Source organism: Mycobacterium sp. (genome assembly GCF_044223235.1).
In the GTDB taxonomy this organism is placed as follows: Bacteria; Actinomycetota; Actinomycetes; order Mycobacteriales; family Mycobacteriaceae; genus Mycobacterium.
This window is the reverse complement of the sequence record NZ_JBGAME010000002.1, coordinates 167,704-281,738: the sequence shown is the minus strand read 5'-3', so window position 1 is coordinate 281,738 and position 114,035 is coordinate 167,704. Positions and strand designations below refer to the sequence as shown.

Annotated in this window: 100 protein-coding genes, 4 tRNA genes and 2 pseudogenes (2 of these 106 only partly in view); 49 read left to right on the top strand and 57 right to left on the bottom strand. The window is 68.5% G+C overall.

Annotated elements, in window-relative coordinates; translation table 11 throughout:
* From ADBZ6K_RS04385 to ADBZ6K_RS04370, 4 genes are all read left to right on the top strand, one after another.
* On the top strand, nt 1-332 hold the 3' portion of the coding sequence (locus tag ADBZ6K_RS04385; protein ID WP_526344628.1) for a class-III pyridoxal-phosphate-dependent aminotransferase. It extends 988 nt beyond the left edge of the window; only the last 332 of its 1,320 coding nucleotides appear in the window; its start codon lies beyond the left edge, outside the window; it ends in the stop codon at nt 330-332.
* A 13-nt stretch (nt 333-345) separates the two neighbouring features.
* The gene (gluQRS, locus tag ADBZ6K_RS04380; protein ID WP_526344627.1) at nt 346-1,230 is read left to right on the top strand and encodes a tRNA glutamyl-Q(34) synthetase GluQRS; all 885 of its coding nucleotides are present in this window, start codon (nt 346-348) and stop codon (nt 1,228-1,230) included.
* Nucleotides 1,231-1,310: 80 nt separating this feature from the next.
* Complete coding sequence (locus ADBZ6K_RS04375; protein ID WP_526344626.1) at nt 1,311-2,786, top strand: ABC transporter permease subunit; 1,476 nt, start codon at nt 1,311-1,313, stop codon at nt 2,784-2,786.
* A complete protein-coding gene (locus ADBZ6K_RS04370) occupies nt 2,783-3,559 on the top strand; it encodes an amino acid ABC transporter ATP-binding protein (protein ID WP_526344625.1) in 777 nt (258 codons plus the stop codon). Before ADBZ6K_RS04375 ends, ADBZ6K_RS04370 begins: the two co-directional genes overlap by 4 nt.
* A gap of 145 nt (nt 3,560-3,704) precedes the next feature.
* On the opposite strand, the gene tgt is transcribed toward ADBZ6K_RS04370, so the two are convergent.
* Nucleotides 3,705-4,934, bottom strand: a complete 1,230-nt coding sequence (gene tgt / locus ADBZ6K_RS04365) for a tRNA guanosine(34) transglycosylase Tgt (RefSeq protein WP_526344624.1) — start codon at nt 4,932-4,934, stop codon at nt 3,705-3,707.
* Nucleotides 4,935-5,141: 207 nt separating this feature from the next.
* Between tgt and ADBZ6K_RS04360 the strand changes: the two genes are divergently transcribed.
* Together ADBZ6K_RS04360 and ADBZ6K_RS04355 are read left to right on the top strand one after the other, a co-directional pair.
* Nucleotides 5,142-5,651, top strand: coding sequence for a lipoprotein LpqH (locus ADBZ6K_RS04360; protein WP_526344623.1), 510 nt, complete (start codon nt 5,142-5,144; stop codon nt 5,649-5,651).
* A 65-nt stretch (nt 5,652-5,716) separates the two neighbouring features.
* Nucleotides 5,717-6,457, top strand: a complete 741-nt coding sequence (locus ADBZ6K_RS04355; protein WP_526344622.1) for a class I SAM-dependent methyltransferase — start codon at nt 5,717-5,719, stop codon at nt 6,455-6,457.
* A 9-nt stretch (nt 6,458-6,466) separates the two neighbouring features.
* On the opposite strand, the gene ADBZ6K_RS04350 is transcribed toward ADBZ6K_RS04355, so the two are convergent.
* Nucleotides 6,467-7,810 (bottom strand): NAD-dependent succinate-semialdehyde dehydrogenase, encoded by a 1,344-nt coding sequence (locus tag ADBZ6K_RS04350; RefSeq protein WP_526344621.1) that lies wholly within the window; start codon nt 7,808-7,810, stop codon nt 6,467-6,469.
* A 241-nt stretch (nt 7,811-8,051) separates the two neighbouring features.
* Here ADBZ6K_RS04350 and ADBZ6K_RS04345 point away from each other — a divergent pair, with 241 nt between their 5' ends.
* A complete protein-coding gene (locus ADBZ6K_RS04345; protein ID WP_526344880.1) occupies nt 8,052-9,809 on the top strand; it encodes a penicillin-binding transpeptidase domain-containing protein in 1,758 nt (585 codons plus the stop codon).
* Here the strand turns inward: ADBZ6K_RS04345 and ADBZ6K_RS04340 are convergent.
* Nucleotides 9,791-11,350 (bottom strand): pentapeptide repeat-containing protein, encoded by a 1,560-nt coding sequence (locus ADBZ6K_RS04340; RefSeq protein WP_526344620.1) that lies wholly within the window; start codon nt 11,348-11,350, stop codon nt 9,791-9,793. The genes ADBZ6K_RS04345 and ADBZ6K_RS04340 overlap by 19 nt on opposite strands.
* Before the next feature lie 508 nt (nt 11,351-11,858).
* Between ADBZ6K_RS04340 and ADBZ6K_RS04335 the strand changes: the two genes are divergently transcribed.
* The 3 genes from ADBZ6K_RS04335 to ADBZ6K_RS04325 are packed head-to-tail and all read left to right on the top strand — an operon-like array spanning nt 11,859 to nt 13,896.
* Nucleotides 11,859-12,611: a TIGR04255 family protein gene (locus tag ADBZ6K_RS04335; protein ID WP_526344619.1), complete on the top strand. Its 753-nt coding sequence runs from the start codon at nt 11,859-11,861 to the stop codon at nt 12,609-12,611.
* Nucleotides 12,608-13,339, top strand: a complete 732-nt coding sequence (locus ADBZ6K_RS04330) for a hypothetical protein (protein WP_526344618.1) — start codon at nt 12,608-12,610, stop codon at nt 13,337-13,339. The genes ADBZ6K_RS04335 and ADBZ6K_RS04330 overlap by 4 nt, the downstream gene beginning before the upstream one ends.
* Before the next feature lie 5 nt (nt 13,340-13,344).
* The gene (locus ADBZ6K_RS04325) at nt 13,345-13,896 is read left to right on the top strand and encodes a hypothetical protein (protein WP_526344617.1); all 552 of its coding nucleotides are present in this window, start codon (nt 13,345-13,347) and stop codon (nt 13,894-13,896) included.
* A gap of 97 nt (nt 13,897-13,993) precedes the next feature.
* Here the strand turns inward: ADBZ6K_RS04325 and ADBZ6K_RS04320 are convergent.
* The 3 genes from ADBZ6K_RS04320 to ADBZ6K_RS04310 form a co-directional block, all read right to left on the bottom strand.
* Nucleotides 13,994-14,084: transfer RNA gene (locus tag ADBZ6K_RS04320), tRNA-Ser, on the bottom strand.
* A gap of 175 nt (nt 14,085-14,259) precedes the next feature.
* The gene (locus ADBZ6K_RS04315; protein WP_526344616.1) at nt 14,260-14,718 is read right to left on the bottom strand and encodes a nucleoside deaminase; all 459 of its coding nucleotides are present in this window, start codon (nt 14,716-14,718) and stop codon (nt 14,260-14,262) included.
* Nucleotides 14,715-15,236 carry a tRNA adenosine deaminase-associated protein gene (locus ADBZ6K_RS04310; RefSeq protein ID WP_526344615.1) on the bottom strand — a complete coding sequence of 174 codons (522 nt, stop codon included), beginning with the start codon at nt 15,234-15,236 and terminating at the stop codon, nt 14,715-14,717. Before ADBZ6K_RS04310 ends, ADBZ6K_RS04315 begins: the two co-directional genes overlap by 4 nt.
* Before the next feature lie 131 nt (nt 15,237-15,367).
* On the opposite strand from ADBZ6K_RS04310, the gene ADBZ6K_RS04305 reads away from it, so the two are divergent.
* On the top strand, nt 15,368-16,333 hold the full coding sequence (locus ADBZ6K_RS04305; protein WP_526344879.1) for a prephenate dehydrogenase: 966 nt from the start codon (nt 15,368-15,370) through the stop codon (nt 16,331-16,333).
* Here ADBZ6K_RS04305 and ADBZ6K_RS04300 read toward each other — a convergent pair.
* The 5 genes from ADBZ6K_RS04300 to ADBZ6K_RS04280 are packed head-to-tail and all read right to left on the bottom strand — an operon-like array spanning nt 16,275 to nt 20,393.
* Nucleotides 16,275-16,877 carry a putative glycolipid-binding domain-containing protein gene (locus ADBZ6K_RS04300; RefSeq protein ID WP_526344614.1) on the bottom strand — a complete coding sequence of 201 codons (603 nt, stop codon included), beginning with the start codon at nt 16,875-16,877 and terminating at the stop codon, nt 16,275-16,277. The two genes, ADBZ6K_RS04305 and ADBZ6K_RS04300, sit on opposite strands and share 59 nt — an antisense overlap.
* The gene (locus tag ADBZ6K_RS04295) at nt 16,874-17,683 is read right to left on the bottom strand and encodes an ABC transporter permease (RefSeq protein ID WP_526344613.1); all 810 of its coding nucleotides are present in this window, start codon (nt 17,681-17,683) and stop codon (nt 16,874-16,876) included. The genes ADBZ6K_RS04300 and ADBZ6K_RS04295 overlap by 4 nt, the downstream gene beginning before the upstream one ends.
* Nucleotides 17,680-18,339 (bottom strand): ABC transporter permease, encoded by a 660-nt coding sequence (locus ADBZ6K_RS04290; protein ID WP_526344612.1) that lies wholly within the window; start codon nt 18,337-18,339, stop codon nt 17,680-17,682. Before ADBZ6K_RS04290 ends, ADBZ6K_RS04295 begins: the two co-directional genes overlap by 4 nt.
* Nucleotides 18,339-19,436, bottom strand: a complete 1,098-nt coding sequence (locus ADBZ6K_RS04285) for an ABC transporter ATP-binding protein (RefSeq protein ID WP_526344611.1) — start codon at nt 19,434-19,436, stop codon at nt 18,339-18,341. Before ADBZ6K_RS04285 ends, ADBZ6K_RS04290 begins: the two co-directional genes overlap by 1 nt.
* 3 nt (nt 19,437-19,439) lie before the next feature.
* Entirely contained in the window at nt 19,440-20,393 is a 954-nt protein-coding gene (locus ADBZ6K_RS04280; protein ID WP_526344610.1) for an ABC transporter substrate-binding protein, read from the bottom strand.
* A gap of 127 nt (nt 20,394-20,520) precedes the next feature.
* On the opposite strand from ADBZ6K_RS04280, the gene ADBZ6K_RS04275 reads away from it, so the two are divergent.
* Nucleotides 20,521-20,925, top strand: a complete 405-nt coding sequence (locus ADBZ6K_RS04275; protein WP_526344609.1) for a LapA family protein — start codon at nt 20,521-20,523, stop codon at nt 20,923-20,925.
* A 113-nt stretch (nt 20,926-21,038) separates the two neighbouring features.
* On the top strand, nt 21,039-21,842 hold the full coding sequence (locus tag ADBZ6K_RS04270; protein WP_526344608.1) for a transglutaminase-like domain-containing protein: 804 nt from the start codon (nt 21,039-21,041) through the stop codon (nt 21,840-21,842).
* 6 nt (nt 21,843-21,848) lie between these two features.
* Here the strand turns inward: ADBZ6K_RS04270 and ADBZ6K_RS04265 are convergent, their stop codons facing one another.
* The gene (locus ADBZ6K_RS04265) at nt 21,849-22,898 is read right to left on the bottom strand and encodes a phosphotransferase family protein (RefSeq protein ID WP_526344607.1); all 1,050 of its coding nucleotides are present in this window, start codon (nt 22,896-22,898) and stop codon (nt 21,849-21,851) included.
* Between the two features lie 48 nt (nt 22,899-22,946).
* Between ADBZ6K_RS04265 and ADBZ6K_RS04260 the strand changes: the two genes are divergently transcribed.
* The gene (locus ADBZ6K_RS04260; RefSeq protein ID WP_526344606.1) at nt 22,947-24,017 is read left to right on the top strand and encodes a zinc-binding metallopeptidase family protein; all 1,071 of its coding nucleotides are present in this window, start codon (nt 22,947-22,949) and stop codon (nt 24,015-24,017) included.
* Between the two features lie 61 nt (nt 24,018-24,078).
* Nucleotides 24,079-24,882, top strand: a complete 804-nt coding sequence (locus ADBZ6K_RS04255) for a GntR family transcriptional regulator (protein WP_526344878.1) — start codon at nt 24,079-24,081, stop codon at nt 24,880-24,882.
* Here the strand turns inward: ADBZ6K_RS04255 and ADBZ6K_RS04250 are convergent.
* The 7 genes from ADBZ6K_RS04250 to ADBZ6K_RS04220 form a co-directional block, all read right to left on the bottom strand.
* Entirely contained in the window at nt 24,879-25,043 is a 165-nt protein-coding gene (locus ADBZ6K_RS04250; RefSeq protein ID WP_526344605.1) for a hypothetical protein, read from the bottom strand. The two genes, ADBZ6K_RS04255 and ADBZ6K_RS04250, sit on opposite strands and share 4 nt — an antisense overlap.
* 124 nt (nt 25,044-25,167) lie before the next feature.
* The gene (locus ADBZ6K_RS04245) at nt 25,168-25,863 is read right to left on the bottom strand and encodes a phosphonatase-like hydrolase (RefSeq protein WP_526344604.1); all 696 of its coding nucleotides are present in this window, start codon (nt 25,861-25,863) and stop codon (nt 25,168-25,170) included.
* 58 nt (nt 25,864-25,921) lie between these two features.
* On the bottom strand, nt 25,922-27,067 hold the full coding sequence (locus ADBZ6K_RS04240) for a TIGR03364 family FAD-dependent oxidoreductase (protein WP_526344603.1): 1,146 nt from the start codon (nt 27,065-27,067) through the stop codon (nt 25,922-25,924).
* A 75-nt stretch (nt 27,068-27,142) separates the two neighbouring features.
* Nucleotides 27,143-29,020 (bottom strand): alkyl/aryl-sulfatase, encoded by a 1,878-nt coding sequence (locus ADBZ6K_RS04235; RefSeq protein ID WP_526344602.1) that lies wholly within the window; start codon nt 29,018-29,020, stop codon nt 27,143-27,145.
* A gap of 55 nt (nt 29,021-29,075) precedes the next feature.
* The gene (locus tag ADBZ6K_RS04230; protein ID WP_526344601.1) at nt 29,076-29,570 is read right to left on the bottom strand and encodes a metallophosphoesterase family protein; all 495 of its coding nucleotides are present in this window, start codon (nt 29,568-29,570) and stop codon (nt 29,076-29,078) included.
* A gap of 31 nt (nt 29,571-29,601) precedes the next feature.
* Entirely contained in the window at nt 29,602-29,820 is a 219-nt protein-coding gene (locus tag ADBZ6K_RS04225) for a nuclear transport factor 2 family protein (protein WP_526344600.1), read from the bottom strand.
* A gap of 9 nt (nt 29,821-29,829) precedes the next feature.
* Nucleotides 29,830-30,258: an MmcQ/YjbR family DNA-binding protein gene (locus ADBZ6K_RS04220; protein WP_526344599.1), complete on the bottom strand. Its 429-nt coding sequence runs from the start codon at nt 30,256-30,258 to the stop codon at nt 29,830-29,832.
* A 43-nt stretch (nt 30,259-30,301) separates the two neighbouring features.
* Between ADBZ6K_RS04220 and ADBZ6K_RS04215 the strand changes: the two genes are divergently transcribed.
* The gene (locus tag ADBZ6K_RS04215) at nt 30,302-31,612 is read left to right on the top strand and encodes a threonine/serine exporter family protein (protein WP_526344598.1); all 1,311 of its coding nucleotides are present in this window, start codon (nt 30,302-30,304) and stop codon (nt 31,610-31,612) included.
* An 11-nt stretch (nt 31,613-31,623) separates the two neighbouring features.
* Here ADBZ6K_RS04215 and ADBZ6K_RS04210 read toward each other — a convergent pair whose 3' ends face one another.
* The 3 genes from ADBZ6K_RS04210 to ADBZ6K_RS04200 form a co-directional block, all read right to left on the bottom strand.
* Nucleotides 31,624-32,766, bottom strand: a complete 1,143-nt coding sequence (locus ADBZ6K_RS04210; protein ID WP_526344597.1) for an alpha/beta fold hydrolase — start codon at nt 32,764-32,766, stop codon at nt 31,624-31,626.
* Nucleotides 32,767-32,872: 106 nt separating this feature from the next.
* A tRNA-Arg gene (locus ADBZ6K_RS04205) sits at nt 32,873-32,945 on the bottom strand.
* 22 nt (nt 32,946-32,967) lie between these two features.
* Nucleotides 32,968-33,059, bottom strand: a tRNA-Ser gene (locus ADBZ6K_RS04200).
* Between the two features lie 100 nt (nt 33,060-33,159).
* Here ADBZ6K_RS04200 and hisC point away from each other — a divergent pair.
* A complete protein-coding gene (hisC, locus tag ADBZ6K_RS04195) occupies nt 33,160-34,206 on the top strand; it encodes a histidinol-phosphate transaminase (RefSeq protein WP_526344596.1) in 1,047 nt (348 codons plus the stop codon).
* A gap of 4 nt (nt 34,207-34,210) precedes the next feature.
* Here hisC and ADBZ6K_RS04190 read toward each other — a convergent pair whose 3' ends face one another.
* Nucleotides 34,211-34,636 (bottom strand): TetR/AcrR family transcriptional regulator, encoded by a 426-nt coding sequence (locus ADBZ6K_RS04190; RefSeq protein WP_526344595.1) that lies wholly within the window; start codon nt 34,634-34,636, stop codon nt 34,211-34,213.
* A gap of 100 nt (nt 34,637-34,736) precedes the next feature.
* Here ADBZ6K_RS04190 and ADBZ6K_RS04185 point away from each other — a divergent pair, with 100 nt between their 5' ends.
* Nucleotides 34,737-35,177: a hypothetical protein gene (locus ADBZ6K_RS04185; RefSeq protein WP_526344594.1), complete on the top strand. Its 441-nt coding sequence runs from the start codon at nt 34,737-34,739 to the stop codon at nt 35,175-35,177.
* Between the two features lie 21 nt (nt 35,178-35,198).
* Nucleotides 35,199-36,023, top strand: coding sequence for a crotonase/enoyl-CoA hydratase family protein (locus ADBZ6K_RS04180; RefSeq protein ID WP_526344593.1), 825 nt, complete (start codon nt 35,199-35,201; stop codon nt 36,021-36,023).
* Nucleotides 36,024-36,086: 63 nt separating this feature from the next.
* Here the strand turns inward: ADBZ6K_RS04180 and ADBZ6K_RS04175 are convergent, their stop codons facing one another.
* Together ADBZ6K_RS04175 and ADBZ6K_RS04170 are read right to left on the bottom strand one after the other, a co-directional pair.
* A complete protein-coding gene (locus ADBZ6K_RS04175; RefSeq protein WP_526344592.1) occupies nt 36,087-37,313 on the bottom strand; it encodes an alpha/beta hydrolase in 1,227 nt (408 codons plus the stop codon).
* Between the two features lie 176 nt (nt 37,314-37,489).
* On the bottom strand, nt 37,490-38,779 hold the full coding sequence (locus ADBZ6K_RS04170) for a multidrug effflux MFS transporter (RefSeq protein WP_526344591.1): 1,290 nt from the start codon (nt 38,777-38,779) through the stop codon (nt 37,490-37,492).
* Between the two features lie 128 nt (nt 38,780-38,907).
* On the opposite strand from ADBZ6K_RS04170, the gene ADBZ6K_RS04165 reads away from it, so the two are divergent.
* Nucleotides 38,908-39,771: a helix-turn-helix domain-containing protein gene (locus tag ADBZ6K_RS04165; protein WP_526344590.1), complete on the top strand. Its 864-nt coding sequence runs from the start codon at nt 38,908-38,910 to the stop codon at nt 39,769-39,771.
* A 212-nt stretch (nt 39,772-39,983) separates the two neighbouring features.
* Here ADBZ6K_RS04165 and ADBZ6K_RS04160 read toward each other — a convergent pair.
* Nucleotides 39,984-40,070: transfer RNA gene (locus tag ADBZ6K_RS04160), tRNA-Ser, on the bottom strand.
* A gap of 51 nt (nt 40,071-40,121) precedes the next feature.
* Nucleotides 40,122-40,472 (bottom strand): annotated as a pseudogene (locus tag ADBZ6K_RS04155) (MarR family transcriptional regulator); the annotation flags it as partial.
* 67 nt (nt 40,473-40,539) lie between these two features.
* Between ADBZ6K_RS04155 and ADBZ6K_RS04150 the strand changes: the two are divergent.
* Nucleotides 40,540-41,523 (top strand): NAD(P)H-quinone oxidoreductase, encoded by a 984-nt coding sequence (locus ADBZ6K_RS04150; RefSeq protein WP_526344589.1) that lies wholly within the window; start codon nt 40,540-40,542, stop codon nt 41,521-41,523.
* On the opposite strand, the gene ADBZ6K_RS04145 is transcribed toward ADBZ6K_RS04150, so the two are convergent.
* Nucleotides 41,520-42,716: a cysteine desulfurase-like protein gene (locus ADBZ6K_RS04145; protein ID WP_526344588.1), complete on the bottom strand. Its 1,197-nt coding sequence runs from the start codon at nt 42,714-42,716 to the stop codon at nt 41,520-41,522. The genes ADBZ6K_RS04150 and ADBZ6K_RS04145 overlap by 4 nt on opposite strands.
* 112 nt (nt 42,717-42,828) lie before the next feature.
* Here ADBZ6K_RS04145 and ADBZ6K_RS04140 point away from each other — a divergent pair, with 112 nt between their 5' ends.
* Genes ADBZ6K_RS04140 through wzm form a run of 5 tightly spaced genes read left to right on the top strand, consistent with a single transcriptional unit; the run spans nt 42,829 to nt 47,993 of the window.
* Nucleotides 42,829-44,790 carry a DUF6541 family protein gene (locus tag ADBZ6K_RS04140; RefSeq protein WP_526344877.1) on the top strand — a complete coding sequence of 654 codons (1,962 nt, stop codon included), beginning with the start codon at nt 42,829-42,831 and terminating at the stop codon, nt 44,788-44,790.
* A 28-nt stretch (nt 44,791-44,818) separates the two neighbouring features.
* On the top strand, nt 44,819-45,334 hold the full coding sequence (locus ADBZ6K_RS04135; protein ID WP_526344587.1) for a proteasome activator: 516 nt from the start codon (nt 44,819-44,821) through the stop codon (nt 45,332-45,334).
* A 9-nt stretch (nt 45,335-45,343) separates the two neighbouring features.
* The gene (gene wzt, locus ADBZ6K_RS04130; protein WP_526344586.1) at nt 45,344-46,138 is read left to right on the top strand and encodes a galactan export ABC transporter ATP-binding subunit Wzt/RfbE; all 795 of its coding nucleotides are present in this window, start codon (nt 45,344-45,346) and stop codon (nt 46,136-46,138) included.
* Nucleotides 46,135-47,166: a galactofuranosyltransferase GlfT1 gene (gene glfT1 / locus ADBZ6K_RS04125; protein ID WP_526344585.1), complete on the top strand. Its 1,032-nt coding sequence runs from the start codon at nt 46,135-46,137 to the stop codon at nt 47,164-47,166. The genes wzt and glfT1 overlap by 4 nt, the downstream gene beginning before the upstream one ends.
* On the top strand, nt 47,163-47,993 hold the full coding sequence (wzm, locus tag ADBZ6K_RS04120; RefSeq protein WP_526344584.1) for a galactan export ABC transporter permease subunit Wzm/RfbD: 831 nt from the start codon (nt 47,163-47,165) through the stop codon (nt 47,991-47,993). Before glfT1 ends, wzm begins: the two co-directional genes overlap by 4 nt.
* Before the next feature lie 34 nt (nt 47,994-48,027).
* Here the strand turns inward: wzm and ADBZ6K_RS04115 are convergent, their stop codons facing one another.
* Both ADBZ6K_RS04115 and ADBZ6K_RS04110 read right to left on the bottom strand, forming a co-directional pair.
* Nucleotides 48,028-48,462 (bottom strand): pyridoxamine 5'-phosphate oxidase family protein, encoded by a 435-nt coding sequence (locus ADBZ6K_RS04115; protein ID WP_526344583.1) that lies wholly within the window; start codon nt 48,460-48,462, stop codon nt 48,028-48,030.
* A 91-nt stretch (nt 48,463-48,553) separates the two neighbouring features.
* Nucleotides 48,554-48,942: pseudogene (locus ADBZ6K_RS04110) on the bottom strand (carboxymuconolactone decarboxylase family protein).
* A gap of 52 nt (nt 48,943-48,994) precedes the next feature.
* Between ADBZ6K_RS04110 and pdxR the strand changes: the two are divergent.
* The 9 genes from pdxR to ADBZ6K_RS04065 all read left to right on the top strand — a co-directional run bounded on the left by pdxR (nt 48,995) and on the right by ADBZ6K_RS04065 (nt 66,630).
* A complete protein-coding gene (gene pdxR / locus ADBZ6K_RS04105) occupies nt 48,995-50,446 on the top strand; it encodes a MocR-like pyridoxine biosynthesis transcription factor PdxR (RefSeq protein ID WP_526344582.1) in 1,452 nt (483 codons plus the stop codon).
* Nucleotides 50,447-50,586: 140 nt separating this feature from the next.
* Nucleotides 50,587-52,266 (top strand): HNH endonuclease signature motif containing protein, encoded by a 1,680-nt coding sequence (locus tag ADBZ6K_RS04100; protein WP_526344581.1) that lies wholly within the window; start codon nt 50,587-50,589, stop codon nt 52,264-52,266.
* A gap of 37 nt (nt 52,267-52,303) precedes the next feature.
* The gene (locus ADBZ6K_RS04095; RefSeq protein ID WP_526344876.1) at nt 52,304-52,720 is read left to right on the top strand and encodes a GtrA family protein; all 417 of its coding nucleotides are present in this window, start codon (nt 52,304-52,306) and stop codon (nt 52,718-52,720) included.
* 42 nt (nt 52,721-52,762) lie between these two features.
* Nucleotides 52,763-54,124, top strand: coding sequence for a decaprenylphosphoryl-beta-D-ribose oxidase (gene dprE1 / locus ADBZ6K_RS04090; protein ID WP_526344580.1), 1,362 nt, complete (start codon nt 52,763-52,765; stop codon nt 54,122-54,124).
* A 13-nt stretch (nt 54,125-54,137) separates the two neighbouring features.
* Nucleotides 54,138-54,902 carry a decaprenylphospho-beta-D-erythro-pentofuranosid-2-ulose 2-reductase gene (dprE2, locus tag ADBZ6K_RS04085; protein WP_526344579.1) on the top strand — a complete coding sequence of 255 codons (765 nt, stop codon included), beginning with the start codon at nt 54,138-54,140 and terminating at the stop codon, nt 54,900-54,902.
* A 32-nt stretch (nt 54,903-54,934) separates the two neighbouring features.
* Entirely contained in the window at nt 54,935-56,773 is a 1,839-nt protein-coding gene (locus tag ADBZ6K_RS04080; protein WP_526344875.1) for an arabinofuranosyltransferase, read from the top strand.
* 48 nt (nt 56,774-56,821) lie between these two features.
* On the top strand, nt 56,822-60,016 hold the full coding sequence (locus ADBZ6K_RS04075; RefSeq protein ID WP_526344874.1) for an arabinosyltransferase domain-containing protein: 3,195 nt from the start codon (nt 56,822-56,824) through the stop codon (nt 60,014-60,016).
* Nucleotides 60,017-60,097: 81 nt separating this feature from the next.
* On the top strand, nt 60,098-63,385 hold the full coding sequence (locus tag ADBZ6K_RS04070) for an arabinosyltransferase domain-containing protein (RefSeq protein WP_526344578.1): 3,288 nt from the start codon (nt 60,098-60,100) through the stop codon (nt 63,383-63,385).
* 68 nt (nt 63,386-63,453) lie between these two features.
* Nucleotides 63,454-66,630, top strand: a complete 3,177-nt coding sequence (locus ADBZ6K_RS04065) for an arabinosyltransferase domain-containing protein (protein ID WP_526344873.1) — start codon at nt 63,454-63,456, stop codon at nt 66,628-66,630.
* Here ADBZ6K_RS04065 and ADBZ6K_RS04060 read toward each other — a convergent pair.
* Nucleotides 66,627-68,105 carry an aminotransferase class I/II-fold pyridoxal phosphate-dependent enzyme gene (locus ADBZ6K_RS04060; protein ID WP_526344577.1) on the bottom strand — a complete coding sequence of 493 codons (1,479 nt, stop codon included), beginning with the start codon at nt 68,103-68,105 and terminating at the stop codon, nt 66,627-66,629. The two genes, ADBZ6K_RS04065 and ADBZ6K_RS04060, sit on opposite strands and share 4 nt — an antisense overlap.
* A gap of 140 nt (nt 68,106-68,245) precedes the next feature.
* Here ADBZ6K_RS04060 and ADBZ6K_RS04055 point away from each other — a divergent pair, with 140 nt between their 5' ends.
* Together ADBZ6K_RS04055 and ADBZ6K_RS04050 are read left to right on the top strand one after the other, a co-directional pair.
* Nucleotides 68,246-69,712 carry an amino acid permease gene (locus tag ADBZ6K_RS04055; protein WP_526344576.1) on the top strand — a complete coding sequence of 489 codons (1,467 nt, stop codon included), beginning with the start codon at nt 68,246-68,248 and terminating at the stop codon, nt 69,710-69,712.
* Complete coding sequence (locus tag ADBZ6K_RS04050) at nt 69,709-70,635, top strand: universal stress protein (RefSeq protein ID WP_526344575.1); 927 nt, start codon at nt 69,709-69,711, stop codon at nt 70,633-70,635. The genes ADBZ6K_RS04055 and ADBZ6K_RS04050 overlap by 4 nt, the downstream gene beginning before the upstream one ends.
* Before the next feature lies 1 nt (nt 70,636).
* Here the strand turns inward: ADBZ6K_RS04050 and ADBZ6K_RS04045 are convergent, their stop codons facing one another.
* From ADBZ6K_RS04045 to glf, 16 genes are all read right to left on the bottom strand, one after another.
* The gene (locus ADBZ6K_RS04045) at nt 70,637-72,034 is read right to left on the bottom strand and encodes a serine/threonine-protein kinase (protein ID WP_526344574.1); all 1,398 of its coding nucleotides are present in this window, start codon (nt 72,032-72,034) and stop codon (nt 70,637-70,639) included.
* Between the two features lie 31 nt (nt 72,035-72,065).
* Nucleotides 72,066-72,491 carry an RDD family protein gene (locus tag ADBZ6K_RS04040; RefSeq protein WP_526344573.1) on the bottom strand — a complete coding sequence of 142 codons (426 nt, stop codon included), beginning with the start codon at nt 72,489-72,491 and terminating at the stop codon, nt 72,066-72,068.
* Nucleotides 72,488-72,955, bottom strand: a complete 468-nt coding sequence (locus ADBZ6K_RS04035) for a hypothetical protein (protein WP_526344572.1) — start codon at nt 72,953-72,955, stop codon at nt 72,488-72,490. The genes ADBZ6K_RS04040 and ADBZ6K_RS04035 overlap by 4 nt, the downstream gene beginning before the upstream one ends.
* A 3-nt stretch (nt 72,956-72,958) precedes the next feature.
* The gene (locus ADBZ6K_RS04030; protein WP_526344571.1) at nt 72,959-74,527 is read right to left on the bottom strand and encodes an acyl-CoA carboxylase subunit beta; all 1,569 of its coding nucleotides are present in this window, start codon (nt 74,525-74,527) and stop codon (nt 72,959-72,961) included.
* A gap of 8 nt (nt 74,528-74,535) precedes the next feature.
* Nucleotides 74,536-79,911 carry a polyketide synthase Pks13 gene (pks13, locus tag ADBZ6K_RS04025; protein WP_526344872.1) on the bottom strand — a complete coding sequence of 1,792 codons (5,376 nt, stop codon included), beginning with the start codon at nt 79,909-79,911 and terminating at the stop codon, nt 74,536-74,538.
* A 158-nt stretch (nt 79,912-80,069) separates the two neighbouring features.
* Nucleotides 80,070-81,959: a long-chain-fatty-acid--AMP ligase FadD32 gene (fadD32, locus tag ADBZ6K_RS04020; protein ID WP_526344570.1), complete on the bottom strand. Its 1,890-nt coding sequence runs from the start codon at nt 81,957-81,959 to the stop codon at nt 80,070-80,072.
* Between the two features lie 254 nt (nt 81,960-82,213).
* Nucleotides 82,214-83,233, bottom strand: coding sequence for a carboxylesterase Culp6 (gene culp6, locus ADBZ6K_RS04015; protein ID WP_526344871.1), 1,020 nt, complete (start codon nt 83,231-83,233; stop codon nt 82,214-82,216).
* 90 nt (nt 83,234-83,323) lie between these two features.
* Complete coding sequence (locus tag ADBZ6K_RS04010; protein WP_526344569.1) at nt 83,324-83,758, bottom strand: DUF732 domain-containing protein; 435 nt, start codon at nt 83,756-83,758, stop codon at nt 83,324-83,326.
* A gap of 82 nt (nt 83,759-83,840) precedes the next feature.
* Entirely contained in the window at nt 83,841-84,719 is an 879-nt protein-coding gene (locus ADBZ6K_RS04005) for an alpha/beta hydrolase (protein ID WP_526344568.1), read from the bottom strand.
* A gap of 191 nt (nt 84,720-84,910) precedes the next feature.
* Nucleotides 84,911-85,972 (bottom strand): alpha/beta hydrolase, encoded by a 1,062-nt coding sequence (locus ADBZ6K_RS04000; RefSeq protein ID WP_526344567.1) that lies wholly within the window; start codon nt 85,970-85,972, stop codon nt 84,911-84,913.
* An 89-nt stretch (nt 85,973-86,061) separates the two neighbouring features.
* Complete coding sequence (locus ADBZ6K_RS03995; RefSeq protein WP_526344566.1) at nt 86,062-87,081, bottom strand: alpha/beta hydrolase; 1,020 nt, start codon at nt 87,079-87,081, stop codon at nt 86,062-86,064.
* Nucleotides 87,082-87,215: 134 nt separating this feature from the next.
* Entirely contained in the window at nt 87,216-89,258 is a 2,043-nt protein-coding gene (gene aftB, locus ADBZ6K_RS03990) for a terminal beta-(1->2)-arabinofuranosyltransferase (RefSeq protein ID WP_526344565.1), read from the bottom strand.
* 3 nt (nt 89,259-89,261) lie between these two features.
* Entirely contained in the window at nt 89,262-90,176 is a 915-nt protein-coding gene (locus ADBZ6K_RS03985) for a decaprenyl-phosphate phosphoribosyltransferase (RefSeq protein WP_526344870.1), read from the bottom strand.
* 66 nt (nt 90,177-90,242) lie between these two features.
* The gene (locus ADBZ6K_RS03980; RefSeq protein ID WP_526344564.1) at nt 90,243-90,788 is read right to left on the bottom strand and encodes a phosphatase PAP2 family protein; all 546 of its coding nucleotides are present in this window, start codon (nt 90,786-90,788) and stop codon (nt 90,243-90,245) included.
* A gap of 1 nt (nt 90,789) precedes the next feature.
* Nucleotides 90,790-92,718, bottom strand: a complete 1,929-nt coding sequence (locus ADBZ6K_RS03975; protein ID WP_526344563.1) for a glycosyltransferase family 2 protein — start codon at nt 92,716-92,718, stop codon at nt 90,790-90,792.
* A complete protein-coding gene (gene glf / locus ADBZ6K_RS03970; protein WP_526344562.1) occupies nt 92,715-93,983 on the bottom strand; it encodes a UDP-galactopyranose mutase in 1,269 nt (422 codons plus the stop codon). The genes ADBZ6K_RS03975 and glf overlap by 4 nt, the downstream gene beginning before the upstream one ends.
* 246 nt (nt 93,984-94,229) lie before the next feature.
* Between glf and ADBZ6K_RS03965 the strand changes: the two genes are divergently transcribed.
* Nucleotides 94,230-95,051 carry a hypothetical protein gene (locus ADBZ6K_RS03965; RefSeq protein WP_526344561.1) on the top strand — a complete coding sequence of 274 codons (822 nt, stop codon included), beginning with the start codon at nt 94,230-94,232 and terminating at the stop codon, nt 95,049-95,051.
* 212 nt (nt 95,052-95,263) lie between these two features.
* Nucleotides 95,264-96,817: an N-acetylmuramoyl-L-alanine amidase gene (locus ADBZ6K_RS03960; RefSeq protein WP_526344869.1), complete on the top strand. Its 1,554-nt coding sequence runs from the start codon at nt 95,264-95,266 to the stop codon at nt 96,815-96,817.
* Nucleotides 96,818-96,821: 4 nt separating this feature from the next.
* Here ADBZ6K_RS03960 and ADBZ6K_RS03955 read toward each other — a convergent pair whose 3' ends face one another.
* Genes ADBZ6K_RS03955 through ADBZ6K_RS03945 form a run of 3 tightly spaced genes read right to left on the bottom strand, consistent with a single transcriptional unit; the run spans nt 96,822 to nt 99,185 of the window.
* Nucleotides 96,822-97,646: a Cof-type HAD-IIB family hydrolase gene (locus ADBZ6K_RS03955; RefSeq protein ID WP_526344560.1), complete on the bottom strand. Its 825-nt coding sequence runs from the start codon at nt 97,644-97,646 to the stop codon at nt 96,822-96,824.
* Nucleotides 97,643-98,404, bottom strand: coding sequence for a lysophospholipid acyltransferase family protein (locus ADBZ6K_RS03950; protein ID WP_526344559.1), 762 nt, complete (start codon nt 98,402-98,404; stop codon nt 97,643-97,645). The genes ADBZ6K_RS03955 and ADBZ6K_RS03950 overlap by 4 nt, the downstream gene beginning before the upstream one ends.
* Before the next feature lie 4 nt (nt 98,405-98,408).
* A complete protein-coding gene (locus tag ADBZ6K_RS03945) occupies nt 98,409-99,185 on the bottom strand; it encodes a lysophospholipid acyltransferase family protein (protein WP_526344558.1) in 777 nt (258 codons plus the stop codon).
* A gap of 141 nt (nt 99,186-99,326) precedes the next feature.
* Here ADBZ6K_RS03945 and ADBZ6K_RS03940 point away from each other — a divergent pair, with 141 nt between their 5' ends.
* Genes ADBZ6K_RS03940 through ADBZ6K_RS03930 form a run of 3 tightly spaced genes read left to right on the top strand, consistent with a single transcriptional unit; the run spans nt 99,327 to nt 101,682 of the window.
* Complete coding sequence (locus ADBZ6K_RS03940) at nt 99,327-100,892, top strand: Rieske 2Fe-2S domain-containing protein (protein WP_526344557.1); 1,566 nt, start codon at nt 99,327-99,329, stop codon at nt 100,890-100,892.
* On the top strand, nt 100,892-101,233 hold the full coding sequence (locus ADBZ6K_RS03935) for a hypothetical protein (RefSeq protein ID WP_526344556.1): 342 nt from the start codon (nt 100,892-100,894) through the stop codon (nt 101,231-101,233). The genes ADBZ6K_RS03940 and ADBZ6K_RS03935 overlap by 1 nt, the downstream gene beginning before the upstream one ends.
* Nucleotides 101,234-101,265: 32 nt before the next feature.
* Nucleotides 101,266-101,682 (top strand): nuclear transport factor 2 family protein, encoded by a 417-nt coding sequence (locus ADBZ6K_RS03930; protein WP_526344555.1) that lies wholly within the window; start codon nt 101,266-101,268, stop codon nt 101,680-101,682.
* A gap of 19 nt (nt 101,683-101,701) precedes the next feature.
* Here ADBZ6K_RS03930 and ADBZ6K_RS03925 read toward each other — a convergent pair whose 3' ends face one another.
* Both ADBZ6K_RS03925 and serS read right to left on the bottom strand, forming a co-directional pair.
* A complete protein-coding gene (locus tag ADBZ6K_RS03925; protein ID WP_526344554.1) occupies nt 101,702-102,517 on the bottom strand; it encodes a DUF5718 family protein in 816 nt (271 codons plus the stop codon).
* Nucleotides 102,517-103,770 carry a serine--tRNA ligase gene (gene serS / locus ADBZ6K_RS03920; protein ID WP_526344553.1) on the bottom strand — a complete coding sequence of 418 codons (1,254 nt, stop codon included), beginning with the start codon at nt 103,768-103,770 and terminating at the stop codon, nt 102,517-102,519. Before serS ends, ADBZ6K_RS03925 begins: the two co-directional genes overlap by 1 nt.
* 130 nt (nt 103,771-103,900) lie before the next feature.
* Between serS and ADBZ6K_RS03915 the strand changes: the two genes are divergently transcribed.
* Both ADBZ6K_RS03915 and ADBZ6K_RS03910 read left to right on the top strand, forming a co-directional pair.
* Entirely contained in the window at nt 103,901-105,424 is a 1,524-nt protein-coding gene (locus ADBZ6K_RS03915; RefSeq protein WP_526344552.1) for a septum formation family protein, read from the top strand.
* A 16-nt stretch (nt 105,425-105,440) separates the two neighbouring features.
* On the top strand, nt 105,441-105,779 hold the full coding sequence (locus tag ADBZ6K_RS03910) for a metallopeptidase family protein (protein WP_526344551.1): 339 nt from the start codon (nt 105,441-105,443) through the stop codon (nt 105,777-105,779).
* Between the two features lie 9 nt (nt 105,780-105,788).
* Here ADBZ6K_RS03910 and ADBZ6K_RS03905 read toward each other — a convergent pair whose 3' ends face one another.
* Both ADBZ6K_RS03905 and ADBZ6K_RS03900 read right to left on the bottom strand, forming a co-directional pair.
* The gene (locus ADBZ6K_RS03905; protein ID WP_526344550.1) at nt 105,789-106,589 is read right to left on the bottom strand and encodes a L,D-transpeptidase; all 801 of its coding nucleotides are present in this window, start codon (nt 106,587-106,589) and stop codon (nt 105,789-105,791) included.
* Between the two features lie 98 nt (nt 106,590-106,687).
* Nucleotides 106,688-107,320 carry a hypothetical protein gene (locus ADBZ6K_RS03900; RefSeq protein WP_526344549.1) on the bottom strand — a complete coding sequence of 211 codons (633 nt, stop codon included), beginning with the start codon at nt 107,318-107,320 and terminating at the stop codon, nt 106,688-106,690.
* A 695-nt stretch (nt 107,321-108,015) separates the two neighbouring features.
* On the opposite strand from ADBZ6K_RS03900, the gene ADBZ6K_RS03895 reads away from it, so the two are divergent.
* Complete coding sequence (locus ADBZ6K_RS03895) at nt 108,016-108,201, top strand: hypothetical protein (RefSeq protein ID WP_526344548.1); 186 nt, start codon at nt 108,016-108,018, stop codon at nt 108,199-108,201.
* A 16-nt stretch (nt 108,202-108,217) separates the two neighbouring features.
* Here ADBZ6K_RS03895 and ADBZ6K_RS03890 read toward each other — a convergent pair whose 3' ends face one another.
* Both ADBZ6K_RS03890 and pheA read right to left on the bottom strand, forming a co-directional pair.
* Nucleotides 108,218-108,904: a histidine phosphatase family protein gene (locus ADBZ6K_RS03890; protein WP_526344547.1), complete on the bottom strand. Its 687-nt coding sequence runs from the start codon at nt 108,902-108,904 to the stop codon at nt 108,218-108,220.
* Nucleotides 108,901-109,851: a prephenate dehydratase gene (gene pheA / locus ADBZ6K_RS03885; protein WP_526344546.1), complete on the bottom strand. Its 951-nt coding sequence runs from the start codon at nt 109,849-109,851 to the stop codon at nt 108,901-108,903. The genes ADBZ6K_RS03890 and pheA overlap by 4 nt, the downstream gene beginning before the upstream one ends.
* A 113-nt stretch (nt 109,852-109,964) precedes the next feature.
* Between pheA and ADBZ6K_RS03880 the strand changes: the two genes are divergently transcribed.
* The 4 genes from ADBZ6K_RS03880 to ADBZ6K_RS03865 all read left to right on the top strand — a co-directional run bounded on the left by ADBZ6K_RS03880 (nt 109,965) and on the right by ADBZ6K_RS03865 (nt 113,554).
* Nucleotides 109,965-110,765: a DUF2470 domain-containing protein gene (locus tag ADBZ6K_RS03880; protein ID WP_526344545.1), complete on the top strand. Its 801-nt coding sequence runs from the start codon at nt 109,965-109,967 to the stop codon at nt 110,763-110,765.
* 52 nt (nt 110,766-110,817) lie between these two features.
* Nucleotides 110,818-111,585 carry a CPBP family intramembrane glutamic endopeptidase gene (locus ADBZ6K_RS03875; RefSeq protein WP_526344544.1) on the top strand — a complete coding sequence of 256 codons (768 nt, stop codon included), beginning with the start codon at nt 110,818-110,820 and terminating at the stop codon, nt 111,583-111,585.
* Between the two features lie 114 nt (nt 111,586-111,699).
* Nucleotides 111,700-112,878, top strand: coding sequence for an LCP family protein (locus tag ADBZ6K_RS03870; RefSeq protein WP_526344868.1), 1,179 nt, complete (start codon nt 111,700-111,702; stop codon nt 112,876-112,878).
* A 130-nt stretch (nt 112,879-113,008) separates the two neighbouring features.
* A complete protein-coding gene (locus ADBZ6K_RS03865; RefSeq protein WP_526344543.1) occupies nt 113,009-113,554 on the top strand; it encodes a ferritin in 546 nt (181 codons plus the stop codon).
* A gap of 45 nt (nt 113,555-113,599) precedes the next feature.
* Here ADBZ6K_RS03865 and ADBZ6K_RS03860 read toward each other — a convergent pair whose 3' ends face one another.
* Nucleotides 113,600-114,035, bottom strand: the 3' portion of a protein-coding gene (locus ADBZ6K_RS03860) for a glycerophosphodiester phosphodiesterase (protein WP_526344542.1). The gene runs 380 nt beyond the window's last position; 436 of the gene's 816 nt are visible here — the last part of the coding sequence; its start codon lies off the right edge, out of view; the stop codon is at nt 113,600-113,602.

Here is a 114,035-nt window from a genome sequence, read left to right as displayed (position 1 = left end):
TCGAGGATGAGGGGCTGCTGGCCAACGCGCAGCGGGTGGGGGCCGCGCTGCGCGGCGAACTCGCCGGAATCGCCGCCAACCATGCCCGGCTCGGGGACGTGCGTGCGGCGGGTCTGTACGTCGGCGTCGAGATCGTCACGGACCCCGACGCCAAGACGCCCGACCGCGCGGGCGCGCGGGATCTGGTCAACGCGCTGCGGCAGCGGCGGGTACTGATCTCGGTGTGCGGTCACGACGGAAACGTCCTGAAAATCCGTCCGCCGCTGGTGTTCTCGATGTCGGACGTCGACTGGTTCTGCGCCGAGTTCGTCGCCGCACTGGCCGGCTCATGACGGGAGCACCCCCGTGACACCGCCACCCGGCGCGGGCCGGTTCGCGCCGAGCCCGTCGGCCGATCTGCACATCGGCAACCTGCGTACGGCGGTTCTGGCCTGGCTGTTCGCACGCTCGACGGGGCGTCGCTTCCTCTTGCGCGTCGAGGACCTCGACGACCGGACGTTCTCCGACATCGGGGAGCGGCAGGTAGCCGACCTGGCGGCGATCGGACTGACCTGGGATGCACCCCCGGAGTGGCAGTCGGCGCACCGCCCGCGTTACGACGCCGCGATCGACCACCTGGTGAGCACCGGTCAGGTATACGAGTGCTATTGCAGCAGAAGGGATATCGCCCAGGCGCCGCAGGCGCCGCACGCACCCCAGGGCGCCTATCCCGGCACCTGCCGGGACCTCACCGACGGCGAACGCGAGGCCCGGCGCGCCGAATCGGGCAGGCCGCCGGCGCTGCGCCTGCGCACCGACACCTTCGTCTACTGGGTGGCCGATCTCCTGCACGGCCAATACACCGGCATCGTCGACGATTTCGTGGTCCGGCGCGGTGACGGGGTGCCCGCCTACAACCTCGCCGTCGTCGTCGACGACGCGGCCCAGGGCGTCGACCAGGTGGTGCGCGGGGATGATCTGCTCTCGTCCTCACCCCGGCAGGCCTACCTGGCGAACCTGCTCGGCTATCCCGAACCGGTCTACGCACATGTGCCTTTGGTGCTCAACGAGGACGGCGCCCGGCTTGCCAAACGCGACGGCGCCGTCACGCTGGCCGAGATCGGCGCGCCGCGGGCGCTGGCGCAGATCGCCGGTTCGCTCGGGTTCGCGGCCGACTCCCCCGAGGGCATGGTGGCCGAATTCGATCCGGCGCGGCTGCCCCGGAATCCGTGGATCTACCGGCCGGATTGAGCCTCGGCCCGCCGGGTTTCGTGCGCCGAGTGAGCAGAACCCTTGGGCAGCGCTCATGTCATTGCTAGGTTGCGCCGGTGATGCATTACTGGCGAAGAGCGCTGCTCGCTTTCGTCCTCCTGGCCGCGCTGCTGACCGCCGCCTGCGGGACGGGTTCCACCGGCGACGAGAATCCGGTCCAGGCATCGGGTGTGCTGCGGGTGGGCACCGAGGGGGTCTACGCACCGTTCAGCTACCACGACCCGTCGACCGGCCAGCTGACCGGCTACGACGTCGACGTCGCCCGCGCGGTGGCGGACAAACTCGGTGTGAACGTCGAGTTCGTCGAGACGCCATGGGATTCCATCTTCGCCGCGCTGGAGGCCAACCGATTCGACGTCGTCGCCAACGAGGTCACCATCACCCCGGAACGTCAGGCGAAATACGACCTCTCCGAACCGTACTCGGTCGGCGAAGGCGTCATCGTCACCAGGGCCGACGACGATTCGATCAGCTCGCTCGACGACATCAGGGGCAAGGTGGCCGGTGAGACGGCCACCAGCAACTGGGCGCAGGTCGCCCGCGACCACGGAGCCACCGTCGAGGCCGTCGAGGGCTTCACCCAGGCCATCAAGCTGCTCAACCAGGGCCGGGTGGACCTGGTCATCAACGACAGCATCGCGGTGTACGCCTACCTGGCCGAGACCGGCGACACGACCGTCAAGATCGCCGGGAACACCGGCGAGAAGAGCGAGCAGGGATTCGCCGCCCGCAAGGACAGCGGCCTGCTGCCCGACCTGAACAAGGCGCTCGACGAGCTGCGTGACGACGGCACCCTGGCGGGCATCTCCGACAAGTACCTGAAGGCCAACGTCACCGGCGCACCGGCACCCGCCGACGGCCAACCGGCGCACCGCTCCACGTGGCAGCTGATCGCCGCCAACCTGTGGCCGCTCGCCAAGGCCGCGATCACCATGACGATTCCGCTGACCATCATCAGCTTCGTCATCGGGCTGGCGATCGCGCTGGTGGTGGCGCTGGCGCGACTGTCGTCAAATACCTTGATCCACAACGTCGCGCGGTTCTACATCTCTGTCATCCGGGGTACGCCGCTGCTGGTCCAGTTGTTCATCGTGTTCTACGCCCTTCCCGAACTCGGGGTGAAGATCGACCCGTTCCCCGCCGCGGTCATTGCGTTCAGCCTCAATGTGGGCGGCTACGCGGCCGAGATCATCCGGTCGGCGATCCAGAGCATCCCGAAGGGGCAGTGGGAGGCCGCCGAGACCATCGGCCTGAACTACACCGGAGCGCTGCGACGGATCATCCTGCCGCAGGCCACCAGGGTGGCGGTGCCACCGCTGTCGAACACCCTGATATCGCTGGTGAAGGACACCTCGCTGGCTTCGACGATCCTGGTGACCGAACTCCTGCGTACCGCGCAGATCGCGGCCGCACCGACGTTCGAGTTCTTCGCGCTGTACGGCACCGCGGCGGTGTACTACTGGGTGATCTGCCTGGTGCTCTCGTTCGGCCAAAGCCGTGTCGAGCGCCGGCTGGAAAGGTATGTGGCCCGATGACCAATCATCAGGATGATGCCATCGAGTACCGGGTGGTGGCCGACGGAGTCGAAAAGGCCTTCGGCGACAACAAGGTTCTCAAGGGGGTGTCGTTCAGCGTCGCGCGGGGCACCGCGACGACGATCATCGGCCCGTCTGGGTCGGGCAAAACGACTTTGCTGCGGGCACTCAACGCGCTCGACGTCCCCGACGCCGGGGTGATCCGCGTGGGTGACACCGAGATCGACTTCTCGCGGCCGGTGTCGAAGGATCAGCTTCGCCGATACCGCGCGCAGAGCGGGTTTGTGTTCCAGTCGCACAACCTGTTTCCGCACAAGACGGTGTTGCAGAACGTCACCGAGGGGCCGCTGATCGCGCAGAAGCGGCCCGCCGCGGAGGTCGAGGCCGAGGCGATCGACCTTCTCGCACAGGTGGGGCTGGCCGACAAACGGGACCAGTATCCCTATCAGCTCTCCGGAGGGCAACAGCAGCGCGTCGGCATCGCCAGGGCGCTGGCGCTGCGGCCCAAGGTGGTGTTGTTCGACGAGCCCACGTCGGCGCTGGACCCCGAGCTGGTCGGTGAAGTGCTTTCGGTGATCAAGGATCTGGCGGTCGAAGGCTGGACGCTGGTCATCGTCACCCACGAAATCCAGTTCGCCAGACAGGTTTCCGATCAGGTGCTGTTCACCGACCAGGGGGTGATCCTCGAAAAGGGACATCCCGCCGACGTGATCGGCAATCCGAAGGAGGCGCGCACCCGGCAGTTCCTGCAGCGGATCCTCAATCCGCTGTGAGCGAGGGCGTAGCTCACCGTCCACCATCCACCATCCACCGCGCCGAAATCCACGTTTTGCATGCACCCACTCGTCGTTTGCCTGCAAATCGTGGATCTCGGCGCGAGACGGGCCGGCGTCGGGCCGACGTCGAAGAAGCGCCCGGTCAGCTGCGGTAGTACCGGCCGAGGACGTGGGCACGGAGTTCGTCGAATTCGCCTGCGGTGATGGATTCCCGGATCTGGTCGACGAGGCGTACGACGAACCGCTCGTTGTGGATCGTGCACAACGTCTTGGACAGGATTTCCTTGGCCTTGAACAGGTGGTGGATGTAGGCCCTGGTGTAGTGCGCACAGGTGTAGCAGTCGCATTCGGCGTCGATCGGGGTGAAGTCGCGCCGGTACTTCGCGTTGGTGATGTTGAACCGGCCGGTCGGTGAGTACACCGCCGCGTTGCGCGCCACCCGCGAGGGTGAGACGCAGTCGAATGTGTCCGCGCCGGCGGCCACCGCGTCGAACAGGTCGTCGGGTTCACTGATGCCGAGCAGATGGCGCGGCTTGTCGGCGGGCAGTTCGCTGCTGACCCATCCGACGATGGTCGCCAGGTTCTGTTTTTCCAGCGCGCCGCCGATCCCGTAGCCGTCGAAGCTCAGCCCTTCTGCGGGCCCCGGCCGGTCGCCGATCGTCGCCAGCCCGTGGGCGGCCGCCCGCCGCAGGTCCTCGTACTGCGCGCCCTGCACCACCCCGAACAGGGCCTGCGCCGGCCGGTCCGGGTGTAGCCCAGTCAGCCTGCGGTGTTCGGCCAGGCAGCGTTCGGCCCACCGGTGGGTCCGCAGCACCGACTCCTCCTGATAGCCGCGGGTGTTCACCAACGTCGTCAGCTCGTCGAACGCGAAGATGACGTCGGCGCCCAGCTGATGCTGGATTCCGATGGATACCTCCGGGGTGAACCGGTGCGTCGAACCGTCGAGGTGTGAACGAAAATTGACACCGTCCTCGTCGACCACCGCCAGTCGCTCCTTGCCCGGGGCGATGATGTCGTCGGCCTGCAGGCGCTCGGCGTCCATCGCGAGAACCTTGCGGAACCCGGCGCCGAGCGAAAGCACCTGAAAACCACCACTATCGGTGAACGTCGGGCCCGGCCAGTTCATGAACGCGCCCAGTCCCCCGGCGGCATCGACGATGTCGGGACCCGGCTGCAGGTACAGATGATAGGCATTGGCGAGAACGGCTTGTGCGCCAAGGTCTTTCATTGCCTCCGGGAGGACGGCCTTGACAGTGGCCTGGGTGCCGACTGCGATGAACGCGGGGGTGTGAATATCGCCGTGGGGTGTTCGGATGACGCCGACGCGGCCGAGCCTGCCCGGAAGTTCGGCCTCGACGCTGAAGAAGCTCATCGCAGCAGCAAAGGGTGATCGGAGCAGAACTGATCGGGCACCGGCCTATTCAACAGCACCTCTCGCCGAACCCCCGTGGAGGTCCCTATCCGGTTTCGATGTCAGCACGTTTGCAGCAAATTCCGCACTGCCCGTGCGCAGCAACCCCCATACTGCTCGGGATGGTCCGCCGACGTCGACGGGCCACGTGACCAAGGGAGACAAGTCGTGAAGCGTGGATTTCTGATCTCCGTCGGCGGCGCCGCGATCGTCGTCGCCGGCCTGTCCGGCTGTTCATCGGGGAGTTCGTCGTCCTCTGAAACGACGACCGAAACGACGGCCGCCGCTGCCACCACTACAGCCGAGGAGACCACCAGCGCGAGCGCCGCCGCCGCGCCGGGCTCCCCCAAGGTGAGCATCGACGGGCAGGATCAGAACGTGCAGGGCACGATCGTTTGCGCGTCGATGGGCGGCAACGTCAACATCGCGATCGGCGAAGCCACCACCGGTATCGCCGCCGTGGTGAGCGAGGGCGACTCCCCGACGGTCTCGTCCGTCGGCCTCGGCAACGTCAACGGAGTCACCCTCGGCTACCAGCAGGGCGCGGGCCAGGGCGAGGCCACCGCGACCAAGGACGGCAGCACCTACACCATCTCGGGCACCGCGACCGGCGTCGACATGGCCAACCCGATGCAGCCCGTGAACAAACCGTTCGAGATCGTGGTCACCTGCCCATAGCCCTCCAGATCGGCCCGACCAGCGGCGTCCCATAGGCGCCGCGGGTCCGTGCCACTCTGGGAAGGGTGACCGATACAAATATCACTCTGCCTCCCGCGCTGAGCCGGGCGCTCGATCTGCTGATCGAACCCCCGGCGAATCCCGACGTCAGCAAGGGCTATCTCGACCTGCTCGGCGACCAGACCGAAGCCGCGCCGCGGAACACCGGCCGGATACAGGCGCTGTGGGCCTCGCCGCTGGGCTCGCGGCTCTACGACAACGCCCAGGCGCTGGGGCGCAAGGTGTTCACGCTGTGGCACCAGCCCACCGAATGGCTGAACATCCCCGCCGGCGGCACCGCGCTGGACATCGGCTGCGGTCCGGGCAACGTCACCTCCGCCTTGGCTGCCGCGGCGGGGACCGGCGGGCTCGCCCTCGGCGTCGACATCTCCGAACCCATGCTGACCCGTGCGGTGCGGGCGGAAGCCGGGCCGCAGGTCGGATTCGTGCGCGCCGACGCCCAGCGGCTTCCGTTCCGCGACGCCTCGTTCGACGCGGTGGTGTCGATCGCTGCGTTTCAGCTCATACCCGATCTCGACGCCACCGTCGCCGAAATCGCCCGCGTGCTCCGGCCGTCGGGACGCGTCGCCGTGATGGTGCCCACCGTCGGACGGGCCGCGCGGTTGCTCACCAAGCTGCCGAACAGCGGCGCCCACATCTTCGACGAGGACGAACTCGGAGACCTGTTCGAGGCGCGCGGCTTCGTGGGCGTGCGCACCTCGAACTTCGGCTCCGTGCAGTGGGTGCGCGCCAAGCACCCCGGGTGACGAGCGCGCTCAGACGATGCGGATCAGCTTCTTGTTGACGAACTCGTCGATGCCGAACCGGCCCAATTCCCGGCCGAAGCCGGACCGCTTCACCCCGCCGAACGGCAGCTCGACGCCCTCGGCGCCGACGCAGTTGACGAAGACCATGCCCGCGTCGATCTTGTCGGCGACCCGCTTGGCCTGGTCGGAGTCGGTGGTGTAGACGTAGGACCCCAACCCGAAGGGGGTGTCGTTGGCCACCTCCACGGCCTCGTCCTCGGAGGACACCTTGTAGACGGTGGCCACCGGGCCGAACAACTCCTCCTTGTACGCGGGCGAATCCTTGGTGACTCCGGTGAGCACACCGGGCGGGAAGAAGGCGCCCTTACGCTCACCGGCCGAGACCAGGCTGGCACCACCCTTGACGGCACGGTCCACCTGCTCCTCGAGGCGTTCGGCGGCGGCCACCGACGACAGCGGCGCGAGCCCGTCGGCAGCGGCCAAGACCTTCTTGGTGAACTTGTCCAGGAAGTCGTCGTAGACGGTGTCGGCGACGATGAACCGCTTGGCCGCGTTGCAGGCCTGGCCGGTGTTCTCGAACCGGCCGGCCATCGCCGATTCCACGGTGGCGTCGACGTCGTCGGAACTCAACACGATGAACGGGTCGGATCCGCCGAGTTCGAGCACCACCTTCTTGAGGTTGCGTCCCGCGATCTCGGCGACCGCGGCGCCCGCACGCTCGGAGCCGGTCAGCGAGACGCCCTGCACGCGCGGGTCGGCGATCACGTCGGCGATCTGCTCGTTGGTGGCGTAAACGTTGACGTAGGCGCCCGGCGGGTAGCCGGCGTCGTCGAAGATCTTCTGCAGCGCGGCCGACGACTCGGGGCACTGCGGCGCGTGCTTGAGCACGATCGTGTTGCCCAGCGTCAGGTTCGGCCCCGCGAACCGGGCCACCTGGTAGTACGGATAGTTCCACGGCATGATGCCAAGCAGCACGCCGACCGGGCCGCGGCGGATCACCGCGGAGCCCTCCCCGTCGAGCAGTTCGATCGGCTCGTCGGCCAGGAACTTCTCGGCGTTGTCGGCGTAGTACTCGTAGATGGCGGCCGAGAAGTCGACCTCGCCCAGCGACTGGTCGATCGGCTTGCCCATCTCACGGTTGATGATCTTGGCCAATTCCTCGCGCCGTTCGCTGTGCAGCTGACCGACCTTGCGGATCAGCGCAGCGCGGTCGGCGACGGACGTCGACTTCGACCACTCGTTGTAGGCCTTGGCCGCCGCGGCCAGCGCCTCCTCGATCTGTTCGTCGCTCGCGGTCGGGTACTCCTGCACCGTATCCCCGGTTGCGGGATCGACTACTGCGTACAGACTCATCTCACGCCCCTTGCCCAAATTTTCGGTCTCATGTGTGGAGAGGCGCGGCGACGCCGGAGGCGCCACCCACTCGTCCACTTCGCACAGCATCCGTCTTACCTCATTCGCCGGGATTTATTCGAGACAAGTGCCGAATCACCGGTTTTGGTGCGGGATCCGTAGGTTTGACACGGTTATTTGCCTGCACCCGCCAGCACGCTGTTAGGTCGTAGCGGTGAGTCGACACACATTGGCCTGGCTGATGAGCTGTGTTCTGGTCGCCGGCCTGGCGGGCTGCTCCCTGTTCGGGCCTGATCCCCAGGACCGGTTCGCAGCGTTCGCCGATGCCCTTCAACGGCGCGACGCGGCCGCCGCGGCCGAGCAGACCGACGACCCCGACACGGCCAAGGCGACGATCGACGGCATGTTCGCCGGGATGGGTCAGGCGGCCTCCGTCATCGTCACGGTCACCGGCGCCGCCACGCCCGCGCACAACGACGAAACCTCGACACTGGGGTATCACTGGAGCTTCGGGAACGGCCGCGAGTTCAGGTACGACACCAGCGCGACGGCGATCCGCAACGGCGACGACTGGCGGATCGCATGGGCGCCGACCCTACTGCACCGCGACCTGACACCAGGGATCAACTTTCAGTTCAGCCAGGACGCCGACCTGTTGACACCCATCGTGGACCGCACCGGCCAACCGCTGATGACCTGGCAGAACGTCGGCGCGGTCACCCTGGAACGGGTCCACCTCAACTACGCACCGGATCTGGCCGCGGTGCTGTCGCGGTTCGACCCCGTCACGCCGGAATGGATTGCCCAGCAGTTCGACTCGACCACCGAACCCGCGGTGACGGTGATGCGGCTGCGGGAGTCCGACCTCGCGCAGGTGTCGGACCAGCTCACCCAGATTCCCGGGGTCAGCGTCAGGGAGCAGGGTGACCTGCTGACCGCCAATCCGGAGCTCTCCTCACCGGCGATCGGCGAGCTGCCGAACGTCTGGCACGACTGGATCAACAAGTCCGCAGGCTGGTCGGTGTCGCTGGTCGACCGTTCCGGCGCCCCCAGCGAGGAACTGGTGTGGACGCCGCACGGACCCACCGAACCACTGCGCACCATGCTCGATCTACGGCTGCAACTGCTGGCACAGCAGGCCGTCGCCACCGAGACCCTGCCCACCGTGCTGGTAGCGATCTCGGGTTCGAGCGGCGGCATCCTCGCGGCAGCCCAGAACGACGCCGCGGATGCCCAAGGGCCGCTGGCATTTTCGGGCCTCTACCCGCCGGGCTCGACGTTCAAGACCATCACCACCGCGGCGGCGCTGCAGGCCGATCTCGTGCACCCCGACACGCCGGTGGCCTGCCCGGGGCGGCTGACCATCGAGAACCGCACCATCCCCAACAACGACGAGTTCGACCTCGGCACGGTACCGATGTCGACGGCGTTCGCGCGGTCCTGCAACACCACGATGGGTGCACTGGCCGACCGGCTGCCGCCCAACGCTCTGACCGACACCGCGCGAGACTTCGGCATCGGGGTCGACTACGTCGTCCCCGGACTGACCACGGTGACCGGCCGGGTGCCCAACGCCGACACCCCGGCGCAGCGGGTGGAGAACGGTATCGGGCAGGGGTCGGTCACCGTGACACCGTTCGGGTTGGCGGTCGCCGAGGCCAGCCTGGCACACGGGTCGACGATCACCCCGAGCCTGATCGACGGCGAGAAGACCACCGCCGACACCCCGCCGGTGCAGTTGCCGCCCAACATCGTCGACGACCTGCGGGCGATGATGCGCCTGACGGTCACCGAGGGAACCGCGTCGGCGCTCAGCGACATCGACGGGCTGGGCGGTAAGACCGGCACCGCCGAGTTCGGCGACAACACGCATTCGCACGGTTGGTTCGCCGGGATCGCGGGCGATATCGCGTTCGCGACGTTGGTGGTCGGCGGCGACACCTCCGCACCGGCGATCTCGGTGTCCGGAGAGTTCCTGCGTCAGGCGCTCGCTGGGTAGGTCGCGTCGGTGTCCGGGGTGGTGCCGAGGGCGGGATTCCGCGCGGCCTTCGTTGTAGGGGCGCGAGCCCGGCTTGGACCGTCCTCGCTCGCGGCGGGGCGGAAGCCGTAGCAGCGGCTGTGGATGCTGAACAGCCGCATCGGGTCGGCCAGTTCGGCGCCGCGCCGCGTCAGGTCACCGGGGTCGTGTGTCCGCAGGTCGGTCTCGTAGAACACGGCCCCCCGCAAGGCGTTGTCACCCAACGGCAGAAGGGTCGGCCAATCCGGCAACCCCTCCCACGACGCGGGCAGGTACGGGCGGCGCCGCTCTCCGCCCAGCTGCGCCCGGACGACCACGGCACCGACGAGATACGACGCGGTGAAATCGGTGCCCTGCAGTTGGGCGTGGCAGAAATGTGCCCCGCAGGCGTCGGCGTGGACGAGGCGGGCGTGGCGCAGATCGGCGCCGTGGAATCTGGCCTCGTTGAAGGTGGCGACCACACCACCGGGCGAGATCCGGTCGGGCAGGTGATACTTCACCGGCCGCACCCCATCGGTGTAAGCGGTCAGCCCGACTGTGCGCGCCCCCTGACCCGGATCGACCAATTCCGTTGTGGCGTAGGCCAAACTCGCATCGCTGAGATCGGCATGGTCGAAGCGAGTCTCATACAGCTGCGCGTTATCCAAACGGGCACCCGTCAGGTCGGCGTCGACAAACCTAGCCCCGCGCAGCCAAGTGGACCGCAGTATGCACCGTCGCAGATTGGCCCGCTCGAAGTTCGCGAAGCGTGCACTCGATGCCGCGAGGTCCACCCCGATCAACGTCGAGCGAGTGAAGTCCGCCCGATCCAGCACGGCGTTCCGGAGATCGAGCCCGGCCAGCGTGCGTTCGTGGAACCGCGCCCAGCGCAGCCGTGAATATCGCAGGCTGCAGTCGAGGTGTCCCCAGTCGGCTCCGGCATCGCCGTTGAGGCGGGTATGGATGATCTCGACGATGGTCTGCCGGATGGCGAGGTCCTCGTGCTGCTCGGCGGAGAGCTGGCTTCGCTGAGTGAGATCGGCCAGCCGGTCGTCGTCGGGCTGTGGCTGGCGGATCATCTCCTTGAAGAGGTCCACGCACACCTGCTGCTGGGTGGCGGCTTCCCTGCCGGTGGCGGGGTCGATGCCGCGCAGCGCGCCCCAGTCGTCGCACAGTGCCGCGAGGGCGTGGACGCGGGCAATGCGATCGAAGCCGCGCGATTCCGACCCGCCGGACAGATGGGCGGCGATGTCGGAGAAGCGATCGTGCAGGCGCTGTTTCCGGTCGGCCAGCAGCCGCTGCTTCTCCAGCGACCGGCCCTGCATGGCGCCGTGATACGCCACGAGGGCGCCCGCCAGCACACCCGCCGTCGCCCCGAGTGTCGCCAGCGGCTGAGCCGCCACCTGCCAGAAGCCACGCCAATGAAACACCGACCAGCCAACGGTCAGCAGAACGATCGGGACCACAAGGACGCCGAGCAACACGACACCGGCGTGGAACACCCGATCACCCGTGCGCCCATTCGTCGGGCGTGAAAGGACCATGGCCGCGACCGTAACTCGGGGGTACGACACGTCGCGGAAGGCCGACCGGGAGGGGAGCTGGCGGTGGCGGTGGGATTTGAACCCTATCCGCCCCCCACATCAGAAGCCTGAGATGACTTCTAGCTGCATAAACACATCACTGTTGTTCACTCGGTATGCATCTGAATAGCAGGCAACTGTGGGCAGAATGTGGGCACGCGGGCATGGTCCCTGGTTGGCCTGAGCGCACTGCGACGCAATGCTGCAACTTTCCGCGCGCGACCTCCTGATCCTCGCCGGCGCGACCGGGACCGGCAAGACGACATTCCGGTTATGGCACATTAGAGCCATCTCGGGAAGCCTGTGACCTGCGGCAGCAAGTTCCGCCGGAACGAACCGGCACAACACCGACGTTATTCATAATGTCCATAGACGCGCCGACCGGCGCGCACAGCCACGAGGGTTCGCCGAGGGTAATCTCGGATCACCTTCGTTGACCGGGCAAAACGAGGGGAAGGGGAGTGTCGCCGTGACTGACGACGTAGCGCCTCGCCGCGAGTACCCGAACCCGCCGATCGCCGAGGTGATCTGTCAGGTTGCTTTCGCTAAGCCTGTTTCGTGGTCCGCTGCTACCCCAGGTCTGCTCTATGGTCGCATCCGAGAGGAATATCCGGCCGAACCAAAGGCCCAGAGCGCAATTGAGGCGACCTTTGACCAGAACGATGGCGACGTCCAAGTCATGCGGGGTAGCCAGCGATTCATCTTCTCAAATGGGGAACAGAATCGACGGCTCGTAGCGAACGAATCCTGCGTGAGCGTCAATGCCCTTCCGCCGTACGAGAATTGGGACAGCCTGCAGCGGCGATTCCGATCAGCGCTGGACATCTATAAAGACGAGGTCGCCGAATTCACACCAAAGACCGTGAGCCTGCGCTATATCAACAGGATCGAGATACCCGCCGAGAGCATTGACACGACAGACTATTTCACGATCCCGATCGTGACCACACACCAGCCAGACGCGCGGATACATGGCTTCATGTCACGGTCGCAGTCGAGATCTCCGCAGACTTCTATCGCCACGACCGTGACCTTCGCTAGCGTCGTCGGACACGGAGTAGAGGGAGAGTCCGCGTTCATTCTCGACATTGACCTTGAGGTCCCAGCGCCGAGCGATGCGAGCTTTGAAATGCTCGCCGAGCTCGCCGGAGAGCTCCACCGTTGGGAGAACCACGAATTCGAGTCGAGCATCACTGACAAATGCAGAGAGTTGTTCAAATGAACACAACTGCCAAGACAATGCAGCAGTACAGCGGTCCAAAGCGAGCGATCCTCGGATGGCTTGATGACACCGATACGACCAGATCCGTCCGTGTATCGCTTGACGACAGCGATGCCGTAATCGACGTGCTGCCGGACATCGTGCACGGCGGTACGCCATCCCAAGATTCAGGACCGCACGCAACAGTCGAACCCGTCGTTGTCGGCATCGGCGGCGGCTTAGTCATGTCGGGGATCGACCTCCCGTATTTCGCACAACCTCCAGCGGAACTCGCGGACCGCATTGCGGCACGTACGCGCGACCAGATCCGCGCGTACAACACAGCGCTCGCGGATCTATGGATAAGCGATCTAGCCGCGTCGCACGGCGTAATGATGTTCGGCAGCGCTTTCAGCACCGAGGCTCGACCGCCCGACGTTAAACCGATGCGGGCACTCGTCTCCCCGGGCATTGGTATTGACACACTCGGCAGGCATTGCGACTTCCACAGCAGCGCGGAAAGTACGCTCTCCGAGATCACCCGCATCATCGGATCGGTTCTGGGTGACTGGAAAGAAGCGCTGAGCAGTTGTCTCGGCGACGACGAGCCGACCGCATACACGGACGACGCGGGCGAGTACCCGCCGCTCGCGCGCAACTACGCCGACGTCAAGGTTCGGATCCACGGCGACGACAAGGCGAAGCAGCGCAGGTACACCGACGAGGACCATCAGGTCTGGAGGCGCTAGCCTCCATGACGACTGATCCGGCCAACGAAGACCAGGACGGCGACACCGACAAGTACGGGTGCTGGTATGAGAAGACCGACACCCTGGAGCAGGGAAGCATCCTGCCCGGGGCGCGGGTCTTCGAGGAAACCGAGGACTCGACGCCCGACGAACTCGACATCGCAGTGCGATTCATCGACGCCATCGTTCTGACGCAATCGTGTGACATCCGGAAGCCAGCACAGACAAGGCTGCTGGTCGCCGAAGTCCATCCTTACCGCGAGGTGGCGGACCAGCGCGGCGGCAAGTTTCGCGGAAAGGGTTACCGCAAAGAGCTCGCGGACGGACTGGCTGTCGCCGAATTTGTTGTGCCGCCATCGGAGATCGCATTCGACGACTGGTCGATTGTGAACTTCCGCGAGCTGTACACGATTGACCGCGAGCGACTGGCGACCGACAACGGATTCGTCGGTCTCGGCAGTCCGTACCGGGAACATCTAGGTCAGGCATTCGCGCGCTTCATGATGCGCGTCGGACTGCCGACAGGACTCGACGACTTCGAGAAATATCAGCTCTGATACGTGACCGAGGGCAAAGCGTGGGCAGCAGGTCGGCAAGCGAACGGTCAGCGAACATAAAAATAGCCCCTCACCTGCATCGCAGGATCTGGGGCTATGGCGGTGGCGGAGGGATTTGAACCCTCGGTGGGGGGTTACCCCACACACGCTTTCGAGGCGTGCTCCTTAGGCCGCTCGGACACGCCACCGTGTGGCAGCTTACCGGCCGAGAGTGACACGCCCTAATCGCGGGCCTGACGCGGCTCCACCCGCAGCTCCACTACGGCGGGTGCGCACCCACGGCGGGCCTCCCCGGCGTGTCGTCGCCCAGGCTGCACACTCGGCGAGCGCTCATCGCTGGCCGTCGGCTCTTCGCGCGAGCGCTCATCGCTGGCCCGCGAAGAACTCCTCCAACGGCGCCGCACACTCGGAAGCAAGCACCCCGCCGCGCACCTGGGGGCGGTGCGTGAGCCGCCGGTCGCGTACCACATCCCAGAGTGAGCCGACCGCCCCGGTCTTGGGTTCCCACGCCCCGAACACCACCCGCGCCACCCGGGCCAGTACCAGCGCGCCCGCGCACATCGTGCAGGGTTCGACGGTGACGGCCAGCGTCGCTCCCTCCAGCCGCCAACCCTCCCCCAGCGCAACCGCGGCCGCACGCAGGGCCAGCACCTCGGCATGCGCGGTGGGATCACCCGACTCCTCCCGGGCATTGCCCACCCTGGCCAGTTCGCGACCGTCGGCCGAATAGACCACCGCCCCGATCGGCACATCCCGCGGACCGACGGAGCGGGCAGCCGACAGGGCGGCGCGGATCAACTCCTCATCGGTGGGGAAACTCACCGATCGAGGCGGTCGAGCACCGCGGAGAGTTCATCGGCGAAGCCCATCTCCCTGGCGATCCGGCCCAGCTGCTCGTCGGCATACAGGTCGGTCTCGTCGAGGATCACGCCGAGCACCGCCTCGGGCAGACCGACGTCGGCGAGCAACCCCAGGTCGCCCTCTTCGAACGGCTCCGCGTCGTCGAGATCCTCGGCGCTGATATCCGCGTCGAGCTTGTCGAGCACCTCCGCGGCGATGTCGTAGTCCAGCGCCGCCGTCGCATCCGACAACAGCAGTCGGGTCCCGGCGGGAGCGGGCCGCACGATCACGAAGAACTCGTCGTCGACGTCGAGGAGCCCGAACACCGCGCCCGCACTTCGCAGCTCGCGCAGTTCGGTTTCCGCGGCGGCGAGGCTGTTCAGCGAGGCGCGCCGCATCGCCGAGCAGCGCCACTTGCCGTCCTCTCGCACGACGGCGACGCCGAAGCCGTCGGGGATGTCGTTCCCCTGGTCCTGCGCAGGTGCACGTTGCGCTCCCATGTGCGCCTACGCTAGTCGCCGACCAGCAGGATTGACCAGATCCGCCCCCGTTTGGCCCCCAACCGGGCGAATCGCCCGCGCGGGGGTGCCCCAGGCGGGTGTGCCAACCTTGGATCGTGATGAAGACGCCCGTGTGCGTACTGGGTCTGGGCCTGATCGGCGGTTCGGTGATGCGTGCGGCGGCGGCCGCCGGGCATCGGGTGTTCGGCTACAACCGCTCCATGGACGGGGTGACCGCCGCCCGCTCGGACGGGTTCGACGTGACTGAGAACCTCGACGACACGCTGCGCCGGGCGGCCGATACCGGCGCCCTCATCGTGCTCGCGGTTCCCGTGCCCGCCCTGCCGATGCTGCTCGGCTATGTTCAAGACGTCGCGCCCCACTGTGCGCTCACCGACGTCACCAGCGTGAAGGGGGCCGTGCTGGAGGCGGTCCAGGCGGCCGGGCTGCTGGACAGGTTCGTCGGCGGCCACCCGATGGCGGGGACCGCGCATTCGGGATGGGCGGCAGGCAGCGCCACCCTGTTCGTCGGCGCGCCGTGGGTGATCAGCGTCGACGACCACGTGGCCCCCGACGTCTGGGCCGCGGTGATGCGGCTGGCTCTCGACTGCAGGGCGGTGGTGGTTCCCGCCCGATCCGACGAGCATGACGCGGCGGCGGCGGGTATCTCACATCTGCCGCACCTGTTCGCCGAGGCGCTCGCCCTCACCGCCGCCGAGGTGCCGTTGGCGTTCGCGCTGGCCGCGGGCTCGTTCCGGGACGGCACCCGGGTCGCTGGGACGGCGCCGGACCTGGTGCGCGCCATGTGCGAGGCGAACGCCGGCCAGCTGCTACCCACGCTGGATCGGGCGATCGCGCAGCTCACCAACGCACGCCAGGCGCTTGCCGACCAGGGCTCCGTCGCCGACCTCGTCGACGCGGGCCACGCCGCCCGCACGCGCTACGAGAACTTCCACCGCCAGGAGATCATCGCCACCGTCATCGGCGCCGAGAACTGGCGGGGCGAACTCGCCGCCGCGGGCCGGGCGGGCGGCGTGATCAGATCCGCTCTGCCAGTCCTGGATAGTCCAGCAGGAAGCCGTCCGAGTCCACCGTGATCGTGGTCTCGGCGACCGGTGAATGCAGTTTGATGCCGGCCGCACGGTCGGGCCCGATGCTGCTGTAGCTGATGGTCGCCTGCTCCACGGACAGTTCGGGCAACCGGACGTAGACCACCGGCAGGGTGACCGTGTCGGTCCGTTCGTACAGCCCGGTGCGCCGGATCGGCAGCGCGTTGAAGAACGGGCTGTAGATCACGTCGACGTCGAGCGCGCCGTCATAGGCCGCACGTTTGGTCTGATTCTGGTGATCCTGGATCAGCCACATGTTCTCCTCGTCGCGGGCGATGGAGAGTTGGCGTTCCCGCTCGGCGAGGGTGATGGTCAGCGACAGCCGTTTGGTGGCGCCGCTCTCGTCGGTGACGAGGTCGTAGGAGGAGGAGAACGCCGGATGGGATGCGGTCGCGGCCGCCACGATCCGCCCGTACGCCTTGATCCGCCTGCCGGACAACTGCACCCGTACGGACTCCATCCTCGGCACGTCATGGGCCTGCCACGTCAGTATCGCCGGCCAGGTGCCGCCACTCGCATCAGCTCCGCTCACCCGTCTACCGTAGGCGACGGACCCGCCCGTTCGTGGGCTGCTGGCGAACTCCCTTTCCCCCGCGAACCGGCGCGCGGCGCCGATTCGAGGGCCACCTCGTCGCCGAGCAGCGGCTGTGGCATCCTGGGCATCCGGCCCGACCGGCCGAACCGTCCCGACCCCGGCACCGATAGCCACACCGCCAGTGCCAGCGCCGCGTCCAGGATCAGCGCCAGCGCGGTGACCATCAACGCACCGACCAGTGCGATGTGAAACTGCCGCACCTTGATGCCGTCGATCAGATAGCGGCCGAGCCCGCCCAAGCTGGCGTAGGCGGCGACCGTGGCGGTCGCCACGATCTGCAGGGTGGCGGTGCGCAAACCGCCGAGGATGAGCGGCATCGCGATCGGGGTCTCCACCCGCAGCAGGATGCGCGACTCTGTCATCCCCATCGACCTGGCGGCGTCCACCACGTCCCTGTCCACGTTGGAGATCCCTGCGTAGGTGCCCGCCAGCAGCGGGGGGATGCCCAGCAGCATCAGCGCCACGGTCGGCGGCACCAGGCCAAGACCCCATAGCAGCACACCGAGCAGCAGCACCCCGAGGGTTGGCAAGGCGCGCAGCGCATTGACCCCGGTGACCACCAGGAAGGTGCCGCGTCCGGTGTGCCCGATGAGCATTCCGACCGGGACCGCGATGAGCGCCGACACCACCACCGCCACCGCGGTGTACTGCAGGTGTTCGAGGATCCGCGCGCCGAGCCCGGCGGGGCCACCCCAGTTGGCGGCGGTGAAGATGTAGGCCAGCGCCTGCTGCAGGAAGTTCATGCCGACGCCTTGGCCACCGGGCGCCTGGCCCTGACCCACGGCGTGGCCAACCGCCCCGCCAGCATGATCAGGGCGTCGACGATGATCGCCAGCACGAAGATCGCGATGATGCCCGCGACGATCTGGTCGCTCTTGTTGGCCTGGTAGCCCTCGGTGAACCAGGTGCCCAGTCCCCCGATGCCGATGACCGACCCCACCGACACCATCGAGATGTTGGTCACCGCGACCACCCGCAGACCGGCGACGAGCACCGGAATCGACAGCGGCAGTTCGATTTTGAGCATGCGGGTGAGCGGCTTGTAGCCGACGGCGGTGGCCGCGTCGCGCACCTGCGCAGGCACCGCGTCGAGCGCCTCCGGCACCGCGCGCACCAGCAGCGCGGTGGTGTAGAGGGTCAGGGCCACGATGACGTTGGCCTCGTCGAGAATCCGGGTCGGAATGATCAGCGGCAGCACCACGAACAGTGCCAGCGACGGGATGGTGAAGATGACGCTCGCCGTGACGGTGGTGAGCCGTCGCACCATGGTGGTGCGGCGGACCAGCGCACCCAGCGGCACCGCGATCAGCAGCCCGAGCAACACCGGGATCAGTGACAGCCGCAGGTGGATCAGCGTCAGCGCCCAGGCATCGTCGAGGTGGGTGAGCAGGTAGCGCATCAGGTCTTCCGCTGCTCGTCCAGTGCGGTAAGCACATCGGCGCCCAGCACACCGCCGACCACCACGCCGTCGCCGTCTACCACGACGCCGACACCCGACGGCGAGGACAACGCCGAATCCAGCGCCTGGCGCAGGGTGCCGTCCGGTGCGAACAGCGATCCGCCCGCGATCACGCTGTCGTACAAGGATCCGCCACCGCGGTGCACCTGTACCCCGCCGGCGTCGATCCACCCGAACGGGGCGCCGTCGGGCTTGCGCACCAGCGCCCACTCCCCAGGGCCGAGAGACAGTGCGTCGATCTCGGATTCGGTGACCATCCGCAGCGGGTGTAGCGGCAGCCCGCTGGCGTGGAAGAACTGCAGACCCCGGTAGCCCCGGTCGGTGCCGATGAAGCCCGACACGAAATCGTTGGCCGGGTTGGACAATAGCCGCGCCGGCGGATCGTACTGCTGCAGCGCGCCGCCGGGCCCGAACACCGCGACCCTGTCCCCCAACTTGACGGCCTCGTCGATGTCGTGCGTGACGAACACGATCGTCTTGTGCAATTCGGCTTGCAGGCGCAGCATTTCGGCCTGCAGCTCGTCGCGCACCACCGGGTCGACCGCGCTGAAAGGCTCGTCCATCAACAGGATCGGCGGGTCGGCGGCCAACGCCCTTGCGACGCCGACGCGCTGCTGCTGACCGCCCGACAGCTGCGCCGGATAGCGGGCGGCCAGTTTCGGGTCAAGCCCGACGCGTTCGAGGACGTCGAGGGCGGCCTTGCGCGCGGCCCGCCGGGACTGGCCCTTGAGCACCGGCACGGTCGCGACGTTGTCGACGACCCGCTGATGCGGCATCAGCCCGCCGCTTTGGATCACGTACCCGATACCGAGCCGCAGCTTCACCGGATCGACTTTGGACACGTCTGCGTCGTTGACGGTGATCGCGCCCGACGTGGGCTCGATCATCCGGTTGATCATCCGCATCGAGGTGGTCTTCCCGCACCCGGACGGCCCGACGAAGACCGCCAGCGTGCCCGCGGGCACGTCCAGGGTGAGATCGTCGACTGCGACGGTGCCATCGGGATAACGCTTGGTGACACCCTCGAAGCGGATCACTTCTCAGCCCTGGATGGGCTTGTCAAACCCGTTGTCCTGCACCCACTTACCCGCGGCCTTATCCGGATCGGTGCCGGTGTTGCCCGACACCTCGGAGTTGAGCTGGGTCAGGCCCTCGGTGGTGAGTTTCGCCGAGACGGCGTCCAGGATGGTCTTGAGTTCGTCCGAAGTCTTCTGTGCACTGATCAGCGGAACGACATTGCTGGCCAGGAAGTTGTTCTCCGGATCCTCCAGCACCACCAGATTGTTCTGCGGGATGGCCGGCGAGGTGCTGAAGATGTTGGCGGCCGTGACGGTGCCATCCACCAGCGCCTTGACGGTGGCGGGTCCACCACCGTCGCTGATGGCGACGAAATTGCCCGGGGCGATGTCCAACCCGTACTTGGCTTTCAGCCCGGGCAGCCCGACCGGCCGGTCGGCGAACTCCGACGGGGCCGCGAACGTGACCTCCGCCGAATGCGGTGCCAGGTCGCCGATCGTCTTGAGATTCCACCTCTTTGCGGTGGCATCGGTGACCGTGACGGTGTCGGTGTCCGATGCGGGTGACGGCGTCAGGATCGCCAGATCTCCCGGCAACGCCCGGCGCAGCGCCGCTTCCACCTCGGCGGGGGTGGTGACGGTGGATTCGGGATCGAAGTACAGCAACAGGTTTCCGGTGTACTCGGGGATGAGGTCGATGGAATGGTCCTTGATGGCCGGGATGTAGGTCTCCCGGCTGCCGATACCGAGCTGGCGAGTCACCGTGAAGCCGTTGGCCTCCAACGCCTGCGCATAGATCTCGGCGACGATCTTTGACTCCGGGAAGTCCGCGGAGCCCACGACGATCGTCTTGGCGTCCCCGGACTCTGTGGACTCGGTGGTGCCCCCGCCGACCGGGTTGGAACTGCCGCAGGCCCCGGCAACGAGCGCCACCAGGGCCACCAGAACCGCCAGAATCCGTGTACGCCTGCTCGACATGCGGATGTCCTCCCAACGCATTGGCCTCTCCGGACACTATCGGCCCCGGGACCCGAACGCCGCGGTTTGGTTCACCGTGACGCCATAGGTGGTTTCAATCTGTGCCCGAAACGGCAAAGATGAAACCATGACCAGCGATCCCTCCCTATCGCCGGACCGGCCCGGCTCCGGCGCCTTTCCCGGCGATCAGTCACCGGCGCCGCACGCACCTCTGCCCTCGATCCCGGACGGGGACGCCGTCATCCACGAGCCGCCGCCACCGCCCGTCAAATCCGCCGGGTTCACCCGCGCCGCGGCGCTGTGGACGGCGCTGATCATCGGGTTCCTGGTGCTGATCCTGCTGCTGGTGTTCATCCTGCAGAACACCGGCGCCGAGACCGTTCACTTCCTCGCATGGGAATGGAACCTGCCGCTGGGGGTGGCGCTGCTGTTCTCCGCCATCGGCGGCGGGTTGCTGACGGTCGCGGTGGGCACCGTGCGCATCTATCAGCTGCGCCGGGCCACCAAGAAGATACTCAAGGCCCGTCGTTAGCCAGCGTCCACGTACTTTGCCCGAGTGGCCGACGCCACAGGTTTGTCGGGCACTCACCGCGGGTACTGACCGGCGTGCCCCGCAGAACCCTCTTTGCCAGAAAGCGTGCTCCCATGAAACGTGACGTCGGTGCCGAACTCGACGTGGACATCATCGCCCCGACGACCCTGGAGTTCCAGATCGCCGTCGCCCCGCAACCCGGCGCCCAAGTGACCGAATCGCTGACCTTCGAACTGAACGGCGCACCGATCGAGGCCCAGGAGATCGTCGGCGAGCACGGCAACCGGATCCACAAATTCGATGCCGCCGAGGGAAACCTCAAGGTGAGCTACTCGGCCACCGTGATCGGCCACGCCGAGCCCGCGCCACTGAAGGAGATCGACCTGTCGACGTATCTGCGGCCCAGCCGCTACGCCGAGGCCGACAAGTTCTACGGTTTCGCCGCTACCGAATTCGGCAAATACGCCGATTCGGCAACGCTGCTGGAGAAGGTGTCGTCCTGGGTGGGCACCCGGCTGCAGTACGTGCCCGGTTCCAGCGATCCGATCGACGGCGCGATCGACACCCTCTTGGCCGGTGCGGGTGTGTGCCGCGACTACGCGCACCTGGTGGTTGCGCTGCTGCGGGCGGTCAATGTTCCCGCCCGCCTGGTCGCCGTCTATGCGCCGGGCTGCGACCCGATGGATTTCCACGCCGTCGCCGAGGCGTTCGTGGACGGCCAGTGGCGGGTGGTCGACGCGACGTGCCTGTCCCCCAGGCAGGCGATGGTACGCATCTCCACCGGGCGCGACGCCGCGGACACCGCATTCCTCGACAACCACAAGGGCGCGATCACGCTGAACAGCACCGTGGTCACCGCCGTCGTCGACGGCGACCTGCCCAAGGATTCGGTGGACCAGCTCGTCTCGCTACACTGACACCGGTCAGGACGGTGAGCCCAGCGCGCTCAGGCCGGCGGCGATGAACGGTCCCACCGCACTGCTCACCCGCTCGGCACTGACGCTGTCGCCGCCCATCCTGGCACGAAAAGCGATGCCCGCAGCGATGATCGCCACCTTGAAGTAGGCCAGCGACAGGTAGAACGGCCAATGTTCGAGCGGGCGCCGCGACGCCAGCGAATAGCGGTGCGCCAGATCGTCGCCCGACGGCATCAGCGGCGACGCCCACGCTGCACCTGCGGAGCCGAGCAGCAACCCGAACTGCGGATCGCGGTATACGCACATCAGCGCGGCGTCGCTGAGCGGATCTCCGAGGGCGGACAGCTCCCAATCCAGTACGGCGGCGACCCGGGTGAGGTCGTCGCCGTCCAGGATGGTGTTGTCGATCCGGTAGTCGCCGTGCACGATCGCGCTCCGGCTACGAGTCGGAATCGCTTGCCCCAGAGCGGAATGCAACGTCTTCACATCCGTGTCGCACGGGTCGCCGGGGCGTCGGACCAGATCCCACTGCGATCCCCACCGGCGAACCTGCCGTTCCAGATAGCCCGCGGGCCTTCCGAAATCACCGAGCCCGACCGCATCCGGGTCGACCGCATGCAGGTCGGCCAGCACCGCGATGAGCGCGTCGACACAGTCGCTGACCACCTGCGCACCGCCGAGGCCCGCGAGTTCGTCGGCGGTTCGGATCACCCTGCCGGACACGTATTCGACCATCTGGAACGGCGCGCCGAGCACCGAGTCGTCGTCGCACATCGTCACCGTGCGCGCGACGGGAACGGCGGTGTCCCGCAACGCCGCGACAACCCGGTATTCGCGGCCCATGTCATGGGCGGACGGCGTGAGCCCGTGCAGCGGCGGCCTGCGCAACACCCATCTCGACGCGTCGTCGGACACCAGGAACGTGAGGTTCGACCGGCCGCCGGAGATCAACTCGGCGCGCAGCTCGCCGTCTCGTGCGATGCCGACGCCGCGCAGATGCCGATCCAGCGCGACCAGGTCCAGGCCCTCAAGGGACGTCGGGGAGGTCTGGCTCACTGTTTCTGTCTACCACCAGATTCCGGCGCAGCGTGTCACCATGAAGCGGTGCGCGCATTCGCCTGCCCCGTGTGCAACAACTTCACCGCGTTCGAGGCGGACCGCTGCCGAACGTGTGATGCTCACGTCGGGCTGCACCTGCCCAGCATGTCGATGGTGGCGATCGACGGCGACGCGGCCTTCGTCGACGGCGAACGCTGGGTGCGCTGCACCCAGGCAGGCATCCTGAACTGCAACTGGCTGGTTCCCGAGGAGGAGAACGAGACGTACCGGCGCGGCCGGTGTCTGGCCGATTCGCTGATCCGCCGCGAGCCGGTATCGGACGACACCCTGGCCCGGGAGAAGCTGGTGCCGACGGCCGCGGCGTTACGCAGACTCGTCTACCAGCTGCGCGACCTCGGACTGCCGATCGAGCCGTACTGGCGCACCGAGGGCGGGTTGGCCTTCGACCTGCTGTCGAGCTACACCACCGGCGAGAAGGTGATCATCGGGCACGCCGACGGTGTGATCACGATCGATCTGATCGAGACCCTCGACGCGTACCGCGAACAGCTGCGCGTGAGCCTCGGCGAGCCGTACCGCACGATGCTCGGCCACTTCCGCCACGAGGTCGGCCACTACTACCAGAACGTGCTCGTCGAGACCGGCCCGGGCGCGGACCGCTACCTCGACGAGTGCAGGCACCTGTTCGGCGACGAACGCGCCGGCTACTCCGAGGCCATCGGACGGCACTACAAGTTCGGCGCCCCCGACGACTGGCGGACGTCGTTCATCTCCGAGTACGCCACCATGCATCCGTGGGAGGACTTCGCCGAATGCTTCGCCCACTACCTGCACATCGCCGACACCATCGACACCACCCGTGAGGCGGGCATGGTGCTGCACGCCGACCGGGTCCGGTTCTCCGCGCCGCGCGACGTCGTGCCGCTGCAGTCCTATGACGACGCTCCGATCGAGCGGCTGCTCTACGACTGGAAGTGGATCTCGCTGTTCTTCAACCGGGTCAACACCGCGATGGGCAAGAATCCGCTCTACCCGTTCGATATCCCGCCCCCCGTCGCCGCCAAGCTGGGGTTCGTGCACCGGGTGATCCGCTCGACCGCCCGGGTCGCGACCTAAGCTCGGCATACGATGGGCTGAAGTTGTCATGACAACGAAGGCGGCACAGGAGGTGGGCACCATGGCGTCGTCAGCCTCAGCGGCAGCGTCGGTCTCATCATCGGTCTCGGGGGCCGGGCCCCGCTCCCGCCACGAACACGTCGCGGCCGAGTTGCGCCAGCGCATCGTGGCTCGCCAGTACGCGATCGGCGACTCGCTGCCGACGGAGAACGCGCTGTGCGCCGAGTTCGACGTGTCGCGGGGCCCGGTGCGCCAGGCCCTGGCCACACTGAAAAACGAAGGCCTGATCCGTCTTTCGCGCGGCAAGCCAGCCGTGGTGCGCAGTCACGACGTGACCCAGACGCTGAACACCTTCACCCCGTTCACCCAGTGGGCCGAACTCAACGGGCGCACCGCCGACAGCAGGACGCTGGAGGTCGCGCGCCGCAGGGCCGGTGAGGCCGCGCGGGTGGCGCTCGGCCTGACCGCCGACGATTTCGTCGTGGACGTGATGCGCGTGCGGCTTCTCGACGGTGAGCCGGCGATGATCGAGCGCAGCACCTTCGTGGACTCCGTCGGTTCGTTGTTGTTCGACTTCGACACCGACTCGGGCTCGATCACCGACTATCTGACGGCTCAGGGTGTGCAGTTCGAGTCGATGGAGCATGTGCTCGACGCAGTCGCCGCTGCCCAGGTCGACGCCGAGAACCTCGGAATCGACCTGGGCAGTCCGTTACTGCGGGAGCGGCGCACGTCGCGGGATCAGCACGGGCGGGCTTTCGAGTACGCCGACGACCGCTACCGACCCGACATCGTCGCGTTCAGCATCGTCAACGCCCGCACCATCGACACCCGATCGGCTGCGGCGAACGGCCAGCCGCACTAATCCGCCGCGGGCATGCGGTTCCAGTGCGGGATCAGCAGCAGCATGGCGATGAACGCGGCGGCGGCGAACCCGTAGAACAACGTCGAGGTGCTCAGGTAGCCGGGCAGCAGCCCGCCGAGGATGGCCCCGACCGAGCCGCAGCCGTTGATCAGGCCGGTCACCGTGCCCGCATGCTTGGGTGCTCCAGAATCCGAGAACGCGGCCGCGCGGAATTCGTGAAGCGGCGGGATGCCAGTGAGTGTGGGTGGGGCGGCCTGCGCTGACCGCCCCACCGGGGACGACGGCTCAGCGAAGGGCGGCCACCAGTGCGGGCAGCCCGGCGACGCTGTCCAGGATGTGGGTGGCACCCGCCGCGGAGAGCTGGGCGGTGTCGTGCGCACCTGTCAGTACACCCACCGAGGCCCTGGCGCCTGCTCGCAGGCCGGACAGCACATCCGACGAGGTGTCACCGACGACGATCATCGACCGTACGGAGACCGTCTCGGTCCGCATCAGCGCAGCCAGCGGCATGTCCGGGTAGGGCCTGCCGCGCATGCCCGGTCCCGGGCACAGCACCACGTCGGCCAGGTCGTGCCAGCCGAGCGTGTCGAGGATGGCGTCCTGCGTCTCCCTGGCGAACCCCGTCGTGAGGGCCGTCTTGATGCCCTGCGACCGGAAAGAAGTAATGACTTCTTCGGCCTGCGGGATCGGGCTGCACTGGCCCTCCGCGACGAGCTGGGCGTAGCAGCGTTCGAACTCCTTGTTCGCCGCCTGGGCCTGCTCCTCGTTGCCGCGGGCGAGGTGGCGGAACACGACGATCTTGGACTGGCCCATGGTGTCGGCGACGTATTTGAGCATCGCGTCGCGGTCGGCGTCGGTCTTCGACAGCCCGGCGTGGGCGTCGGCGGCCATGAACGACTGCTGGACGAGGCCGCTGTCCTCGACGGTGGTACCTGCCATGTCGAAGACGACGAGGCCGATCTGGTCGACGGTGCTGGTCATGTGGTTTCCCTTCGGGTGTGGGTGTGGGTTTCATGGGTGGTGGTGCGTGGGGACGGGTTCAGGCGGGGGCGGCGACCGGGTCGGGCAGCAGGGCGCGCGACACGCTGTCCTCGGCCAGGCCCATGCCGGTGGTCATGCCGATGCCGGTGGTGACGGTCACGACGTGGGTCCGCTCGATCGGCTCCTCGATCAGGAACTCCTGGCCGGGCGCCGAACAGTACACCCCCTGCCAGCGTTCGGTCACGTCGATAGTGTTGACACCGAACAGCTTTCGGGCCTCCTCCAGCAGGACGTCGAATCCGTACTCGGACTGGAAGGGAGCGGCCGAGACCTCGCGGATGTGGGTGTCGCCGATCAGCAGGGAGCCGTCCGGTTGCGGTGTGTACATCTGATGCAGGTCGATGTCGAGGTAGCCGGGATACTCCGACCGCAGCCGGTCGGCGACGGCGCCGACGCTGGGCAGCGCCTCGAAACCGGAGTAGCGCAACAGCGACCAGCCAGTGAACAGCGGTGCGGGAAGCCTGAATTCGAGCGGAAGGGTGGCGCGCAGCATGTGCAGTCTGCACCGCACCAGCCCGTCGCGTTCGGCCAGGCCGGGGAACAGCCGGTCGACGTCGTAGTTGACGGTCACGAATGTCGTCCCCGCGGTGAGCGGTCCGCGTGAGGTGTGCACGACACCTTCGCCGAAGCCCAAAGCGGCGGTGCGCCAGAAGAAGTCGATACCGACCGACTCCAGCCACCGTGCGATCCACGGCGCGGCGGTGCGCGGGTCGACCTGCAGGTCGTTGGGGAGGTACATACCCCCGGTGACGCCGCGGTCGCGGACCGGAACGCGGTCGGTGATCTGATCGCGGCCGAGCAGCCGCACCTGACCCGCGGGCCGGGTGGTCGCGAACTCCCGCATCACCTCGAGTTCGTCGTCATGGCGCGCCACGCAGTACGTGCCCGCCTGCGCCGACCAGAACCCCGCCTTCTCGGACAGGTCCAGCCAGTGCCGCCTGCCGGCGCGCGCGTACTGCAGCGCGACGCCGGACTGGGCGGTGATGCAGGCGTGGCCGAAGTTCTGTACCGAGGCCCCGACCACGCCGTCGGCGTGATCGACGACCGCGACCGTGAGTCCGCGCAGGTGGGCGTGGTAGGCGTGGGCCAGGCCGACGATGCCGCCGCCCACCACCACGACGTCGTAAGTGAGTTCTGTGTGCATGGACTCACTGTGGCGCCTGTCACCACAGTTATCAATACACCATTATGAATTTCTCACCCTGTATCTATACAAGTGTCAGGGCGTGATGATGCGGAAGTCCGGGTCGGGCCGGTCGAGCACGCCGAGCAGCGACTGCAACACGGCCCCATCCCCGCTGATCTGCAATCCCGGTGACTGTCCGTCGCCGGCCGCCAGGGCCAGCAGCCGCAGCTTGTCCGCCAACGTGACGGTGGCATCGGCGCTGGCCGGATCGGCGGGCACCTTGCGGTACACCAGCACCCCGTTACGCAGCGTCAGCCGGTAGTTGGTGGCGACGTCGGTGAACGTCACGTCGATCGCGATGTCCAGATCCCAGGCCCGCGGCCCGTTGACGCTGATCGCCAGGCTGTCGAACATCTGCTCCGGGGTGAGTTGCGCCATCATCGTCGGCGACGCCACCTGGGTCGGCGTGCCGAAAGCGCCGTCGCGCAATTCGGTGGCACCGGACAGGAAGAAGTTGCGCCACACGGCGTTCTCGGCACCGTAGGCCAGCTGCTCGAGCGTTTCCCCGTACAACTCCCTGGCCGGCCCGTTCGACTCGTCGGTGAAGATTGCGTGGTCGAGAAGCGTTGCCGCCCAGCGGTAGTCGCCGTCGTCGAAGGCCGTGCGGGCAAGCGCGACCACCTTGTCGATGCCGCCCATCGCCCCGACGTAGCGCGGCGCGATGGCCTGGGGTGGATGCTGCCAGAGCCGGCCAGGGTTGCCGTCGAACCAGCCCATGTAGCGCTGATAGATGGCCTTGACGTTGTGGCTGACCGACCCGTAGTAGCCGCGCGTGTGCCAGGCCTTCGCCAGGGCGGGCGGCATCTGGAATGTCTCGGCGATCTCGATGCCGGTGAAGCCCTGGTTGAGCTGGCGCAACGTCTGATCGTGCAGATACGCGTACAGATCCCTTTGCCCGGAAAGGAATTCGACGATGTTGTCCCTGCCCCACGTCGGCCAGTGGTGGCTGGCGAACACCACGTCGGTGCGATCGGTGAACGTGTCGATGGCCTCGGTGAGGTAGCCCGCCCAGCCGTGCGGATCGCGCACCAGCGCGCCGCGCAGCGTCAGCAGGTTGTGCAGGTTGTGCGTGGCGTTCTCGGCCATGCACAGCGCCCGGAACTTCGGGAAGTAGAAATGCATCTCGGCAGGCGCCTCGGTGCCGGGCGCCATCTGGAACTCGATCTCGACGCCGTCGACGGTATGGGTCTCGCCGGTCTGCTTGACGTCGAGGGTGGGAACGATCAGCCCGACCTCGCCGAGTGAGGGGACTTGCCCGAGCCCGCAACCCACCTGCCCCTGCGGTCCGCGCGCCAGCGCCGCTCCGTACATGTACGCCGCGCGGCGCGCCATGGCCGTCCCGGCGTACACGTTTTCCTGCACAGCGTGGACGGTGAAGTGCTCGGGGGCGATGATCCGCACCGTGCCCGCGTCCACATCCGCCTGGGTCGTCACCCCGAGCACACCGCCGAAGTGGTCGACGTGGCTGTGGGTGTAGATCACGGCGGTCACGGGGCGGTCTCCGCGGTGCGCGCGGTAGAGGGCCAGCGCCGCCGCGGCGGTCTCGGTCGACACCAACGGGTCGATGACGTTGATCCCGCGGTCGCCTTCGACGACGGTCATATTGGACAGGTCGAGACCGCGCACCTGGTAGATGCCCTCGACCACTTCGTACAGGCCCTGTTTGGCACACAGCTGGCTCTGCCGCCACAGGCTGGGATGCACGGTGGTCGGGGCGTCGCCTGCCAGGAACGCGTAGGAGTCGTTGTCCCACACCACCCGGCCGTCGCCCGCCGTCACCACGCACGGTTCCAGCGCCGCGATGAAACCGCGATCGGCATCCTCGAAATCCCTGGTGTCGCCGAACGGGAGATCAGTCAGATGGGCCTGGTGTGCTGATTCGATGATGTTGGTTGCGGCGTTGCGGTCCATACCGTCAACCCTGCCACCAGCGGGGCGCACCGACGCAGAATTGCCCCGATGACGGTCAGTCGAGGCGCTGCAGCACCACGTCCGACAGCGCGCCATCCGCAATCGTCGCCGTCATGTACGTGCAGTGCGGTTCGCGCCGCCGGTCCGTCGGCGAACCGGGGTTGAGCAGCCGCAGCCCCGTGGCGGCGGTGGTGTCCCACGGAATGTGGCTGTGCCCGAACACCAGCACATCGGTGTCGGGGTAGGCCGCCGCCATCCTGGCATTCCGGCCGGCCGACCCGCCCGTCTCGTGCACGACGGTGAACCGCAGGCCGTCCAGCGTCACTTCGGCGCGTTCGGGCAGTCGCGCCCGAAGCTCGGGGCCGTCGTTGTTGCCCCAGCACGCCACCAGCCGGTTCGCCCTGGCCTGCAGCGCATCGAGCAGCGGCGGCTCCACCCAGTCACCAGCGTGGAACACCAGATCCGCCGCGTCCACCTCGTCCCACACCCGGGCAGGCAGGTCGCGTGCCCGCTTGGGGACGTGGGTGTCGGCGATCAGCAGCAGCCTCATGTCGGCGCCAGCAGCGCGGCCATCCGCGGGATCACCGCCTGCAATCCCTTGCCCGGACGCAGCGGAAATCGTTGCCGCCGAACACCTTCAGCGCCGCACGCAGGTACGTCGCGGTGACGGCCCTGCCCTCCTGCGGGGTGAACACCGCGGGTGAGTGGAACACCACGTCCTCGGCGAGCAGATCCTCGATCCCCTGGCCGCGGTCGTTGTCGACGATGTCGATCCAGCGCTGGATCACCGGCGGTGTCATAGCCGGACCCTACCGCTGCCGGCCCGACGGGCCATCGCCCGCCAGCCAGGTTCGCGCTCTGCGCGCCGACGCGCGCGACAACCAGGCGTCCTGCACCAGTTCGGTCAGTTCGGCCACGCCGATCTCGCCGATTCGGCTGGCGCGCACAAGGACCGACAGATGACCGTCGAAGCGATCCGTGGTGAAGAACGGGGAACCCGGATCTTGTATCAGCGACAGCTTGTCGGCTTCGGACTCCACCCAGATCATGACGACGTCCGGGTAGCGCGCGCCGGTGTCGGGGTCGGCGGCGTCGGGCTGAGGGGTGCGGAAGAACACGAAGGACTTGCCACCGACCTGATAGATGGCGTTGCCCTTGGGCCCCTCGATGCGCGTGACGTGCGGCATCCTCGCGGCGATCTCGTGGATGTCACCGACCCTGGCGGGGCGATCGGCCATGCCCAGAACCTACTCCGGCCGGGTGCGCGACAATCTGGGAGACATGAGTGATACCTGGCCGAGACGGTGCTGGCGTGCGATCCGCAAGGAGGTCCCCGACCCCATCGCCGAACCCGGCCTGCACGACGAGGCCGAGGTGGCGGGGATGCTCCGCGAGCTCGGCATCGCCCTGGTCGAGGTGGAGCAGCCGACACACCTGGTCACCAGCCGGCTGCTGGCGATCGCCAAGCACTACACCACCGTGCCGGTGCGGGTGGCGGTGCTCCCGACGATGCTGGTCATCCAGGTCGGTTCGGTCGCCTACGAGGTGGACACCTCCAGCCAGTCGACCACCCAACTGAATCTGGCGGGACGCATCGACGACATCGCCGCCCTGGCCGAGGTCGGCGCCATCAGCCCGGCCGACGCGATCACCGCCGTCGCCGCGGCGCGGCGGATGAAACCCCGGTTCGGACCCGTGACCACCGTTGTGGGCTACACGATCACCACCCTCGGCTTCGGCATGATCATCAACCCGACGTGGGCGTCGCTGTGGGGCTACGTGTTTCTCGGGGTGATCGTCGGCACGATCGTCACCGTGGGCAGGGCCTTTCCGTCGCTCAACGCCGTGGTGCCCACCCTGGCCGCCATGATCGTCACGATGCTGGCCACGTGGTTCGTCGCCGACGCCGCCAACGACGGCCTGCTGCGGGTGATCAGCCCGGCCCTGGTGGCGCTGCTGCCGGGCTTGTCACTCACGATCGGGGCGATGGAGCTGGCCAGTGCGCAGATCATCTCCGGAGCCAGCCGGCTGGCCTACGGCGTCACCCAGCTCGGACTGCTGGTGTTCGGGGTGGCGCTCGGCATGCACCTTGCCGGCCGGGTCACCCCTGAACCACCCTCGGCCCAGATGGGAACCTGGGCGCTGTATGCGGCCGTCGTCGTCATCGGGGTGGGTCTGTACATCTACCTGTCTGCGCCGCAGGGGTCACTGGCCTGGCTGATCGCGGCCGTCGGTGTCGCGCTGATCGGTCAGAAGGTGGGCGGGCTGTTCCTGTCACCGTCGCATTCCGGGGCGGTCGGGGCGTTCCTGATGGTGCCCTTCGCCATGCTGGCCGCGCGGATCCGGACGTCACCGCCTGCGATCGTGATGATGCTGGCGGCGTTCTGGGCGCTGGTGCCCGGTGCGCTGAGCTTCGAATCGCTGTCCGAAGCGGCCACCGGCGGACCCGACAACGGCGCGGCGCTGGGGGTGACGACGGCCGCGATCTTCTCGATCGCCCTGGGCACCGTGTTGGGCTGGAGCGTGTTCAACACCATCAACGCCCGCTTCCCGCACGGCGGGGCTACGGGCGGTTCGGATTTCCGACCGTGACGGCAGTCACGTCAGACGGCGCGGGCGGTCCGCTGGCCGCGCAACCGCGCGGCGGGACGGCGATAGGTCCGTTGGACCCATCGCATCCGCTGGGACCAGTGCGGGCGCCATGCCCGCCTGATCAGTTGCAGTTCAACGGGTTCCAGCTCTTCGGTGCCCAGCTCTTCGACCGGGCTGTCGTTGAGCTCCCGCACGAGCGCATGCGGGCCGATCAGTGCGTCCTCCCAGGATTGGGCATCGGTGCAGTCCCTGATACCCAACGCATTCGCGGTGTTGCGCAGCACCTCGCCGAGGTCGCCGGCCAGTAGCTGACGGAACGCGTCGGCGCCCTGGCGCGGATTGGCGATCATCCACGAGTGGTAGGCGCCGGGCACGCAGTAGAGCGTGCCGTTGGCGTCGTCGGCGATGTCCACTGCGCTGCCGTAGGGCACGACGAGGTCCTTCTCGCCGTGCAGCACGAAGGTCGGCACGGCGTGGTCGCGCATGGTCCGCAGCAGCGGCGAATAGTCCCCCGACTGGATGATCGCGCGTGCCGCCCCGGTGACCCCGGCCGGCCGACGTGCGTTGCGCAACCACACCCCGCTCAGCATCCGCAGATAGCGGCTCTGCTCGGCCAGGCCCAACCGGAACGGGTCGCGCTGGGTGTCGTAGGCGGCGCCGATGGCGATCCGGGCGGCGGCCAGCGGCGACCGCAGCACCGTCGGGATCGCCGCGTCGAATCGTGCTCCGGCGGCCGCGTCGAGCAGCACCACGGCCATCGCCCGCTCGGGCGCCCGCGCCGCCAGCTGGATCGCCATCCGCCCGCCCATGGAGTGGCCCGCGATGACGGCGGGCGACACACCCAGCAGGTCGAGCGCGCGCAGCGTCAGGTCGACGCGGTGGTCGAACTCCCGCGCATCGCGGGGGAGGTTGTGGGTGTCGCCGTGCCCGGCGGCGTCGATCGCGATGACCTGGAACCCGAGCCCGGCCACCCGGCTCAACATGCGCAGATAGGCGCGTCTGCTCAGCACCAGGCCGTGCAGGAACACCAGTGGGATGCCCTGACCGCCGACGGAGACACCGACCTCGTGTCCGTCGTCGAGGTGCAGGACGTGGTGTTTCAGCCGGATCCGGCGGGTGGATGCCTGACCAGGCATCACCGATGTCTGAGTCATCACGGGGGCCTCGAGTTCTGGAGTCAGTCTCGCCATCATCGGCGAGGTCCTCCGCCGGGGGCCAACCGACACGCTGAGTCGTTAGCGACTCGTGATTCCCGTTGAGCGCGCCCGAAGGGATTCGAACCCCTAACCTTCTGATCCGTAGTCAGATGCTCTATCCGTTGAGCTACGGGCGCTTGGTGAAGCTGTTCAGTTGTGTGGCGGAGGCGAGAGGATTTGAACCTCCGGTCCCCTGTAAGGGGGACAACTCATTAGCAGTGAGTCCCATTCGGCCGCTCTGGCACGCCTCCTTGAACCTTCCAGAGGTTACCGGATTCCACTCTCGTAGCTCCGAGTCGGTACCGGAACCGCCGACGGCACAGCGTACATGGCCTCACATATGCTGGCCAAATGACCGCCCGTCTGCGCCCCCTGATGGCCGATCTGCCCGCCTACACACCGGGTAAGACGGTGCCGGGTGCGATCAAGCTGGCCAGCAACGAGACCGTGCACGGGCCGTTGCCCAGCGTGCGCGCCGCCATCGAACGGGCCACCGACGGTCTCAACCGCTACCCCGACAACGGCTACGTCGAACTCAAGGAACACCTGGCCAAGCACGTCGGTTTCGCGCCGGAGCACATCGCGGTCGGCTGCGGCTCGGTCAGCCTGTGCCAGCAGCTGATCCAGATCACCTCCTCGGTGGGCGACGAGGTGATGTTCGGCTGGCGCGCCTTCGAGGTCTACCCGCTGCAGGTGCGGGTGGCCGGGGCGACCCCGGTGGCGGTGCCGCTGACCGACCACACGCACGATCTGGACGCCATGCTGGCCGCCGTCACCGACCGGACCCGGCTGATCTTCGTGTGCAATCCCAACAACCCGACCTCGACGGTGGTCGCACCCGATGCGCTGGCCCGCTTCGTCGCCGCGGTGCCCGACGACGTGCTGATCTGCATCGACGAGGCCTACGTCGAGTACATCCGTGACGGCCTGCTGCCCGACAGCCTCGGCCTGGTCCGCAACCACCCCAATGTGGTTGTGCTGAGGACATTCTCGAAGGCATACGGACTGGCCGGCGCGCGGGTGGGCTACGCCGTCGGCGATCCCGACATCATCACCGCGCTCGGCAAGGTCTACGTGCCGTTCACCGCGACCAGCCTGTCGCAGGCGGCCGCGATCGCCTCGCTGGATGCCGCCGACGAACTCATGGCCCGCACCGACGCGGTGGTCGCCGAACGGGCCAGGGTCAGCGCCGCGCTCACCGGGGCCGGCTTCGAGGTGCCACCGTCGCAGGCCAATTTCGTCTGGCTGCCGTTGGCCGACCGCACCCTCGACTTCGTCGAGCAGGCCGCCAACGCGCGCGTGCTTGTCCGCCCCTACGGAACCGACGGTGTGCGGGTGACCATCGGCGCACCCGAGGAGAACGACACCTTCCTGGCCTTCGCCCGCGGCTGGATCTGACGGGTCAGGAGATGTCGCCGACCAGGTAGCGCTGCAGGGTCGGCGCCATCGCATCGGCCAGCCGCTCGGCGTCCATCGAGTGGATCGGGTCGACCCGCGCCACGTAGCGCACCACCCCGAGCCCGACCAGCTGGGTGGCGCACAGCCCCGCCCGGATCGGCACCTCGTCAGCCCCGACCGCCTTGAGCAACGGTCCGAACACCGGGCCGATCAGGTTGTCGTACACGAGTTCGACGGTCTTCCCCAGGCCGGTGGAGGCGATCGCCGTGGCGGCGAAAGGACCGCCGTCGGCCAGGTCCCACGTGGTGATCAGGGCCTGCACCGTTCGGCGCCCCGCCTCGTCGATGCTTCCCGACACGATCCTCTCGACGAACTCCGGCACGCTGAACGGCAACCCGAGAAACTTGCGGGCCTCTTTGCGGGACGTCACGCGTCCAGCCTGGGTGTGCCGCCGGGCGGCCGCAACCGATCGGGCGGCGCCGACGGCGAGCCCATCCCACGACATCGCGGTTGGGCCTATCGTTGCGCAGGTGAGAACGGATGCGCGGGTGGCCGCTGCGGCGCTGATCCTGCTGGCGCTCACCGCGGGCTGTGCGCGCACCACGCAGGGCACCGTCGCGATGACCACCGAACCGGGCCCGCCGCTCAACGCACCGACGAATACGCCGTCGCCGCCGAACTCACTTCCCGACATCCACATCCCCAACCTGCCGCAGATCCCCGGCCTTCCGCTGCCCACCGGCACCCCCGTCCCGACGGTCCCCGCTCCGCCCAATGCCCAGACGATGACCTGCTCGGAGTACTCGAAGTTGGACGTACCCACCCGCCTCGCGGTGGTCAACGCGATTCTGGAGCAGGCCAACAGCTCGTTGGAGTCGGTCGGGGGCGAGCTCGCCACCACGATCGCCGACGCGGCCTGCGGCTTCATGCCCGATATGACCGTCAGCGAGGTGCTGACCGCCGGAGGCTGACCGCTGGTTAGCCTCATGGCCATGGGTGACGCATACGAGTCCGTGACGGTCGAGACCGACGGACACGTCGCGCGGGTGACGTTGATCGGTCCCGGCAAGGGCAACGCGATGGGACCTGCGTTCTGGGCGGAGCTGCCGGTGGTATTCGGCGAGCTGGACGCAGATCCCGGGGTCAGGGCGATCGTGCTCACCGGTGCGGGTCGGAACTTCAGCTACGGACTCGATCTCCCGGCCATGGGCGATTTGCTGACGCCCCTGCTGGCCGACGGTGCGCTGGCCGGTCCGCGCGCCCAGTTCCACACCCGGCTGCGGCAGATGCAGCAGGCGATCACCGCCGTCGCCGACTGCCGGACGCCGACCATCGCGTCGATCCACGGCTGGTGCATCGGCGGCGGCGTCGACCTCGTCAGCGCCGTGGACATCCGCTACGCCAGCGCCGACGCGAAGTTCTCGGTGCGGGAGGTCAAGCTCGCCATCGTCGCCGACGTGGGTAGCCTCGCGCGGCTGCCATTGATCCTGTCCGACGGGCACCTTCGGGAGCTCGCCTTGACCGGAAAGGACGTCGACGCCGCCCGCGCCGAGAAGATCGGCCTGGTCAACGACGTGTATCCGGACGCGGAAACGAGCCTGGCCGCCGCCCACGCCACCGCCGCCGAGATCGCCGCCAACCCGCCGCTGACCGTGCAGGGCATCAAGGACGTCCTCGACGAGCAACGCGCCGCGGCCGTTTCGGCCAGCCTGCGCTACGTCGCTGCGTGGAACGCGGCGTTCCTGCCGTCCAAGGACCTCACCGAGGGCATCTCGGCGATGTTCGCCAAACGGCCGCCGAACTTCGCCGGCGAATAGGCCCTTCGCGGCCGACCGGGAGTACGAGAGGGAGCTGTCGCCTTTCGAGTGGTGTCGGTGTGGCTACCGCAGGTTGGTGCGGTAGAACGCCGTCAGGCGATCGAACGGGATCACGTCGACGCGGTCGTACAAGTCCACATGTCCGGCACCGGGGACCAGCACGAGCTCTTTGGGTTCGGCCGCGCGCTGGTAGGCGTCCTGGCTGAACTCCAACGAATGCGCCTGATCGCCAGCGACGAACATCAGCGGCCGCGGCGAGATCGTCTCGATCTCGTTGAGCGGGAAGTAGTTCAGGAACCGCGCGTTGCTGGTGAGGGTGGGGTGCGTGGTGGTGTGCGGCGTCGCGCCTTGCGGAGTGAACGCCCCGCGCGAGGTCCGGTAGAAGTCGTAGAACTCGCGCTCGACGGCGGTCGACTCCGGCGTGATCTCGTGCACGGTGCCGCCGGTGTACTCGGTCTCGCCACCGGCGAACTCGGCGTCACGCTGGGCGGCGACCTGATCGAGCATCTCGCGGCGCTGGGCCAGAGTCACGGAGCGGCCGAGACCGAAGCGGTTTGCGGCCCCCATGTCGTACATGCTCACGGTGCCGACCGCCTTGATGCGCGGGTCGATCTTGGCCGCGCTGAGCACCCAGCTGCCGCTGCCGCAGATGCCGAGCGCGCGGATCCGCTCGCGGTCGACGTAGTCCAGGGTGCGCAGGTAGTCGACGCCGGCGCTGAACGACTCGGCATAGTTGTCCGGCGCCACCAGGTTGCGCGGCTCGCCCTCGCTGACGCCCCAGTACGGGTGGTCGACGGACAGCGTGACGAAGCCCTGCTCCGCAAGCTTCTGCGCGTACAGGTTGGCCGACTGCTCCTTGACCGCGCCCATCGGGTGGCTCACCACGATCGCGGGGTTGCGGGTGCTCCGGTTCATGTCCTCGGGTACAAAGAGGTTCGCCGAGATCCACTGGCCGAACTGGTTGCGGAAGGTCACCGCGCGGGTGTCCAGCCGATCGCTGATGAAGAAGTTGTCGGCGCCGCGGGAGGTGTCCCCCGCAGGCAGGCTGGTGTCGGGGCGCGGCAGGGTCGCCGGGGCGGACGTCGGGGCGCCCGACGTTGCGCCAGCGGGCGACGGGCCGCCGGACGGCGACGCCGTGCCGGTGTCGTCGCCGGACGAGCACGCCGCGACGCTCACGAGCCCGGCGGTGGCGGCGCCGAGGCCCGCGAGGCGGAGCACACCGCGGCGGTTCATGTGCGGTGTGAGGGTCCCGCCCTCGGGCGTGGACTGGCGATCGGGGGTCTGCGTCATGTTCGGGTCTCCTTTGGTGTCGATGTGTCGGGTGTGCCCCGCGCCGCGGTCACAGGGTGAGCAGCCACAGGTCTGGGCCGCACGCGCAGGTCGCGGAGGGCCGATGATGGCGTCAGTTTGTTGTTGGATGGCCGGGTCAGGGCGGTCTTCGACACGGACGTCGCCGGGGCCGTACATCATGACTCCACGCATGGAGGGTGATTCCCCTCTTGATGACGTTCAGGATTCAATGATTTGGTCGGGATCCGGTTGTCCGGCGAGCACGGGAGTGCGGCGGCGGACGCCACCGCCAGAACCGTCACGATGGCCGCCATCGGCAGCGCGGTCTCGGTGCCTCCGAGACCGGCCAACGGTGCGATGACACCCGCCATGCACCACTGCAGGAAGCCCAGCAGCGCGGACCCGGTACCGGGGTGTTCGGGCAATGTGTCGGAAGCGAGGGCGCCGGCGTTGGGACCGACGAGCCCCTGGGCGGTCATGAGGATGAAGAACCCGACCAACGCCACGGGCAGCGGCATGTCGAACCAGATCGCGCCGACCAACAGGACCACGCCCGCCGCCGCGCTGGCGGCCAGGCCGGCGCCGACGACCTTACGGGTGGACACCCGGTTGGCCAGGCGTGCTGCCGTCAGGGTGGCGATGGTCAGGCCGACGGCGTTGACCGCGAAGTCGACGGAGTAGACCATCGGCGACAGTCCGTTCATCGACTGCAGCACGAACGCCGAGGTGGCGACGTACGCGAAGATCATGCCCATGGAGGAGCCGAACACCAGCAGATAGCCGACGAACGAGCGGTGGCGCAGCACCGCGGCGGTCGTGCCTGCGATGTGGCCGAGTCCGCCGCCGTGCCGCTTCTCTGCGGGAAGTGTCTCCGGCACCCCGACCGCGACGGCGACGAACATCAGCGCGGCGAGCGCAGCGACCACCCAGAACGACACCCGCCAGTGCGAGAACTGCAGGATCACTCCGCCGAGCAACGGCCCGACGATCGGTGCGATCCCGGAGACACCGGCGACCATGTTCATCGCCCGCACCAGCTCAGTGCCGCGGGTGAGGTCCACGACGATGGAGCGGGCGATCACCATCGCCCAGCCCCCACTGAAGCCCTGCACCAACCGCGCCAGCATCATCACCGCGATCGACGGGCTGTACGCGCAGACCACCGACGCCGCGGCCAACACCACCAGCGACACCAGCAGCGGCATCCGCCGCCCGATCCGGTCCGACGCCGGTCCGCCGACCAGCTGCCCCAGCGCCATACCGACGAAGAAGGTCGTCAGCGTCACCTGCACCTGCGTGGCGGAAGCGCCCAGATCCCGACCGACCAGCGGGAACGCCGGCACGTACATGTCCGTGGCGAGCGGAGCGATCGCCGTGATCAGCACGACAGTGGCGAGCACGGCGGCGCTCAACGCGATCGGCGCCCGTCTGTGTGTCTCGCGCAGCTGGTCGGTGGTCGGGGTCATCCGGGTCCCTCTCGATGTCGGTGGCGACATCCATGCAAGCGCCCCGGAACAGAGATGAAGAAGTCTCTTCCGTGAGGTGTACCCGCAGGGCACCCCTTCCGGCCCAGTGCGCCGGTACCGTCGGATCGGTGGACAACAAGGCCGAGGTGCGCGACTTCCTGACCTCCCGGCGGGCGAAGCTGTCCCCCGCCGACGTGGGTCTGCCGGACCTCGGGCAGCGGCGGGTGCCCGGTCTGCGCCGCGGTGAAGTCGCCGCCCTCGCCGGGGTCAGCATCGAGTACTACTCCAGGCTCGAACGCGGCGGCATCGCCGGTGCGTCGTCGTCCGTGCTGGAAGCGATCGCCCAAGCGCTGCGGCTCGACGACACCGAACGGGCTCACCTGCTCGACTTGGCCCGCGCCGCCGACGGCATCCCCACCTCCGGGCGGCCGCGACGCCGGGCGGGGAAATCGAGCGTGTCCCGCACCAGCCTGCACTGGGCACTGGAAGCCATCACCGACGGTGTGGCCTTCGTCCGCAACCCGCAGCAGGATCTGGTGGCCACCAACGCCCTTGGGCGGATCTTCTACTCCCCGCTAATCGGTGACGGTGGCCGCGCGCCCAACCTCGCGCGATTCCAGTTCCTCGATCCGGCTGCCCATGACTTCTACCCCGACTGGGAGCTGTTCGCCCACATGTGCGTGTCGATCATGCGCGCCGAAGCCGGACGCGACCCCCACAACCGCGGCTTGCAGGACCTACTCGGGGAACTGTCAACCCAGAGCGATACCTTCCGACGCCTCTGGGGCACCCACGACGTCCGCACCCACGGCGCCGGGACCAAGCGGTTCCACCACCCCGACGTCGGCGAATTGACCCTGGCCTACGAGGAACTCGCGGTCACGGCCGATCCCGGCCTCGTCCTCATGGTCTACACCGCCGAACCGCGTTCCCAGTCCGCGGAGAAGCTTCGACTGCTCGCATCCCTCGCCGCTGAAGCCGCGGTGAGATAGAGGCGAACTTGAGCGAGCGGTTCCACCACGAGTTCAGCCTGACTCGCACCTCCCGCGGCTGCCGCCGTGCCCTACGCAGGATTGGGAGCGGGCGCAGCGGCACGCCGAAAACCCTTGCGCTGCTGGCGGTCTTAGCATCGTCGGCGTAGACCGAGAAGGGCGAGGTGCACGAACAGTTCGCGCAGCTGTGCGTCTCGCGCACTGTTCATACGCGGTGGCGGAGGGATTTGAACCCCCGGTCGGGTTTAGCCGACTCTCGCTTTCAAGGCGAGTGCATTAGGCCGCTCTGCCACGCCACCGCCGATAAGCGTACGGGTTCTACACCCGCCCCAGCTTCGCGGGCGCCTCTCCCTGCCCTCGTTGGTGATGGTGGCCAGCACACCCCGCCCGTCGTCCGGGCTGGCGCCGCGACTGACCAGACCCTGCATCTCCAGTCGCCGGATCTGCCGGGTAACCCGACTGGGCAGCGACATCAACCCGTCCGCCAGATCGCCCATCCGCGCGGCCCCCGTCGGCGACTTCTCCAACATGTCCAGCAGCCGCACGTCGTTCAGCGTCAAATGGTGTTCGTCAACCAGCGACCGGTTCAGGGTCGCGTACAAGCGCAGTGCCGAGTCGAGAAAGTTTTGCCACGATCTTTGCTCGGCGATATCGAGCCCGGGCATATCACTAGCCGTCCGCCCCGCGATCATCCCCTCCATTTGGGCAATGGTAGAGGACGAGAGCATTGCCAGGGGCCGAAAGTTTGCGCGGAGTAGCGTAACGCCAATGCGTGCCATCGTCGCCCACTCCGCAGCCGAATTGACCTGGGACGAGGTGCCCGACGCGAGCCCGCGAGACGGCGAAGTACTGATCAAGGTGAACACCGCCGGAGTGAACCGCGCCGACTTGCTACAAGCGGCGGGCAAGTACCCGCCCCCGCCCGGTGCCAGCCCCATCATGGGATTGGAAGTGTCGGGCACGATCTGCGCACTTGGCGACGGTGTGACGCAGTGGTCGCCCGGGCAGCAGGTGTGCGCCCTACTGGCCGGCGGCGGGTACGCCGAGTACGTCGCGGTGCCCGCGGGCCAGGTGCTGCCGGTGCCCGAGACGGTCGAGGTGCCGCACGCCGCCGCACTCCCCGAGGTGGCGTGCACGGTGTGGTCGAACCTGGTCATGACGGCCCGGCTGAGGGCGGGTCACGTGGTGTTGCTGCACGGCGGGGCGAGCGGCATCGGCACCCATGCCGTGCAGGTCACCCGCGCGCTGGGCTGCCGGGTCGCCGTCACCGCCGGGTCGGAGAACAAGCTGGACCTGTGCCGCGAACTCGGCGCCGAGATCACCGTCAACTATCGCGACGAGGACTTCGTCGAGCGCATCCGGGCCGAAACCGGCGGCGCCGGTGCCAATGTCATCCTCGACATCATGGGCGCCGCCTACCTGGACCGCAACGTCGACGCACTGGCGCTCGACGGGCGGCTGATCATCATCGGCATGCAGGGCGGCATCAAGGCCGAACTCAATATCGGCAAACTGGTCGGCAAGCGGGCCGGTGTTATCGGAACGACGTTACGCGCCAGGCCCACAGACGGTTCCGGCGGTAAGGCGGAGATCGTCTCCGAGGTGGTGGCTAACGTCTGGCCGATGATCGCCGACGGCCGGGTCCGTCCGATCATCGGCGCGGAGTTCCCGATTCAGGAGGCGTACGCGGCGCAGGAACTGCTTGCGTCGGGTGACGTCTCGGGCAAAGTCCTTCTGCGCGTAGGTAATTAGCCGAGCGAGGCGATCGCCCGGACCAGTTGGTCGACCTCGGCCGTCGTCGTGTAGTGCGCCAGCCCGACGGTCACCGCACCCCCGATGTCGTTGACACCGATGACGTCGAGCACGCGCGAGTTGGCGTTGGGGATCGCCAGGACGCCGTTGTCGGCCAGCCGCCGCACCACCCGCTCGGCGGGTACATCGCTGACGGCGAAGCTCAGCACCGGGATCCGCACCTCGGGCCGCCCGATCACGATCACCCGCGGCAGCGACAGCAGCGAACTCAGCAGGTAGTCGAACAGCCGGTCCATGTAGAACGCAGCGGATTGCATTGACAGCGCCAGCCTTTCGCGCCGCGTACCGCTGGCCGCCTCGTCGAGGGAGGCCAGGTACTCGATGCTGGCCACCACCCCGCCCAGCAGGCCGAACTGGTGCAGACCGAGTTCGAGGCGCTCCGGGCCGCTGGCGTACGGATGCAGTGACACCGGTGCGAACGATTCGATCACCGCGGGGTCGCGGAAGACCAGCGCCCCGATCGGCGGCCCACCCCAGGACACGGCGTTGAGCGCGACCGCGTCGACGCCGATCTCCTCGAGGTCGAGCAAGCGGTACGGTGCGGCGGCCGAGTGATCGACCACCACCAGGCCACCCACTTCGTGCACCAGCTTGGTGACCGCCCCGAGATCGGTGACGGTGCCCAGCGTCGACGACGCCGACGCGACGGCCACCAGCCGGGTGGACCGGGCGATCAGGCCCTCCCACTGCCATGCGGGCAGCTCTCCCGTCTCGATGTCGACCTCGGCCCACTTCACTTTGGCGCCATAGCGATTCGCCGCGCGCAGCCATGGCGCGATGTTCGCCTCGTCGTCCAGACGGGTAACGACGACCTCATACCCGAGACCCACCCGCGAACTCGCGGCTTCGGCCAGCGACGTCAGCAACAGCGAACGGTCCGCGCCGAGCACCACCCCCTGCGGGTCCCCGTTGACCAGGTCGGCCACCGCCTGGCGGGCCGCGCTGAGGACCGCGGTGCTGCGCCGCGCCGCGGGGTGTGGACCGTCGGTGGTGGCCATCGAACCGCGGAACGCCGTCGACACCGTCGTCGCCACCGAGTCCGGCACCAGCATGCCGTTCTGCGCGTCGAAATGCACCCACCCATCGCCCAAAGACGGGTGCAATCCACGCACCCGGGCGACGTCGTATGCCATGCCAGCCACCTTAGAGCGTCTGCGAATCACCCATACCGACACCAATCTGGTGGGCGCCCGGCCGTACCGACGCCGTACCGGTTCGGGTCACCTGGCCAGCCATACTAGTCCAGTGGGGTTGGCGTTCGGACTGCTGACAGCATTGTTGTTGCTGGTGGCACCGGGGGCAATCGTCGCGCGGATCGGTCGGCTAACTGTTCCGGCGTCGATAGCTGTCGGTCCGGCACTGACATTCGGCATTGTCGCGCTCGCCATCGTCCCGTTCGGCACACTCGGTATCCGCTGGAACGCTTGGACGGCCCTGTTTGCCGTGGGCGTCGTGGGCTGCGCCGCGGCTGGTCTTCGGATCGTCCTCGCACGCTACCGCGACGCCGACGCAGACCTGCGCGCGGTGTCGCGGGGACCGGCCGCCGTGCTGGCCGCAGGTGTACTGCTCGGGGCGCTCATGATCGCCCTCGCGGCAGCCCGCGGACTCCCGCACTGGCAGTCCATCCCCAGCACGTGGGATTCGGTGTGGCACGCGAACACCATTCGATTCATCCTGGACACCGGTCAGGCCTCACCGACCCATATGGGCGAGCTGCGAAACGTGGAAACCCACGCGGCCCTCTACTACCCTTCGGCCTTCCACGCGCTGGCGGCGGTGTTCAGCCAACTGACCGGGGCGGCGCCGACGACGGCCTACACTCTCAACGCGCTGACCGCCGCGATCTGGCTGTTCCCCGTCAGCGCCGCGACGCTGACCTGGCTGCTGCTGCGGACGAACACCGGCGAATGGCAGACGGCTGGCGCGGCGGCCACGGCGGCGGCGCTGTCGGCGTCGTTCACCGCGGTCCCCTACGTCGAATTCGACACCGCCTCGATTCCCAACCTCGCCGCCTACGGCGTCGCCGTCCCCGCCGCCGCGCTCACCATCTCCGCGCTTGGCCACCGCGACCGGATCCCGCTGGCCGTGCTCGCGATGTTCGGGGTGTTCTCCGTGCACATCACCGGCGGCGTGGTCGCCTCCCTGCTGGTGGCGGCGTGGTGGCTGTTCGACGCGGTGTGGCGGCCGGTCCGCGGGCGGGCGGCCGACGCGCTGGCCCTGCTGGGTATCGCCGTGCCCACGCTCGTGCTCTTGCTGCCGCAGTTCCTGGGTGTGCTGCAGGAAGCCGAGATCATCGCCGGTCACGCGTTCGTGACGAACGAGGGCAAGAAACGCGCGCTGTTCGACGCGATCGTGCAGCACACCCGGCACCTCAACGATTTCCCCATCCAGAACATCCTCATCGCGCTGGCTGCCGTGGGCGGGCTACTACTGCTGGTCAAGCGGGTGTGGTGGCCCACGGCGGTATGGCTGTTGCTGGTGGTGTCCATCGTGCACGCGTCCGCCCCGTTCGGTGGACTGCTTGGCACCGCGGTGGGCCGCTTCTCCGACCTGTTCTACAGCGATCCGCGCCGGCTTTCCGCCGTCGTGACGATGCTGCTCGCCCCCATGGCGGGCATCGCACTGTTCGCGCTGGTGGCCGCGGTGTCATCGGCGCTGCGGCGGCTGACGGCCCACCGGTCGCCCCGTGCGATGTGGCCGGCGGTCACCGCCGCCGCGCTCACCGCCACCACCGCCACGCTGGGCTGGCACTACTTCCCACGCCACGAGTTCCTGTTCGGCGACAAGTACGACTCGGCGATCATCGACCAGAAGGATCTGGACGCCTTCGCCTACCTTGCCACCCTGCCCGGAGCCAGGGACACCACCATCGGGGACGCCAACATCGACGGGACGGCGTGGATGTACGCGGTCGCCGGGCTGCACCCGCTGTGGACCCACTACGACTTTCCGGTGCAGGAGGGTCCGGGCTATCACCGGTTCATCATCTGGGCCTACGCCGACGATGCGGACACCGATCCGCGGGTTGCCGAGGCGGTGCACGCGCTCGGGATCCGCTACGTGTTGACCAGCACGCCGGTGGTGCGCGGGTTCACCATGCCCGACGGGCTAGTGTCGCTAGATAAATCGCGGTCGTGGGAGAAGATCTACGACAACGGGGAGGCCCGCATCTACGAATGGCGCGGAGACCAGCCTCACACGCAGTAGGACAGGGCGCAGAGGGAATGCTGGAGATATGACTGCCAACACCGACGACGACAACATCGAGATCATCGGCGGCGACACCCACGTCGCGACCGATCACGACCCCGACGACAAGTCCCTGACCGACCTCGTCGAACAACCGGCCAAGGTGATGCGCATCGGGACGATGATCAAACAGCTGCTCGAGGAGGTGCGGGCGGCCCCGCTGGACGATGCCAGCCGCAACCGGCTGCGGGACATCCACCGCACCAGCATCCGCGAGCTGGAGGACGGCCTGGCCCCCGAATTGCGCGAGGAGCTGGAACGGCTGACGCTGCCGTTCGGAGAGGACGTCGTCCCGTCGGACGCGGAACTGCGCATCGCCCAGGCCCAGCTGGTGGGTTGGCTGGAGGGCCTGTTCCACGGCATCCAGACTGCCCTGTTCGCCCAGCAGATGGCCGCCCGCGCCCAGCTCGAACAGATGCGTCAGGGCGCGTTGCCTCCGGGTGTGACGGGGCCGCCCGGCCAGCGCGGACCCACCCACCCCGGGACCGGTCAGTACCTGTAGGCCACTGGGGTGTCGGTTCCACACATCGAGACCCGCAACGCGTGGGTCGAATTTCCCATCTTCGACGCCAAGTCGCGATCGCTGAAGAAGGCGTTCCTCGGCAAGGCGGGCGGGTCGATCGGGCGCAACGCCTCCAACGTGGTGGTCATCGAGGCGCTGCGCGACATCACCATGTCGTTGGAGATGGGCGACCGGGTCGGCCTGGTCGGCCACAACGGGGCGGGCAAGTCGACGCTGCTGCGGCTGCTGTCGGGCATCTACGAGCCGACCCGCGGGTCGGCGACGGTGACCGGCAGGGTGGCCCCGGTGTTCGACCTCGGCGTGGGCATGGACCCGGAGATCTCCGGATTCGAGAACATCATCATCCGCGGCCTGTTCCTGGGCCAGACACGTAAACAGATGTTGGCCAAGGTGGACGAGATCGCCGACTTCACCGAACTCGGCGAGTACCTGTCGATGCCGTTGCGCACCTATTCCACCGGTATGCGGGTGCGGCTGGCGATGGGCGTGGTCACCAGTATCGATCCGGAGATCCTGCTGCTCGACGAGGGCATCGGCGCGGTGGATGCCGAGTTCCTCAAGAAGGCGCAGTCGCGGCTGGCCGGACTCGTCGAGCGGTCCGGAATCCTGGTATTCGCCAGCCATTCCAACGAGTTCCTCGCCCGGCTGTGCAAGACCGCGATGTGGATCGACCACGGAACCGTGAAAATGTCGGGGGGTATCGAGGACGTGGTGCGCGCCTATGAGGGTCCCGACGCCGCGCGGCACGTGCGCGAGGTGCTCCAGGAGACGCGGCCCGCATGACGGCCGAGCGTTCGGAGCCGGCCGGGTCGTCGGTGTGCGCCGTCGTCGTCACGCATCGGCGTCGCGACGAACTGGCCAAATCCCTCGACGCGCTGGTCACCCAGGGCCGTGCGCCCGACCATCTGATCGTCGTCGACAACGCCGCCGCGGAGGCGGTTCGGGATCTCGTTGCCGCCCAACCGATTCCGACTACATATGTCGGTTCACGACGTAATCTCGGCGGAGCCGGCGGCTTCGCGCTCGGGATGCTGCAGGCGCTTTCGCTCGGCGCGGACTGGATCTGGCTGGCCGACGACGACGGGCGGCCGCAGGACTCGGACGTGCTGGCCACCCTGCTGTCCTGCGCCGAGCGACACGGGCTTGCCGAGGTGTCGCCGATGGTCTGCAACCTCGATGAGCCAGACCGGCTGGCGTTTCCCCTGCGCCGGGGGTTGGTCTGGCGCCGACTCGTCTCCGAATTGCGCACCGACGGCGAGGGGCAGGATCTGCTCCCTGGCATCGCATCGCTGTTCAACGGCGCGCTGTTCCGGGCGGACACGGTGGCGGCGGTCGGCGTGCCCGATCTGCGACTGTTCGTCCGCGGCGACGAGGTGGAGTTGCACCGGCGGTTGGTGCGTTCCGGACTTCCGTTCGGAACCTGTTTGGAGGCAACGTATCTGCATCCATGCGGCACGGATGAGTTCAAACCCATCCTCGGCGGCCGCATGCACACGCAGTACCCCGACGACCCGACCAAGAGGTACTTCACCTACCGCAATCGCGGCTACCTACTCTCGCAGCCAGGGCTGCGCAAGCTGCTGCCACAGGAGTGGCTGCGCTTCGGCTGGTATTTTCTGGTCTCCCGGCGCGACCCTGCCGGATTGAGAGAATGGATCAGGTTGCGGCGCTTGGGCAGACGGGAACGGTTCTTCCAGGGCGAGCGAAGCGACGGGACAGGTGCACAGGGCGAGCGAAGCGACGGGACAGGTAACCAGGGCGAGCGAAGCGACGGGAAAGTTAACCAGGGCGACGGGATAGGTGCGAAATGACGTTCACCGACGCCGCGGAGCAGTCAAGGACGTTCTACCGGGCGCGCCGCGACCTGGTCGACGGGTTCGGCCGTCGCGAATTGTGGCTGCACCTCGGCTGGCAGGACATCAAACAGCGCTACCGCCGCTCGGTCCTCGGACCGTTCTGGATCACGATCGCGACGGGCACCACCGCGGTCGCGATGGGTGGCCTGTATTCGAAGCTGTTCCATCTTGAGCTGTCCGAACACCTGCCGTACGTCACGCTCGGACTGATCATCTGGAACCTCATCAACGCGGCGATCATCGAAGGCGCCGACGTGTTCGTCGCCAACGAAGGTCTGATCAAGCAGCTGCCCACCCCGCTGAGCGTGCACGTCTACCGGTTGGTGTGGCGGCAGATGCTGCTGTTCGCCCACAACATCGTGATCTTCGTCGTCATCGCGATCATCTTCCCGAAACCCTGGTCATGGGCGGACCTTTCGGTGATTCCGGCGCTGCTGCTCATCATGCTCAACTGCGTGTGGGTGGCGCTGTGCTTCGGCATCCTGGCCACCCGTTACCGCGACATCAGCCCGCTGCTGTTCAGCCTGGTCCAGCTCCTGTTCTTCATGACGCCGATCATCTGGAACGAGGCGACCCTACAACAGCAGGGGGCAGGCAAGTGGGCCAAGATCGTCGAGCTGAATCCTCTGCTGCACTACCTCGACATCGTCCGCGCACCGCTGCTGGGTGCCCACCAGGAGCTGCGGCACTGGGTGGTGGTGCTGACGCTGACGATCGTCGGCTGGACACTCGCGGCAGTCGCGATGCGCCAGTACCGCGCGCGGGTGCCGTATTGGGTCTGACCGTCGGCCGCGCCGTCAGTCGGCGTATGCACCGTCAGCTGGCATAGGTGCCGGGACCGGGTTCGGGGCCGAACACGAAGCGGCGGCCACTGATCGCCTTGGGGATGATCCGGACGAACCGCAGTTTCTCGGTCGCCACCCACGGATACAGTCCCGCGCGTTCGGCCTCGTCGATCTCGTCGGTGGTCCCCAGCACGTGGCCCCTGCCGCGCACGATGACGCTCCAGCCTTCGGCGACGTTGTGATCGTCGGCTTCGAACAGGACCTCGTCGCTGACGACCGTGCTGAAGAGCTTGGTGCCCTCGGCGGTGCGGAAGAGCACGGTGTGGCGCTGGACCACGAAGTTCACCGGGAAGATCTCCAGGCGATCGCCAACCGTCGCCACGAATCGGCCCAGTGACACGCTGGACAACAGATCCCAGCTGTCGTCGTCGTTGAGGAGGGTAATCGGTTCACCAGTCGGCATCATGACGCCCAGTCTTCAGGCCCCAGGCCCCAGGGCCTAGGGCCGACCGGCCCCACCGCGCGCGACGAATGGCACATCGCCGACGCGCAGTTCCTCAGCGGCGCGGCACCGGGAACCGGGTCGTGACGTTGATCCGGTTCCATGCGTTGATCGTCACTGCCATCGCGATCATCTGACCGAGTTCGCGGTCGCTGAACGCGGCCGCCGCCCGAGCGTAGACATCGTCGGGCACGTGTCCCTTGTCGAGCTCCGTGATCGCCTCCGTGAGTGCCAGCGCTGCGCGTTCCCGTTCGGTGAGTCACCCGCCTCCTCCCAGGCCGCCACGAGTGCCAGGCGCTGCTCGGTCTCGCCATGCCTACGAGCGTCGTGGACGTGCATGTCGAGGCAGAACGCGCAGTGGTTGATCTGAGAGGCGCGGATCTTGATCAGCTCCCCGATCGTGGGGTCGAGGCCCTGCCGCGCGGCACTGCTGAGCGTCATCATCGCGTCGTGGACCCCGGGGGAAACCTTGTAGAGCTGGATGCGGTCGACGCCGGTGAATACATGGGCCAATTCCGGTGTGGCGCCTTCGTCCTCCTCAGCGAAGGGCGCCCGAGACCTGCATCTGGACCTGCGCGGCGCAGTTCGTCCCGGCGCGCGCGGAGTGCGCGATCTGCTGGTGACGGCGCTGCGCGACGCCGTGCGGTCCGGCCGGCTGTCGGCGGGCACGGCACTGCCGCCGTCCCGCAGCCTGGCGGGTGATCTCCGGCTGGCGCGCAACACCGTCGCGGAGGCGTATGCGGAATTGATAGCCGAGGGCTGGCTGGCGTCTCGGCAGGGGGCGGGCACCTGGGTCGTCAACTCGTGCGCGGCGGAACTCCCTGCGCGGCCCAGGCACACTGCGGCCACGCCGGTGCACAACCTGATGCCAGGCTCGCCCGACGTCGCCGAGTTTCCCCGTGGCGCGTGGCTGGCCTCGGCGCGTAAGGCATTGTCCGGCGCGCCGACCGAGGCGCTGCGCATGGGCGATCCGCGCGGGCGTCCCGAACTGCGCGACGCCGTCGCCGACTATCTGCGCCGGGTGCGCGGTGTGCGCACCTCGCCGGAAACCGTCATGATCTGCGCGGGCACCCGCCACGGCGTCGAACTGCTGGCCCGGGTGTTTTCCGCAGGCCGCGCGGTGGCTGTGGAGGCCTACGGTCTGCACCACTTCCGTGAGGCGATCGCGGCACGCGGAGTGTCCACGGTGCCGATCGGCCTAGACGACCGCGGCGCGGTGATCGCCGACCTGGACCGTCTCGACGTGCGCGCGGCACTGCTGACGCCGGCCCACCACAACCCGCACGGTATGCCCCTGCACCCGGCCCGGCGCACCGCAGCGGTCGACTGGGCCCAGCGCACCGGCGGCTATCTCCTCCAGGATGACTACGACGGCGAGTTCCGCTACGACCGCCAGCCGGTCGGCGCCGTGCAGAGTTTGGCGCCCGATCGGGTGGCCTACCTCGGTTCGGCGAGCAAGAGCTTGTCGCCTGCGCTGCGGCTGGGCTGGATGGTGCTGCCCGAGGATCTGGTGGAGCCGGTTGTCGACGCCGCGGGCGGGCAGCAGTTCTACGTCGACGCGATTGCGCAGCTCACGATGGCCGACTTCGTCGCGTCCGGACGGTATGACCGCCACATTCGCCGCATGCGAGGGCGCTACCGCAGACGCCGCGACGTGCTCGCGGATGCGCTTCGGGCCTATGACGTGGGCATCCGGGGACTGGCCGCGGGCCTGCAGCTGCTGCTCACACTGCCCGATGGCGCCGAACCTGTAGTGCTGAGGCGCGCCGGGGAGGCCGGTATCGCGCTGGCGGGGCTTGCGGGCATGCGACATCCCGCGGCAGGGCCGGAGGTCGCGGGGCCCGACGGGGTGATCATCGGGTTCGGCGCTCCCGCCGAGCATGCGTTCATGCCGGCCTTGCACGCGCTGTGCGGGGTGTTGGACGACGCCGGGTTGCGGTCGGGCTGAGAGCCTCGCTCGCGCGCGGGCTCGGTCACGCGGGCTCGGTCACGCGCTCGGGCGCCGGAGGTTATCCACAATCCCGGTTTCATCCACAGGTCGGCTCCGGACGCTCGCCCGGTTTTGCCCTGCCGGGAATAATCGAAAGCATGTTCGATAGCTCGCTACCCGAGGTGGCGGATCTCGCCGCCCTCGACGTCGCGGCGCTGATCGACGCCGCCGCAGGGTGGCTGCGCGCCGAGAACGCCGCGTGCGCGCGCAAACTGGCGGTGCTCGCGGAGTTGTTCACCCGCCGCACGGGGGTCGTCAACGACGAGCGCGATTCGTGGTGGATCGACCCGTGCGCCGCGGTCGCCGCGGAGCTGGGCGCCGCGATGGGCATCACCCCGAGGCTCGCGCTGGCGCAGACCCACCGCGGGGTTGTACTGCGCGAACGGCTACCGAAGGTGGCTGCGCTGTTCGAGGCCGGGCAGATCAGTGACCTCCTGGCGCGGGCGATCGTGGCCCGCACCTCCATGATCACCGATCGGGACGTGCGGGCCGCCATCGACGCGGACCTCGCCGAGCGGGTCCGCGCCTGGGGCGCGTTGCCTGAGAAGCAGACCGTGAGAGCCATCGATGAGCTGGTGCTGAAGCACGACCCGGGTGCCCTCCGCCGCAGCCGGACCGCCGCGCGGTCCCGCGCAGTCGACTTCGGCTCGCCAACTGACGAGGCCGGATTCACCAGTCTCTGGGCGCGGCTGTACGCGACAGACGGCGCCGCCCTTGAGCGGCGGCTGGACGCCATGGCCCGTTCGGTGTGTCCCGACGACCCGCGCACGATCGACGAGCGTCGTGCCGATGCGATGGGAGCGCTGGCAGCCGGACAGGAACTACCGTGCGCCTGCGGCACCGAGACCTGCTCCGCCACGGACCGACGCCCCGCTGCGCCGACCGCGATGATCCACGTGGTCGCCGACGCAACTACTGTCGCCGCGGCGCGATCCGAGGCCGAGGCTACGCGCGCCGCGAGGGACGCGACCGACTCCGAGGCCGGCCACGAACCGCCGCCCGACGCTGGACATGAGTCGGCGCCCGACACCACCGACCAACCAGCGCCCGACGATGCCCCTGCAATACCGGATCCCGCAGGGTCCACCTCGCCCGTCCAGACCGTCCCAGCGGCACCGGGACCGCCGCCAGCGCACCTGACGGGCCCACCCGCTAAGAACTCTGACCCACCGCCGGCCTTCATCATGGGTGGGGGGTTGATGCCCGCGCCGCTATTGGCGACTGTGCTGGACCGCGCGAGAGTGCGCGAGATCCGCCACCCCGGAGATGCCCCGCCCGAGGACGGATATCGGCCGTCGGCGGCGCTGGCAGAGTTTGTCCGATGCCGGGACCTGACGTGCAGGTTCCCCGGCTGCGACGTGCCCGCCGACCGCTGCGATATCGACCACACGATTCCGTGGCCGCTCGGGCCGACGCATGCGGCGAACCTCAAATGCATGTGTCGTGCAAATCACCTGCTGAAAACGTTCTGGGGCGGCGAGTCGGGCTGGCGGGATGAGCAGCGGCCCGAAGGGACGGTCATTTGGACTTCCCCCACTGGACACACGTACGTCACCAAGCCCGGCAGCGCGCTGCTGTTCCCGAGCCTGTGCATGCCCACCGGCGGCCTGATGCTGCCGGGCACCGACGCCGCGCCGAAACCGGACGCCGCCGGTCGATCGGTGATGATGCCGAAGCGCCGGCGCACCCGGGCGCAGGACCTCGCCCGCCGGATCGCCGCCGAACGGCGGCTCAACGACGCACTCGTCGCCGAGCGCAACAAACCGCCGCCCTTCTGACGTCGGGCCGTAAGCTGCCCGGGTGGCCGAGCCTCCCATGCAGCCGAACCTGGCGCTGAAAACCCAGGTCGGGCGGTTCCTCGTCACCGGGGGGCTGTCGGCGATCGTCGACTTCGGCCTCTACGTCGCGCTGCTGGCGGCGGGCTTGCACGTCAACGTCGCCAAGACGCTGAGCTTCGTCGCGGGGACCACGACCGCGTATCTGATCAACCGGCGATGGACGTTCCAGGCGCCGCCCAGCAGGGGCCGCTTCGTGGCGGTGATGGCCCTCTACGCGCTGACCTACGCGGTGCAGGTCGGTATCAACTACGTGTTCTATCTGCGCTTCGAGGGGCAATCCTGGCGGGTACCCGTCGCGTTCGTGATCGCCCAGGGTACGGCCACGGTGATCAACTTCATCGTGCAGCGGGCAGTGATCTTCCGATGGGCAGGCGCCAAGCGTCAAGGCGAGTGATCCGCCGCTGAACACGGCGGGCCAGGCGGTACCCTCGTCACGATGTCCGAGACCACGACTCAACGACTGGCCGGCTGGGGCCGCACCGCGCCCACGATGGCCCAGGTGTTGTCCCCATCCGACCCGGAGATCGTCGTCAAGGCGGTTGTCGAGGCGGGCGAGCGCGGTGTCATCGCACGCGGCCTCGGCCGCTCCTACGGCGACATCGCCCAGAACGGCGGTGGCCTGGTCGTCGACATGACCACCCTGAACACCATCCACTCGATCAACGCGGACACCCGCCTGGTCGACGCTGACGCAGGCGTGAGCCTCGATCAGCTGATGAAGACGGCACTGCCGTTCGGGCTCTGGGTGCCCGTTCTGCCCGGCACCCGTCAGGTCACCATCGGCGGCGCGATCGCCTGCGACATCCACGGCAAGAACCATCACAGCGCGGGCAGCTTCGGCAATCACGTCCGTTCGATGGAGTTGCTCACCGCCGACGGCGAGGTCCGCAAGCTCACCCCGCGGGGCCGCAACGCCGAATTGTTCTGGGCGACGGTCGGCGGAAACGGACTGACCGGCATCATCCTGCGCGTCACGATCGAGATGACCCCGACGGAGACGGCGTACTTCATCGCCGACGGCGACGTCACCACCAGCCTCGACGACACCATCGCCATCCACAGCGACGGCAGTGAGGCCAACTACACCTACTCCAGCGCATGGTTCGACGCCATCAGCGCACCGCCCAAGCTTGGCCGCGCGGCCATCTCCCGGGGATCGCTGGCCACCCTCGACCAGCTGCCCGCCAAGCTGCGTAAGAATCCGCTGAAATTCGATGCGCCGCAACTGCTCACGCTTCCCGACGTGTTCCCCAACGGCCTGGCCAACAAGTACACGTTCGGCCCGATCGGCGAACTCTGGTACCGCAAATCGGGCACCTACCGGGGCAAGATCCAGAACCTGACGCAGTTCTACCACCCGCTGGACATGTTCGGTGAGTGGAACCGCGCCTACGGACCCGCCGGCTTCCTGCAGTACCAGTTCGTGGTGCCCACCTCGGCGGTCGAAGAGTTCAAGAGCATCATCGTCGACATCCAGCGCTCGGGCCACTACTCGTTCCTCAACGTGTTCAAGCTGTTCGGGCCGGGCAACAGTGCCCCGTTGAGCTTCCCGATCCCCGGCTGGAACGTGTGCGTGGACTTCCCGATCACGGCAGGACTCAACGCGTTCGTCACCGAATTGGACCGTCGCGTACTGGAATTCGGCGGCCGCCTCTACACCGCGAAAGACTCCCGGACCACCGCGGAGACGTTCCACGCCATGTACCCGCGGATCGACGAGTGGATCACCGTGCGCCGCAAGGTCGATCCCGACGGGGTCTTCATGTCCGACATGGCCCGACGCTTGGAGCTGTTCTAGATGGTGCATGCACATGGTTTTTGATGCCGTCGGCAATCCCCAGACCGTCCTGCTACTCGGCGGCACGTCCGAGATCGGGCTGGCCATCTGCGAGCGCTACCTTCACGACGCGCCCGCCCGGATAGTGCTCGCCGCCCTGCCCGACGACCCGGGCCGCGAAGCCGCCGTCGCCCAGATGGGCAGTGCCGGAGCCAAATCCGTTGAGGTCATCGACTTCGACGCCGTGGACACCGCCAGCCACCCCGACGTCATCGACGCCGCCTTCGAGAATGGCGACGTGGACGTGGCGATCGTGGCGTTCGGCCTCCTCGGCGACGCCGAAGAGCTGTGGCAGAACCAGCGCAAGGCCGTCCAGATCGCCGAGATCAACTACACCGCAGCGGTTTCCGTCGGCGTGCTGCTGGGCGAGAAGATGCGCGCGCAGGGCTACGGCCAGATCATCGCCATGAGCTCCGCGGCCGGTGAGCGGGTGCGCCGGTCCAACTTCGTGTACGGCTCGACAAAGGCCGGACTGGACGGCTTCTACCTCGGACTCGGAGAAGCCCTGCGCGAGTTCGGTGTTCATGTCCTGGTGATCCGGCCCGGACAGGTACGCACCCGGATGAGCGCACACGTCAAGGAAGCGCCGCTGACCGTCGACAAGGAGTACGTCGCCGACCTGGCCGTCGCCTCCGCCGCCAAGGGAAAGGATCTCGTCTGGGCGCCCGGGGCGTTCCGGTACGTGATGATGATCCTTCGGCACATCCCGCGGCCGATCTTCCGCAGGCTCCCGATCTGACGACGGTGGTCAGAAGCGCCCTGGCCACCACGATGCAGATGGCGGTGGCCGCCGTCATCGCCACGGCGGTCGCTGCGATCTCACTGGCCGCCATATCGCGGGTCGACTGGCCCGCTTTCAACTCCTCCAATCAATTGCACGGTTTGACGACGGTGGGCCAGTTCGCCTGTCTGGCAGGCCTGCTCACCTCGGGTCTGCTGTGGCGGCGCGGCCGCACGATGCTGGCCCGGATCGCCGCGGTCGTGTTCCTGTCCGCGTTCGCGGTGGTCACCCTGGCCATGCCGCTCGGCGCGACCAAGCTGTACCTGTTCGGCATCTCGGTGGACCAGCAGTTCCGCACCGAATACCTGACCCGCCTCGCCGACAGCGCCGTCCCTCGGGATATGACCTACTTCGGTCTGCCGCCGTTCTATCCGCCTGGCTGGTTCTGGATCGGCGGCCGGCTCGCGGCGCTGACCGGGACGCCCGCCTGGGAGATGTTCAAACCGTGGTCGATCATCTCGATCGCCGTGGCCGTCGCCTTGGCATTGGTGCTGTGGTCGGCGATGGTCCGCTTCGAGTACGCCCTGATCGTGTCGACGGCGACCACCGCGACCATGCTGGCGTACGCGTCCGCCGAACCGTACGCGGCCATCATCACCGTGCTGCTCCCGCCGGTGTTCGTCTTGGGCTGGTCGGGCCTGCGCGCCGGAGCGCACCGCCGCTCGGGCTGGGCCGCGATCGTGGGCGTCGGCTTGTTCCTCGGGCTGGCGGCGCTGTTCTACACCCTGCTGCTGGCCTACGCCGCCTTCACGCTGACGATCATGGCCGCGGTGCTCGTCGTGGCCCGCAGGCACTGGGATCCGCTGCTGCGGCTGGCGGTGATGGCGGTGATCTCCGGCGCCATCGCGCTCATCGGCTGGGGCCCCTACCTGCTCGCGGCCGCCAGGGGCGCCCCGGCCGATTCGGGAACCGCCCAGCATTACCTGCCCGCCGACGGCGCCCAGCTGGCGTTCCCGATGCTCAGCTTCACCATGGTCGGCGCGCTGTGCATGGTCGGCACGCTGTGGCTGGTGGTCCGCTGCCGCAGCTCGACCAGGGCGGGCGCGCTAGCCATCGGCGTGCTCGCCGTCTACGGGTGGTCACTGCTGTCCATGCTGACGACGCTGGCCGGCACGACGCTGCTGTCCTTCCGGCTGCAGCCGACGCTGGTGGTGCTGCTCACCGCCGCGGGGGCGTTCGGCTTCATCGAAACGGCACAGGCCGTCGCCCGGCGGTATCGGCCCGAAACGGCCCGCCGTGTCCTGACCGCCGCCGGGGCCCTCGGCGCCATCGGCGCGCTGACCTTCGCCCAGGACATCCCCGACGCGCTGCGCCAGGACATCGTGGTCGCCTACACCGACACCGACGGCTCCGGCCAACGCGCCGACCGCCGCCCGCCCGGGGCGGAGCGGTACTACCGCGAGGTCGACGACCGCATCCGGGAGATCACCGGCGTGCCGCGCGATCAGACCGTGGTGCTCACCGCGGACTACAGCTTCCTGTCCTTCTACCCCTACTACGGCTTCCAGGGTCTGACGTCGCACTACGCCAACCCGCTGGCACAGTTCGATGAACGGGCGGCGGCCATCGAAAGCTGGGCCACCCTGGCCAGCGCCGACGAGTTCATCGACGCGCTGGACACCCTGCCGTGGGAGCCGCCGTCGGTGTTTCTGATGCGCCGCGGAGCGGCCGACACCTACACCCTGCGGCTGGCCTCCGACGTGTACCCCAACCAGCCCAATGTCCGCCGCTACCAGGTGGCGCTGAACGCCGCCCTGTTCGACGATCCGCGTTTCGACGTGTCGAGTGTCGGGCCGTTCGTACTCGCGATCAGGGAGCCGACCGGCTGATCACGGCGACGCCAATTAACATCTAGCCCCGTGGTTGGACCGACGCCGATGGGGAGCAACCACCGGAACGCGCGGATCATCGCCATCGTCGCCGGGCTGCTCGGCGCCGTGCTCGCCGTCGCCACCCCGTTCCTGCCGGTCAACCAGACCACGGCCGAACTCAACTGGCCGCAGGACGGCGTGCTGCAGAGCGTCAACGCCCCGCTGATCGGCTACGTCGCCACCGACCTGGACATCGCGATACCGTGCCAGGCGGCCGCCGGGCTGACGGGCGCAGGCCGCACGGTGCTGCTTTCGACGGTGCCCAAACAGGCCCCCAACGCCGTCGACCGCGGCCTGCTGATCGAGCGCGTCAACAACGACCTGCTGGTCATCGTCCGCAACACGCCGGTGGTCAGCGCGCCCCTCGCCGAGGTGCTCAGCCCGCAGTGTCAGCAGCTCACGTTCACCGCCCACGCCGACCAGGTGACCGGCGAGTTCGTCGGCCTGGTCCAGGGACCTGACGACGAGGACCCCGGCGAACCGCTGCGCGGCGAGCGCGGCGGATACGACTTCCGCCCCCAGATCGTGGGCGTGTTCACCGACCTGTCCGGGCCCGCACCCCCCGGCCTGCGGCTCTCCGCCACCATCGACACCCGGTACAGCAGCGCACCCACCCTGCTCAAGCTGCTGGCGATGATCCTCGGGGTGGCCCTGACCGTCGTCGCCCTCGGCGCCCTGCACGTCCTGGACACCGCCGACGGCCTGCGGCACCGCCGGTTCCTGCCGCCGCGGTGGTGGTCGATGACCCCGCTGGACGGCCTGGTGACCGCCCTGCTGGTGTGGTGGCACTTCGTCGGTGCCAACACCTCCGACGACGGCTATATCCTCACCATGGCCCGGGTGTCCGAACACGCCGGCTACATGGCCAACTACTACCGCTGGTTCGGCACCCCCGAGGCGCCGTTCGGCTGGTACTACGACCTGCTGGCGCTGTGGGCGCACGTCAGCACGGCCAGCGTCTGGATGCGGCTGCCCACCCTGTTGATGGGCCTGGCCTGCTGGTGGGTGATCACCCGCGAAGTCCTCCCCCGCCTCGGCCACGCCGTCAAGACCAGCCGCGCCGCGGCGTGGACCGCGGCCGGACTCTTCCTGGCGTTCTGGCTGCCCCTGAACAACGGCCTGCGTCCCGAACCCATCATCGCGCTGGGGATCCTCCTGACGTGGTGCTCGGTGGAGCGCGGCGTCGCCACCAGCCGGCTGCTGCCCGTCGCACTCGCGATCATCATCGGTGCGCTGACACTGTTCTCCGGGCCGACCGGGATCGCCTCCATCGGCGCGCTGCTCGTCGCGATCGGGCCGCTGAAGACCATCGTCGCCGCGCACACCTCACGCTTCGGCCACCTGGCGCTGCTGGCGCCGGTGCTGGCCGCCTGCACGGTCACGATCATCCTGATCTTCCGGGATCAGACGCTGGCCGGGGAGATCCAGGCCAGCTCGTTCAAGTCGGCCATCGGGCCGAGCCTGGCCTGGTTCGACGAGCACGTCCGCTACTCCCGGCTGTTCACCACCAGCCCCGACGGCTCTGTCGCACGCCGGTTCGCGGTGCTGACGCTGCTGCTGGCGCTGGCTGTCTCGGTGGCGATGGCGCTGCGCAAGGGCCGCATCCCCGGCACCGCGGCGGGCCCGAGCAGCCGCATCATCGGCATCACGATCATCTCGTTCCTGGCGATGATGTTCACCCCCACCAAGTGGACGCATCACTTCGGGGTGTTTGCCGGGCTGGCCGGCTGCATGGGTGCGCTGGCGGCGGTCGCGGTGGCCGCGTTGGCCGTGCACTCACGCCGCAACCGGGCCGTGTTCACCGCCGCGGTGCTGTTCGTGACGGCGTTGTCGTTCGCGACCGTCAACGGGTGGTGGTACGTCTCCAACTTCGGGGTGCCCTGGTCCAACGCCTTCCCGGAATGGAAGGTCGGGTTCATGACGGTCCTGCTCGGGCTGTCGGTGCTGACGCTGGGGGTGGCGGCGTGGTTCCACTTCTCGGGCCGCGACCCCGCCCCCGTGGCCGCACCCGGACGGCTGCAGCGGATCGCCCGCTCGCCGCTGGCGATCGCCGCCTGGGTGGTCGTCGTCTTCGAGGTGGTGTCGCTGACGCTGGGGATGATCAACCAGTACCCGGCGTGGAGCGTCGGGCGATCCAACCTCGAGGCGCTGACCGGCAAGACCTGCGGGCTGGCCAACGACGTGCTGGTGGAGCAGGACCCCAACGCCGGCATGCTGCAACCCGTCGGGGTGCCCGTCGGGGAGGCGCTCGGCGCGGTGTCCGACCGCGGCTTCAGCCCCAACGGCATTCCGGCGGACGTGTCGGCCGACCCGGTGATGGAACAACCCGGATCGGACAACTTCGCGGACAGCGAAAGCGGCGTCGTCACCGGCGCCGAGGCGGGTACCGAGGGCGGCACGACCGCGGCCGCAGGCGTCAACGGCTCCCGCGCCCGGCTGCCCTACAGCCTCGATCCGGCCTCGACCCCGGTCCTGGGCAGCTGGCGCGCCGGCACCCAGCAGCCCGCCGAACTGCGCTCAGCGTGGTATCGCCTGCCCCCCCGGACCGGGACCGAGCCACTGCTGGTGGTGGCCGCGGCGGGCCGGTTCGATCAGGGCGAGGTGACCGTGCAGTGGGCCACCGACGCGCAGGCGGCCGACGACCAGCCGGGCGGCAGCGTCGGGTTCGGCGACGTCGGTGCCGCCCCGGCCTGGCGCAATCTGCGCGCACCGCTGTCGGCGATACCGGACGACGCGACGCTGATCCGCCTGGTCGCCCGCGACGACGACCTCGCGCCGCAGCACTGGATCGCGCTGACCCCGCCGCGCATACCCGAGCTGAACACCCTGCAGGACGTCGTCGGCTCCCAGGATCCGGTGGTGCTGGACTGGCTGGTGGGGTTGGCGTTCCCGTGCCAGCGGCCGTTCGGTCACCGCTACGGGGTGACCGAGGTGCCCCGGTGGCGGATCCTGCCGGACCGGTTCGGCGCGGAGGCGAACTCACCGGTGATGGACTACCTCGGCGGCGGCCCGCTGGGCATCACCGAGCTGCTGGTCCGTCCCACCACGGTGCCCAGCTACCTCAAGGACGACTGGTTCCGGGACTGGGGCGCGCTTCAGCGGCTGACCCCGTACTACCCGAACGCCCAGCCCGCCCGGCTCGACCTCGGCACCGCGACCCGCAGCGGGCTGTGGAGCCCGGCCCCGCTGCGGCTGTCCTGAACGTCACGTCCGCGTATCCAACCGGGGGCACGCCGCCCGCGTGATCGGCGGTCTAAGACTCGTCGCCTACCATCGTCCCTCGTGCCCAGCGGTGACATCAGGTCAGAGCGGAGTCACCGCATCGCAAAACTGATCGCGGTGGTCGCCGGCATCGCCGGGGTGCTGCTGTGCGGGATCGTGCCGCTGCTGCCCGTCACCCAGTCCACCGCCACCATCGTGTGGCCGCAGGGAACCACCGGAGCCCCCGTCACCGGCGTCACCGCGCCGCTGGTGTCGGGGGCGCCGTTGGCCATCGACGTGACGATCCCGTGCCAGGCGATCGCCACCCTGCCCGACGAGGGCGGTCTGGTGTTCTCGACGATCCCGCCTGCGGGTATCGACGCCAGCCGCAACGGGTTGTTCGTCCGCGCCAACGCCGATGTCGTCGTGGTCGCGTTCCGCGACACCGTCGCCGCGGTCGCCCCGCGGGCCGACGTCGCGTCGGGCGCGTGCAGCCAACTGCACATGTGGGCCAACGTCGGCGGCGTCGGCGCGGACTTCGTCGGCATCCCCGGCGCGGCGGGCACCTTGGCGCTCGAGAAAAAGCCCCAGGTGGCCGGCATTTTCACCGAGCTGAAGGTGCCGCCGCTCTCGGGCCTGTCGGCCCGCATCGACGTCGACACCCGGTTCATCACCTCACCGACCGCGCTCAAGCTGGCCGTGATGGTGCTCGGCGTGGCGTGTGTGATCGCCTCGATCGCGGCGCTGGCGGTGCTCGACCGGCGGCACGGCCACCGGCCACGGCATGCGTGGAGCCGGCTGCTGCGGGTGGGTGTGTCGAACTGGCTGGTGGACGTCGGCGTCGTCGGGACACTGCTGCTGTGGCATGTCATCGGCGCGCTGACCTCCGACGACGGCTACAACCTGACCATCGCGCGGGTCTCCGCCGACGCCGGCTACACGGCCAACTACTTCCGCTACTTCGGCGCGACGGAGGCCCCTTTCGACTGGTACCAGTCGGTGCTCGCCCAGTTCGCCGCGATCAGCACCGACGGCGTGTGGATGCGGGTACCCGCGACCGCCGCGGGCATCGGGACCTGGCTGCTGCTCAGCCGGTGGGCCATCCCCCGGCTGGGGCGCCGGCTGGCGGTCAACCGTGTCACGGTGTGGACCTGCGGTGCGGTGTTCCTGGCGGCCTGGCTGCCGTTCAACAACGGCCTGCGGCCCGAACCGCTGATCGCATTCGGCGTCCTGGCCGTCTGGTTGCTCGTCGAGCAGTCCATCGCGACCCGGCGGATGTGGCCCACCGCCGTGGCGATCGTGGTCGCGGTGTTCAGTGTGACGCTGGCCCCGCAGGGGCTGATCGCGCTGGCGCCGCTGCTGGTGGGAGCCCGCGCGGTCGCGCGCGTGGTCCGCACCAGGCGGGCCGACGACGGCGCGCTTGCGCTCCTCGCACCGCTGGCAGCCGCCGCGGCGATGATCTTCGTGGTGGTGTTCCGCGACCAGACCCTGGCGACCGTCGCCGAGTCCGCCCGCATCAAGTACGTCGTCGGCCCGACCATCCCCTGGTACCAGGAGTTCCTGCGGTACTACTACCTGACCGTCGAGGAGGCGGTCGACGCGTCGATGACCCGCCGGTTCCCGGTGCTCATCATGCTGTTGTGCCTGTTCGGGCTGCTCGCCATCCTGTTGCGGCGAGGGCGGGTGCCGGGGGCGGCCAGCGGCCCGCTGTGGCGGCTGATCGGCACCGCCGCGATCGGACTGCTGCTGCTGACGTTCACGCCGACGAAGTGGGTGATCCAGTTCGGTGCGTTCGCCGGGCTGGCGGGCGGGCTCGGGGCCGTCACCGCGTTCGCGTTCTCCCGCGTCGGCCTGGACAGCCGCCGCAATCTCGCGCTGTACGTGACCGCACTGCTGTTTGTCCTGGCCTGGGCCGCCGCGGGCATCAACGGCTGGTTCTACGTCGGCAATTACGGGGTGCCGTGGTTCGACAAGCAGCCGGTGCTGGCCAGCAGGCCCGTGACGTCGATGTTCCTGGCGGCCGCGATCCTGACCGGCCTGCTCGCCGGGTGGCTGCACTTCCGGATGGACTACGCCGGACACACCGAGGTGAAGAACACCCGCCGCAACCGGGTGCTGGCGTCGAGTCCCCTGCTGGCGATGGCGATCATCATGGTGGTGCTGGAGGTCGGCTCGATGTTCAAGGGCGCGGTCCAGCGATACCCCGCCTACACCACCGCCAAGGCCAACGTCTCGGCCCTCGCGTCCGGTTTGTCCGACAGCAGCTGCGCGATGGCCGACGACGTGCTCGTCGAAGCCGACACCAATGCCGGGATGCTGCAGCCGGTGCCGGGACAGCGATACGGCCAGTACGGACCGCTGGGCGGCGAGGATCCGGTCGGATTCACGCCCAACGGCGTCAACGACATCCTCGAACCCGCCGACTTGGTGGTCGGCAACCCCGGGCTGGTCAACAGTGACGCACCACCCGACAAACCGAACGTCGGCATCGCCTACGCCGCGGGTACCGGCGGCGGCTACGGGCCGGAAGGCGTCAACGGCTCGCGGGTCTTCCTGCCGTTCGGTCTGGATCCCAAGCGCACCCCGGTGATGGGCAGCTTCGGGGAGAACACCGCCGCGGCGGAGGCCACCTCCGCGTGGTACCAGCTGCCATTCACGGCGGGCGATCGCCCGGGCGACCGCCCCCTGGTGACGGTCGCCGCCGCCGGTGCGATCTGGTCCTACGACGAGGAGCGCAACTTCAACTACGGCCAGTCGCTCAAACTGCAGTGGGGTGTGCACCGGCCGGACGGCAGCTACCAGGCGCTGTCGGAGGTGCAGCCCATCGACGTGGTGCCGCAGAAAGCCTGGCGCAACCTGCGGTTCCCGCTGGAGTGGGCGCCGCCGGAGGCCAACGTGGCGCGCATCGTGGCCGACGACCCCAACCTGTCGGAGGGCCAGTGGTTCGGGTTCACCCCGCCGCGGGTGCCGGTGCTGGAAACCGCCCAGCAGTTCCTCGGCGCACAGACACCGGTGCTGATGGACATCGCGACTGCGGCCAACTTCCCCTGCCAGCGGCCCTTTGCCGAGCGGCTGGGTATCGCCGAGCTTCCGGAATACCGCATTCTGCCCAACTTCAAGCAGGTGGTGGTGTCGTCGAACCAGTGGCAGAGCGCCGACGACGGCGGTCCGTTCCTGTTCATCCAGGCGCTGCTGACGACGGCGACGATCCCCACCTACCTGCGTGACGACTGGTACCGGGACTGGGGTTCGATCGAGAGCTATCAACGGCTGGTGCCCGAGTCGCGGGCGCCCGCCGCGGTGGTCGACGCCGGCACCATGCGGGTGTTCGGGTGGACGCGGGTCGGCCCGATCAGGGCCCTCCCGTGAGCGGCACAAACGGCGGCGCCGTGACACTGACCGCGCCGCCCACGCGGGAGGGTGCCGGGGACGTCGCGATGGCGCGCTGGGTCGCGACGATCGCCGGCCTGCTCGGCTTCGTGTTGTCCATCGCCACCCCGCTGCTGCCGGTGGTGCAGACCACCGCCGAGCTGACCTGGCCGCAGCAGGGCCGGCTCGCCAATGTGACCGCGCCGCTGCTGTCGCAGGCGCCGGTGTCGCTGACCGCCACCATCCCGTGCGAGGTCATCCGCGGCATGCCGCCGTCGGGCGGCATGGTCCTGGGCACCGCGCCCGCCGAGGCCAAGGAGGCCGCGCTCAACGCGCTGTTCGTCAACGTCACCACGCGGCGGGTCGACATCACCGACCGCAACGTGGTGATCGCCAGCCTGCCACGCAGCCGGGTCGCAGGCCCCGATTGCGAGCGCATCGAGATCACCTCGTCGGAGGCGGGCACCTTCGCGACGTTCGTCGGGCTGACCAAGACCGACGGGACCGGCGGGCAGGAGCGCACCGGATTCGAGGATCCGAACCTGCGGCCCGCGATCGTGGGTGTGTTCACCGACCTGACCGGCCCGGCTCCCCCAGGCATGTCGTTCTCGGCCACCATCGACACCCGGTTCACCACCAAGCCGACCGCGCTGAAGCTCGCCGCGATACTGCTGGCAATCGCCTCGACGGTGATCGCGCTGCTGGCGTTGTGGCGGCTGGACCGGATGGACGGCAGACGGATGCGGCGGGTGATCCCGCGGCGCTGGCGCACGGTCACCGTCGTCGACGGCGCGGTGATCGCCGGATTCGTCGTCTGGTACGTCGCGGGAGCCAACTCCTCCGACGACGGCTACATCCTCGGTATGGCCAGGGTCGCCGACCACGCCGGCTACATGTCGAACTACTTCCGCTGGTTCGGCAGCCCCGAGGATCCGTTCGGCTGGTACTACAACCTGCTGGCGCTGATGACCCACGTCAGCGACGCCAGCATCTGGATGCGGCTGCCCGATATGGTCTGCGCGCTCGTGTGCTGGCTGCTGCTGTCCCGAGAGGTGCTGCCCCGGCTCGGCCCCGCGGTGGTGGCCAGCCGCCCCGCCCTCTGGGCGGCGGGCATGGTGCTGCTGGCGGCGTGGATGCCGTTCAACAACGGCCTGCGCCCCGAGGGGCAGATCGCCACCGGCGCACTGATCACCTACGTCCTCATCGAACGCGCCATCGGTTCGGGCCGGCTGACCCCGGCCGCGCTGGCGATCGTCACGGCCGCCTTCACGCTGGGCATCCAGCCGACCGGGTTGATCGCGGTGGCCGCCCTGGTGGCCGGTGGCCGCCCGATACTGCGGATCCTGGTCAGCCGGGGCCGCCACGGCGCCCACCCCGTCGGCCTGCTGCCCCTGCTCGCGCCGTTGCTGGCCGCGGGGACGGTCGTGCTGACCGTCGTATTCGCCGATCAGACCCTGGCGACGGTGCTGGAAGCGACAAGAATCCGCACCGCGATCGGGCCGAGCCAGGAGTGGTACACCGAGAACCTGCGCTACTACTACCTGATCCTGCAGACCGTGGACGGGTCGATCTCGCGCCGGTTCGGCTTCTTCATCACCGCGTTGAGCCTGTTCACGTCGATGTTCCTGATGCTGAGGCGCAAACGCGTGCCCGGGGTGGCGCGGGGTCCCGCGTGGCGGCTGATGGGCATCATCTTCGCGACCATCTTCTTCCTGATGTTCACCCCGACCAAGTGGGTGCACCACTTCGGGTTGTTCGCCGCGGTGGGTGCGGCGATGGCCGCGCTGGCGACGGTGCTGGTGTCACCCGCGGTGCTGCGCTGGTCGCGCAACCGGTTCGCGTTCCTGTCCGCGGTGCTGTTCACGATGGCGTTGTGCTGGGCGTCGACCAACGGCTGGTGGTACGTCTCGACCTTCGGTGTGCCCTTCAACAACGACGTGCCCGCGATCGGCGGGATCTCGGTCAGCACGATGTTCTTCGCGTTGTTCGCCCTCACCGCGATGTACGCGTTGTGGCTGCACTTCGCGCCGCGGGACCGCGGCGAGGGCAGGGTGGCCCGCCTGCTGACCGCCGCACCGATCCCGGTCGCCGCCGGGTTCATGGTGCTGGTGTTCATCGCATCGATGCTCATCGGCGCCGTGCGCCAATATCCGACGTACTCCAACGCGTGGGCCAACCTGCGGGCCTTCACCGGCGGCTGCGGCATGGCCGACGACGTCCTCGTCGAACCCGACCCCAACGAAGGATTCCTGACGGCCCTGCCCGGCGATTACGGCCCGCTGGGCCCGCTGGGCGGCACCGACCCGGTCGGCTTCACCCCCAACGGGGTGCCGAATCACATTGTCGCCGAGTCGATTCGGCTGAACAATCCGAAACCGGGGACCGACTACGACTGGGACCAGCCCGAGAAGCGCGACGAGCCCGGCATCAACGGCTCGACGGTGCCGCTGCCCTACGGCCTCGACCCGGCGCGGGTGCCGGTGGCGGGCAGCTACGTGGAAGGTCCGCAGCAGCAGAGCAAGCTGGCGTCGGCGTGGTATCCGCTGTCGCCGCCCGACGACGCGCACCCCCTCGTCGTCGTCACCGCCGCGGGCACCATCACCGGCAACAGCGTGGCCGAGGGCCGCACCGAGGCGCAGACCGTCGAGCTGGAGTACGCCCGAACGCGCCCGGACGGCGCACCCGCGCCCGCCGGCCGGCTGGTGCCCTACGACGTCGGCATCACCCCGTCGTGGCGCAACCTGCGGTTCGACCGGGCCCAGATGCCCGCCGACACCGCGTTCGTGCGGGTGATCGCCGACGACCGGTCCCTCTCGCAGGGCGACTGGGTCGCGGTGACGCCGCCGCGGGTCCCCGAACTGCGCTCGGTGCAGGAATACGTGGGCTCCGAGGCGCCGGTGATGATGGACTGGGCCGTCGGGCTGGTGTTCCCGTGCCAGCGGCCGATGCTGCACGCCAACGGGGTGACCGAGATACCGCGGTTCCGGATCAGCCCCGACTACTACGCCAAACTGCAGAGCACCGACACCTGGCAGGACGGTATGAACGGCGGCCTGCTCGGCATCAGCGACCTGCTGCTGCGCGCCCATGTGATGGCCACCTACCTGTCCCGCGACTGGGGGCAGGACTGGGGTTCGCTGCGCCGGTTCGACACCATCGTCGACGCGCAGCCCGCGCAGATCGAGACCGGCACCGCGACCCGCTCGGGGCTGTGGAAGCCCGGTGAGATCCGTATCGAGCCCTAGCTCACGACCCGGACCACCCGGAACGCCGTGACGCCAGGATCGACCGCCCCGCGCACGTAGCCGCCGTGGGCGGTGGTGGCCCGGTAGAAGTCGATCAGCTCGGCGGTGATGACCTCGCCGGGCAGCACGTTGGGGATGCCCGGCGGATACGCGGCGAGCGTGTCGGCGCTGACGCGGCCGGCCGCCTCGGCCGCCGCAACCTCCTCTACCGCGGAGAAGAACGCCCGGCGCACCGTCATCCGGCTCTTTCCCGGCGCGGGCATCTGCAGGGTGGCCCCGTCGACCGATGTGTCCCCGGCGCCGTCGGCTTCCGGCAGTGCGTGCAGGGCGGCGTCGATCCTGTCGACATCGGGGACGGTTCCCGCGCCGACCACCATCACGATCGCCGACCCGGTCGCGACTTCGATGTAGATCCGGTGCTCATCCATCAGCACAGCCCTGGCCCGATACCCGCTGATGCCGCCCGCGGCAGTGTCGATCGCGATACGCAGCGGATCGACACCGACGACGTCGGGGAACCGCGCGAAGTCGTCGCTGGCGACCCGGAACCGCCCGCCCGCCCGGATCCGGGCCCTGACCTCGTCGGCGGCGGCCACCGACTGCCCGATCCGGCCGGGGTCGGTGGCCAGGCTGCGCCGGGCCAGGTCGAGCGAGGCCAGCAGGATGCCGCTGCACGACGTCGACTGCACCGTGTGCAGCCCACGTCGCACCATCGGCTCCAGGGCCGCCGCGTACGGTCCGGTGCCCAGGTGCAACATCGCCGCCTGGGTGAGGCTGCCGCCCAGTTTGTGGGTGCTGGATCCGACCAGGTCCGCGCCCTGGGACAGCGCGTTGGGCGGCAGCCCCGGATGGAAGCCGAAGTGGGCGCCCCAGGCTTCGTCGACGACCAGCGGCACACCGTGGTCGTGTGCGACCTCCGCCAGGGCGGCGACGTCGCTGACGGCACCGAAGTAGCTGGGCGAGACGACATGGACGCCCGCCGCATCCGGGCTGGCGTCCAGGGCGGCGGTCAGGTCGGCCGCGGTCACCCCATGGGAGATGCCCAGCCCCACGTCGACGGACGGGTGCACGAACGCGGCTTGCAGGCCCGAGAGCACCAGCGCATCCACGACGCTGGAGTGCACGCTGCGCTGCACCACCAGCGTCGTGCCGAGCTGGCGGACGACCATGACCGCGAGGTGGTTGGCCTGGGATCCGCCGTTGGTCAGGAACCAGGTCCGCGACGCGCCCCACGCGCGGGCGGCCAGATCCTGCGCCTGGGTCAGCGGGGTGGGTTCGGGGCCCACGTCGACGCCCTCGATCATCGGTGGCACATCGAGCTGCAGCACCCGATCCCCGAACCATTCCGCGACCGAGGGATGCCGGCGCGGATCGCCTGCGTGTCCCGGCACGTGCAGGCGCAGCCAGGGCGCCTCGCCATAGGCGCGCATCGCCTCGGCATAGGGCGCCCGGTGCTGGTCATCCTGGTGAATCACGAGGTCCCCGGTCTGCGGTCCCGTATCGGACAGGTGAAGGCGCTGACAATATCGCATCACTCTTGTCCAAATAGACAATCCAGCGGCGTGCACGGTCGTAGCCTCACCACAGCCCCATCGGCTGAGCCCAAGGAGGAGCCGTGGCATCTCTGAAAGAACAGGCATTACGCCGCAAGCCGGCACAGGAGATGGAGGCCGAGACCGGCGCCGACACCGGACGCAGTGAGCTCAAACGGTCCGTCGGACTGCTGGGCCTTTCGGCGATCGGCATCGGCGGCACGATCGGCACGGGCATCTTCTTCATCCTCAGCCAGGCCGTACCGATCGCCGGGCCCGCGGTGGTCCTGTCGTTCGCGCTCGCCGCGGTCGTGGCCGGCCTGACCGCCGTCTGTTACGCCGAGCTCGCGGGCGCGGTCCCGGTGGCGGGTTCGTCGTACTCCTACGCGTACGTCACGCTCGGCGAGGCGGTCGCGGTCGGCGTCGGGGCGTGCCTGCTACTGGAATGGGGCGTGGCCGGCGCGGCCACCGCCGTCGGCTGGTCGCAGTACGTCAACGAGTTCTTGAACAACGTGTTCGGCTTCCAGCTGCCCGAGGCGCTGTCCAACGCACCCGAAGAGGGCGGCGTCGTCAACCTGCCCGCCATCCTGCTCATCGTCATGTGCGCCCTGCTGCTGATCCGCGGCGTCAGCGAATCGACGAAGACCAACGCGATCATGGTGGCGATCAAGATCGCCGTGCTGATCATGTTCGTCGTCATCGGCGCACAGGGCTTCGACTCGGCCAACCTCGAGCCGTTTGCCCCGTTCGGCGCCGCGGGTGTCACCACCGCCGCAGGCATCATCTTCTTCAGCTTCATCGGCCTCGACGGTGTCGCCGCCGCCGGTGAGGAGGCCAAGAACCCACACCGCAACCTGCCCCTGGCGATCATGATCTCGCTGATCGTGGTGACGACGATGTACGTGCTGGTGGCCCTGGTCGGTGTCGCCGCCCAGCCGGTGTCGGGATTCGAGGGTCAGGAAGCCGGGCTGGCCAAGATCCTGGAGAACGTCACCGGGTCGAACGTCTGGGGCACGGTGCTGGCAGCAGGCGCGATCATCTCGATCTTCAGCGTCACGCTGGTGTCGATCTACGGCCAGACCCGCATCCTGTTCGCGATGTCGCGCGACGGAATGATCCCGCCCGTCTTCCACCGGGTGAACCCGCGAACACTGAGCCCGGTGCACAACACCGTCATCGTCGCGGTGGTCATCTCCCTGCTGGCGGGCTTCATCCCGATCAACTTCCTGGCCGAGATGACCAGCGTCGGCACCCTCGTCGCCTTCGTCACCGTCTCCATCGGCGTCATCGTGCTGCGGCGCACCGCGCCGGACCTGCCCCGCAGCTTCAAGGTCCCGCTCTATCCGATCACGCCGATCCTGTCGATCGCGGGTGCGGTGTGGATCATCACCAGCCTGCGGGTGATCACCCTGTACGTGTTCGTGGTCTGGATCGCGGTCGCGTTCCTCTGGTATCTCCTCTACGCCAGGAAGCACTCGAACCTGGGCTTGCACCGGCACGTCGGCCTGGCCGGCGACAACCCGGCGGGCCCGCAGGACAGCCGGCCATGACCATCGTCGTCGGCTACCCCGCAAACCGGCGCGGCCGCGGTGTGATGAACCTGGCCGCGATGCTGGCCCGGTCCAGCGGCGAGGACCTCCTGATATGCGCAGTCATCCCCGCGCCGTGGATGCCCGGCATGTCCCGCGCGGACGAGGGCTACCGAAGCTACGTCGACGAGGTGGCAAGCGGTGCACTGGCGCAGGCCAAGTCGGAGCTGCCCGCCGACGTTTCCGCGCAGTACACCACCGTCAACGCCCGGTCCGTCCCCACCGGCGTGATCCAGGCCGCCGAGGAGCACGGCGCCACGATGATCGCCGTCGGATCGTCCAAGGGCGGCCACTTCGGCCAGATCACACTGAGCAGCGTCGCCGATCGGCTGCTGCACAGCTCTCCGGTGCCGGTCGCGCTCGCGGGCCGCGGTTTCCGGACCGCGGGTGACGGCAAGGTCGCCAGGGTGACAGTCGCCTACACGGGCACCGGACAGAGCGAGGACCTGCTGCGGGCGGGTGTGGTGGTGGCGGGCCGGCTGGGTGCCAAAATCCGGTTGGCTTCGTTCGCGGTCCAGCACGCGCCCCCCGACACCGCGTTCTTTCACGCCGAGACGGCCGCGGTGGCGGCCGAATGGTCCGAGACCATCCGGGCTGCCGCGCACCGGGATCTGGCGACCGACGCCGCGGCGCGCGAGGCGATCGGCGAGAACCCCGAGGTGGTCATCGGACACGGCCATGACTGGGAGGTGGCACTCTGCGACGTCGACTGGCGCGACGGCGACCTGCTGATGATCGGATCGAGCGAGTCGGGGCCGGTGTCGCGGGTCTTCCTCGGGTCACGCGCCAGCAAGATCGTTCGCCATGCGCCCGTGCCGGTCGTGATCATGCCGAGGGGGGCGGCGGAGGAATTGGCAGCGCAGGAGTCGGCCGGCGAGACCTAGCCTAGGAGCGCTGCGACGGACCGTACTGGGCGTTGCTGTTGGTGATCGACTCGTGGCAGTCCGCCCGGCTCTGCTGCGTCTGGTCGGTGCAGACCCGCACCTGGGCCTCGGTTTCGGGATCGTAGACCGGCTCGCCGGGGCCCGGCGTCGACGTGGGCGAGGGGACGTCGCCCGCATACAGCGACCACACCTCGTCGTTGACTGCGGGCAGGCGCGCGCAGTACGCCTGCGCACCGCTCGTCGTCACACCGGCCGAGCCCAGCGGGGCGCAGTCCGCCCCGATCATCACGACGGGCACCGTCGGCGCCGACGCGGCCGGCGCCGCCTCGGCCGCGCCTTCCTTGGGGTGGTCGCGGGGGTGGTCGCGTCCCCACACCAGGGCGACCAGACCGACGGCGATGAGCACGGTCGCCGCCAGCGCCCCGAGCGCGATGAGCCTGCCCCGGCCCGACGGCGAGTCGGGTTTGGCGTGTCGCGGGCCCGAGGTCACGACCGCGGGAGCCGGTGTGGCGGCCAGCGCCGCCATGGTGTCCTCGGCGACGCCGTCCTCGTCGGCGATGCCCGCCAGCCGGAGCGCAAGCGCCTTGGCGAAGTCGCTGCACCGGTCGTAGCGGTCCTTGGGCGATTTGGCCAGCGCCTTGTCGAAGGCTGGCCCAAGCCCGGACAGGTCGGGTCTGCGGCCCGCGATCGGCGGCGGATCGGCGGTGAGGTGCTGGCTGATCACCACCGCCGGGTTGGAATGCTGGAACGGCGGGGTGCCGGTGAGCAGGTGAAACGCCGTCGACGCCAGGGCGTACTGGTCGGCCCTGCCGTCCATCTCCTCACCCTTGAGCTGTTCGGGCGCCGCATAGGCGACGGTGCCGACGGTCATGTTGGTGCCGGTGAGGTTGTTGGCCTGCCCGATCCGCCTTGCGATCCCGAAGTCGGCGAGCATGATCCGCTGCTCAGCCGATTCGCTGTCGGACAACAGGATGTTGGCAGGCTTGATGTCGCGGTGCAGCAGACCCTTCTGGTGGGCGTAGTCCAGCGCATCGGCGACGGCGGTGATGATCCGGACCACCTCGTCGGGCGGCATCCCGTGCGGATACCGATCGGCCAGCAGGTGCGCGGCGTCGGTCCCCGCCACGTAGTCCATCGCGATCCACAGCTGGCCCTCGAACTCCCCACGGTCGTGGATCTCCACGATGTGCGGATGCCACAGGGTCGCGACCACCTCGGCCTCGAGGTTGAACCGGACCCGGTACTCCTCGTCACAGCACACCGAATGCGAGAGCACCTTGAGGGCCTCTTTGCGTGGCAGCCGGGGATGCTGGGCGAGGTATACCTCACCCATTCCTCCTGCGCCCAGGGTCCGCAGGATCGTGTAACCGGCGAATGCCTGGCTGCCTACCAACGGCATCTGGGCATCCTACAATCGACGGCCCCACGGGTCAGGGTGAGGCGTAGACCACCTGAGTACCCAGCAGGATGTCCTGGAGCGACCGCCGGTGGCGATCGACGGCGACCCAGGCCAGTCCTACGGGCACCAGCACGCAGGCCACGGCGCGCAGCAGCGCGACCGTCGGCCGTAGCTTGCCGCCGCGCCGCCCGGCGACCCGCAGGCCCATCACCACCGCGCCCGCGGTGCAGCCCGACACCGCCCAGCAGCCGGCCAGGTACAGCACCGAGACGGCCATTCCCACCGCGGTGGAGAAGACGAGGTTGAGCGCCGGGAAGCGGAACGACGCCGGGTTGAACATCAGCGTCATCACGACCAGGCCGAGGTAGAGCGCCGCGATGACCACGCTCACCACGAGCAGATCGATGAATGCGGCCACGCCCCTGCTGACGATGCCAGCCCTGCGCGGGGTGCTCAACGAGGTTCCCGCTCCCGGCCCAGCAGCCGGTCGACGAAGCCCGAGACGGCGGCGTCGGCGCGTTCGCCCTGGGTGCGGACGTCGGTCATCACCTCGGCGGTGACGGTCCCGCTGGATTCGCGGATGATCGCGGGCAGGTCCACCTCGTCGATGACCTCGTTCGTCAGCCCGACCAGGTCCACCTGCCTGCGCACCAGCTCGGTGAGGTCGATCTCGTCGAGCACCCGCTCGACGACGGCCACCGCCAGGCCGGTCACCAGGACACCGACCGGTTCGGCCGCCAGGGCGATGACCTGCTCGCCGCGGGCGTTGAGTTCGGCGCGGCCGCGCGCCAGCCGCGGCCCGAGGACGGGAAGCTGCTCGCAGGCGCGGTAGACCCCCACGGCGCCACCGACCGCGGTGGCCGCGATCCCCGCCGCGAGAGTCACCGCGGGGTGCTTGAGCAGATCGCCGGCGCCGGTCACCGATTAGATCGGGATCAGGCCGTGTTTGCGCTGCACGCGACTGATCTGCTTGTCGCGCAACAGGTGCAGCCCCTTACGCAGCTGCAGGCGCGTCTCGTGGGGCTGGATCACCGCGTCGATGAAGCCCCGCTCGGCGGCGATGTAGGGGATCGCCATGTTGAGGTTGTAACCCTCGATGAACTGGGCGCGGATCGTCTGCACCTCGGGTGCGGTGGGGTCGGGGAAGCGCTTGACCAGGAGCTGAGCGGCGCCCTCCGCGCCGATCACCGCGATGCGGGCCGTCGGCCACGCGAAGTTCAGGTCCGCGGTCAGCTGCTTGGAACCCATCACCGCGTAGGCGCCGCCGTAGGACTTGCGGATGGTGATGGTGACCTTCGGCACGTCGGCCTCGACCACCGCGTACAGGAACCGCCCGCCGCGCTTGATGATTCCGTTCTTCTCCTGCTCGACGCCGGGCAGGAAGCCGGGGGTGTCGACGACGAACACCAGCGGAATGTTGAACGAGTCGCAGAACCGGATGAACCGGGCCGCCTTGTCGGAGGCCTCGTTGTCGATCGCCCCCGACATATGCATCGGCTGGTTGGCCACCACCCCCACCGGACGCCCGTCGACCCTGGCGTAACCGGTCACGATGGACTGCCCCGCCTGGGCGGCGACATCGAGGAAATCGCCATCGTCGAAGATGCGCAGCAGGATCTCGTGGATGTCGTAGGCCATGTTGTCGCTGTCGGGCACGAGCGAGTCGAGCTCGAGGTCGTGCGGCGTGACCTCGGGTTCGAGCCCGGGATTGACGATCGGCGCCTCGTCAAAGGTGTTGGCGGGCAAGAACTCCAGGAAGTCACGCACATACTGGAACGCGTCGGCCTCGGAGTCGACCACCTGATGGATGTTGCCGTACTTGGCCTGATAGTCGGCGCCGCCGAGTTCGTCGAGGGTAACCTCCTCGCCGGTCACGTCCTTGATGACGTCAGGGCCGGTCACGAACATGTAGCCCTGATCGCGCACGGCGACCACCAGATCCGTCTGGATCGGCGAATAGACCGCTCCCCCAGCGCATTTCCCGAGGATGATGGAGATCTGGGGCACCAGGCCGGACAGCAGTTCATGTCTGCGGCCCAACTCGGCGTACCAGGCCAGCGACGTCACCGCGTCCTGGATCCGCGCGCCGCCCGAGTCGTTGATGCCGATGATCGGGCAGCCGACCATGGCCACCCATTCCATCAGCCTGGCCACCTTGCGGCCGAACATCTCGCCCACCGAACCGCCGAACACCGTCTGGTCGTGGCTGAACACACCGACCGGGCGGCCGTTGATGGTGCCGTGTCCGGTCACCACCCCGTCGCCGAACAACGCGTTGGGGTCACCTGGCGTGCGGGCCAGTGCCCCGATCTCCAGGAAACTGCCCGGATCGAGCAGGGCGTGAATCCTGGCCCGTGCGGACGGGATGCCCTTCTTGTCGCGTTTGGCGGCGGCCTTCTCACCGCCGGGATCGGCGGCCAGTTCGAGTTTCTCGCGCAGCTCCGCGAGCCGCTCCGCGGTGGTGGGGGCCGCAGCGGGTCCGGTTTCGGTCACGTGGCCTGCTATCCCTTCTGGTTCGCCTCGACACGGTTGATGGCTTCGCTCTCGATCCGATTTATCGCTTCGCTCTCGATCCGATTTATCGCTTCGCTCAGGTGCGCGCCGACCTTGGCGATGTACGGCTCGTCGATGGCCTGGATGTGCTCGCCGCCGATGTGCACGACCTCCAGGTCGGAGGCGAACTCACCCCAGCCGCCGTCGGGTTTGCGGATCGCGTAGCGGGGCTCGAACACGATCGCGTCGTCGTGGTAGCGGTCGGCCATGTACAGCGTGACGTGCCCGTCGTACGGCGTGATCACGGCGGTCTCCAGTGCTCGCTGGTCCAGGTAGGAAGTGCGCTGGTGTTCGATGATGCCACCAGGGATCTGCACTCCGCTCTCCTTGACCACGTCGAGGACGAACTTCACCTGTCCCTCGTCGTCGAGTTCCTCGAGCTGCTCGTAGGGGATCTCCGGGATCTGGACGTTGAACGTCCGCTCGGCGAACCGGGCGTAGCGGTCCCAGCGCGCCCTGGTCTCCTCCTGGGTCTGCGGCACCTCCTCGCCGGCCCGCACGGTGTCGATCAGGCCGACGAACTCGACGTCGCAGCCCTGCTGTTTGAGGCCGAGCGCGCAGGCGTAGGCCAGCGCCCCGCCCAGCGACCAGCCGGCCAGGATGTACGGTCCGTCGCCCTGGATCGCGCGCAGTTTGGGCACGTACTCGGCGGCGCGCTCCTCGATGGAGCCCTCCACCCGTTCGAAGCCGTACATCGGGGTGTCGGCAGGCAGGCGTTTGAGCAGCGGCTCGTAGACCACCGTCGAACCACCCGCGGCGTGGAACACGAACACCGGAACCTTCGACGATCCCTCGGGCCTCGCGCGAAGCGTGCGCACGACGCCGTCGAGTTCACCGGCCTCCAGGAACTCCCGCACGGTGGTGGAGAGCTCCTCGATGGTCTTCGCCTTGGTGACGTCGGCCGCGGTGACGGTGCCTTCGACGCGTTCGGAGAGGCGCTGCGCCATCTTTTCCGCGGCGTCGTCGGCGACCTTCGGCAGCTCGTTGAAGATCCCGCCGGGTGACTTGCCGGTGACGATGGCCCAGGTGGCGAACGTCACCCGCTCCGCGGCGTCGCGCGGGGGCACGTCGGCGCCCAGCGCCTCGGTCACGGCCTCCTGGGTGAGCACCTTGGCGGCCGCCGCCGCGGCGGTCTGCGCACCTGGCGCCGACGGGCCGGAGGGGCCAGAAGGGCCAGAAGGGTTAATCGGGGGCGGCGGGATGTTCACCGCGGCGGGGCCGGCCGGGTTGGTCGGCGGGGGCGGGATGGGCGCGCCAGCCGTGGGGACCTCGTCCTCGGGAGAGGCGATGGGGTGGCCGGCCTCGGCCAGCTTGGCCTCGAGCTCGGCGACGGTGGTCGCCCCGCCCATCAGCTCGGCCTGCGCGGCGGCGATCTCCTCGGCGCTCTGCCCCTTCTGGGATTCGGCGAGCTGGTCGACCTCGTCGCGGTGCTCGATCGCGTACTCGATGAGCTTCTCGACGGCGTAAAGGTTGGCGTCGCGGACCGCGGTCAGCTGGATCGGCGGCAGGTCGAAGTCGTATTCGACGCGGTTCTTGATCCGCACCGCCATCAGCGAGTCCAGACCCAGCTCGATCAGCGGCACCTCCCACGGCAGGTCCTCGGGTTCGTAACCCATCGCGCCGCCGACGATGGCAGCGAGCCGCTCGTGCACCGTCTCACCGGAGCCCGGCGACCATTTCGCAAATCCCGCACCGAGATTCGCGCCCTGGGCGAGGTTGTCCTCGAGTATCGCCTCAGCCGCGGCGGCGCCTTCCTGCGCTTCGGGCACGGTCGCGGCGACCGGAGTATCGGTGACGGCGTAGGCAGCCCCGAGCGCCTTCGGCAGCGTCGCGGCCGCACCGGTGCGGCTGATGAAGGCGTCGTAGACCAGCGTGAACGACTCGGCCCCGTCAGTGGAGCGGGCGTGCACCTGCACCGCCGCCCCGCCGGGGTGCCGGGTCAGCGTCGTCACCAGCCGCGACCCGTCGCCCGGTACCGCGCGCTGCTCGAAGGCCGTCAGCTTGGCATCCGGAAGAACTTGCGCCGCAGCGGATTTCACCAGCGCGGCCAAGGTCGTGGAATCCACCGCTGCGCGCGGCGAGTACTCCCAGACGTGCCGACCGTCGGGGGTGGCCACGTGGTTGCCCGGCATCATCACCGAGCTGTCGCCGGTGAAATGCGCCTCCAGCCAATGGGGTTTGCGCTTGAACCGGGTCGGCGGGATGTTGGCGTACCAGGATCCGGTGTCGGCTCCGGTGTCAGTCCCCCGCGGGAACAATGTCCGGAAGTCCAGGTCATGGCCGTAGACGAACAGCTGCGCGTAGGTCGCGGTCATCGAGTCGACCTCGTCCTGTTTGCGGGCCAGGGTCGCGATCAGCTGCGCATCGTGCAGGCCTGCGCTGGCCGTGGTCAGACCGACCTGCATGAGCGCCACCGGATTCGGGGCCAGCTCAAGGAAGGTGGTGTGGCCGTTGTCGACCGCGTTGCGGACGCCCTGGGTGAAGTAGACGCTGTGGCGCAGCCCCTTCTTCCAGTAGTCCACGTCGTGGATGGGCTCGCCGCCGGGCCTGATGTAGCCGCCCTCGTGCACCGTCGAGAAGTACCCGACCGACAGCGGATGCGCCTCGATGCCCTGCAGTTCTGCGGACAACTCGCCCAGCAGCGGGTCCATCTGGGTGGTGTGGCTGGCACCCTTGGTCTGGAACTTGCGGGCGAACTTGCCCTCGGCTTCGGCCCTGGCGATGATCGCGTCGACCTGCTCGGGGGGCCCGCCGATCACGGTCTGGGTCGGTGCGGCGTAGACGCACACCTCCAGATCCGGGAAGTCGGAGAAGACGGTCTTGATCTCCTCCGGCGAGTACTCGACCAGCGCCATCAGCCGGATGTACTCGCCGAACAGCATGGCCTCGCCCTCGCCCATCAGGTGGCTGCGCGAGCAGATGGTGCGGGTGGCGTCGGCCAGCGACAGCCCGCCGGCGAAGTAGGCCGCCGCCGCCTCGCCGAGCGACTGCCCCACCACCGCAGCGGGTTTCGCACCGTGCGCCTTGAGCAGCTCGCCGAGTGCGATCTGGATCGCGAAGATGGTGACCTGGGTGGTCTCGATGCCGTAGTCCTGCGAGTCGTCCAGGATCAGCTCGACCACCGAGTAGCCCAGCTCGTCCTGCACCAGCGCGTCGACGTTGTTGATCCACTGCGCGAACGTGTCGTCGCGCAGATAGAGGCTCTTGCCCATCTTGCGGTGCTGGGCGCCGAATCCGGCAAGCACCCAGATTGGGCCGTTGGTCACCGGGCCGTCGGCCGAGTAGACCGCGGGGCTCTGCTTGCCGTCGGCCAGCGCACGCAGACCCTTGACGGCCTCGTCGTGGTCACGGGCCATCACCACCGCACGCGACCGGCCGTGGTTGCGCCGCGACAGGGCGCGCCCCACCGACTCCAGTGACGACGCCCTGCCCTCCGCACCGTCCAGCCAGTCGGCCAGCTCGGCCGCGGCGGTGCGCTTACGCGAGGTGAGGAATCCCGAAACGGCAAGCGGAACAATCGGTTTGACCGGCTCCTCGGCTTCGGCGGCGGCCAGCTGTTCGCGGGCGACCTCGAGCAGGCGCAGCGCCTCGTCGGTCAGGCCCGGCAGCTCGTGATCGTCCTCGGAATACTCGCGATACTCGGGGTATTCGTCGGCCTCGAAGTCGAAACTGCCTGCCGCCGGCACCTCTTCGGCGGCGGGCTGGTCCGGCTCTGGTTCCGAAACCGGCTCGGGCTCAACAAGGTCGGCGGGCAGCACCTCGCGGACCACGATGTGGGCATTGGCGCCGCCGAATCCGAAACCGGAAACACCCGCAAGCTTGTGTCCGCTGTAGCGGGGCCACTCGGCGACGGCGTCGTTGACCTTGAGGTGTTCCTTGTCGAAGTCGATGTACGGGTTGGGCCCCGCGTAGTTGATCGACGGGGGCAGTTTGTCGTGCTGGATCGCCAACACGATCTTGGCCAGGCTGGCCGCGCCCGCCGCCGACTCCAGGTGTCCCACATTCGATTTCACCGCACCGAGCAGAGCAGGCCGGTCTGCGGAGCGGCCCCTGCCGACGACCCGGCCGAGTCCGTCGGCCTCGATCGGGTCGCCGAGGATGGTCCCGGTGCCGTGCGCCTCGATGTAGTCGACGGTGCGCGGGTCGACGCCCGCGTCCTTGTAGGCCTTGCGCAGCACCTCGGCCTGGGCGTCGGGGTTGGGTGCCAGCAGGCCGTTGGAGCGGCCGTCGTGGTTGACCGCGGATCCGGCGATGACCGCGAGGATCTCGTCGCCGTCCCGGCGGGCGTCGGCGACGCGTTTGAGCACCAGCATGCCGCCGCCCTCGGAGCGCGCGTAGCCGTCGGCATCGGCCGAGAAGGATTTGATCCGGCCGTCGGGGGCCAGCACGCCGCCGACCTCGTCGAAGCCGATGGTGACCATCGGGGTGATGAGCGCGTTCACGCCGCCCGCGACCACCACGTCGGCTTCCCCGGCGCGCAGCGCCTTCACGCCCTCGTGCACCGCCACCAGCGAGCTCGAGCAGGCGGTGTCGATGGCCATCGACGGACCGCGGAAGTCGTAGAAGTAGGACACCCGGTTGGCGATGATCGAGCTGGCCGTTCCGGTGATCGCGTACGGGTGGGCGACCGTCGGATCCGAGACGGACAGGAAGCTGTAGTCGTTGGTGGACGACCCGACGAACACCCCGACCGGCGTTCCGCGCAGACTCGACGCCGGGATGCGGGCGTGCTCCAGCGCCTCCCAGGTCAGCTCCAGCGCCATCCGCTGCTGCGGATCGACGTTGTCGGCCTCCATCTTCGACAGCGCGAAGAACTCGGCGTCGAAACCCTTGATGTCGGACAGATACCCGCCGCGGGTGCGCGCCTTGGCGACCCGTTCGGCGATGCGCGGCTCGTCGAGGAACTCCGACCAGCGGCCCTCGGGCAGGTCGGTGATCGCGTCGCGGCCCTCGAGCAGCGCGGCCCACATCTCGTCGGGGGTGTTCATATCGCCGGGGAACCGGGTGGCCAGGCCGACGACGGCGATGTCGGCCGCATTCGGGTCGGTCCGGCTCCAGTCCTCGCCGTCGCCGGAGTCGTCGGTCTCCGGTTCGCCCTCGATGATGACGGTGGCCAGCGATTCGATGGTCGGGTGGCGGAACGCCACGGTCGCCGTCAGCGTGACGCCGGTGAGGTCCTCGATGTCGCTGGCCATCGCCACCGCGTCGCGCGAGGAGAGCCCGAGTTCGACCATCGGCGTCGAATCGTTGATCGCCTCGGCCGACTGGCCGGTGGCGTTGGCGATCCAGTTGCGCAACCAGTCCCGCATGTCGGCGACCGTCATGTCGGTGCGCACCTCGGGACGTTGGGCGACCAGCCGCGTCGGCGGCAGATCGTCCCGTTCCGGCTGCGAATCATTTTGTGTATCAGACATTTTCACATCCACTTTCACCGCCGCCCGCGGATGGCACACGGTCCATCGCGGCGGCCGGTCGTCAGCCGTCAGTCCGTCTGGTCGGGGAAGGCGTTCGCCACCTTGCCGCTGCGCAGGCTGCCGTCGAGGTAGGCCGAGCGGCAGGCGCGCCTGCCGATCTTGCCGCTGGAGGTCCTCGGGATCGCACCCGCCGGGGTGAGCAGCACGTCGCGGACGGTGACGCCGTGGCGCACCGCGACCGCCGCGCGGATGTCGTCGGTGATCGGTGCGACGTCGAGTTTGTGCGCGCCGGGCGCGCGTTCGGCGACGATCACCAGCTGCTCGGAGGTGTCGTCGGGGTCGCGCTTGAGACCCGCGTGCGCGTTGTCGAAGACCTCGTCGGGCAGCTGGTTGGCCGGCACCGAGAACGCCGCGACGTAGCCGGTGCGCAGGGCCTTGCTCGCCTCCTGCGCCGAGTACTCCAGATCCTGCGGATAGTGGTTGCGGCCGTCGATGATAACCAGGTCCTTCACCCGGCCGGTGATGTAGAGCTCACCGCCGTGGAAGGCCCCGTAGTCGCCGGTGCGCACCCAGCTGGCGTCGTCGGACGCGCCCTCGGCGTGCGATGGGCTGGTGCGCGATTTGAGGGTGTTCTGAAAGGTCTCGCGGGTCTCCTCGGGCTTCGCCCAGTACCCGGTGCCCATGTTCTGCCCGCTGATCCAGATCTCACCGATCTGGCCGTCGGTCAGCTCGGTGGCGCTCTCGGCGTCGACGATGACGGCCCACTCGGCGACACCGATCTTGCCCGCCGAGGCCTGCGGGACGGCCTTGGGGGAATCGTCGGGCACCTGGATGAAGCGGTGCTCGTTGAGGGCGTCGCGGTCCACCGAGATGATGGTCGGTGGATCGCCCGCGGGGGTGGTGGACACGAACAGCGTGGCCTCGGCCAGACCGTAGGACGGCTTGATGGCCTGCGGCTGGAAGCCGAACGGTGCGAAGGCCTCGTTGAACCGCCGCACGGTGGCCGACGAGATGGGCTCGCTGCCGTTGAGGACGGACTTCACGTTGGACAGATCCAGCGGCTCCTCGCCGTCGCGCGGCACACCGCGGGCCGCGGCGTGGTCGAACGCGAAGTTCGGGGCGACGGAGATGACGCCGCCCGTGTCGCCGGGTTTGCGGGCCATCTCGCGGATCCAGCGGCCGGGCCTGCGGACGAACGCGGCGGGCGTCATGAACGTCACGTAGTGCCCGATCATCGGCGAGACCATGATCGTGACCAGACCCATGTCGTGGAAGAACGGCAGCCACGAGACGCCCCGGTCCCCCTCTTCGCCTTCCAGCGCCTCGATGACCTGAACCACATTGGTGGCCAGGTTCAGGTGGGTGATCTGGACGCCGGTCGGGATGCGCGTCGAACCCGAGGTGTACTGCAGGTAGGCGATGGTCTCTTTGTCGACGTCCACCGGCTGCCAGGTGGCACCGACCTCGTCGGGCACCGCGTCGACGGCGATGACGCGCGGACGGTCCTTGGCCGGGCGGCTGCGGAAGAATTTGCGCACCCCCTCGGCGGACTCGGTGGTGGTCAGGATCGCGGTCGGGTGGCAGTTGTCCAGCACGGCGTGCAGGCGGCCGACGTGGCCGGGTTCGGCCGGGTCGAACAGCGGGACGGCGATCCGGCCCGCATAGAGGGTGCCGAAGAACGCCACCAGGTATTCCAGGTTCTGCGGGCAGAGGATCGCCACCCGGTCGCCCGGCGCGGTGACCTGCTGCAGCCGGGCGCCGATGGCGCGGTTGCGGGCGCTGAAGTCGGCCCAGTTGAGGTCGCGGGCCACGCCGTCGCGCTCGGTCGAGAAGTCCAGGAAGCGGTAGGCGAGCTTGTCGCCGCGCACCTTGGCCCACCGCTCGATGTGCTTGACCAGGCTGCCATTGTCGGGGAAGGTGATACGCCCGTTCTTGATGAACGGGTTGTGGAACGGCATCTCAATCTCCTGTCACAGCCGCACTTCGTCGCGAAGCGTCCTCACACGTGACCGACCGGACACCACAGTCTTGACCTTTGGTGAAACGTGCCTCCGGTAAACATGCGAAGCCAAACCCCGAAGATCGTACCGGGGCGCCGCCGTTCACCACCGCTTCCACGGTTCGAGTCAGGCGCCGGTCGTCACTCTTAGTTTTTTCTTAATGTTAGGCGACCTCAAGTCGCCAGCCAAATCGGGTGCGCGGCCCGACTTGTTCATCCGTGCTCGGGATGTGGAGCGTTGTCGATGATGTTCTGCGTCCACCCCAGTGTCCACTGCGTGGCGGGCTGACCGTCCAGATTCCAGAAGTCCGGCGTGGCGTACATCGCATGGATCGGCTGACCGCCATTGCTGCTCAGCACCTGCAGCGTCTTCGGCAGGTTGACGATCGAGAATGCCGACTCCGGCGCCGCGCAGATCAGGTCACCCGCTGCGCAGATCTCGTTGGTCCTGTCGTTGAGCGTCCCGAAGCCGCCGGGGCGGGGCCCCGACATCGTCAGCCCGAGAGATGACAGCGTGGGCACATCCTGCAGCGTGATCTCGGCACCCTGGCCGACGGGGTTGGGCCCGACGTCCTGCCCGACGCCGGTCTGGCGGCGCCCGTCTGCGATCAACGTCACGCCGAGCACGAGATCCTCGTCGACGGGGCCGCGCCCGTTGCCGATGTCGCTGGCGATATCCCCCGCGATGACGGCGCCCTGCGAGAAGCCGACCAGCACGTAGCTGGTGAGCGGGCAGCGTTCGTTCATGTCGGTCATCGCCTTGACCGTGGCGCGGGCGCCCTCCGCGCGGCTGTCGTTGTAGGACATCTGGTTGTCCGCGGCGAACGGATTGTGGAACTGCGCCGTGTAGGGCACGGTGAACACCTCGAGCCGGTCGCCGCCGAACTGCTGGCGGACCGGATTGGTCACGCGCAGCAGCAGCGCGGCCGGGAACTGGACCGGGTTGAACGGGTCGAGCTGCACCGAGGACTCCCAGGTGCCGGGGATGGAGATCAGCTGCACGTCGGGGCAACTCGCGTCCTGGAACTCCGGGCGCGGTTTCCTGGTGGTCGGCGGTACCCCCGGCGCGCTGGTGGGCGGGACGGCGCTGGGCGGCAGCGCGGTCGGGGGCGTCTCCGGCTTGCGCATGATCACGACCACGACCGCCACCACCAGCACGACGACGAGCGCCACCGCCCCTGCTGCGGCCAGGGCGAGGATCCGGTGGCGTTTCCGCCGGCTGCTCTTCGGCATGGTCTCCTTCTTATCTGCACTCATCTGCACTCAATATCTGCACGCCAGGTCACGGCGCGCGCTGAGCCCGCCGCCCCTCCCGGTGGGGAGCTAGCAGAGTCGCGCCGTCGCGATCCGGATGTAGTCGGCGGTCGCCCCGGTGATCTCGGCCGAGGACGGCGCGTGGGCCGCGCTCGTGGCCGCCCGCATATCGCTGCGCACGAGCGGCTGGACGAAATCCCACACCGCTTGGTCGTTCTGCTTGGCGGCCCTCGCCTGGCACACGTACGAGCCGATCGACAGCGCGAGCAGATCGCTGGACGGCCGCACACCGGCCGCCGTGATGGCATCCAGGTAGGCGCGCTGCTGCGCGCTGAGCGTGAGGGTGTGCGGGCCCATCGAATCCTCGGTCAGCGGCTGACCGTCGGCCGTCGCGGTCTCGCTGCCCGGCAACCCCGTCGTCGCCATCAGGTCGTCGCCAGGGCTGCAGGCCGCCGTCGGCACGGCTGCGCACGCCATTGACAGCAGCGCAACCGCCTTTGCCATCCGCCGTTGGGTGTGCCGCACCCCTCCAAGGTACCGGCTCACCAATGCTGTTCCGGTCCAGCCGATTCCCGGTGTCGTCCCGCTACCTGATGGTCGCGACGAGTTCGCCCGACATGGCGGCAAGCTGCGGTGCCCAGCTCGACCACCCGTGATCGCCGCCCGCCGGGAAGTCGAAGTGACCGTTGTGGCCGCCGACGCCGCGGTAGTGCTGGTAGAAGGTGCGGTTGCTTCCCGTCGCCTGCTCGCCGTAGCCGATCACGGCTGCGGGATCGCTGGCGGCGGATGTTTGCGGGCTGTAGATCCACAACCGGGTGTTGTTGTCGGCCAGCAGCTGCACATGCACGTCGGGGTCGTGCCATTTCCATCGACCCAGCTGTGGCAAACCCCACATATTTCTGGTATCCACTCCGCCGAACCGTTGCAGCCCGGCGGTGATCGCTCCGTTCAGCGTGGTCGACGACGGGGTCAAGAATCCCGAGAGTGAACCGGCGTAGCGGAAGCGGTCGGGGTGGAAGGTGGCCATCGTCACCGCACCGGTGCCGCCCTGGGCCGCGCCGACGATGCCGTGCCCGCCCGGCGCGAGGCCCTTGTTGGCGGCCAGCCAGTTCGGCAACTCACCGGACAGGAAGGTCTCCCACTGCTTGCCGCCGTCCTGTTCCCAGTTCGTATAGAAGCTCCAGGCGCCGCCTGCGGGCGCCACCACGGAGATGCCGGTGCCCGCCAGGGTGTTCATCGCATTGCCGGCGGTCACCCAGTTGCTGACGTCGGGTGCGGCGTTGAAGGCGTCGAGCAGGTAGACCGCGTGCGGACCGCCCGCCATGAAGGCGACGGGGATATCGCGGCCCATCGCCGCCGACGGCACCATCAGATACTCGACGGCGTCCGCGCGCGCCGGTGCCGGTGCCGCGCCGGGCACCGCGGCCCACAATCCAGCCGCCAGCACCAGCGTGGTCGCCAGCATTCGCACCACAATCGCCGCGCGCCTCACACTGAACCCCTCCTGCCCGCCCGGTGTGCGTCCCGAGCCACCGCCGACCCGCGTGTAGTGAAACACACGGCCGCGACGCATCGGGCCGGAAACGGCTGACGGCGGCGACCCCTCGGGATCGCCGCCGTCTGCTGGCGTCAGATCAGCGCACCGCGCAGGGCGCCTCAGTTGCCGGTGGTGTCGGCCTCGGCCTCGGCCGCGACCGGGGTCGCGGGCTGCGGCGTCGCATTCAGCACCCGCTGGATATCGGGCTTCATCGCCTGCAGCTGCTGGCCCCAGTACCCCCAGCTGTGCGTGCCGTTGGTCGGGAAGTTGAACACGCCGTTGGTTCCACCCGCGGCGATGTACTCCTCCTGGAACGTCTTGTTCGTCCGCAGGGTGAAGCTCTCCAGGAACTTCGCGTTGAACAGGTTGCCCGAGCTGGTGCCCGCGTCCAGGTCGGACGGCTTGCCGTCGCCGCAGTAAACCCAGATGCGGGTGTTGTTGGCGACCAGCTTGCCGATGTTGACCATCGGGTCGTTGCGCTTCCAGGTGTCGTTTCCACCCTCGCCCCACATGTCCTTGGGGTCGTAGCCGCCCGCGTCACCCATGGACATCCCGACCAGCATCGGCCACCAGCCCTCGGACAGGTTCAGGAAGCCCGACAGCGAGCCGGCGTATTGGAACTGGTTGGGGTGATAGATCGCCATGACCATCGCCGCGGAACCGGCCATCGACAGACCGACGGCGGCATTGCGCGTCGGGTCGACGCCCTTGTTGGCGGCCAGGTAGGCCGGCAGCTCGCTGGTGAGGAAGGTCTCCCACTTGTAGGTCTGGCAGGCACCGGTCTTCTTGCTGCACGCAGGCGCATACCAGTCGGTATAGAAGCTGGACTGCCCGCCGACCGGCATGATCACCGACAGCCCGGAATCCAGGTACCACTCGAATGCCGCGGTGTTGATGTCCCAGCCGCTGAAGTCGTCCTGAGCGCGCAGACCGTCGAGCAGATACACCCCGGGAGAGTTGGGGCCGCCGTTCTGGAACTGCACCTTGATATCGCGGCCCATCGCCGCAGACGGGACCATCAGGTACTCGACCGGAAGGCCGGGTCGCGAGAATGCACTCGCCGTCGCCGCGCCCCCGAACACGCCAACCAGGCCCGGTAGTACGGCCGCTGCGACGGCTGCGACCGCCACGCGGCGCGATCCGCGTCTGGCCACACCTCGCAGCCTCTCAACGAACTTCATTCCCTTTATCCCATCTGTTGTGTCGCCGAGTAGTGAACCACACCTGAGCGGGTTCCCTCTCGTCAGCAGTTTTCGGTCCCAGCCGCTGCTCAGCCGTTGAGCGTCGCGATCAGGTCCGGCTTGAGGGCTTGCAATTGCGCGCCCCAGTACGCCCACGAATGGTTGCCCGCGGGCGGAAAATTGAAGGTGGCGTTGCGGCCGCCGGCGGCGACGTACGCCTCCTGGAATCGCTTGTTGCTGCCGATCGCCAGCGATTCCAGACTGGTCGCGTTCCACGCCTGAGCCGCGTCGGCGCCCTCGTCCAGCGGGGTGCCGCCGCCCGGAGCGCAGTAGATCCACAACCGGGTGCCGTTGGCCGCGATACGCGCAGCTTGCTCCACCGGATCGTTGCGCTTCCAGGCCGCATCCCACGGCGGACCCCACATGTTGTCGACGTTGAATCCGCCTGCATCGAGCATCGCCACGCGGATCGCCTGCTTCATGAACGCCGTGGAGGGGTTGAGGAAGCCCGAAAGCGACGCGGCGTAGACGAACTGCGCGGGGTGGAAGGCAGACAGGATCAGCGCGGCGCCGCCCGACATCGACAGCCCGACCACACCGTTGCCCGTCGTCGACACCTGCCTGTTGGCGGCCAGCCATTGCGGCAGCTCGCTTGTGAGGAATGTCTCCCATTTATAGGTGTAGGGCTGGTTGTTGAAGCTCGACGGCGCATACCAGTCGGTGTAGAAGCTGGACTGCCCGCCCACGGGCATCACCACCGAGACGCCCGATTCGTAGAACCATTCGAACGCGGGGGTGTTGATGTCCCAGCCGCTGTAATCGTCCTGCGCACGAAGTCCGTCGAGGAGATACACCGCTTTGGGCCCCGTGCTGGATGTCGGCGCCGGGGCGCCTCCGGTGCCCTGGTACTGGACGCGGACATTGCGCCCCATGGCCGTCGAGTAGACGTCGAGGTATTCGACGGGAAGCCCGGCGCGTGAGAAGGCCGACGCGGTCGGTTCGCCCGCCGCCACCGACGTCAACGCGGGCAGCGCGAGAAGCGCGGCGAGCATCACCGTCAGCCTGCGGAGCCGGCCGCGCGCGGCAGCGACTCCCGAGGTGATCAGCATGTGATGGCCCGTCCGTTCCGTGTCCTGCGCACGGCTGAAGGCGCGTGCCCGTGTGCGGCTGACTGGTTATCGCGCAGATGCGACTACCGCGTTACCCAAACAGAAAGTCGGGCCGGCTATCAAATCGCCGGCCCTCAGGGCCCCGTTGCCGGTAAGCCAGTATAGGGCGGCTCCTTGGGTGTCGGGACGTCCAGCTCGCAGCGGATCAGCTCGTACAGGGGCACCCGATCGATGCGGTAGCCGGTGTACTCGGCCGCATGCAGGACGTTTGACATGAATCGCCGCACGCCGAGTTCTCCGCGGATGGACTCGAGCACCGTCTCGGTCTCCGGGCACTTCAGCGCCACGACCGCCTGGGAGACCCAGTCCTCGTCGATGTAGTCGGGGATGTACGGAGGCTCCTTGAGGAACGGCCCTTCAGCTATCGCCCAGTCCGGGAACAGGTTCTTGTCGTGGCCGATCCGGCCGTCCTGCAGGCGTGCGGTGTGCGCCGCCAACGGGTTTGCCAGCCCGATCTGGTCGACGACCCGCACGTCCAATCCGACGTTCATGCCGAGCATGCCGAGATTGGTGAAGAACACGGTGTGCGGCCCGCGGTAGTTCTGCCGCCAGTTCGGCGGCGCGTCCGGCGGCACCGGCGGCGGTTTGGCGGGCACCACATCCCAGCGGTCGTAGTGGCCGGCTGGCAGCAGCAAGGCGCCGTCGGGGGTGTTCCGCAACGCGGTCAGCACCGCGCGCATCCGGGGATAGTCCAGGTAGTCCGCCGCGGTGAGCGGGTGGGCGTGGCCGGTGGCCTGGGCGTAGAAGCGCCGCTCGTCGACGATCCCCGAGTAGGTGACGCGGGTGGCGTCGGCACCCATGCCGGGTGAGTTGGCCGCCCACGCCGACCAGCCCACGACCGCCAGCCACAGCGCCGTCGTGGCACCCGCCAGCAGGTACCCGGTCTCGCGGGTGAACTTCGTCCCGTCGGGCAGCACGACCGGAATCACCGCGACGGGCGCGAGCAGACAGAACAGCGGGGTGAGCAGCACCCGGCCGTGCATGAAGTCGCCGCCCTGGCGCAGCCAGTACAGCGCCTGAAGCAACCCGCTGACCAGGATGAAGGCGACCACCGCGGGAGGGCTCTGCACGACGCGCGCCAGCCGGCCATACCCGGCGGGCACCCGCCTGCGGGTCCACCACGGCCTGGTCCGCGTCGCCAGCAACACGGCGCCCAGCGCCAGCAGCAAGATCGCGGGCACCCACAGCAGGTAGGGCCGATTGAAGTTGGCCAGGTAGACGAAGCCCTGCGACCACTTGGACCCGGATGCGTCCTTGGCCAGCGCGGTGCCCGGCACCAGCAGTGCGTAGTAACCCATGCGGAAGATCTGATAGCCGACCGGCAGCAGGCCGCCGGCAACCACGATCAGCGCGCGCCTGGGCCATCCGCGGGCGGCCACCAGCATCATGATCAGCGCGAGACCGCCGATCAACGCCAGCTCCGGACGAACCAGCACGCTCATCCCCGCCACAAACGCCAGTGCGGCGTCGAAGAACCAACTGGCCACGTTGCGGGGCGGGGCGGGGCGCGGTGGCCCCGGCTGGGCGCGCAGCGCCTGCGACCAGCAAACCATCATCCACCAGAGCAGGCCCAGATACGCCAGCACCAGGCCGTTCTCCAGGCCGGAGCTGGCGAAGTCGCGCGCGGGCGGGATCGCGATGTAGACCAGAGCGCCTGCGGGCAGCAGCAGCGCGCGCCGCCCCTGCAGGCCCGGTGCGTACAACCGGCCCGTTCCCAGCATGGCCAGCGCGACGCCGAGCACGCTGAGCACCAGCGCGAACGTCAGCGCCACGTACTCCAGCCGGACGGGACCGCCGATCCAGCCGCCCAGATAGACGAGGTAGGTCCATACCGTCGACGTGTTGGACTCGACGCGCTCCCCGGCGTTGAACACCGGTCCGTTGCCCGCCAGCAGGTTGCGCACGGTCCGCAGCACGATCAGGCCGTCGTCGGCGATCCACCGCCGCTGCCAGGCACCCCAACTGAACAGCGCGGTGACCACGAACACACTCACCCACAGGCTGATCCGCACGGTGCGGTGGTACGGGAAGGCGGGCCAGCGCCGACCGTGCGCGCCGTGGCGCCTGGGCGCTTCGGGCGGGCCGGCCGATTGTGCGGTGACGACCGTCGCGCTCATGGGCTACCCGAAGAGAACCGCGGCGCCGACGGTCCCGATCCACGCCACCGCCAGCAGCTGCAGCACGTGGTCGCTGAACGCGATCTCCTCGGGCTCGCCGGCCATACCGCCGTCGACGTCGATGGCGTAGCGCAGGATCGCGATGGTGAACGGGATCATCGAGATCGCGAACCACGAACCGCGACTGCCGTCGCGCTCGAATGCCCACAGCCCGTAGCACAGCACCACCGCGGTGGCCGACATGGTCCACACGAACCGCAGATAGGTGATGGTGTAGCTCTCCAGGGCCTTGCGGATCTTGGCCCCGGTCCGCTCGGCGAGCTGCAATTCGGCGTATCGCTTCCCGGCCGCCATGAACAGCGAGCCGAACGCCATCACCAGCAGGAACCACTGCGACAACGGGATGCCGGCCGCGACGCCGCCCGCGATGGCCCGGATCAAAAAACCCGACGACACGATGCAGATATCAAGCACCGCCTGGTGTTTCAGGCCGAAGCAATACGCCAGCTGGATGGCGATGTAGATCGCCATCACGAATGCGAGGTTGGGGGTGACGAGCCAGGAGATGCCGAGCGACGCCACCGCGAGGACCACCGCGAGCGTGTAGGCCAGCCATTCGGGCACCACCCCGGCCGCGATGGGGCGAAACCTCTTGGTGGGATGCTGGCGGTCGGCTTCGACGTCGCGCGCGTCGTTGACCAGGTACACACTGGACGCGGCCAGGCAGAACGCCACGAACGCGATCGAGACCTTGAGGATCACATCGCTGTAGTCGTAACGGACGCCGCCGCCAAGCGCGGCCAGCGGTGCGGCGAGGACGAGGAGGTTCTTCAGCCACTGCCGCGGCCGCATCGCCCTGATGACGCCGGTGACCACATTGCTCGGCGGACCGGCTACCGACGCCGCTTCCTCACTCATGCGGGCTGTACTCATCTTCGATCCGCTCCATCGCGATCCGCAGGCGGCCACGGGTCGTGGCGCCCATCAGTCTGCTCCACTCCCGCGGGTGCAGTGTGCGCCGACCCGCCGGGCGGAGACCTCGACACCCTTGGCGACGCCCGCCCCGATCATCACCCCGGCCAGCACGTCGGTCGGGTAGTGCACACCGAGGACCAGCCGGGACACCGCCATCGGCGGGATCACCAGCAGGGGCAGGGGCGAGCCGGACGCGCGGGCCATCAACAGGGCCGCCGCGGTGGTCGACGTGGCGTGCGCCGAGGGAAAGCTCAGCTTGCTGGGGGTGCCGACGTTGACGGCGACGTCGGGGTGATCCGGACGCTTGCGGCGCACGATCCGTTTGATCACCACCGCGGCGGCGTGCGCGAGGAATGCGCCGGCAGCCGCGGTGAGCCACTCCCTGCGCCTGCGCGGGTCGAGCAGCGCGGCCAGCCCGGTCACCGCCAGCCAGCCCAGGCTGTGCTCGCCGAAATGCGACAGCGCACGGGCGCCGACCAGCACGCCCGGGCGGCCCGCAAGCGCGGACTGGACGGCGACCAGCGCGGCGTCCTCACCCCGCGGGTTGTCGGTCATGTCAGGCTTCTCTGCCGGATCGGGCGGCGGATGGCAGCAGCACCGTCTCCCACTTCTGCTGGCTGGACAGCTCCGGAAGGGCCCGGCGGTACACCTTGCGCATCCGGTTGAACCGGCGGGCCAGCCGCACATGCTGGCGCATCGACTCGCGAAGCAGCTCGAACATCTTCGCGCGGTCCCGCTGCCGGAACACCACGCCGCGGCCGTCGGCGGTGGTCACCGTGACGCCGTCGACCTTGCACAGCAGGAACCAGCGGGCGTCCTGGGTCGCGACGTTGAGCTGCGGGCGTTGGTGATGGGCCGGGTTCTCCCTGCGCAACTGGTGCACCACGCCGCGGGCCAGCCGCAGCCCGATCGCGGGCAGCGACACCGGCGGCTTGTGCACCTTGGTCCGGCCGGTGGGGGTCGGCAGCGCGGTGGCCCCCGGCAGCACCACCGCATCGGGGTACTGCTCGCGCATCTTTCGGACGTCGGGCAGTGCCGACTCGAGGATCGAGAAGATGTGCTCCGGGCCGGCCAGGAAGTCCGCCATTGCCTTGGTCTGGATCGCGACGGTCGAATACTCCAGGCACAGAAGGTGTTTCAGGGTCGCCTTGACGGAGGACGCCAGCAGGCCCCCGGCCTTGCCGTCCCAGTGCATCGCCGCGACGACCAGCCGGTTGCGTAGATGGAAGTAGGCCTGCCAGTCGATGGCGTCGTCCTTGTCGCTCCACGCCATGTGCCAGATCGCCGTGCCCGGCAGGGTGACGGTGCCGTAGCCGTGTTCGGCGGCGCGCAGCCCGTAGTCGGCGTCGTCCCACTTGATGAACAACGGCAGCGGCTGGCCCAGTTCCTCGGCCACCCGGCGCGGGATCATGCACATCCACCAGCCGTTGTAGTCGACGTCGATACGCCGGTGCAGCAGCCTGCTGTGCGACTCCTCGTCGTTGAGCGGGTATTTCGCGAAGTCGTGGTCGTACTCGGCGTGTGGCGCGTTGGTCCACATGAAGTTGGCCCGGTTGACGACCTCGCCCATCACATGCAGGTGCGAGGGTTCCTGCAGGTTGAGCATCTGGCCGCCGACCAGGGTGGGCGTCTTGGCGAACCGGTTCATCGCCAGGGCGCGCAGCACCGAGTCGGGCTCGATGCGGATGTCGTCGTCCATGAACAGAATCTGTTCGCAGTCGGTGTGTTTCAGCGCCTCGTACATCACCCGGCTGTACCCGCCGGAGCCGCCCAGATTTGGCTGATCGTGTACCGAGAGCCGGTTGCCAAGCAGCGCGGCCGCCGCAGCGTAGCCCGGGTGGTCCTTGGCCTTGCTGGTGCCCTGGTCGGAGACGATGACGGCGCCGATCACCTCGTCCACCAGCGGATCCGACGTCAGCGCCGCCAGCGCGTTGACGCAGTCCGCGGGCCGGTTGAAGGTCGGGATGCCCACTGCGATGTGTCCGCGGCCGGGGGCGGGCACCGACGCGTACCAGCCCGCGCTGTTCAGGGTGACGGCGGTGTCGGTGGTGATGTCGAACCAGATCCACCCGCCGTCCTCGAAGGGGTCGAGACCGATCTCGAATTCGGTGACGACGGATTCTCCGGACGCGGGTGCGCCGCCGACCGTGATGCGGGCGCCGGTGGCCTTGGATCGGTAGACGTCGACGCGGGCGCTGCCGGTCAACTCGACTCGCAGCACCACCGACTCCAAAGTCGACCAGCGTCGCCAGTAGCTGGCCGGGAAGGCGTTGAAGTAGGTGGCGAACGAAACCTCGGAGTCCGGGCCGATCTCCAGGGTGGTGCGGCTGGGCGCGTGGGCGCGGCGGGCGTTGGTGGCCGATTCCTCTATATAGAGCTTGCGGACATCGAGCGGTTCGCCGGGACGGGGCAGGATGATCCGGGCCAGCGGGCTGATCGCCCGCGACTCGGTCGACTCGAGCGCACCGGACGGGATGTCACTCATGCTCTGCTTTCCTCTGGTCGGTCGTCGAGCGGCACACCATCGACGAGGTGCGGCGCGAGCGTGTTGTCGTACATGTTCAGTGCGCTGGCGATCGCCATGTGCATGTCCAGATACTGGTATGTCCCCAGCCGGCCGCCGAACAGCACCCCGGCCGACTTCGTCTCGGCCTTGGCCCTGGCGCGGTAGGCGGTCAGCAGCGCCCTGTCGGCCTCGGTGTTGATCGGATAGTAGGGCTCGTCGTCGTCCTCGGCGAAGCGCGAATACTCCCGCATGATCACGGTCTTGTCGGCCGGGTACACCCGCTCGGGGTGGAAGTGCCTGAATTCATGAATACGCGTGTACGGGACATCAAGGTCGTTGTAGTTCATCACGGGAGTGCCTTGAAAGTCCCCGGTGGGCAGCACCTCAACCTCGAAGTCGAGGGTGCGCCAGCCCAGCCGGCCCTCGGCGTATCCGAAGTAGCGGTCCAGTGGGCCCGTATAGACGACAGGTGCCGACGGGTTCGACTCACGGAGCCCATCACGGACATCGAACCAGTCGGTGTCCAGGCGCACCTCGATGCGCTCGTCGGCGGCCATAGTGCTCAGCCACGCGGTGTAACCGTCGACCGGCAGACCCTCGTAGGTGTCGTTGAAGTAGCGGTTGTCGAAGGTGTAGCGCACCGGCAGCCGGGTGATGTTGGCCGCGGGCAACTCCTTGGGATCGGTCTGCCACTGCTTGGCCGTATAGCCCTTGACGAACGCCTCGTAGAGTGGGCGGCCGATCAGCGAGATCGCCTTCTCTTCCAAATTCTGGGCATCGGCGGTCGCGATTTCGGCGGACTGGTCGGCGATCAGGGCGCGGGCCTCGTCGGGGGTGAAGTAGCGGCCGAAGAACTGTGAGACCAGCCCGAGGCCCATCGGGAATTGGTAGGACTGCCCGTTGTGCATCGCGAAGACGCGGTGCTGATAGCCGGTGAATTCGGTGAACTGGCGCACGTAGTCCCACACCCGCTTATTGGAGGTGTGGAACAGGTGGGCGCCGTAGCGGTGCACCTCGATGCCGGTCTGCGGCTCGGGTTCGGAGTACGCGTTGCCGCCGATGTGCGAGCGGCGCTCGACGACGAGCACGCGCTTGTTCAGTTGCGTGGCTACCCGCTCGGCGATCGTCAGTCCGAAGAATCCGGAACCGACGACGAGGAGGTCGAACCCGCCGTCGGGCGAAGGCGGCGGGGCTACTTCCCGGCCGGAGAGCTGGGGACCGACCCGGGGATCAGGTGACGTCATCGGCAGTCAGGGTATCCGACCGCGACGTCCGCTCCCGCATCTACGAGCCGGGTCGTTAGCGGTTATAGGTCGCGATTGGCTCACAATTCCATATCGTCACTCTAGGCACATTGGTCACACCAGTAACATCGACTTCGTCGGCGCAGAACGGTTTCGCGTTGCCGGGACCGTCCGCCGACCCAGATATCGCGGGATATCGAAAAACAAGTAGATACCAGGCGTAATCCAGATATTGAGGAGACTTCCGTGCCGAACCGACGTCGACGCAGGCGCTCGACAGCCATCAGCGCGTTCGCCGTACTGGCCGTCGCAAGTCCAGTCGTCATCGCCACCGTGACCCACCTGTCGCAGCCCGAACCCGCGGCGCCGCAGCATCGCGAGTTCGTCCAGGCCGCCAGCATCACCGACCTGCCCACCGAGCTGATGTCGGCACTGTCGCAGGGTCTGTCCCAGTTCGGCATCAACCTGCCGCCCATGCCGACCAGCCTGCTCACCGGCTCGCCGAGCACGCCGTCGCTCGCATCCCCGTCGCTGACCACCCCCGGCCTGGGCACCTCCCCGCTGACCACCACCCCCGGCCTGGGCATTCCGGCCGCCCCGACGGCCTCGGCGCTGACCGATCCCGCACTCGCCAACCCCGCGCTGACCAATCCGGGGCTGACCAGCCCCACCGGCGCGATCCCGGGCGGGTTGAGCACGCCGAGCCTCGGCGCACCTGCGCTGACGACGCCGACGGCCCTCGATCCCGCCCTGACGCCGATCGCCACCGGGACGGGCCTGCCAGCACCCGGCGAGGTGCCGATCACCACACCGCTCGTCGATCCCGCGCTCGGCGGCTATCCGGTCCTCGGCGATCCGTACCTGACCGCCCCTGCGCCCGCACCGGCCAGCGGCGGACTGCTCGGCGACCTGTCCAGCGCCGCCGACCAGCTGGGCGCGGGGCAGGCCATCGACCTGCTCAAGGGGATCGTGATGCCCGCGATCACCTCGGCGATCAAGTCCGCCGCCCCGCCCGCGGCGCCCGCCGCCGTGGCCGTTCCCGCACCCGCCGCGGCACCGGGAGCCTGACAACCTGCCCCTGGACGGCACCGCAGATGACATATCGGAAACTCTGCGGTGCCGGCAGGGGACTTCAGCGAAGTTGCCGTTGCGACAAGGTCGCGCACACCGCCGTGTCGAAACACGAGTAACACCAGACTCATACGTAACATCACTGCGTGCCGTGCCGTCGCTCCTCACCGTCGATCGTGTTCACCGCGATCGTGGCGACGGCCGCCCTGATGCCGTGGGCGATCACCGGCCTGCCCGGTGACGAGCCGACGGCACCCGCCGACGACACCCGACTCACCCAGCAACCGTTGACCGGGCTCGGCGGCGGGGAGACGATCCGCGAGCTGCACCAGGACTCGCCGTTTTCGATGGTTGCGCTCACCGCGTCGGACCTGACCGGCACGTCGGCGCGGGTCCGGGCCAAGAAGCCCGACGGCTCGTGGGGTCCGTGGTACGAGGCCGAGGCCTTAGATGGGGTCGGGGATGGGGACGGGGAGCCGGGGCCCCGCGGCACCGAGCCGGTGTTCGTCGGGCGCACCACCACGGTGCAGGTTGCCGTCACCCGCCCGGACGACGCCGCGCCCACCGCGCCGCCACCGGCCGACAACAGCGCCGAGCTGGGATACCGGCCCGCGACCGTACAGCAGCCGTTCGCACAGAACATCAACGCGATCCTGATCAGCCCACCGCCGCTCGCCCCCATCGACAGCCTGCCGCTGCCCACCGCCGTCACCGCGCCGGGCGTCCCGCCCAACATCATCAGCCGGGCGCAGTGGGGCGCAGACGAATCGATGCGCTGCGGCGCACCCGTGTACGACGACGCGGTCCGCGCCGGCGTCGTGCACCACACCGCGGGGAGCAACGAGTACTCACCGCAGGACTCCGCCGAGATCGTCCGGGCCATCTACGCGTACCACACCCGCACTCTGGGCTGGTGCGACATCGCCTACAACGCGCTGGTCGACAAGTACGGCCAGGTGTTCGAGGGGCGTGCGGGCGGCATCACCAACGACGTCGAGGGTTCCCACACCGGCGGCTTCAACCGGGATACCTGGGGGGTGGCGATGCTCGGCAATTTCGACGTGGTGCCGCCCACCCCGATTCAGCTGCGCACCACCGCACGGCTGCTGGGCTGGCGGCTGGGCCTGGCGGGCGTCGACCCGAGGGGCACCGTCGTGCTGACCTCGGCGGGTGGGTCCTTCACGCACTTCCCGTTCGGCGCCACCCCGACGCTGCCCGCCATCTTCACCCACCGCGACGTGGGCAACACGGACTGTCCCGGCGACGCCGCCTACGCGCAGATGGACCGCATCCGCGACATCGCCGCACGCTTCAACTCCCCGCCGGGCCCCGAGGATCTGGCCGAGGCGCTGCGGGGTGGCGCGATCTTTGCCCGCTGGGAGGCGATGGGCGGGATGAACGGCCTGCTGGGCGGTCCGACGTCGCCGGAGTCGGCGGGCGAGGGACGGTCCAGGTACGTCACCTTCGAACACGGGGCGATGTACTGGTCGCCGGACAGCGGTGCCGAACCCGTCACCGGCGCGATCTACGAGGCGTGGGCTTCCCTCGGGTTCGAGCGCGGCGCCCTCGGCCTGCCCACCAGCGGTGAGATTCAGGAGCCGCTGTGGATCGTGCAGAACTTCCAACACGGCACGCTGAACTTCGACAGGGAGAACGGCACCGTCACCAGGGTGATCGACGGCGTGCCCGTTGAGCTGCCGCGCCAGGAGTTCGACGCGCCGCCGGTCCAGCTGGAGCGGTTCACGCCGCCGATCAACCCATAGGACGTCACAGCCAGCGTTCGATCACCCGCGCCACGCCGTCGTCGTTGTTGCGGGCGGTGACCTCGTCGGCGGCGGCGGTGGCTTCCGGGTGCGCATTGGCCATCGCGACGCCGCGGCCGGCCCAGCGCAGCATCGGGACGTCGTTGGGCATGTCCCCGAAGGTCAGGACGTCGTCGTACGCGATGCCGGCCGGACCCGTGAGTTCCTGGATGCCGGTGGCCTTGCTGATACCCGTCGACATCACCTCGACCAGCCCGTTGTTCGTCGAGAAAGTCATATCGCCGAGGGGTTTGACGTGCTCGGCGAGTGCGGCCACCATGTCGGCGCTGCTCGCCCCGGCCTTGCGGATGAGCAGCTTGACGGCGGGCGCGCTGAGCAGGTCGGCCAGCGACACCTCGGTGTTGTCGGGGTTGAGCCACGCGTGTTCGTACCCCGGTGAGCTGACGAACTGCGGCGTGGCGGCGTCATGAGCGCTGTTTCCCACCCGTTCCACGGCCAACCCGGCCCCCGGGATGATCCGGGTGGCGATCTCGGCCAGCGCGGCGAGCACGTCGGCGGACAGCGTTCTGGCGGAGATGATGCGGTCGGTCGCGGGGTCGTAGATCACCGCGCCGTTGGCGCATACCGCCATCGGCGCCAGTCCCAGACCGTCCACCACGGGGTGGATCCAGCGCGGCGGGCGGCCCGTCGCGAGGACGAACTGCACCCCGGCGTCGACGGCAGCCTGCACGGCGGCGCGGGTGCGCGGGGAGACCTTCTCATCGTCGTCGAGCAGGGTTCCGTCGACGTCGGTCGCGATCATCACGGGGCGGCGCGGCGGGGACGTCATCGCTGGCTCTTGTCCTCACGCTGCCCCCGTTTGCGGGCCCGTTCGGCCAGTTCGGCCTCGTCCCGCCGCTTGGCCTCGGCAGGTGTCGGGGCGCTGCCTCCCAGCCGGTGCGGCACCCAGTACGCGCCGGGTGGGCTTCCGTAGTCCGCCTGCACCCGGTGCAGCAGCGCGGTCATCGCGTCGCGAAGCGCGGTGTCCAGTTCCGCGGCGGTGCCCTCGGGCTGCAGCGCGGCGCCGACCTCGACCGTGACGGGCAACTTGGTGCGCCCCAGCCTCTTGGGATGGTCCTTCGTCCACAGCCGGTGAGCGCCCCAGACGATCAACGGGACCATCGGCACCCGCGCCTCCAAAGCCATCCGCACCGCACCGGACTTGAACTCCTTCAACTCAAAGCTCCTGCTGATCGTGGCCTCCGGGTATACCGCTACCAATTCGCCCTCCCGCAGCCGCCGCACCGCCTGGACGTAGGCGTCGGCGCCGGCTCCCCGATCCACCGGGATGGTCTTGGAGTGCCTGATCAGGTAGTTGACCACTTTGACCCGCTGCATCTCCGCTTTGATCATGAACCGCAGCCTGCGGTGGCGGTGCTCGGCGGCCAGCGCCGCAGGCAGGAAGTCGACGTAGCTGGTGTGGTTGATGACGACCACGGCGCCACCCGTCGAGGGAATGTGCTGCAGACCCCGGTAGGTGATCCGGGTGCCGGTCAGCGCGACCACCGCCTTCGCCGAGATCTCCAGCGCGCGGAAAACCGGTTCCATACCGCTAACCGGGGGTCTCCGCGGGGCCGGACTCCTGCGTACGCCGGGCCGCGCGCCGCGCGGCGTCCTCCAGGTCCATCCGGTTGGCCTCGGCCAGCGACGGAGCGCCCCCGCCGAGCCTGCGCGGCACCCAGTACGCGCCAGGAGGATGCGGACCGTAGGCGTCCTGCACCTGTTCGAGCAGGTGCTGCATGCGTGAATGCAGCAGCGTCGTCAGTTCGGCGGCGGGCAGCGTGGGCGCAATCGGCTCGCCGACGGCCACCGAGATCGGCACCTTCGGGCGCACCAGGTTCTTCGGATGTCCCTTCGTCCAGATCCGCTGCGCACCCCACACGATGTGCGGGACGATCGGCACCCCGGCGGCGATGGCCATCCGCGCCGCGCCGGATTTGAACTCCTTGATCTCGAAACTCCTGCTGATGGTCGCCTCGGGATAGACGCCGACCAGCTCGCCGCTCTTGAGCGTCTGGCAGGCCAGCTCGAACGATGCCGCCCCGTTCCCGCGGTCGACCGGGATGTGGCGCAGGGCGCGCATGATCGGGCCGGTGATCGTATTGTCGAATACCTCCTGCTTGGCCATGAACCGGACCTTGCGGCCACGCCCTTGCCGGTACGCGGGCAGCCCCGCGAAAGTGAAGTCGAAGTAGCTGGTGTGGTTGATGGCCACCACCGCCCCGCCGGTCGCGGGCAGGTTCTCCACCCCGGTGATGGTGAAGGTCAGACCCTGCAGCCGCCAGGCCAGCCGGGCCAGTTGAATGGCCGTTCCGTATACCGGTTCCACAGCCGTCAGACTAGTCGCCGGCGGCTGACCAGCGCGGGTGGAGTCAGCCCGTCGCCTGTTCACCAACGGTGTTCTGAGCGCGGCCTCCGGATGGGCGACAGCTAAGCTCAACGCTGTATTTCCCATCCGAGAGAGGTGTTTGTGCAGGTCACCAGCGTCGGGCATGCCGGCTTCCTGATCGAGACCGCCGCAGGCAGCATCCTGTGCGACCCGTGGGTGAACCCGGCGTACTTCGGATCGTGGTTCCCGTTCCCGGACAACAGCCAGTTGGATTGGGCTGCGCTGGGCGATGTGGACTACCTCTACGTGTCGCATCTGCACAAGGACCATTTCGACCCGCAGAACCTGCAGGAGCACGTCAACAAGGACGCGGTCGTGCTGCTGCCCGATTACCCGGTGCCCGACCTGCGCCGGGAGCTGGAGAAGCTGGGCTTCCACCGGTTCTTCGAGACCACCGATTCGGTCAAGCACCGGGTCCGCGGGCCCAAGGGCGACCTGGACGTGATGATCATCGCGCTGCGCGCGCCCGCCGACGGGCCGATCGGCGACTCGGGGCTGGTGGTCTCCGACGGCGAGACCACCGCGTTCAACATGAACGATGCCCGGCCCGTTGATCTCGAGGTGCTCGACCAGTTCGGTCACATCGACGTGCACATGCTGCAATACTCGGGCGCCATCTGGTACCCGATGGTCTACGACATGCCCGCACGGGCCAAGGCGGCGTTCGGCATCCAGAAGCGGCAGCGCCAGATGGACCGCTGCCGGCAGTACATCGCGCAGGTCGATGCGACGTGGGTGATCCCGTCGGCGGGCCCGCCGTGCTTTCTGGATCCCGACCTGCGTGATCTCAACGACGACCACGGCGACCCGGCGAACATCTTCCCCGACCAGGTGGTGTTCCTCGACCAGATGCGCGCGCACGGCCACGACCGCGGGCTGCTGATGATCCCCGGGTCGACGGCCGATTTCACCGGCGCGCGGCTGGACTCGCTGACCCATCCGGTGCCCGAGGACGAGCTGCGGGCGATCTTCACCACCGGCAAGGCGCCGTACATCGCCGCCTACGCCGAACGGATGGCACCGGTACTGGCCGCCGAGAAGGCCCGCTGGGCGCCCGCCGCCGGCGAGTCGCTGCTCGAACCGCTGCGGGAACGCTTCGAACCGATCATGAGTCAGAGCGACCAGATCTGCGACGGCATCGGCTATCCCGTCGAACTTCGGCTGAACTCCCGGGACCATCACGAGACAGTGGTGCTCGACTTCCCGAAACGTGCGGTGCGCGAACCGATTCCAGATGAGAAATTCCGTTATGGGTTCGCCATCGCTGCGGAGTTGGTGCGCACGGTGCTGCGTGACGACGAGCCGGACTGGGTGAACACGATCTTTCTGTCCACTCGGTTCACAGCCTGGCGGGTCGGCGGATACAACGAGTTTTTGTACACGTTCTTCAAATGCCTGACCGACGAGCGGATCGCTTACGCCGACGGCTGGTTCGCCGAGGCGCACGACGACTCGGCGTCGATCACCTTGGACGGTTGGGAGATTCAGCGTCGATGCCCACACCTCAAGGCCGATCTGTCCAAGTTCGGCGTGGTCGAAGGCACTACGCTGACCTGTAATCTGCACGGTTGGCAATGGAATCTGGAGACCGGACGATGCCTTACGACAAAGGGACACGAGTTGCGTCGCGAACGTTGTGGGCGGTAGTGGCGCCGCCCCGCCAGTACTACGACGACGGTCTGATCCAACTCGACCGAACGGCGATCACGTTGCGCCGCTACCACTTTCCGTCGGGTACGTCGAAGATCATCCCGCTGTCCAGCATCCGCGGTTATACAGCGAAACCGCTGGGGCTGGTGATGCAGCGGTTCCGGATCTGGGGCAGCTCGGATCTGCGCCGCTGGTTGCCGCTGGACGTCCGACGGCCGCTGCGGTCGACCCTGATCACGCTGGACGTGCCGGGAACCTACCCGCGGCCGGCGTTCACGCCCGCCGACCCGGACCACTTCATCTCGATGCTCGACGAACTCCTCACGGAGATGCGCTAGCGAGGCGGCGGGACAGCGGACCGGATTGTGCAATGGGCGATACTCCACTCGAGGTCGTTCAGACGTATCTGGATGCGTTCAATGCCGGTGATGCGGCGGCGATGTCGGCGGCGTTCGCCGCCGACGGTTCGATCCTCGACGGTATGGCCCCGCACCTGTGGCTGGGTCCGACCGCCGCGGCGGATTGGTACCGCGACGTGTTGACCGAAGGCGCACATCTGGGAGCGTCGGGTTACCACGTGACGATCGGTGCCCCGGTGCACAACGACACCACCGGGGACAGCGCGTATGTGGTGGTACCGGCGACGATGACGTTCGATCTCAACGGCACCCCGATAACCCAGACCGGTGCGACGTTCACGGTGGCGCTTCGCCGGGACGCCGACGGTGGCGCAGCGGGGTGGCGCATTGCGGCCTGGGCATGGGCGAAGGGCGGGCGAAGGTCGTGACCGACGGTCGGGGCGTCGGTCAGCGTGACTCGACCTTCTGTCGCAGTTCGGAGACCGCGTCGGTGGCGGTGTCGTAGACGCGCACGATCGCCTCGTCGCCGGCCTGCAGGAACGTCGATTCGCCGAGCGGCGAGTACCGCGTTGCGCCGATGCCGATCAGCGCGTGCTCGGGATGCCCGCTGGCCGCCATGAGCGCGCCGACGTCCTCCAGCGGCGTGTCCGGTGAGCCCTTCTGGTTGGCTATCCGCTCGACGATCCAGTTCAGCAACACCTCCCCGTAGTACGTGTAGGCGAGCAGCGCGCTGTCGATCCCGTACTCGTGTTCGGCGCCATCGGCATCCCGCAGGTAGCACACCAGCCGCATGGATGCGGTCGGCCCATTCGGTGTCAGATCGCTGACCTCAAAGAACTCGCGTGCCACCCCCTTGGAGGACGGACCCCAGTTCTTCTTGTGGCTGATCTTGGGCGCTCCGGGTCGCCGTATCGAGCAGTCGTTGAACGCGGCGAGCGCAAACGGTTCCAGGGTGGCCACGGTGTCGCCCTTCCACCCGACGCGGCAGGCCAGCCCGACCTCGGGTTCGGTCTGCAGGTTCAGCGGACCGGAGAACTCCGGGCTCTCGGCGGGCAGCGTGATCGCGTCATGCGACAGCGGGAACTCCCCGAGGAAGCCGTCGTGCCCGGGGGCGTACCACGGGAAGATCCCCTTCGGACCGGCGTCGTTCGTCGTGACGCTGACGAAGTCCGCCGCCTCCCCCGCCTGCTCGAGGTGGCCCGCGAAGTTGCCCGCCACCCCCAGTCCGAACCAGGACCTCAGGTCAGCGAGATCGATGTTCATCACGGCTCGAGTATCTCCTTGCCGACGTAGGGGACCAGCGCGGCGGGGACACGCACGCTGCCGTCCGGTTGCTGATGGTTCTCCAGTATCGCGACCAGCCAGCGGGTGGTGGCCAGGGTTCCGTTCAGCGTCGCGGCGACCTGCGGTTTGCCGTTCACGTCGCGGTAGCGGATGGCCAGCCTGCGGGCTTGGAAGGTAGTGCAGTTCGACGTCGACGTGAGCTCGCGGTACGTGTTCTGGGTGGGTATCCACGCCTCGCAGTCGAACTTCCGCGCCGCCGAATCGCCGAGGTCGCCGGCGGCGACGTCGATCACCCGGTAGGGCACCTCGATATGCGCCAGCATGCGGCGCTGCAGGGCGAGCAGGCCGTCGTGCTCGGCTTCGGCCTCCTCGGGCCTGCAGTAGACGAAGCCCTCGACCTTGTCGAACTGGTGCACGCGAATGATGCCGCGGGTGTCCTTGCCATAACTGCCCGCTTCGCGGCGGAAGCACGACGACCAGCCGGCGTAGCGGCGCGGCCCCGCGGACAGGTCGAGTATCTCGTCGCAGTGGTACCCGGCCAGCGGCACCTCGGAGGTTCCGACCAGGTAGAGGTCGTCGGCCTCGACGCGGTACACCTCGTCGGCGTGGGCGCCGAGGAATCCGGTGCCCCGCATCACCTCGGGACGCACCAGGACGGGCGGGATCACCAGGGTGAACCCGTTCTCCGTCGCCACCCGCGCCGCCAGCTGCAGCAGGCCGAGCTGTAGCAGCGCGCCCGCGCCGGTAAGGAAATAGAACCGGGAGCCGGAGACCTTCGCACCGCGCTCCGTGTCGATCAGGCCAAGCGATTCGCCGAGTTCGACGTGGTCCTTCGGGTTGGCGATGGCTGGCGGCTCACCGACGGTGTCCAGCAAGGCGAAATCGTCCTCGCCACCGGCGGGAACGCCGGCGATGATGACGTTGGGAATGGCCATGTGCGCCGCGGTGAAGGCGGCCTCGGCGGCGGCCTGTTCGGCTTCGGCGGTCTTGACCCGCTCGGCAAGTTCCTTGGCGCTCTGCAGCAATGCCGGGCGTTCCTCCGGGGCGGCCTTGCCGACGCTGCGGCTGGCGGCCTTCTGCTCGGCGCGCAGGTTGTCGGCGGCCGACACGGCAGCCCGGCGGGCCGCATCCGAGGCCAGCAGTGCGTCGACGAGTGCGGGGTCTTCGCCCCTGGCGCGCTGCGATGCCCGCACACCGTCCGGATTCTCGCGGAGCTCCCTGAGATCGATCACGGCCGCAACCCTACTTTCGGCCGGTGACCCGGGACATCGCGAGGTATCTGCGGCATCCGGGCGAGGGCGTCACAAACCTCACGACATTACAACTGCATCAGTTGTCACTGCACGTGACACGCCTGTCACAATGGAGCGGATGTCGGAACCACCCGAGAGCCCCGAACTGCGCGACAGTCACGTCGCTGACGAGCAACCCCGGCCGCAGCGACTGGTGTGGCTGAACAGCCTGCACGCCACGTCGACCAGGCGCACATTGCTGCTAACGGCCCTCGGCGGCCTGCTCATCGCGGGCGTCATCACCGCGTTGCCGCGCACCGAGAATGCCAACGGCCTCGTCAACGCCAGCGCGATCAGCCTCGGTCCCCGGGGCAACGACACGTTCGACCACGCAGCCAGCGGCGACTGCCTGAACTGGCCGGACCGCACGCCGGACGCCGCCGAGATCGTCGACTGCGCAGATGAGCACCGCTTCGAGGTGGCCTCGTCGGTGGACATGCGGACGTTCCCCGGCAGCGAGTACGGGCCCGACGCCGCCCCACCCTCACAGGCACGGATCCAGCAGATCAGTCAGGAACAGTGCCAGGCCGCGGTGCGCCGCTACCTCGGCGCGCAGTTCGATCCGAACAGCAAGTTCACGATCAGCATGCTGTGGTCCGGCGACAAGGCGTGGCGCCAATCCGGCGAGCGCCGGATGCTGTGCGGCCTGCAGCTGCCCGGACCGAACAATCAGCAGCTGGCCTTCAGGGGCAAGGTGGCCGACGTCGACCAGTCCAAGGTGTGGCCCGCGGGGACGTGTCTGGGTATCGATCCGACCACCAATCAGCCGACCGACATTCCGGTGGACTGCGCCGCCCCGCATGCGATGGAAGTGACCGGCTCGGTGAACCTTGCCGAGAAGTTCCCCGACGCGCTGCCGCCCGAACCCGAGCAGGACGATTTCATCAAGAAAGCCTGCACCGAGCTGACGGACGCCTACCTCGAGCCCGCGGAGCTGCGCAACACCACGCTGACCCTCATCTACAGCACGATCTCGTTACCGAGTTGGGCGGCGAGTAGCCGTCAGGTGTCGTGCAGTATCGGTGCGACGCTGGGCAACGGCGGGTGGTCGACCCTGCTCAACAGCGCGAAGGGCGACCTGCTCATCAACGGCCAGCCCCCCGTCCCGCCGCCCGACATCCCGGAGGAACGGCTGAACCTGCCCGATCTCTCCGGGACCGGCGGATACAGCAGCCCGGCTTCGTCCGGCTCGTCGGACTCGTCCGGCTCATCGGGCGCGACGGGGACGTCGGGGACCACCCAGACACAGCACATGCCGCAGCTGGCCACCCAGACGACCGAGGCCGCCGCACCTGCGGCGGCTCCGCCGGATCAGGCCAACCTCAACGCGCCCCTGCCACCCGCGGCACCGCCGCCACCCCCTCCGGCACCGGCGCCCGGACCCGATCCCGCGCTGGCCCCGCTGCCACCGGCACCCGAGCCGCTTCCGCCTCCGCCCGCGCCGCTGCCGCCTCCGGCACCCGAGCCGCTGCCGCCACCGGTCTTGCTGCCGCCGCCGGCACCCGAGCCGCTGCCGCCACCGGTCTTGCCGCCGCCGCCCGCCGCGCCGCCACCACCGGTCGAACCGGTGCTTGGGCCGCCGCCGGGGCCATAGTCCGGTGCCCGTGCCGATGAGTCACCAGCGGTTCGACGAGCTGGTGTCGGATGCGCTCGACCTGATCCCGGCCGGGCTGGCCACTGCGATGGACAATGTCGTCGTCCTGGTCGACGGCCGCCATCCCGACGAACCCGATCTGCTCGGCCTGTACGAGGGAGTGGCGCTCACCGAGCGCGACAGTTCCTATTCCGGGTCGCTGCCCGACGCCATCACGATCTATCGCGACGCCCTGTTGGCGATGTGCGATAGCGAAGCCGAGGTCGTCGAGGAGGTGGCGATCACGGTGATCCATGAAATCGCGCATCATTTCGGGATCGACGACGAACGCCTCCACGAGTTGGGGTGGGGATGAGCGCTTGCGCTATTCCTGCACAATCACGGGGTCGCCGATATTGACGTTGTTGAAATACCACTCCGCCGCGGCCGGGATAAGGCCGATGCAGCCGTGACTGACATTCTCGAACCCCATTGACGGGATCGCCCACGGAGCCGAATGCACGTAAAGCCCGCGCCGCGTGATGCGGACCGCGTAGTCCACCACCAGTCGGTATCCGTCCGGATCGGTGATGGGTATGCCGACGCTGCTGGAATCCATGATCACTTCTCTGTCCTTCGCCAACACGGTGTAGGTGCCGACGGGCGTCGGGTATTCCGGCCTGCCCATGGTTGCCAGCAGCACTCCTTCCTCGCCCATGTGGGGAAGATGGTGCGGCGCGGGAAGTCGTATCGGTGAATCGGCACCCACTCCGTCGATGGTCACGGTGAACGTGTGTTCCGAGATGTCGGCGACTCCGACAACCGCTGGTCCCGTTTGGAATACCGTCGGGATGCCGCCGACAGAGAGTTTCACCGTGCTGTGCGCCGGCCAGAATCTGTCGGGAACCCAATGCACGACATTGCTTTCGAGCCATTCGAAGCTGCCCGTCATGGCCGGTGCCGACGCGATCCGGATGGCGCGCTCGGTGGCCGCCCGATCGGCGACGGGCCGGCCGAAGGTCACGACCACTGAGTGCCCCACACCCACCACCGCGCCCTGGGCGGGCGAAATCGATTCGATGTCAGGACCCAACGGCAGATGGGCAGCCGTTGGGTTGACATCGGACGTGCCGGTAGCGACGGTCATGGCCACCATCGCAAGGGCACAATGAGCAATCGCCCGCATCCATCCGGTCCTCTTGTGGTGGCCAGCCTGTCGTGTGCAGAGGGCTGGCGTGCGTACAACTGGTGTCTGAAATTTGTTGCGGGCGTTGGTGATTTAGCCTAGTTCTGATCACCCGGCAGAAGCGGCACACCGGGCGTGGGCCCGTCGGCGCCGATCGGCGGGGTGGTCGGCACGCCCTTACCCGTGCCGACGCCGCCCATTTCGGTGATGGGAGCGCCGGCGGCTGCCGGTGCGACCAGTGCGCCGCCTGCGGGTACGGGTGCGAGGACGGGTGCGCCGGCCGGCACCGGTGCCGCCAACGGGGCACCCACGGGTACCGGTGCCGCGACCGGGGCGCCCAGAGGTACGGGCGCCGCCAGCGGGGCGCCCACGGGTACCGGCGCAGCGACCGGAACCGCTGCGGGCCCAGGTGCCACCACGGGAACGCCTGCCCCCGCAGCCTGAACGGCAGCCGCGCTGCAGGCGTCGGTCGCCACCCCGCCACCGGCCACCGCCACCGGCGCGGCCCCGCCACCGGCCACAACCCCCGGACCGCCGGCCGCTGCCAGCGCGGCGGTGCCCGCCAAGACCTCAAGGCAGTTGGTTCCGCCCGCTTTCAGCGGAGCGGCCGCTGCGGGCGGGCTGAATGCCACAGCGGCAGCACACAATCCAACGCCCGCAACCACCCTGACAGTGATTCGACCAAAGAGAACAGTCACGTCGAGCCTCCTGATTGTGCCCGTGAATAACATCAGCGGAATTCCGCAAGCGGAACGTATAGCAATCTTGAAATGATGTCTAGACGGGGTCATCGTTAATTGCCTAACCGCCCTCAAACAGGCGCATACTGTGACTCTGTCGTTTCCTATCGGTGACATTGAGTGCCGCACTGAGCCGTTATTGAACGGCAATAAAACCGTCGGATCCCACGGCATCCAAGAACGCCTACCGAATACTATTCCAATATGAAAGATTGATTAAGAGGAGTGCCGCCAAAGCCGCCTTCCGGTACGTTGAGCCAGGCAACTGCCACCCGAATCCGGGCGTATCTACTGGTGAAGGCGATATACCGACGACGATCGATCGTAGTGATTTCAACTGAATTGCCGGCTACGGGACCTGCCCCGCCCGGTATTCGGGCCAAAGGGAGATCGGGTTCCTCGCTGGCATTCCGATAGGAACACCGCTGGGTGAGCTCGCGATTTCCTGTCATTCTGAGCCACTACCTCCCGGTATATCCTGATAGCTGAGGCCGCTTCAGTATTAATACAATGAGGTTGCTGAACTCGATGGATAACTTAGCTCTGGCTACTACTGGCTGGCACGCCTGCGGCCGAACGGTCCGTTGCAGGCCAGTGTTCAAGGGCTGCAATCACATTGGAGTTGGTTTCAGCGCAGATGAGCGCGGCAACCACGCTTTGTCCGCGGGTAGTGCTATGAACGGGCCATGATCCCTTGCCGGGAGTGCCACGCGGGCCTCGAGCACTGTCACGGCACGGTCGTCCACCATGCGCGGGCCCGCTCGGAGTGCACCGAGATCGAGTGCACCACACCGGAGGCGTTGCATTCGTTCCGCATCGACTGCGAGGCGGTCGGGTGCCCATGCGGCCAGGACGTCGCGCTGGCGGTCTGACCGAGCTGACCGGACATCAGCCCATCGGATCGGCCGATTGCAGGGCGTCGTGCACGGGATCTGCATCGAGCTCCGGATAGAACGGCGGCGTCAGCGCTCCCCACTGCAGACAGCTCCACCGTCCGTCGGTGATCGGTGCCAGCACCACCGATTCGGTGTTGCGCAGATGATGGTCGAGCGCAAAGGTGCCGTCCACGCCAGCGAGTGCGGCAGCCGCCAGCCGGATCGCGGCGCCGTGGCTGACCACGACGATGTCGCCGTGCCACGCATCGTCGTCGAGGTAGCGCATCCGCAGCTGGGTGATGACAGGGAGGTACCGGTCGAGCACCTGGCTCGCGGTTTCCCCGCCGGGCAGCCGAAGATCTGGTTCGCCTCGATGCCATCGCTCATAGGTGGTGTTGAAGGCCTCGATCGCCGCGTCGTCGCTGCGGTTCTCCAGGTCGCCGACCTGCACCTCGTGGATTCCCTCGAACTCGACGGCGGCCAGTCCGCATTCGGCGGCGATCTCGGCGGCCGTCTGCGCCGACCGAACGGCGATGGAGTGCGCGATCATCGCAGGCGCGCACATAAGGCCGCGCGCGAACACCCTGGCCTGGTCGCGGCCCAGATCCGTCAGCGCCGCGCCGGGCGGCCGCGTGTCCAGCCGCCGCTCGACGTTGCCGTGTGACTGGCCGTGCCGGACCAGCACCAACCGGCCGCTCATCGGTCGACCCCCGCGACGGATCCGCCCGGCATCCCCCGGCGCAGGTCGTCAAGCCAGCGTGTCGCCTCGTCGAACCCCGGTGGCACCGCACCGGCGACGACTCCCGTCGGCCAGGAACCCAGATAACGCACATCTGCACAACGACGGTGCAGCGCTTTGAGTGCCTCAGCGACCGCATCGTCGTCGAGATGTCCGATGCAGTCCAGGAAGAACACGTAGGTGCCCAGCTCGATGCGGGTGGGACGCGATTCGATACGGGTCAGGTCGATGTCGCGGATCGCGAACTCGGTCATCGCCGACACCAGGGCACCCGGCACATTGTCGAGGCGCAGGACCACCGAGGTGCGATCGGCGCCGGTGCGCGGCGGCGGGGGCCCGGTGCGGCCGACGAGGACGAACCGGGTGCGCGCGTTCGGCTCATCGACGATGTCGGCGGCCAGCACCGGCAAGCCGCAGCGCGCGGCCGCCAGTGCCGTACTGACCCCGGCGTCGGCCAGTCCGTCTGCCACGTCGTGGGCCGCCGCGGCGTTGGAGTTGGCCGGCACCAGGTGAGCGCCGGGGAGGTTGGCCGCCAGCCATTTGCGCACCTGTGCGGCGGCCACCGGAAACGCCGCGACGGTCTTCACGTCTTGGGCGGCGAGACCGTCGCGCATCACGATCGTGAAGGACACGTCGAGAGTGAGTTCGGCGTAGATCTGCAGCGGTGTGCCGGTCGCAAGGTTGTCCAGGGTCGGCAGCACGGAGCCCTCGATGGAGTTCTCGATCGGCACGCACGCGTAGGCGGCGTCGCCGGACCGGACGGCCGCCAGTGCCGCCGGTGTGCTGTCGGTCGGCATCGGCGTGACCTCGCCTGCGGTGGCCGCGGGGACCACGCCGCGCTGCGCCATCTGCCGCAACGCCAGTTCGGTGAACGTTCCCTCCGGCCCGAGGTAGGCGATGCGCGGCACGACCCAACCCTAGCCGCTGGCGTGTCGCCGACCGGCCGTCGCGCGGATAGGGCTTGCACAGCCCAGGCGGTCTAATTAAGTTAGCCTTACCTTATTTATAGAAGGGGTAAAGGATGACGCCTGGAACGATGCATATGGCGCCCACGACGGCGGAGCGGATCCGCAGCGCCTGCGCGCGCGGCGCCGGTGCCATGGTTGCCGTCGAGGGAGTCGACCCGGTCGCCTCGCCGGTGCATCACCTACTCGATGACGGATCGTTCGCGGTCACGCTCCCGGTCCGGGGCCCGCTGACGACGATGGTCGCCGCCGCCGGCGTCACCGGCGTGCAGGCGGTTCTCGAGCTCACCGACTACGCGCCGCTTCCGCTGCGTGAACCCGTGCGGTCGCTGGTCTGGATTCGGGGCCGGGTCCACGAGATTCCGCTCGGCGACGTCGCGGCCATGCTGGACCTGATCGCCAGTCGCAGCCCGAATCCGGCTCTGCTGCAGGTGCATTCGCATGTGCTGGGCGGCGATGCGGACGTGCGCTACGTGCTGGCGCGCGTGGAGATCGAATCGGTGGTGGTCGCCGATGCCACAGGTGCGGAATCCGTGGGGGTCGGTGCACTGCTCGACGCCCGCCCCGACCCGTTCTGCGTGATGGAGTCGTGCTGGCTGCAGCACCTGGACTCGGCGCACCGCGACGTGATCGACCGCCTGGCCACGAAGCTTCCCGCCGCGCTGCGGCGCGGGCGGGTGCGGCCACTGGGCCTTGACCGCTACGGGGTACGGCTACGGGTGGAGGGCATCGACGGCGACCACGACGTCCGGTTGCCCTTCTCGGCACCCGTGGACGACGTGGCGGGACTCAGCCAGGCGATCCGGATCCTGATGGGCTGCCCGTTCCTCAACGGTCTGCGCGCCCGCCAACTCTGACTTCGTCCCGCGCGGCGCGGCACTGTTCCCGCTGGCCACTACCGTATGTGCGGTGACCGGCCCCGCCGACGACCTGACCGAGCCGCAGCGGCGGGCGGTCCGCATCGAGATCTTCGTCGTGCTGGCGGTGACGTTCGGCCTGAGCGCCTACACCGCGCTGTTGCATCTCATCGAGGCGGTGGTCCTCGGCCTGGCTGGGCAGATCATCGCGCTCAACCCGCGCCGCTCCCCCATCGATCTGATCGACTTCGGCCTCAACCTCGCCGTCGTCTTCCAGCTGCTGGCGTGGGGGATCCTGGGTCTGTACCTGTTGTGGCGCAGCGGTTTCGGCCCCGATGACATCGGGCTCGGCCGGCCTCGCTTTCGGGCCGACGTGCTCGGGGGTCTGGGCCTGGCGGCCCTGATCGGGCTACCCGGGCTTGCGCTGTATCAACTCGCCCGGGTTCTTGGCATCAACGCCTCCGTCGAGCCCGCCGAACTCTATGACAGCTGGTGGCGGATCCCGGTGCTCGTGGCGGTGTCGTTCGCCAACGGGTGGGCCGAGGAAGTGATTGTCGTGGGTTTCCTGCTGACCCGGCTGCGCCAACTTCGGGTCAACCCCGTCGTCGCACTCGTGGTGTCGAGCCTGCTGCGCGGCGCCTATCACCTGTACCAGGGCTTCGGAGCGGGGCTCGGCAATATCGCGATGGGGATGGTGTTCGGCTACGCGTGGATGCGCACGGGCCGGCTGTGGCCGCTGATCATCGCGCACGGTGTGATCGACACCGTGGCGTTCGTCGGGTATGCACTGCTGGCCGACCATCTCGGCTGGTTGCAATGACATCGTGCCCGCGGGACGTACATTTCTGCTGTGAACGACAACCGCCGGCAGCACCGCGACCCCCGGCGAGGTCGACCTCCCGGCGCGCCGTCACCAGCGGGTGAACCATCGCAGGTGATCCGCCGCGATCCCTACTTCCGGCCACCTCCGCCCTGGCCGCCCCCGCCATATCCACCGCCGGCCCCGCCGAATCCACCGCCGGCCCCGTCGCAGCGCGTCGCGCCGGCCCCGCCTCCCCCTCCTCCCCCCCGGCGGTCCGCCGGCTCACCCAGGCCGGTGCCGCCGCAGCCCCGCAGGCGCCAGACCCCGCAAGTCGCACCCAAACCCCGCAGGCGGCGGTGGCGCCGTGTCGCGGTCACGCTCCTGGTGATCTGCGTCGTGGCCGCCGCAGCGGTAGTGGGAATGGGCTTCTGGATCGACTCGTCGCTGCGCCGCATCCCGGTCCTCGCCGACTACCCAGAGCGCCCAGCCGCGGGCCGCGGCACCAACTGGCTGCTGGTCGGATCGGACAGCAGGCAGGATCTGTCAGCCGACCAGCAGGCCGAGCTGGCCACCGGGGGCGACCTCGGCAATGGACGGACCGACACGATCCTGCTGGTCCACGTACCCGGCGCGGGTTCGGCGGCGCCGACCACCATGGTGTCGATCCCCCGCGACTCGTACCTGCCGATACCCGGCTACGGCAGCGACAAGGTCAACGCGGCCTTCGCGCTGGGCGGCGGCCCCCTGCTGGCGCAGACGGTGGAACAGGCGACGGGACTGCGGCTGGATCACTACGCCGAGATCGGGTTCGACGGGTTCGCTGCGCTCGTCGACGCGGTCGGCGGCGTCACGGTGTGTCCCGCCGAGCCGCTCAACGACCCGCTGGCCGGCATCGACCTGCCCGCCGGTTGCCAGAAACTGGACGGCCGGACCTCGCTCGGTTTTGTCAGGTCCCGTGCGACACCGCGCGCCGACCTGGATCGTATGGTCAACCAGCGCCTGTTCATGTCAGCGCTGCTGCACCGCGCCGCAAGCCCCGCGGTCCTGGTCAACCCGCTGCGTTGGTGGCCGATGGGGCGCGCGGCGTCGGCTGCGCTCACCGTCGACGACGGCGCGCACGTGTGGGACCTGGCCCGCTTGGCGTGGGCGCTGCGGGGCGACACCGCCACCGTGACCGTACCGATCGGGGAATTCACCTGGAACGACTCCGGCGACGTCGTGCTGTGGGACACCGACGCGGCGGGACGCCTGTTCGGCGCGCTCGCGGACGACGCACCCCTGCCCGCCGACGTGCTCGACGGCCACCCCTGATTCCGGAACCAGAGGAATCAGCAAACTTCACTAGATGGCGGTCATCGGGCCCATTCGATTTAGGGTAAGCTGCCCTGAATTAGGTTTACCTTCTGTGACAGCGGCGTCAAATGCCCTCTATGCTGGCACTATGACGAATGTCGGCGCTCCGGGTACCAAATTTCACCAGCTTGTTCAGGATCAGATCCGCAGTGAATTCACGGCGTCTCAGCAATACATCGCGATTGCCGTGCATTTCGATGGCGCCGACCTGCCGCAGCTCGCCAAGCACTTCTACGCCCAGGCGGTCGAAGAGCGCAACCACGCGATGATGCTCGTCCAGTACCTGCTCGACCGCGATGTCGAGGTCGAGATCCCCGGTGTCGATGCCGTGTGCAATACATTCGATGCCCCCCGCGATGCGCTGCTGCTGGCACTGACCCAGGAGCGCGCCGTCACCGAGCAGATCAGCCGGATGGCCGCCGCCGCCCGCGACGAGGGGGACTACCTCGGCGAGCAGTTCATGCAGTGGTTCCTCAAGGAGCAGGTCGAGGAGGTCGCGCTGATGACCACCCTGGTGCGCATCGCCGATCGTGCGGGCGCCAACCTGTTCCACCTCGAGGATTTCGTCGCGCGCGAGATCACCGCGGCCGCCGCCGACCCCAGCGCTCCCACCGCGGCCGGCGGCGCCCTTTAGCCCGGTTTGCGGCCCGCTCGGCGGCCCTCTGCCTGATCGACCAAGTCAGTCCTGATCGACCCCGGTCAGGCCGTTCTGCAGCCAGTCCTTGGTGCGGCCCGGGTGGTTGGTGGCCACCCAGGCCACCCCGAGGTCGCGGCAGAAGCCCACATCCTCGTAGTGGTCGACGGTCCAGCAGTACAACGCCCGTCCCTGCGCGGCTGCGCGGTCGACCAGTTCGGGATGCTCACGCAGGGTGGCGATCGACGGTCCGACGGCGGTCGCACCGACCGTTGTCGCCGCGCTGCCACCCAGGTACCGTGACGTCTCACCGAGCAGCACCGTCGGCAGCATCGGCGCGGCCCGCCTGATCCGCCACACCGCCGCTGCCGAGAACGACATGACTACAGCCCGCGACAGGTCCGCGGAGGCCGGCGAGGCGATCCCGTAGCGGTGCAGTAGGGCCAGCACTTTGCTCTCCACCAGTGCGCCGTAACGGACC

Bases quoted from the DNA above. Each gene is read 5' to 3' on its own strand.
- ADBZ6K_RS04375 (WP_526344626.1), top strand. From the start codon at position 1,311: ATGCATTACTGGCGAAGAGCGCTGCTCGCTTTCGTCCTCCTGGCCGCG.
- ADBZ6K_RS04370 (WP_526344625.1), top strand. From the start codon at position 2,783: ATGACCAATCATCAGGATGATGCCATCGAGTACCGGGTGGTGGCCGAC.
- tgt (WP_526344624.1), bottom strand. From the start codon at position 4,934: ATGAGCTTCTTCAGCGTCGAGGCCGAACTTCCGGGCAGGCTCGGCCGC.
- ADBZ6K_RS04350 (WP_526344621.1), bottom strand. From the start codon at position 7,810: ATGAGTCTGTACGCAGTAGTCGATCCCGCAACCGGGGATACGGTGCAG.
- ADBZ6K_RS04345 (WP_526344880.1), top strand. From the start codon at position 8,052: ATGAGCTGTGTTCTGGTCGCCGGCCTGGCGGGCTGCTCCCTGTTCGGG.
- ADBZ6K_RS04340 (WP_526344620.1), bottom strand. From the start codon at position 11,350: ATGGTCCTTTCACGCCCGACGAATGGGCGCACGGGTGATCGGGTGTTC.
- ADBZ6K_RS04330 (WP_526344618.1), top strand. From the start codon at position 12,608: ATGAACACAACTGCCAAGACAATGCAGCAGTACAGCGGTCCAAAGCGA.
- ADBZ6K_RS04325 (WP_526344617.1), top strand. From the start codon at position 13,345: ATGACGACTGATCCGGCCAACGAAGACCAGGACGGCGACACCGACAAG.
- ADBZ6K_RS04310 (WP_526344615.1), bottom strand. From the start codon at position 15,236: ATGGGAGCGCAACGTGCACCTGCGCAGGACCAGGGGAACGACATCCCC.
- ADBZ6K_RS04295 (WP_526344613.1), bottom strand. From the start codon at position 17,683: ATGAACTTCCTGCAGCAGGCGCTGGCCTACATCTTCACCGCCGCCAAC.
- ADBZ6K_RS04290 (WP_526344612.1), bottom strand. From the start codon at position 18,339: ATGCGCTACCTGCTCACCCACCTCGACGATGCCTGGGCGCTGACGCTG.
- ADBZ6K_RS04280 (WP_526344610.1), bottom strand. From the start codon at position 20,393: ATGTCGAGCAGGCGTACACGGATTCTGGCGGTTCTGGTGGCCCTGGTG.
- ADBZ6K_RS04275 (WP_526344609.1), top strand. From the start codon at position 20,521: ATGACCAGCGATCCCTCCCTATCGCCGGACCGGCCCGGCTCCGGCGCC.
- ADBZ6K_RS04270 (WP_526344608.1), top strand. From the start codon at position 21,039: ATGAAACGTGACGTCGGTGCCGAACTCGACGTGGACATCATCGCCCCG.
- ADBZ6K_RS04255 (WP_526344878.1), top strand. From the start codon at position 24,079: ATGGCGTCGTCAGCCTCAGCGGCAGCGTCGGTCTCATCATCGGTCTCG.
- ADBZ6K_RS04245 (WP_526344604.1), bottom strand. From the start codon at position 25,863: ATGACCAGCACCGTCGACCAGATCGGCCTCGTCGTCTTCGACATGGCA.
- ADBZ6K_RS04240 (WP_526344603.1), bottom strand. From the start codon at position 27,067: ATGCACACAGAACTCACTTACGACGTCGTGGTGGTGGGCGGCGGCATC.
- ADBZ6K_RS04235 (WP_526344602.1), bottom strand. From the start codon at position 29,020: ATGGACCGCAACGCCGCAACCAACATCATCGAATCAGCACACCAGGCC.
- ADBZ6K_RS04230 (WP_526344601.1), bottom strand. From the start codon at position 29,570: ATGAGGCTGCTGCTGATCGCCGACACCCACGTCCCCAAGCGGGCACGC.
- ADBZ6K_RS04225 (WP_526344600.1), bottom strand. From the start codon at position 29,820: ATGACACCGCCGGTGATCCAGCGCTGGATCGACATCGTCGACAACGAC.
- ADBZ6K_RS04220 (WP_526344599.1), bottom strand. From the start codon at position 30,258: ATGGCCGATCGCCCCGCCAGGGTCGGTGACATCCACGAGATCGCCGCG.
- ADBZ6K_RS04215 (WP_526344598.1), top strand. From the start codon at position 30,302: ATGAGTGATACCTGGCCGAGACGGTGCTGGCGTGCGATCCGCAAGGAG.
- ADBZ6K_RS04210 (WP_526344597.1), bottom strand. From the start codon at position 32,766: ATGACTCAGACATCGGTGATGCCTGGTCAGGCATCCACCCGCCGGATC.
- hisC (WP_526344596.1), top strand. From the start codon at position 33,160: ATGACCGCCCGTCTGCGCCCCCTGATGGCCGATCTGCCCGCCTACACA.
- ADBZ6K_RS04180 (WP_526344593.1), top strand. From the start codon at position 35,199: ATGGGTGACGCATACGAGTCCGTGACGGTCGAGACCGACGGACACGTC.
- ADBZ6K_RS04175 (WP_526344592.1), bottom strand. From the start codon at position 37,313: ATGACGCAGACCCCCGATCGCCAGTCCACGCCCGAGGGCGGGACCCTC.
- ADBZ6K_RS04170 (WP_526344591.1), bottom strand. From the start codon at position 38,779: ATGACCCCGACCACCGACCAGCTGCGCGAGACACACAGACGGGCGCCG.
- ADBZ6K_RS04150 (WP_526344589.1), top strand. From the start codon at position 40,540: ATGCGTGCCATCGTCGCCCACTCCGCAGCCGAATTGACCTGGGACGAG.
- ADBZ6K_RS04145 (WP_526344588.1), bottom strand. From the start codon at position 42,716: ATGGCATACGACGTCGCCCGGGTGCGTGGATTGCACCCGTCTTTGGGC.
- ADBZ6K_RS04135 (WP_526344587.1), top strand. From the start codon at position 44,819: ATGACTGCCAACACCGACGACGACAACATCGAGATCATCGGCGGCGAC.
- glfT1 (WP_526344585.1), top strand. From the start codon at position 46,135: ATGACGGCCGAGCGTTCGGAGCCGGCCGGGTCGTCGGTGTGCGCCGTC.
- wzm (WP_526344584.1), top strand. From the start codon at position 47,163: ATGACGTTCACCGACGCCGCGGAGCAGTCAAGGACGTTCTACCGGGCG.
- ADBZ6K_RS04115 (WP_526344583.1), bottom strand. From the start codon at position 48,462: ATGATGCCGACTGGTGAACCGATTACCCTCCTCAACGACGACGACAGC.
- ADBZ6K_RS04100 (WP_526344581.1), top strand. From the start codon at position 50,587: ATGTTCGATAGCTCGCTACCCGAGGTGGCGGATCTCGCCGCCCTCGAC.
- ADBZ6K_RS04095 (WP_526344876.1), top strand. From the start codon at position 52,304: ATGCAGCCGAACCTGGCGCTGAAAACCCAGGTCGGGCGGTTCCTCGTC.
- dprE1 (WP_526344580.1), top strand. From the start codon at position 52,763: ATGTCCGAGACCACGACTCAACGACTGGCCGGCTGGGGCCGCACCGCG.
- dprE2 (WP_526344579.1), top strand. From the start codon at position 54,138: ATGGTTTTTGATGCCGTCGGCAATCCCCAGACCGTCCTGCTACTCGGC.
- ADBZ6K_RS04080 (WP_526344875.1), top strand. From the start codon at position 54,935: ATGCAGATGGCGGTGGCCGCCGTCATCGCCACGGCGGTCGCTGCGATC.
- ADBZ6K_RS04075 (WP_526344874.1), top strand. From the start codon at position 56,822: ATGGGGAGCAACCACCGGAACGCGCGGATCATCGCCATCGTCGCCGGG.
- ADBZ6K_RS04065 (WP_526344873.1), top strand. From the start codon at position 63,454: ATGGCGCGCTGGGTCGCGACGATCGCCGGCCTGCTCGGCTTCGTGTTG.
- ADBZ6K_RS04050 (WP_526344575.1), top strand. From the start codon at position 69,709: ATGACCATCGTCGTCGGCTACCCCGCAAACCGGCGCGGCCGCGGTGTG.
- ADBZ6K_RS04045 (WP_526344574.1), bottom strand. From the start codon at position 72,034: ATGCCGTTGGTAGGCAGCCAGGCATTCGCCGGTTACACGATCCTGCGG.
- pks13 (WP_526344872.1), bottom strand. From the start codon at position 79,911: ATGACGGTCGCCGACATGCGGGACTGGTTGCGCAACTGGATCGCCAAC.
- fadD32 (WP_526344570.1), bottom strand. From the start codon at position 81,959: ATGCCGTTCCACAACCCGTTCATCAAGAACGGGCGTATCACCTTCCCC.
- culp6 (WP_526344871.1), bottom strand. From the start codon at position 83,233: ATGCCGAAGAGCAGCCGGCGGAAACGCCACCGGATCCTCGCCCTGGCC.
- ADBZ6K_RS04010 (WP_526344569.1), bottom strand. From the start codon at position 83,758: ATGGCAAAGGCGGTTGCGCTGCTGTCAATGGCGTGCGCAGCCGTGCCG.
- ADBZ6K_RS04005 (WP_526344568.1), bottom strand. From the start codon at position 84,719: ATGCTGGCGACCACGCTGGTGCTGGCGGCTGGATTGTGGGCCGCGGTG.
- ADBZ6K_RS04000 (WP_526344567.1), bottom strand. From the start codon at position 85,972: ATGAAGTTCGTTGAGAGGCTGCGAGGTGTGGCCAGACGCGGATCGCGC.
- ADBZ6K_RS03995 (WP_526344566.1), bottom strand. From the start codon at position 87,081: ATGCTGATCACCTCGGGAGTCGCTGCCGCGCGCGGCCGGCTCCGCAGG.
- aftB (WP_526344565.1), bottom strand. From the start codon at position 89,258: ATGAGCGCGACGGTCGTCACCGCACAATCGGCCGGCCCGCCCGAAGCG.
- ADBZ6K_RS03985 (WP_526344870.1), bottom strand. From the start codon at position 90,176: ATGAGTGAGGAAGCGGCGTCGGTAGCCGGTCCGCCGAGCAATGTGGTC.
- ADBZ6K_RS03980 (WP_526344564.1), bottom strand. From the start codon at position 90,788: ATGACCGACAACCCGCGGGGTGAGGACGCCGCGCTGGTCGCCGTCCAG.
- ADBZ6K_RS03975 (WP_526344563.1), bottom strand. From the start codon at position 92,718: ATGAGTGACATCCCGTCCGGTGCGCTCGAGTCGACCGAGTCGCGGGCG.
- glf (WP_526344562.1), bottom strand. From the start codon at position 93,983: ATGACGTCACCTGATCCCCGGGTCGGTCCCCAGCTCTCCGGCCGGGAA.
- ADBZ6K_RS03960 (WP_526344869.1), top strand. From the start codon at position 95,264: ATGCCGTGGGCGATCACCGGCCTGCCCGGTGACGAGCCGACGGCACCC.
- ADBZ6K_RS03955 (WP_526344560.1), bottom strand. From the start codon at position 97,646: ATGACGTCCCCGCCGCGCCGCCCCGTGATGATCGCGACCGACGTCGAC.
- ADBZ6K_RS03950 (WP_526344559.1), bottom strand. From the start codon at position 98,404: ATGGAACCGGTTTTCCGCGCGCTGGAGATCTCGGCGAAGGCGGTGGTC.
- ADBZ6K_RS03930 (WP_526344555.1), top strand. From the start codon at position 101,266: ATGGGCGATACTCCACTCGAGGTCGTTCAGACGTATCTGGATGCGTTC.
- ADBZ6K_RS03925 (WP_526344554.1), bottom strand. From the start codon at position 102,517: ATGAACATCGATCTCGCTGACCTGAGGTCCTGGTTCGGACTGGGGGTG.
- ADBZ6K_RS03915 (WP_526344552.1), top strand. From the start codon at position 103,901: ATGGAGCGGATGTCGGAACCACCCGAGAGCCCCGAACTGCGCGACAGT.
- ADBZ6K_RS03910 (WP_526344551.1), top strand. From the start codon at position 105,441: ATGAGTCACCAGCGGTTCGACGAGCTGGTGTCGGATGCGCTCGACCTG.
- ADBZ6K_RS03905 (WP_526344550.1), bottom strand. From the start codon at position 106,589: ATGCGGGCGATTGCTCATTGTGCCCTTGCGATGGTGGCCATGACCGTC.
- ADBZ6K_RS03900 (WP_526344549.1), bottom strand. From the start codon at position 107,320: ATGTTATTCACGGGCACAATCAGGAGGCTCGACGTGACTGTTCTCTTT.
- ADBZ6K_RS03895 (WP_526344548.1), top strand. From the start codon at position 108,016: ATGATCCCTTGCCGGGAGTGCCACGCGGGCCTCGAGCACTGTCACGGC.
- ADBZ6K_RS03890 (WP_526344547.1), bottom strand. From the start codon at position 108,904: ATGAGCGGCCGGTTGGTGCTGGTCCGGCACGGCCAGTCACACGGCAAC.
- ADBZ6K_RS03880 (WP_526344545.1), top strand. From the start codon at position 109,965: ATGACGCCTGGAACGATGCATATGGCGCCCACGACGGCGGAGCGGATC.
- ADBZ6K_RS03865 (WP_526344543.1), top strand. From the start codon at position 113,009: ATGACGAATGTCGGCGCTCCGGGTACCAAATTTCACCAGCTTGTTCAG.